A 110,887-nucleotide genomic window follows, 5' to 3' on the forward strand; every position below is an offset into this window, starting at 1 on the left:
CGGCGCATGCCCGCGGCCGCGCCGGGAAGTCCCGGTCGCGGCCGCTGGGTGGGTGAGAAGGGGTTCGTTTAACGCTTCTTCGCGAAACGCTTGCGGGCTTTGAGGCCGCCGATCAGCAACAGCGGAGCTGCGAACGCCGCGGCCGGGATCGGCACGATCGCCTCGGTGCCCGCGTTCAGGCCGACGCTCTTGAACTGGATCGCCGCACTGCCCTGACCATCGCTCTCGGCGAACAGGTCGCCGGTGATCTTGACCAGCACGTTCGACCAGCCGTCGGGCAACTCGATGCTATCGCCGAGTTCGAACAGCCCGTCGCCGTTGAAGAAGACGTCCGAATCAGGGTCCGTGGAGAGCGTCACGTTCGTGTCGAGGTTCTCGACGGTCAACACGGCACCGGCGGTCGCGACCGACTCGCCGAGGATCGCGAAGTCGCCGGCCATGGCAAAGGTCAGATCGGAAAACTGCAAACCCTCGTTGGCCGTGAGCGTGAGGCAAACGGTCTCGGTGATCGAATCGGAGCTCTCGTCCGACAGGGCGATGAAGTTATCGGGCGTGAACAGCAGTGCGTCGCCGCTGACGATCGGGTCGTTGAAGAGACCGGTCGAGCTGCTGCCGTCGGTGAACGCGTAGGTGTCGGCGAGGCCGTTGGGATTGTCGAAGGGCACGGAGTCCACGCCAGCCTGTGCGGTGGCAACGGTGCCGAACGAAGCAGTAACGAGAACGAGGGCGCTGGAAACGATCTTGGTGTTGGTAAGCATGTTGGTTTCTCCCGACGGCCAACCTCTGGCGAAGTCGGCCGACGGCGACAAGAGCGAGGGACGAACCCGCATGCCGCCGTGGTTGGGAGAACCATGCCACGGGGAATCCGAGGCGGTCGGAAAGTGAAAGGTTTTGGTCAGGTCCGATAGGGATTAGCCGTCCGGATCGTCGAGCAACTGTTGCAACCGCTCCCCAAGCACCGGCGGCAACCTTGCGGGCCAAGTGTCATCGAGCAGGCCGACGTCGATCATGTCGATTAGATGAACTTGGTCCTTGCGACGGAATGCCGTGAGCTTGATCGTGACGAGGGCGTGTAGCGAGATCACACGGTAGGTGTCTGCGAACTCCGACTCGTCGACGTCCGGTGTGGTGGCTAGCTCGCCTTCACGCACTAACTCGCAGGCGAAGACCACATAAACGCCATCGCGTGCTTTGGCATCGGGGCCATCGAGAAACACATCGACACCCGCCGCTCGACGGTGGACGAAACCCGCAGATTCCATCGCCGTGATCGCCAAAGGCAGGTCGTCACGTCGAAGCAGAATGTCCACATCACGCGTGTTGCGGACCGCCGCCTCATCGACCCGCGCCACCCACGCCGCCACGGCGTTGCCGCCCACCACCGCATACGGCACCCTCGCCGACTCCAACGCCGCCGTCGCCCGATACAACCGCTGTTTGACCTTTTCCACGGCACGCACCGCCCTGTCGAATGAGAATGGAAGAAGCTCAATCGCCACGCTTGAAGTGTATCACACCCCGCAAGCCGTTGGCTCCCGACTATTGGGGCAGGTTGCTTAGACAGACATAGGGAGATCTGCCCTCGGGTCCGGCTGCCGGAGGGAAGTTGCCCCAGTAGCCGGGAGCCAACGGCCCGCGGGTCAAAGCTCCACCGGCAGTTCCGGCAGGTCGCTGTAGCCCATCAGGTACTTGTCGATGCAACGCGCCGCCTGGCGACCTTCGCTGATGGCCCAGACAACCAGGCTTTGGCCGCGGCGACTGTCGCCTGCCGCGAAAACGCCTTCGACGTTGGTCATGTAGTCTTCGCCGACCTTGATCGCGTCGCGTTTGGTGAGGTTGAGGTTCAGGTCCTCGATCGGGCCGTAGGTTTCCGGGCCGCTGAAGCCGATGGCGAGCAGGCACAGGTCGCACGGCAGGTCCATCTCGCTGCCTTCGAGCTCGGTGATGTGACGCTTTCCGGTTTCGTCCTTGTAGCTCTCGATCTTCACTGCGCGGAGTTGGCGGACGTGGCCGGCGTCGTCGCCGATGAACTCCTTGGTGAGGATCGCGTAGTTCCGCAGGTCGGCGTACTTCTGCTCGCCCTCTTCATGGGCGGCACTGGTACGCAGGACCATCGGCCACTGCGGCCAAGTCTTCTCCGGGCTCCGCTCACTGGGCGGCATCGCGTTGATGTCGAACTGCTTGATGCTCGCAGCCCCCTGACGCAGGGCGGTGCCGAGGCAGTCGGCGGCGGTGTCACCGCCGCCGATGATGATGACGTGCTTGTCCTTCGCGTCGATGGCCTGCTCGGCAAAAATCTGGTCGCCGTGGTTGAGCTTGGTCTGCTGCGGAAGATACGTCATCGCGTAGTGGATGCCGGTGAGATCGCGACCGGGGGTGTCGGCGTCGCGGGCCTTGGTCGCGCCGGTGCAGAGGAGGATCGCGTCGAAGTCGTGGCGGAGTTGCTCAGTGGTGACATCGACGCCGACGTTGACGCCGCAGCGGATTTCGATGCCCTCGTCTTCCAACAGCTTGCACCGCCGAGCGACGGTGGACTTGTCCATCTTGAAGTCGGGGATGCCGTAGACGAGCAGGCCGCCGGGGCGGTCGTCGCGCTCGAAGACGACGACGTTGTGGCCGGCGCGGTTGAGCTGTTGGGCGGCGGCGAGACCGGCCGGACCTGAGCCGACGACTGCGATCTTCTTGCCCGTCCGCTTCTCCGGCGGCTGCGGCTTGATCCACCCCTCGGCCCAGCCCTTATCCGCAATCGCCTGCTCGATCGTCTTGATCGTGACCGGCTGGTCGTTGATCGAAAGCACGCAGGCTTCCTCACACGGCGCCGGGCAAATGCGACCGGTGAACTCGGGGAAGTTGTTGGTCCGCTCCAAAGCCTGCAGCGCTTCGTACCACCGGTCGCGGTAGATCAGGTCGTTCCAGTCGGGGATCTGGTTGCCCAGCGGGCAGCCGTCGTTGCAGAACGGCACGCCGCAGTCCATGCAGCGGGCCCCCTGCTGGCGCAACTCGCCGGGTTCCATGGGGACGTAGATTTCGTCCCAGTCGAGCACACGAAGCTCCACCGGCCGACGCCGGCGGGTCTGACGGGGAATCTCCTTGAATCCGGTCGGCTTACCCATGAGGGGCGGATGATAGCGGGAAGCGTCGGGCCGGCGATGACATCGGCCGTCCGACAAGGTGACCCGACCGGCCATCGGCGGTTACCATGGAAAATTTCTGCCGCAACTTCGATGGTCGACGCGCCTACATTTAAACGATTGTTTACACGCATCCTCATCCTCTCTTTCGCCTTCACCGCCGGGTGCGTGGTCGGCCCCGATCCGCGTCGGCCGGACACGGTGCTGGAGCCGAGCGATCAGTTCATCTATGGCGACGGCTCGACCGAGCCGGCGGAGTTGGCCGGGTGGTGGCGCGAGTTCAGCGACCCGGTCACCGAAGAGCTCGTGCTCATCGCCCTCGAGAACAACACCGACCTCCGCGCCGCCGCAGCCAGCGTGCTCGAAGCTCAGGGCATCCTCGCCCAGGCGACCGGTGCACGGCTCCCGGTGGTCAACCTCGGCTTCGACTACAGCCGATCGAAAGGGTCGGTCAACTTCCCGACCGGGCGCGAGGCGTTCTTCACCACGACGTTCGACCTCGGCTTCGACGTCGCCTGGCAGGCCGATCTGTTTGGCCGGCTTCGGCGGCAAGAGCAGTCGGCGGCCACGCTGGTACTCGCCGTCGAGGCCGACCGGATCGCGGCGATGCACTCGATCGTCGCCCAGGTCATCCGGGCACGTGTGACCGTCGCGACCCTCTCGCGACTCGTCGAACTGTCCGAGGCCAACATAGAAGCACTCGGCCGAACCCTCACGCTGGTCGAAGACCTGTACGAAGCCGGCACGGAAACCAGCTCGGCCCTCGACGTGCGCCTGGCCCGCCAGAACCTTGCCGCCGCTGAAGCCGAACTGCCGCCGCTGCAACAACAACTGACCCAGGCCGAGTTGGCATTGGACGTGCTGCTCGGCGTACGGCCCGGCACAGGCCCGAAACTGTCCACGCTCTCGACATTGCCGCCACTGGAGCCGCCGCCGACGGGGCTGCCGGCCCACTTGCTCGACCGCCGTCCCGACCTCGCCGCGAGCCAGTTCCGCGCGATGGCCGAGCAGGCCGACATCGGTGCGGAAATCGCCGACCTTTACCCCGACGTGACACTCTCCGGATCGGCCGGGCTGACCAGTTCCACGCTCAACGAACTGCTCAGCGACCTCTCGCAGGTGTACGCCGGTTTCGCGGGACTGGACCAACTGATCTTCGACGGCGGCGTGCAGCAGGGACAGGTCACCGTCGCCCGTGCCCAAGCCGAACGGGCCGCGGCCCAGTACGCAGGGGCGGTGCTGGTCGCGCTGCAGGAAGTCGAAGGCGCGCTGATCGCCGAGCGGTTCAATCGCCTTGCCCTGGCCGCGTCGACCCGAGCACTCGACGAAGCGCAGGCCGCCGAAGATTTGGCGCGTGACCGGTACGAGCGGGGCGTGGAAACACTGCTTAACGTTTTTGAAGCCGAAGGCCGCCGACGAACCGCCGAGGAACAAGTCGCGTCTTTGGAAGAAGCGGTGTGGGATAGCCGGATCGACCTGCACCTCGCGCTCGGCGGGGACTGGGGGATCGACGTCCCCGAGCCGACGCTCAACGGCGCCGCCGATGAGAAACCCGGGCCACGCGTTCGTCCCAAGTGGCACCTGAACCGTTTTGAACACGGGCCGTATGGATCGGTCCAGAACTGATGGACAAGCCGATGCTGCAGAACGCCGAACCAACCGCCACGGCAGAGCCGACCGATGCCGAACCGATCGACGCGGAACTCGTTGAAGCCGTCGGGGCTGATGAATCCGACACGCCCGCCGAGGCCGCTGACAACCCGTCGGTGGACGAGCCGATCGAGGGCAACGACACGGCGAAGTTGCTCGTCCAGTTCGTTCTGGCGATCGTCATTCTCGCGGCCGGCGTCGGCCTGACGATATTGCTCTTCTCCCAGAAAACCGCGCCGGCCACGACCAACGGCCTCGACGCGTCTCCGCTGGTCGACACCGTCACGGCACGCGTCGGCAACCTGCCCGTCGCCATCCGCGGCTTCGGTACGGTGCGTGCCCGCGATCGGGTTCAAATCGTCCCCCAGGTTGGCGGACGTGTCATCTCCACCCACCCGAACTTTGCCGAGGGCGCGACGCTCAACGGCGGCGAAGTGATCGCCACGCTCGACCCGGCAGACGCCGAACTTGCCATCGCGCGGGCCAACTCCGAGATCGACCGGCTCTCGGCCACGATCAAACGGCTCGACGCCAGCCGCAAGCGGGCCGAGTCCGCCGTCGCCGCCGCCCAGACCCGCCTCGAAACCCAACGCGCCGAGGCCGAGGTTGCCAAAGCCCAGTACGAAAAACTCAACCCCGGCAAGGAGATCCCGCCGATGGTCGCGCGGGTGCCGCAGATGCGTGAGGCGGAAGCCAACCTCGCTTCCGCCGAAGCCGGTCTCGAGGATGTCGGCAGTGAACGTGAACAGATCGAGGCCCAACTCGCCGCGGCCAAGACCGAGCTGCGTCAGGCCCAACTCAACCTCGAACGCACGCAAATCACACTCCCCGGCGAACCGACCGACCGTTACCGAGTACTCGAGAAGAACGCGGAGGTCGGCCAGTTCATGTCGCCGGGCGTGACGCTCTCGACACTTTACAAAGCCTCGACGCTGGAGGTTCCCGTCCCATTACCGGCCAGGGAGTTGCAGTGGTTCACGGTCGGTCAAGCAACGGCCGAGGTGACCGCGCGTGACATCGACCGCACCTGGTCCGGCACGATCGTCCGCACCGACGGGCAGATCGACCCGCGGTCCCGGCTGGTCAACGTCGTGGTCGCGCTCGACCCGGCCGGACTCGACGGCAAGCTCGTGCCGGGCATGTTCGTCGAGGCCATGATCACCGGCGAGAAAATCCCCAACGTCGCGGCGATCCCCCGGCTCGCCCTCCGGCAGGTCGAACGCGTCGACGTCGCCAACGCAGGCGGCAACCAAGCCACCGGCCGCACCGGCGGCTTCGACAACGACGCCACCGCGCAACGCCTTTACGTCATTCGCGACGACGTGCTCCGGTTCATCGACGTCGAAGTCGTCCGTCTAACCCGCGAACTTGCCTACGTTAGCGGCCTCGACGATGGCGAAATCATCGTCACCACGGACCTCGCGGTCGTCACCGATGGCATGATTGTCGACGTCGCCGACACGGACGAACCCAACGGAGGTGAGCAGTGAACAACCCCGAACAAAAGCGTCCGCTACCCCGCGGGATGCTCTCCTGGTTCGCACGTAACCACGTCGCGGCGAACCTTCTGTTCTTCGTGCTGATTTTGGTCGGCATGATGAGCGTGCTCTCGACGAAGCTCGAGGTGTTCCCGGAGATCGACACGGGCCTGATCACGGTCGAAGTGCCCTACCCCGGTGCGACGCCGCAGGAGGTCGAGGAAGGCGTGCTGCTGCGGGTAGAGGAGGCCGTCGCCGAGGTCGAGGGCATCAAGGAAACCCGCGGCACCGCCGCCGAATCCGTCGGTATCGTCTCCCTCGAACTGGAAACCTGGGCTGACGAAACGCAGGTCCGCGACGATGTGAAAAACGCCATCGATCGCATCGACACGTTCCCCGAGGACACCGAGGAGCCGGTCGTCTCCGACGTGACCCAACGGATGGAAGTGTTGATCGTCGCGTTGCACGGCGAAGTTCCGCGCAAGTCGCTCAAGGAGTTGGGCGAGCGGATCAAGTCCGAGTTCATCGCGACCGGGATCATCTCCAGCGTCGAGATCGGCGGTGTCCCCCCGTACGAAGTCGGCATCGAGATCGACGAGGCGACCCTCCGCGCCCACGGGCTGACGTTCGCCGATATCGCCGACGCGGTGCGGCGGGGAAGTCTGGACCTGCCGGCCGGCTCGGTCGAGACCGACGACGCCGAAGTCCTGATCCGCACGCTCAACCAGGCCAAGGACCGCGACGCCTTCGAGCGAATCGTCGTCCGCCAACTAGACGACGGCACCGTGCTCACCGTCGGCGACCTGGCCTTTGTCCGCGACGAGTTCGAGGACAGCGACTACGCCGTGCGCTACAAGGGCGACCCGGCGGTACTGCTGAGCGTCTACCGCGTCGGCGACGAAGGCGCACTCAACATCGCATCGACGGTGAAGAAGTACGTCGAGGAGAATGCCGACAACCTGCCGGCCGGCGTGTCTGCGTCGATCTACAACGATTTTTCGATCATCCTCACCGAACGCATCTCACTGATGCTCAAGAACGCCGGGCTGGGGCTCATCCTCGTGGTGATCTTCCTCGGGTTGTTCCTCGATCCGAAGCTCGCGTTCTGGTGTGCCGCGGGGCTGTTCATGTCGTTCGTCGCGGCGATCGCCGTTCTGCCGATCATGGACGTGTCGATCAACATGATCTCCCTGTTCGCGTTCATCCTCGTGCTGGGCATCGTGGTCGACGACGCGATCGTCGTCGGGGAGAACATTTACGAACACCTCGAACGTGGCGAGTCGGCAGCCCGGGCGGCGGTGCTCGGCGTGCGCGAGGTCGCGCTGCCGGTGACACTGACGATCATCTCGACGGTGATCGCGTTCAGCCCGCTACTTTTCGGCGAAGGCGACATCGGGCAGATCCTGCGCGTGATTCCCGTCGTCGTGATCGCCGTGCTGGTCATCTCGCTGGTCGAAGCGCTGCTGATCCTGCCGGCACACCTCTCGGACGCGACGCCGCCGCACCTTCGCAAGCAAACTTGGTTCGTGCGTTTCCGCGGCAAGCTCGCCGACGGACTCGCATGGTTCACGAACGTCCCGTACAAGGCCGCGCTCCACACGGCGACCCGATGGCGGTACGTCACCCTCGCGGTGGCGGCGTTCGTGTTCATGGTCACCATGGGCTATGTCGCCGGCGGGTGGTTGCCGTGGAAGTTCTTCCCCGAGGTCGACGCCGACTTCACCCGCGCCTCACTGGAGATGCCGCCCGGTACGACTGCGCAACGCACCGCCGAACTGCTCGACCGCGTAGAGGAAGCCGCCGAGAAGATTCCGACGATCGTCGGCTGGGAAGGCGAGGAGCCGCTGATCAAATCCATCCAGGTCACCGTCGGCGGCACGCCGATGGCCGCCGCGATGGACCAGGGCAACCTCGCGGCCGGCCTGCAAAACCCGGCGATCGGCGAGGTCATCGTTCAACTCATCGAACCCAGCAAGCGCGACATCTCCACGTCCGACATCACCCGCGCCTGGCGCGACGAGATCGGCACGCTGCCGGGCGCGCGGTCATTGAAGTTCGCCGACTCGCTCGTCTCGGCCGGTGACCCGATCAACGTCCAGCTCTCACCCGCCGACGGGTCCGACGAGGCGTTCGATCGGCTGCTCTCCGCAACCCAGCAACTCAAGCGGGAACTCAATCAGCTCGAAGGCGTTCGGTCCATCTCCGACAGCTTCCAGCAAGGTAAACCCCAGCTCGACATCACCGGCCTGACGCCGACCGGCAAATCGCTTGGCCTGACCATCTCCGATGTCGCGGCCCAGGTGCGCGGCGCTTTTTTCGGTGCCGAAGCGCAGCGGTTCCAGCGTGAGCGCGACGAGGTTCGCGTCTACGTCCGCTACCCCAAGGACCAACGCCGAAGCCTTGCCGATATCGAGGAACTTTACATCCGCCTGCCCGACGGGACGGCCGCGCCGCTCTCGACGGTTGCCGAATACGAACTCGGCGAAGGCTTCAGCCAGATCAGCCGCGTCGAACGTCAACGCATCGTCAATGTCACCGCCGACGTCGACACCACGCTCGCCAACGCCGCGGAACTCAACACGCTGCTCCGCGAGGAAGTTCTCCCGCAGGTCGTCGCCGACAACCCCGGTACCCGCTGGAGCATGAAGGGCGAACAGGAAGAACAACGCGAGTCGATGAACTCGCTGCTACTCTCGCTGGGCGTTGCAATGGTCGGGATCTACGGGCTGCTCGCGATCCTGTTCCGCAGCTACATCCAGCCGGTGATCGTCATGTCGGCGATCCCGTTCGGTCTGGTCGGCGCGATCTGGGGGCACATCCTCTTCGACTTCTTCCGGCCGATGCCGCTGAACTTCCTCTCGATGTTCGGCGTCGTCGCGCTCACCGGCGTCGTGGTCAACGACTCGCTCATCCTCATCGACCTGATCAACCGCAAACGAATCCAGGGCGCGGACGCGGTGACCGCCACACTCGAAGGCGGCCTGCGTCGCTGCCGGCCGATCCTGCTCACGACCTTCACCACGTTCTTCGGCCTCGCGCCGATGATCCTTGAAACCTCGCTGCAAGCGCAGTTCCTCATTCCGATGGCGCTCTCGCTCGGCTTCGGCGTTTTGGTCGCGACGTTCATCACGCTGCTCTTGGTGCCGGCGTTGTATCTGACGATCGAAGACATTCGCGAGCTACTCCGCCCCCTGCTGGGCAAGATGGTGCTCTACACGCCGCCGGAGATGGACGAAAAAGAAACCCGCGAGTTCGCCCCGGCGTAAAGGTGGCTAGTTGCCGAAATCAAACGTCATGCGGTAACCAGCCCGCCAGACCGGCACCTGCACGTCGCAGCGGTAGCCGACGAACCGGTCCGGATCGAAGCCACGCCGGGCCGAGAGCGAGCCGATCAGTTCGGGGTAGCGATCCCAAGCGTCGATCCCCGCACGGTTAAAGCCAACACCCAAGTGCTGCAACTGCAGCGGATGGGTCATGCGCGTCTGCCAACGTCCGCCGACATTGCTCGCGAAGTCAGGACCCCACAGGTGCAGGTCCAGGTCCGGGATGCATTGCCGTGCCAGATCCCGATGAAGAAAGACGTCCAACAGCATGCGTCGGACCGGGAAGTTCACCATCGCCCACACCTCGCTCAACTTCGAAGGCGTGTGGGCCGGATGCGCCTCGTGGCCCGCCATGGCAAACATCACGTCCGCGGGCGCCATCGAGCCATGTGCCCCGCCGCTTGTCTCGACATTCTGCAAGAGAAACCGGTCAGGCTGACGGGCACGAACCAGCGGCAGCGGTTGGCTGCTGAACTCCGGTAACAACCCTGCGGGTAGGTCAGCCTCACCCGGCACCAACGGCGCGAAGTCGGCTTCCTCGTCATCCGTCTTGAACACGTGGAACGACAACGGCACCGCGTCAGGCCGGGCGACATGGCCGAGTAGACCATGCGCGCGGGTTTCGACCAGCCGTTCCGGGCAGTCGGGGTCTGTCTCGAAGAAATGGGTCGCTAGCCAGAGTTGGGAGTGGCGCCCGGTCAATGCCGTCGCGGCGTCGGAGAGCGCTTGGCGCTGCTGGAGAAACCACGAGTCGTCCTGGACGGCCGGGTCATGGGCGTCGGCGAGAGCGATTCGCTTGAGCAGGCGTGAGCGATTGCCGGCAAGACGGCGGGTGGTCGCGTCGTAATCCGCCACGATCTCCGCAAGCTGCGCTGCGGCCGATCGCTGCTCGGCGTCGAAGCGACTGTCCGTGCGGATTGCCTCGGTCAGCAGCCGCAAACCCTCCACACCGGGAATCTCTCCCACGAGGGCGAGGCCGGCAAACGGCTTGTTCACCGCGGAAACCGCACGCTGACAGGTCGTCCGCTCGGTATCCAAGTAGCGGGCCAAGCCGCTGGCCGTCTGAGCCTCGACCGGCATGACCGCGAGGAGCGACCGCAAAGCCGAGTGAAGGCCTTGAAGCACCCTATCCAGTGCGTTCTGCTCGTCGGTGCTCAGCGGTGCGTGGATCGGCGGGGTCTTGGATTCGGCGGTGGCCATGATCGGCCCTGAAGGTCGCCGAAGTCGCCGCCGATTGCCACGTTCGGCCCGGTTGCGGACGTCGGCGTGGGCGTTGCCGCGGGGGCTGGAAGAAGGTGTTGACACGACCGCAGCATATGCTTAGGTTGTGCTCAGCACAATCTCATTCCTTTTCAGCACAAGGCCTCCAATGCACCCGATCAACTCAAAACTCGCCATCTTCGCCGGCCTGTCCCTCTCGCTCATCGCCGTCCCGGCCACGCTCGGCCAAGTCACCACCTTCGACGACGGCACCGACGGCTGGAGCGTCAGCGGCCGCAACAACGTCAGCCTCACTGGCGGCAACCCCGGCGCGAACCTCGATGTCGAGGTCAACGATGTCTTCGGCGCGACCATACGCAACGACGACGGCCTGCTCCCGGACTTCAGCGGGCCGCTCACGCTCACCGTCGACATCAACGTCGACTCCATCGACTTTTTCGGCACACCGGTCGCACGCGACCTGGTGGTCGACATCCGTGATTTCAGCGACGAAGGCTTCGCCAGCGTCTTCTACAACCTGGGCCTGCTGCAGGCCGCGGGCCAGGGCTGGCAGACTTACGCGATCACGATCGACGATCCGACGGCGACCGAGCTGCCGCGCGGATGGGCGGGCGCGGGTGCCGAGGATCCGGACACGTTCGAGCCGCTGTTGCCCGAAGGGCGGACGTTCGCGGACGTGCTGGCCGGGGCGGACGAGGTCGTGTTCACGACCTTCGTGCCCGGGTTCTTGTACGGCTTCACAAACTTCGACCTGCAAGTCGACAACGTCGGCTTCGTCGCGATCCCGGAGCCGACGTCGCTGAGTCTGCTTGCCTTGGGTGGCCTCGCCCTGCGTCGGCGGCGGCGGTAAATCCGCTTACCAATCGAACTCGTCCGCCTTCTGCAGGAACGCGAAGAGCAGCATCGCTTCGGCCTCGCGGTGAATGCCGCGCAGGCTGAACAGCTGCATGAACCACGTGCGGTCGGCCTCGGTCGGCTCGGCGGGGAGTTCCGACCCTTCGCCCAGGAGGGTGTCGACATCGACGCCCATGAGTTGGTCGGTGAGGTAGAGAATGTCGAATTCGCCGACGGTGAGGGTCGTGAGCACATGAACTTTGTGTTCTTGAACGACCGGACGCAACTGCTGATCGGCGAGCTTGCCGTCGATCGCATCGAGCGCATCGAGATAGGCCAGCGTGTCGTCATCACCCTTCCACTCCTTGGCGGAGCGTTCCTCTTCGCGGAAATGACCGAGCGCGGCGTCGAAGTGGGCTTGGTACCGTTCGTAAAACGTGTCGACCTCGTCCCCGCGTAGCCAACGACCGATGAGCATCTCGCCGACGCCTTGCCGCGTGTGATAGTCGTCGGTGGAGATGCTCTGGGTGTCGGGAATAGCCAAAAGCCGGGCGGCGTCCGCCACATGCGTCGGCGTGACCAACGGCCCAAGCTTGGGGTCCTGGCCCTTGTGCATTTTGCCGATGGCTTGCTGAACTTCCTTGAGCACGGCGTCCGCACCGGGCAACACGTCGGCATCGAACTTACGCGGCGCCTCGAACACGGCCGCCAACTCGGCGTGGATGCGAAACTCCTCGGCCTTCTCCGCCGCCCGCTGCTTCGGATCAATCGCCGCCTCGCTGGAACGCTCGTCGGGTTCTTCGTACATACCGGGTCAACGTAGTGAGTGGTCGATTTACTGTCGTGTCAGGCCGGGTTGATATCCCATTTTGCTTAGGCACCGTCGGCCAACTGCGGGCATATTAAGCTACACGAGGACGGGTCAGTTGGTTCAACGAGGCAAATGCATGAAAAACGTTCGTACACGCATCGCCGCCGGCGTCATCGTCGGCGGGCTGGGGATCGTGCCCATGGCAGCGGCCCAGTCGTTCGAGATTACGCCGCTTGTCACACTGGAAGAAGCCAAGGGCGGCGTCGATGACCCGCTGCTGCTCAGCGGGTTCGGACAGCTCGACGGGATGCTCTACGCCAACCTCAATGCATCGATCATCGGCGAGGGCCGTATCACCGCCGGCATGCCCGGTACCACGTTCACCACGGAGATCGGACCGACCGACTTCACCGACGCCGGGCTCGAGGAAACCGGCTTCTTCGTCAACGCGCCGCTGAGCAACGTGGGCGATCGGTTCGCCTTCGGTGGTTCGCTCCAGAACCTTGTCGCGAGTTTCAGCCCGGCAACCGGCGTGAGCTTGCTCGCCAGCGAAGAGGAGATCGGCACGTTCACGGGCGCGACTTCGGCCATCGGCCTGCCCACCGCCAACCTCAGCGGCGCTCAGGCCGGCGTCGGCGACGAACTTTTCTTCTTCGACGGATCCAGCGACAGCCTCCTCGCGGTCGACTTGTCCGGCAATCTGCGGACCGTGTTCAGTGACGACGATCTCGCTGGGAGTGTCGTCGGTGCCGACGACATCGACCGCCTGCATGTCGTGGGCGACGATTTGATCTTCGGCTCCGGCAACGGCGAGGGCGTGTATCGCGTTCCGCTCAGCGACCTGACGCCGGGTGCGATCGTGCAGATTCTCGATGCCGACGACTTTGAAGCCGTGTTCGGCGATGACGATGACAACGTCGGCTTCCTCGCACTCACCCTCGGCAACGACGGGCTGGTCTACACGTACGAGTCCGACGCCGACAGCATCTTCCGGTTCGACGCCGACAACCCCGCGGCGACGCTGGAACTTGTGCTCAGCGACACCGAACTCGCCGACGGGTCGGCCGGCACCGATGCGGTCACAGGGCTCATCCCTTCCGGCGATTCCGTGGCCTACTTCACCGTCAACGGCACCCAAGGCCTGTTCCAGATCACCGAAGTGCCCGAACCGACGACGCTGGCGTGGCTGGCACTGGCCGGATTCGGGTTGCGCCGCCGACGCGCGTGACGCACCTCGGCACCGCTACGCTTGCTGCATGACCGCGACGCTGCTTGCCGGGATTCCCGCGACGAACATGGCGCTGTACCACCGGTGTCGGTTCGTCGCCGGCGACCCGGCGGCGTGGGTGAAGCTGCCGGGCGAAACGGTGTTCATCTGCCGGAACATCGAAGTGGACCGTGCCCGCAAATCAACCAATGCCGACCGTGTGATTGCGCCTGCGGATGTGGTGGATGACCCCAGCGGCGAGCGGGACGTGATGACGGCCCAGGCCGTGGTCGCGCTGTTGCGGGACGCGAACGTTGGCAACGTCGTCGGCGATCGTTCGCTGGGTCTGGTCTATGTCGACGTGCTGCGCGAGGCGGGCATCGAAGTCCGGCTCGACCGCGATCTCGGTGTCGCCGACCGGCGGAGCAAGGATGCCGACGAACTAACTCACCTGCGGCACTGCCAATCGATCACGGAGCGAGCGATGCGAACCGCGTGCGAACACATCGCCCGCGCCGACGCGGACACTGGTGGGCACTTGCACCATGACGGCACGCCGGTCACCAGCGACTCGGTGCGGGCGTTGATCGAGCTGCTTCTGATCGACCACGGCATGGCCAGCGAGCACGGCACGATCGTCGCGGGCCTACCCCACTGTGCCGACTGTCACGACCGCGGCGAGGGGCCGTTGCGGACGGGCGAGCCGGTGATCATCGACATCTTCCCACGCGACCGGCGGTCGCTGTACTGGGGGGATTGCACGCGGACCGTGGTTCACGGGACGCCAACGCCGGAGCTTGCGGCGATGCACGCGGCGGTGGTCGAGTCGAAGGCCGCGGCGATCGCGACAATCCAGGCCGGCGTCACCGGGGCCGAGGTGCACGCCGCCGCACAGGGCGTCATCCATGCCCACGGCTTCGACGACATGGTCCACGGCACGGGTCACGGCGTCGGTTTAGACGTCCACGAAGCCCCCCTGCTCGATGCCAAGGGCGGCCCGCTCGTCGCCGGGGACGTCCTCACCATCGAACCGGGCCTTTACCACGAACAACACGGCGGCGTCCGCGTCGAAGACATGGTCGTGGTCACCGACACCGGGCACGACAACTTCAACACATTGCCCGAATCCCTTGCCTGGAAAAACGCGTTATGATTCACCCCATGCGTCACCTGCTTCTCTTAACCGTACTGCTCTCGCCGCTGCTGGTCGCCGCGCAGGCGTCGGCCCAGTACACGCTCTTCGTCGCCCGGTACGACGACGCGAGCCATGTGCGCATCGCCAAGGCCGTGCGGGATCAACTGATCGCGGGCACCGAACTCAAGGACTGGTACATCCTCCACAAGTCCGGCGAGTCGCTGCTGTACCACGGCCGATACGAATCTCAAGCGGACGCCAACACCGACCGTGACGCCATCGGCCGGCTCGTGAACAAGCTCGGCGACCCGCTGTTCCCGCGAGTGCTGCTTGTCTCGGCCGACGAGCCGGATCCCGAAGCGCCGCCGCAGTGGAACATCGTCAACACCAACGCGAAATGGACGCTGGTCATCGCCGACTACACCGGCGACGCACAGCGTAAACAAGCTGCCGTCGAGTCGGTCCGGGCGGCACGCGAGATGGGCATTGAGGCCTATTACTTCCACGGCCCGACCACCAGCAGCGTGCTCATTGGCGCTTGGCCGATCAACGCGCTTCGGGCCCAGGAGGTCGGCAACCCGGAGGACTTTGCCCGCACCGGCGACCGCACGCTGGTCGTCTCGAGCCTCCGCTTGCCGACCTCGGTTCGCCGCGCGGCGGAACAGCTCGATGACGGCCGCGTCGAGATCCTCGAACCGAAGATCGAAATCACCGACGCGTCGATGGCCCGCGCCATGCAGGAGTATCCCGAGTACGCGCTCAACGGCGAGTTGGTCGTCGAAGTCATGGCCGAGAACGGCAGGAAAGTCCGCGCGGTCAAGCCGTCGTTCATCGCCGACATCGACCAAATCCGTGGCATCGTCGGTGCTGACGATCAGGCCCCCGTCCCGACCGCGCCGGAGCAGCCGCTTTTGATCCGGCCCGAGGACCGCCGAGGTAACAACCCGTTGCAGGGGCTCGAGTGAACACACCCCTTTTGATCGCAACGAAGAATGCCGGCAAGGCTGCGGAACTCGCGGGGATGTTCGACGGGCTCGGCGTTTCGTGCGAGCCGTTGCCGGCCGATGCCCCCGACGTCGAGGAGACCGCCACGACCTTCCGGGCCAACGCCCTGCTCAAGGCCACCGCGTACGCCAGGCACTTTGGTACCGCATGCCTCGCCGACGACTCCGGTTTGCAGGTCGCCGCACTCGACGACGCGCCGGGCATCTACTCCGCCCGGTTCGCCGCCATGCACGATGCCGGGGAGGGTGACGCGGCGAACAACACGCTGCTGCTCGAGAAACTTGCCGATGCCGACGACCGCAGGGCGCGGTTCGTGTGCGTGTTGGCACTGTGCGATGTGAAGGGCCGACCGATCTTCACGACCGAGGGGCACGTCTCGGGCACGATCGTCCGCGAACCTCGTGGCGATAGCGGCTTCGGCTACGACCCGCTGTTCGAACACGCCGGCAAGACCATGGCCGAGCGTACCGCAGAGGAAAAAGCGGCGCTGAGCCATCGCGGTGTCGCGGCGAAACGGCTGTCCGACCTGCTCGCGACGTTTCCGCTGTCATAGCCGCGTAGCATGCGACGATGAGTCGTATCCTCGTGGCAGTCAGCAGCCCGCTCGCATCGCGGCGGTTGGGGGAAGCGGTCGCAGACCTCGCGCACCGGCTCTCGGCCGAGGTGCTCGTCGTCCACGTCTCGCGACCTACCGGCCAATCCGACAACACCAGCGCCGGCGAGAAGGCCGAGGAATCAATCCGCACCCTCGCCGACCACATCCGCGTGCGTGACGTTGCGGTGCAAACGCTGCTGCTGTTTGCCGATGATGTGCCGCGGGCGATTCTCAACACCGCACGCGACGGCAACTGCACGTTGATCGCGTTGGGCCTCTCGGGTCGCGGCATGCTCAGCAGGCTGATCGCCGGCAACGTGCCGGTCGAGCTGCTGCGCAGCACCGACCTGCCGGTGATCATGTTCCCCGCCGATGCACCGAAGGTGTGAGGCTCACTCCCACGAACTGGCGAGCACGACCGAACTCTGCTTGCTGCTGGGCACCTTCCCGGTCCCGAGCACGTCGCGGAATGTCACGCTGATCTCGGCGGCACGCTCGACGCGTTCGAGTTCCTTGAAGCCATCGGCGCAAACGAGCTGCAGGTGGTAGTCGCCCGGCGCGAGGGGCAAGCTCGGGACATGGCACGTCAGCGTCTTGGCGTCGGCACCCTTGAAGACGATGCCGCTGTGGTACTCGCTGTGAAAGAGCGCAACGCGTTGGTTACGTTCATTGCAGACGGCGAGCGCGGCGGTGAGGTTGCCGCTGTCGTTGAAGTCGCGCATGTCGATCTCGAACCTCACCGGAGCACCGACGGGGACGACGGTCGTGCGGTTGGCCTCGTCGCCCGCACCAACGAACATGCGGAGGTCGGTGAAGATCGGCGGACGGGGTTTGTCCTGCGTGCGTGGCCGTTCGATCAACGGCAGCCCGTTGCCCCCGCCCCCACCACCGCCGAGGTAGCGCTCGATGCCGACCTCGGTCGGGAGCTTCTCGCTGACACGTCCGCCGTCGACGATGATCACACTGCTGCACAGCGACGCCACGGCGTCCATCTGGTGGCTCACGAACAGGATCGTCCGCCCACCGCCTGTCGAGTCGGTGCCGTGGACGACGTCATTCATCTTGCCCAGGCACTTCTTCTGGAACGCCGCATCGCCGACCGCGAGCACCTCGTCGACGATCATGATCTGCGGATCAAGGTGCGATGCGACGGCGAAGGCGAGGCGGACGTACATGCCCGAGCTGTAGCGTTTGACCGGCGTGTCGAGGAACTTGCCGACCTCGCTGAACTCGACGATCTGGTCGAACTTCTCGTTGATCTCCCGGCGTTTCATGCCGAGGATCGCGCCGTTGAGGTAGACGTTCTCCCGGCCGGTGAGCTCGGGGTGAAAGCCGGTGCCGACTTCGAGCAGCGACGAGACGCGACCCCGCATGGTCGCTCGGCCGTGCGTCGGCTCGGTGATGCGGGACAGCACCTTCAACAGCGTCGACTTGCCGGCACCGTTGCGGCCGATGAGCCCGACGACCTCGCCTTCGCCGACCTCGAACGAGACGTCCCGCAGCGCCCAGTGCGTGTCCTCGGCCTCCCAGTTCTCACTGAACCGCCGCAGTCGTTTGCCCGGCTCCTTGAGCAGCGATGCGAGGTTGTCCTTGAACGTTCCGGTCGTCTGCTCCTTGAGTCCGATCCGGTACGCCTTGGACAAACCTTCGACTGTGATGGCTGGCTGAGACATGGGCTTTGGCCAAAGGCTTGGGTTCACGCGATGTCGGCGAAGCGGCGCTCGACTCGCTTGAAGTAGAATAGTCCAAAAAGCAACAACGCGAACGCACCGACCGTCGCCGTGCCGAAGTGGAGCCAGTGCCATTCCCCACCGACCAGCACGCTCCGCCACGCGGCGACGATGCCGGTCACGGGGTTGAGCGCGTACCAATCGCGGATGCCGTCGAAGCGTTCGTCGCTGAGCGGGTACGGCACCGCGCTGAGCCAAAGCCCGAACTGCACCGCGAACGGCACGAGAAATCGCAGGTCCCGGTACAACACCGTCAACGCGCTGAACGTCAGCGAGATGCCCAGTGCCATCACGATCGTTACGGCCAACAGCGGCAGCGCAAAGACGATCTGCCAGGTCGGAGCCCAATCGGTGAAGACCGCGAAGCCGACGGCAAGCAGGGCGAAGAGGACGAAATTGATGCCGAGGTCGACCAATCCCGAGCCGCAACTCGCGGCTGGCAGGAACACACGCGGCAGATAGATTTTCGTGAGAAGCGGCTGCTGGTTGACCAGCGCCATGCCGCCGTCCTGCAGGTTGCGTTGGATGAACAACCAAGGCAAAAGCCCGGCGTACATCCAGAGGAAATACGGCGCGGTCACCGCGTCGTCGAGTTCGAGCGTGGCACCGACCCCGCCGTAAACGAGCATCGAGACGATCGGCACGAACACGGCCCACGCCATGCCCAGAACCGCCATCTTGTACTTCACCTTCAGGTCGCGCCAGACGAGGAAGTACAGCAACTCCCGATAACGCCAAAGCTCGCCCCAGTCGATCCCGATCCACCCCTTGCGCGGCTCAATGACCGTCACCTGCCGCTCAACCCGGGGCGCAGGCGAAGACTCGGCGGAAGGCGACATGGGCCGGGCAAGCGTGGTCATACATCGGGACACGGCACCCAAACGATAGCGCCGCTACCGTGTGCATCGGCCCATCACCCCCGCCACTTTGAACGGCGACCCACGGGAGCTTTCCGGGGCCGCGAGAAAAGCTCCCGTGGGTCGCCGCTCAAAGTAGGATGGGGGCATGCTCGCTCTGCTGCTCACGTTATTGCTGACGCCAACGACCGCACCCGCGTTCGACATTGTTGATCTGTTGGGCCGATCAGACGATTCGGCAGAGGTCACGGCCTTCGTCGAACGGCACATGCCGACAACCGAGATTTCGCGGTTTGGCGAAGACTACTACCTGCTGTCGCCGGAGGCGGGCGTCAACCTGTTCTTCGCCAATGTGAACCGCACTCTCACGAACGTCGAGCTGAGCAATGGTTACGCGGGCCCCATGCCCAACGGCGTGCGCTGGGAAATGACCCGGCGTGAGGTCGAACGCGCGTTCGGCCCGCCGCCGATGATCGACGTCGGCGTGGACGACGTCGCACTGATCTACCCGAACCGCAAACTGCACCTGAACTTCCCTACCGACGCCCTGACCGATGGCGAGGCCACACTTGAGTGGATTCTGCTCTTCGATCACGAACCGATGGCCCTCGGCGAGCCGACGAAGCCCAGATTGCAGTTTCGGCTCGTGCAGCCTGAGGACGACGACGCCGAACCGATGACTGATCCCGGTACCGGACTCAACCTGGCAGTGGGGCGAAACGTTCATCTGGACGAGCGGGACCTCGCGTCGGTGCAGGTCATGCTTTCGCCGCACGACGATCGACCGTTGATCGCCGTGCGGCTCACGCCCGAGGCTGGCGAGAAGTTCAAGGTACTCACGGCTGAACACGTCGACCGACAGCTTGCCCTCGTGCTGGACGGAGAGATCATTTTCGCCCCAACGATTCGTAGCCCCCTCGGCGACACGTTCGTGATTGAGTCCGGCGGTGAGCCCGACGTCTCCGACGTGCGACGTTTGGCAGGTCAGATCAACGCCGCACGGTTTGCGTTGCCGGAATGAGCGGCGGTTGTGCCGCCGACGCTGAACGCCTGACCTGCGTAGCGGCCGCGGCGAAGCCGCCCATGGCGCTCACCGCACCCCGACCGTGATCCCGCTACGGGCGACGTAGGTTTCCCATGCCAAGCGTTCGTTTGACTCGGTGGTTTCATTTACGTCCGCATACACGTTCCCGCCGAAGTCGAGGCCGTCGGGCATCCAGTCGTCGTTGCGTCGGGCGACGCCGGCGGGGTCGTGGCGGATCACGCCGATGACGTTGTTCCATGCGGCGTTATCGGCCCAGGTGTCGTCGCCGTAGCTGTTCCAGACGTACACGCCCACGTCGTTGTCCTGCAGCACCTTGGTGCCGTCGGGCGTGCGGCCGTCGCTGAAGACGCGGTTGTCGTAGACGCGGTGATGCGCACCGCCGGCAATCGCGATGCCGTGGTTGGTCGTGTTGAGCACGACGTTGCGAAAGACCTCGGCGTGAGCGGCGTCGCGGGAGTGGCCGCCGACGTCCGGGTTGTCGCCGACGAGGATGCCCCCGCCGAAGAACTCCTCGCCTTCGATCGGCCAGGCACCGTCGATGAGGTTGCGATGGATGCGGATCGGATCGCCAGCGGTGCCGCCGGAGCGAAACAGGTTGATGTTGTCCTCGACGCGCGACTCGCCGGGCAGGTTGGTGACGCGGTTCCACGCGATCTCGGCCCCGGGCGCGACGACCTTGTCGAGCTGCACGAACGACCGCCGCTCGAACCCGTCGTAGCCGCCATTGCCGTCGGACACGCGGCCGTCGATGTTCAGCACGTCGTTGGCCACAACGCGGAACTCCATGTTGTCCGACGACGCGGCCCAGATGCCCGACGTGCTGATCAGCGTGTTCTGCTCGATGTTCAGCCGGGCGGCGTTGGTGGCGTAAACGAAGCGTCCGGCGGTCTGGCCGCGAACGTTGGGGTTGAGCCCGACGCCGGTGTTGTCGCGGACTTCCAGGTCGACGTCGGCGGTGAAGTCGGCGTTCGAGAACGGATTGCCGGTCGCGATCAGATGGCTGTGGCTCGTGATCGTCGACCGCTCGATACGCACGGGACGGTCGGTGTTGATCAGCACCGCCGGCGTGAACGGATCATTGGAGAAGTAGCTACCGACGTAGATCCCCGCGCGGTCGATGACGCTCGGCATCCGATCGACGGTGAGCAAATCCTCGGCGAGCGGCTCCCAGTCGCCGCCGGGCTGTTTCCACTCCAGAGCAACCGAGCGCTCGCCGTCGCCGCCGCCGTCAGCGTCGTGGTAGTCGAGCCGAAGGTCGTGCCGGCCGGCCGCGACCTGCAAGCTGACCCCGCCGAGCCGGCCGGTCCGGTCGGCGTCCCAGTCGTCATAGATCAGCTCGTTGTCCAGCCACAGCCGAACGCCGTCATCGCCGCGCACCCGAAAGCTATGCGTCCCGCTCGTCGGTGCGATCAGCGACCCGCCGAACCGCACGGCAACCTCGCCGCTTCCCCAGCGTGGATCTTCGTTCGCCGCCGGCAGGTCGGCGTACGTCGCGGTCGGCAGTGCGCCGACGGCGTCGTTCTCGTCATTGAAGACATCGGCCGCGTCGGCGAATCCCCCGGTATAGACGTCCACCCGCAGACCGGCTACAAGCGACACCGCCGCCAACAACCGTCTCGGCTCGAGTACTTCGCAAAAGATCACCCCAGTGCATCGGCGCAAACCCGAACGACACCCAGCACCCCCCGCTTATCGGACGCCCTTCCGGACCCGCGTCCGCTGACTACCATCGCGACCCATGAGCATTCTCGTCGACAGCAACACCAAGGTCATCTGCCAAGGCATCACCGGAGCCAGCGGCGCGTTCCACACCAAGATGTGCAAGGAGTACGGCACGCAGATGGTCGGCGGCGTCACCCCCGGCAAGGGCGGACAGACCGACGACAACGGCCTGCCGATCTTCAACACCGTCGACGAAGCGGTACGCAAGACGGGTGCTGAGGCGAGCATGATCTTCGTCCCGCCGCCGTTCGCGGGCGATGCGATCATGGAAGCGGCCGACGCGGGCATCAAGGTCATCGCGGCCATCACCGAGGGCATCCCCGTGGCCGACATGATGAAAGCCAAGGCGTTCATCGAAGGCGTCGACACCACGCTCATCGGCCCCAACTGCCCGGGCATCATCACGCCCGGCGGCGACGCGACCAGCGGCGGCTGCAAGATCGGCATCATGCCCGGTTACATCCACCTCCCCGCCGACCAAGCCCCCACCGGCAAGAAGGTCGGCATCATCTCCCGCTCGGGCACCCTCACCTACGAGGCCGTCTTCCAGTGCACCAATGCCGGCATCGGCCAGACCACCTGCGTCGGCATCGGCGGTGACCCGGTCAAGGGAATCAACTACATCGAGCTGCTCGGCATGTTCGAGGCCGACCCGGACACCGACGGCATCGTCATGATCGGTGAGATCGGCGGCGACGACGAAGAGAACGCCGCCGCGTGGAGCAAGGACAACGTCACCAAGCCGATCGTGAGCTTCATCGCCGGCCGCACCGCCCCCCCCGGCAAGCGCATGGGCCACGCCGGCGCGATCATCAGCGGCGGCAAAGGCGACGCCGCCAGCAAGATCGCCGCCCTCGAAGCCGCCGGCATCAAGGTCGCCCAAACGCCAACCACCATCGGCAGCGCCATGGCGGAGGCGCTGGGGGTGTAACTCATGGCGAGATTAACCGCTCACACCAAGCTTGCAGGGCGTTATCCGAAACAGAGAATTGTACGGGTAGCCGACAAGCAGATATTGCTTGTACTTACACTTGCACTAGTTGTCGGCGGTTTCGTCGGTGTGACATCAACCTTGGGCTTTGTATGGCGCAGCCTCGGTTTCGGCATTTTGGGCCTGATAGCCGTTTTGTCGGCAACGATCTGCGTCTGGCTGGTGCGCCGCCCGCTTGTGCAACGAATAGAAAGGGAAATGACAAGCCTTGCGCGCCAACGTACGGCGATGGAGCTGGGAGGTCGCGGCGAGGCACTCGTGTCAACCCAACTTCGCCGACTCAGTTCGCAATGGCATCTGTTTGATGGTGTTCCCTTGAAAACTGGGGGCGACGTCGATCACGTACTAGTGGGGCCACGGGGCATTTTTGCGATCAGTACAAAAGCACAACGTGGCCTTGTGCAAATCCGAGACAACAGCACATGTACGATCAATGGGCATACTGAGCAGCATCCGAACGAGGTGATCCGGCAGGCACTTTCGCTGCACCAAGAACTACTCATTGGTGCTGATGTTCGACTCTTTGTCCATCCGGTCCTGTGTTTCGCGTTCGCACATGTCGACGATCAAAGAACTGAAACGCCGCCGCTCGTGGTTGGAGACGTCGATGGCGTTGCTGCACTGTTCACGGCAATTGAGGACACGGACAGTCGCAAAAAAACCCGGTTCGCCAAGGACAAGAAACTCGACAGAAAAACGCTCATGCTGATCATCACCCGACTTCGAGCGATGGTTGGCGAGGATCACCTCACCGAGAAAGATTTCGTTCTTAAAGATGACAAACCTGGCTCGGATGAGACACTCGTCGGTTGACACCACCGCCGCGATTCGCTGACATGCACGCATGCCACGCACCGTTACCTTGTTCACCGGCCAGTGGGCCGATCTGCCGCTCGATATCCTTGCCGCGAAGACCAAATCCTTCGGCTACGACGGGCTCGAACTTGCTTGCTGGGGTGACCACTTCAACGTGCAGAAGTGTTTGCAGGAAGCCGGCTACGCGGCGAAGAAGTGGGAGACGCTGCAGAAGCACGGGCTGACCTCGATCACGATATCGGCCCACCTCGTCGGGCAGGCGATCTGCGACCACATCGACGAGCGTCACGCCGCGATCCTGCCGCCGGAAGTTTACGGCGACGGCGACCCCGAGGGCGTGCGGCAGCGGGCGCAGCAGCGCATGATCGACACCGGCGCGGCCGCGCGGATCTTCCGCGACGCCGCCCCGCACGCGATCGACTTCCCCATGGCCGTCAACGGCTTCACCGGCAGCTCCATCTGGCACAGCACCTACGCCTTCCCGCCGACGACGCAGGAATACTGGCAGAAGGGCTTCGACGACTTCGCCAACCGTTTCACGCCGATCCTCGACGCGTTCGAGGAAAGTGACGTGAACTTCGCGCTCGAGGTGCATCCGACCGAGATCGCCTTCGACATCGCCACCGCCCAGCGTGCGATCGACGCGGTCAAGGGACACAAACGCTTCGGCTTCAACTACGACCCGTCGCACCTCGGCTATCAAGGCGTCGACTACGTGAAGTTCATCCGCACCTTCGCCGAGCGGATTTACCACGTGCACATGAAGGACGTCTGGTGGGGCCACGGCAACGGCGATGTCGGCGTCTTCGGCGGGCACACCGACTTCGCCGACCCGCGCCGCTTCTGGGACTTCCGCAGTCTCGGCCACGGCGACATCAACTTCGAAGAGATCATCGTCGCCCTCAACGACATCAACTACACGGGGCCGCTCAGCGTGGAGTGGGAAGACAGCCGCATGGACCGCGAGCACGGCGCTACTGAGGCCGCCGCGTTCGTCCGCAAGAGCGACTTCAAACGCAGCGACATCGCGTTCGACGCACAGTTTGACAACTGACGTTTCACTACCGGTGCTTGCGTTGGATTTCGATCAGTTCGTTGCAGCCGAGCACGGCGAGGTCGAGCATGGCGGTGAGGTGCTCACTGCCAAACCCTGCGGCTGCTTCGGCGCTGCCTTGGATTTCCACATATTGCCCCGCGGCGTTGCGAACGATGTTCATGTCGACATCGGCGTTGCTGTCGAGCGGGTAGTCCAGATCGAGCACCGGTTTGCCTTCGACGACGCCGACCGAGACGGCGGCGAGCTCACCGCGAATCGCACTGTCGGTGCCGACGGCTTTGAGCGCGTCGGAGAGGGCGAGGAATCCGCCGCAGATCGCGGCGGTGCGCGTGCCGCCGTCGGCGCGGAGGACCTGGCAGTCGATCGTGATCGTGTGCGGGCCGATCTGGTCCATGTTGACGGCTGCTCGGAGGCTGCGGCCGATGAGGCGTTCGATCTCGGTGCCACGCGAGTCGGTGTGACCGGTGCGGGGCCAGCGTTTTCGACCGGGCGTCGAGCCGGGCATCATGAGATAGTTGGCGGTGACCCAGCCGCCGGGTTTGTCCTCCGGAAACCACGGGGGCACGACCTTCTCGATCGTCGCCGTCGCGAGGATCGCCGTCTCGCCCTGCTCCCAAAGCACGGCAGGTGCCACGGACGGCACATCGCGGCGGACGGTCACGGGACGAAGTTCGTTGGCGGGTCGCATGGACCGGAGCTTAGGAAATGTCGAATGACGAGTTCCTGAATGACGAATGAATGACCAAATCCGAAATCCGAAGTTTCGTCATTCGGATTTCCATGCCTAGCATAGCTAGACGTCGAGAGGCCCGGCAACGGGAGGGTAGACGTCCCCAACTGACCGCCCACGCCCGGCGTTCTGCCGGTCGCCTCTTTGGCTATCCCACCACTGGCCCGTGGTGTAATCGGTAACACACCTGTTTTTGGTACAGGCATTCGGGGTTCGAGTCCCTGCGGGCCAATCGACGAAAATGCGGGACGCCGGAAGGTGCCGTGCACTTTTCCAGCCAACATTTCTCATGTCTTCCCTTGCGATCATTCTCGCGGCCGGCCGGTCGACCCGGATGAAGTCCGACCTGCCCAAGCCGCTGCACGAGGTGGCCGGCAAGCCGATGCTCGGACACATCCTCGACGCGTGCTGGGCCGGCGGGATCGACCGCGCGATCGTCGTCGTCGGTCACGGCAAGGAACACGTCATCCAGCGCTTCGGCTCCGACGAACGCATCACCTTCGTCGAGCAGACCGAGCAGCTCGGCACCGGACACGCGGTCATGGTTTGCCGCGACGCCCTCGACGGAGAGGCCGACGACAGCGACGTGCTGATCCTCGCGGGCGACCTGCCGATGATCACCGGCGACATCGTCCACGCCATCCGCAACGCCCACGCCGAGGACGACGCGGACGCCACGCTCGGCACCGGCGTCCTCGACGACCCGACCGGCTACGGCCGCGTCGTCCGCGACGAGGCCGGCAACTTCGACGCCATCGTCGAACAGCTCGACGCCACCCCGGAGCAACGCGAAGTCCGAGAGGTTTTCCCGTCGCTCTACTGCGTCAAGTGCGGCGTCCTGCTCGACACGCTCGCCAAGCTCACCAACGACAACGCCAAGGGCGAGTACTACCTCACCGACATCTACGCGATCGCCAAGCGGGACGGCCGGCGTGTGCTTGCGGTGGAAGCCGTCACGGCCGACGACATCATCGCGCCCAACAGCCGCGACCAGCTCGCCGACGCCGACGCCGCGATGCAGGACCGCATCCACGCCGCCCTGCGTGACAACGGCGTCACGATCGTCAGTAGCGCCAACACCTACATCGAGGCGGACGTCGAGGTGGGCCGCAACACGATCATCCGGCCGTTCACATACATCGGCCACGGCAGTTGCATCGGCTGCGACTGCGTCGTGGGGCCGTTCGCGATGCTTCCCCGCCAGGGCATGCTCGGCGACGGGCAATCGCTCGCCGGGAATCTCTCCCCCGAAACCTGCAACGTCAACGAGGGTGCCTGACCATGTCGACCGCCGTCGCAGAGAAGAAGGCCAGCAAACGTCACAAGCGTGACGCGAAGAAGATGAAGATCTTCGCCGGCTCGGCCAACCCCGACCTGGCCGAGAAGGTGTGCAAGCATCTCGACCTGCCGCTTGGCAAGGGGAAGGTCATCCCCTTCCCCGACGGCGAGCTGTTGGTCCGCATCGACGAGGACGTGCGCGGCCGGGACTGCTTCGTCATCCAACCCACCTGCTATCCGGTCAACGAAAACCTGATGGAGCTGATGATCTGGATCGACACGCTCAAGCGCGCCAGCGCCAAGCGGGTCACCGCGGTCATCCCGTACTTCGGCTACGCCCGCCAGGACCGCAAGGACGAGGGCCGTACGCCGATCACCGCCAAGCTCACCTCCAACCTGCTCGAACGCGCCGGGGCCGACCGCGTGGTTGCCCTCGACCTGCACGCACCGCAGGTGCAGGGCTTTTTCGACATCCCCGTCGACCATCTCCAGGCGGCGAAGGTGTTCTGCGAATGGTTCTCCGGTTTCGACCTGAGCAACACCGTGTTCGTCTCGCCCGACGTCGGCAACGTCAAGCGTGCCCAGGCATATGCGAACATCATGGGCGGGGCGATCTGCATCATCGACAAACGTCGCACCAGCGGCGAGACGGCCGAGGCCGTTCACCTCATCGGCGACGTCGCCGGCAAGACCGTGCTGATGACCGACGACATGATCACGACCGCGGGCACCGTCACGTCCGCCGTCGAGATCCTCCGCGACCACGGGGCAGGCGACATTTACATCACCGCCACGCACGCCGTCCTGGCAGGCCCGGCCATCGAGCGCCTGGCCAACTGTTCGTTCACCAAGCTCGCGGTCACCGACACCATCCCGCTGGGCCACCGGGCCGACCCCATCCGTGACCGGGTCGAGGTGCTCAGCGTTGCCGGCATGCTCGGCGACGCGATCCACCGAATCCACCACCACAAGTCCATCAGCGCCATGTTCAAGGACGTCACCGGATAGTCGGCTGCGCCGGGCTTCGCGAAGTTCGCTCATCTCAAATCTGAAATCTCCAATCTCAAATTACCATGTCAGACACCATCACTCTCGAAGCAGAAAAGCGTGACAAGCTCGGCACCCGCGAGTGCCGCCGTATTCGCAAGGCGGGCAAGATTCCCGGCGTCGTTTACGGCCACGGCGAAGGCAACACCTCCGTCGCCTTGCCCACCAAGCTCACCACCGAGTCCATCCACAAGGGCGCGCATCTGTTCAACCTCGACATCGCCGGCAAGACCGAATCGGTCCTGCTCAAGGACATCCAGTTCGATCCGTTCGGCGTCGAGATTCTCCACCTCGACTTTGCCCGCATCAGCCTCGACGAGATCGTGACCGTGCTGGTCCCGGTCCACTTCGTCGGCGAAGCCAAGGGCGAAAAAGAAGGCGGCATCGTCGAGCACGAGCACACCGAAGTCGAAGTCGAGTGCCGCGCCGACAGCATCCCCGACGAGATCAAGGTCAACGTCGAAGCCTTGGGCCTCAACGACAACCTGCACGTCTCGGACATCACCTTCCCCGAAGGCGTGACGCCGACGATGGAGCCGGACACGGTCATCGCCCACGTCGCCGCCCCGCGTGTCACCGCCGTGGCCGACGAACCGGCCGAAGCGTCCACCGAGCCGGAAGTCCTCGGCGAGAAAAAGGACGATGAAGGCGACGACGCCAAGAGCGAGTAACGCCCATGTCTCCACCGACGCGAAACGCCCCGGCCAACTCGGCCGGGGCGTTTCGCGTTTCAAGCCGTTCCGTGTTCACTCCAACGCTTTGGCTTTTGCCGCGAGTTCTTTGAGCTCGGCGTCGGTCGTCATTTCGATCACCCAGTCGAGCGTCGCCGTGCCGGCATGCGGGCTCTCCCGCAGGAGCATCGCAAACGCGGCGGCGCTGGCGGCTTGCTTGAAGTCCTTGTCCGCCTCGGCGAACGGAACTTCGGCATCTTCCAGCGGGAAGCTCATCAACTTGCTCGTCCCCTGTTCCTTCGGCGCGTCGGGTTGCTTGTAACGCAGCTTCACGGTGAGCAGTTCCGGGCTGTCGACGACGGCCGGCTTCTCCTGATACTTCAACTCATCCACCATCGGCCCGGCGAGCATCTTGTCGAGGCTGGCGATCTTGTTCTCGATCAATGCGATGTCGGCATTGAGCGCGGCGACCGCTTCCTGCGTGAGTCGTGCTCGGTTCATCAGGTCGCGGATCGCGTCGATCTGTTCCTGCAGGTCGCCCTTCTGCTTGGCGAGGGCTTCCTCGTCGAGCTCGGCTGGCACGATCTCGTAGAGCGCGGTGACGGTGTGGCCGACGCCGATGTCGCCGGCGTCCTTGGTGTCATCGTTGAAGTCGCGGTCGGCGAGTTTGCGGTTTTCGTAGCCGATGAGGCGGTAGCTCGCGACGGTGGCGGGGTTGAACTCGACCTGAATCTTCACGTCCTTGGCGATAGCTTGGAGCGTGCCGCCGGCGCCGTCGACGAGGACACGCTGGGCCTCGGCTTCGGAATCGATGTAGGCGTAGTTGCCCTCGCCCTTGTTGGAGATCTGCTCCATCATGGCGTCGTTGAGGTTGCCGCTGCCGAAGCCGAGGACGGTGAGGTAGACGCCGGCCTTGGCTTTGTCTTCGACGAGCCGGACGAGACCGCCGGTGTCGGAGGTGCCGACGTTGAAGTCGCCATCGGTGGCGAGGATGACACGGTTGACGCCATCCTCGATGAAGTGTTTCTCGGCGGTGGCGTAGGCGAGTTCGATGCCGGCCCCGCCCGCGGTCGAGCCGCCGGCACCCAAGCCAGCCAGTGCGCTGACGACCTGCTCGGCATCCGTCGTCGAGTCCAGCACCAGCCCCGCCGCTCCGGCGTACACCACGATCGCGACGCGATCGTTATCACGCATCGTCCCGGCGAGCTTGGTCATCGCCGACTTCACCAGCGGGAGCTTCTTCGGGTTGTTCATCGAGCCGGAGACGTCGAGGAGGAATACGAGGTTCATGTCCGGCCGCTGCTCGGCGGGGATCTCCTTGCCCTTGAGCCCGATGCGGACGAGCTTGGTCGACGGGTTCCAAGGCGTTTGTGCGACGGCAAGGTGGGCCGCGAACGGATGCTCATCGTCGAGGCTCGGCGCGGCGTAGCCGTAATCGAAGTAGTTCACGAACTCCTCGACCCGCACCGCGTCGGCCGGCGGCAGCTGGCCGGCCATCAGCATGCGGCGAACGTTGGTGAAGCTGGCCGTGTCGACGTCGATGGAGAACGTCGAAAGCGGCGCGTCACCGACGGCGATGAAGTCGTTCTCAGGGGTGTGGTCGTACGCTTCGCGATCGGTGGGAGCCGCGTCGAGGCCGTGTTGGCGATGGTCATCGAGGCCGCCACCTCCGCCGTATGCACCAGACTCACGACCTCCCGCGTCACGCCTGACATAGAAGCGAAATTGTTGGGGCCGAGGCTCGGACGGGGGACTGGCCGGCATCACCGCGAGGGAGTCGGACATCTCGGCTTCGGCAAGCCGACCTTCCGCTGCCTCGTTTCGCAAGCCGCGGCCCCTGGCACCGGGCATCGCATCCGCGACCTCTTCGCTCGGCACCGGACCCACCACGCCGTCGATCTCTGAAGATTCGTCGAGATCAGCGTAGCCGTCAGTAGCTCCGAGGTAAGACTCGATCGCGTCGGCCTTCTTCATCGCCTCGGGTGTTCCTTGACGTCGTAACGATTCGAGTTGGTCCTGATAATCGTCGAGCAACGCTTCGCGGGCGGATGACGGCGTTGCCGTTTCGTTGAGCGCGATTGCAGTTACGTTGACCCCTCCTTCGCGCACCGCGAGGAAACCGACCACCATTAAGGCAACCGCGGCGGCGATCGCGAGGGCGCTGACGTTGAAGTGTTTTTCTCTCTTGGGTTCCATGACGTACTCCTGCATCCGGTAGGTTTCGTTCGCCGCCGGTAGGTCCGGCTCGGCTTGCAGGGCACTCGTGAGCAACGCGGCGTCGGCGCGCACTTCCTCCACGAACTCGGCCGCGTCAGGATGGTCGGCGAGGTACGCCTCGATCTCGGTGGACTGCTCGGCGGTCGTTTCGCTAAGGGCATATTGGGTCAGTAGGTCTTCACGCATGATCGACTCCTAGCGCCGTGAGCTGGCCGCGGAGGGTTTTCAATCCCGTGTGGATCAGGACGCCGACGTTGTTGGCGGTCTTGCCGGTGACGTCGGCGATCTCGGCGTAGCTCATGCCGGCGGCGAACTTCAGCCGCAGCACCTCACGCTGTGCCGTCGGCAACTTCTCGAGCGCCGCCAACGCCAGCGCGCCGCTCTCGGCACCCTCGGCGTCGTCGGCCGGCGTGCGTTCGGTCCGCAGCGTTGCGGTTCGTTCTTCGGTCAACACGTGCATCCGACTTTCCTTTCGTAACACGTCCACGCACCGCCGACGCACCGCGGTGAACAGGAACGCCTTGGCGTTGGTCACGGGTGCGCCGTTGCGGGACATGCAGCGCAGGACCACGTCCTGCACCACGTCCCGCGCGGCCTCGGCATCACCGATCAACGAGTGGGCGTACCGCCGCAACACCGGACCGAGTTCCTCGGCCACGGCCAGCAAGTCGGCGGGCTGCTGTGTCGTGATCGTCATGCCCTGCGAGTGGAGGGACGGTTCAACCGCGAACAACTTAGTGGGGAAAATTCGAAATCCGAGTTCCCGAATGACGAATGAATGACCAAATCCGAATGACGAAACGCCGTTTGGGGTTTCGTCATTCGGATTTCCCGAGCGACTTCGCGTCCCGCACGAGGTCGACGAAGTCGCCGCAGTACTTGCCGCCGCTGCCGGAGCGTTTGGCGGTTTGCAGGACCCAGTCGTAGTCGAGGTCGCCGACGTGCTCGGACTCGCGCAGGAGCATGCCGAAGGCGGCGGCGCTGACCGCGAGGCCAAAGTCGTCGTCGGCCTTCTCGAACGGCGTATCACCGTCGGCGATGCTCCAGGTTTTGAGGCGACTCGTGCCCGGCTCTTTCGCGGCGTCGGGCTCCTTGTAGCGCAGCTTCACGCGGAGCAGCTCGCCCGACTTGGCCCGGTCAGTCAGATCGCGGTCGGTCTGGAAGACCAGCGGGTCCACGCCCGGCTCGCCGGCGTTCTCACGCAGGGCGGCACGCTTGGCCTGCAACTCGGCGATCTGCTCGGCAACCGCCGCCGTCGCGTCGGGCGTCATGTCCACCGTCGCCAGCACGTTCTGCAGCTTCTCGATCGATGCGTTGAGGCGGGCGATCTCGGCGTCGCTGCCGGCGCTGGTCCCGCCGACCGGCACGATCTCGTACAACGCCGTGACCGTGTGGCCCGCGCCGACATCGCCGGCGTCCTTGCGGTCGTCGTTGAACTCCTCGTCCTTGAGCGCGCGGTTCTCGTAACCGATCAGGCGATACGCGGCGACCTCGGCGGGGTTGAACTCGACCTGAATCTTCGCGTCCTTGGCGACGGTCACGAGCGTGCCCATGAGCTGGTCGCCGAGGACCTTCTCGGCTTCGTCCTTGGTGTCGATGTAGGCGTAGTTGCCGTCGCCTTTGTTGGAGAGGTACTCGAGAGTGCCATCGCGGTAGTTGCCCATGCCGAAGCCGAGGATGGTGAGGTACGTCCCCTTGGCGGCGTGGTCTTCGAGCATGCGGGTCAGCGAGTCGCGGTCGGTGACGCCGACGTTGAAGTCGCCGTCGGTGCAGAGCATGACGCGGTTGATGCCGTGGGGTTTGTGGTACTCGGCGGCGAGTTGGTAAGCGGTGTTGATTCCGGCGGCACCGTTGGTCGAGCCGCCGGAGGTCAGGCGTTTGATGGCGTTCTTGATGGTGCGTGTTTCGTGGCCGCAGGTCGGGGCCAGGGCGACGCCGGAGCTGCCGGCATAGGTCACGATCGACACGGTGTCGTCGGGGCCGAGCTCGGGGAGCATGTTCAGGAGAGCCTGCTGGACAAGCGGGAGTTTGTTGGCCGAGCCCATTGAGCCGGAGACGTCGACGAGGAACACGAGGTTGGCCGGCGGGCGCTTGCCGGGGTCGATGGACTTGGCCCGCAGGCCGATGCGGATCAGCTTGTTCGCCGAGTTCCACGGGCAATCGGCGACGGCGAGGCTCGCGGCGAAGGTCTCACCGCTGGCCGGCTCGACGTAGTCGTACGGGAAGTAGTTGACGAACTCCTCGATCCGCACCGCACCGGCCGGCGGCAGGTTGCCGCTGCTGATCATGCGACGCGCGTTGGCGTAGCTGGCGGTGTCGACGTCGAGGCTGAAGGTCGACAGCGGCGCGTCCGCGACGGCGCGGAAGTCGGCCTCGGGCAGGTGGTCGTACTCCTCGCGACTGGTCGGCGGCGGCTCGTAGCTACCGATAGCCGCACCGATCGCGGGTCCGCCGGCATGATGCCCGAGGAGGCCACCGATCACGGCCCCGCCCGTCGCCCCACCCGTCGCTCCGGAGGGTGCGTCGTTGCAGCCGAAGCCGATGAGCAGAAGAAGAGCGATCAAAAGGCGTACGTGCATGGCGAGGTTCCTTTCGCGGTTGGACCCGAATGATCCACGGAAGTTCTCGCTTGTTGCAAGCAAAAACAACAACGCCCACGCCTTGAGGCGTGGGCGTGCGTGGACGTCCGCGGACCCACGACTCAAGCCGTGGGCGTTTGGTGCAAAACCTGGATCAGTTCGCCGCGGCGACGAGGTCGCTGAACTCGCGTTTGGTGCCGAGCTCGACTTCGGACCAGTGGGCGATGTTGCCGTCGGGGTCGATCACGACGGTGCCGCGCTTGGTGCAGTTGAACGGCTCGAGCCCTGCCCACATGTCGTACGCCTTGGCCATCTCCCGCGTCGGATCCGCCAGCAAATCGAACTCGATGTTGTGCGCTTTCTTGAACGCCGCGTGGGTGAACGGCGAGTCGCACGAGACGCCCAGCATCACGCCGTCGTCGCCGGCCAACTCCGACTTCTTGGGCCCGAACTCACACGCCTCGTCCGTACACACCGGCGAGAAGTCCATCGGATAGAACAACAGCACGACCTTCTTGCCCTTGAGCGAACTGAGCGACACGTCGTTCATGTCCTGGTCCTTGAGCGTGAAGTCGGGGGCGGGGGTACCGGTTTGAAGGGGCATGTCGGCAGCGTATGCGATCGGCCCCTACCGTCCATCCTTGAAATTCGGCAAGGTCAAACGTGAACACGGCCGCGTCCGCGGCCTCGACGAGGTCTGCGACCGGATCGTGCGCGACTGCCCCCACGTCGACCGCATCGTCCCCGGCCGCATCTCCCGCAAACGCGGCGGCGGCCCGGCGAAGTTCAAAGTCCAATACCCCACCGACGCCGGCCTCAAGTGCCAATACAGCATCGAACGGAGCGTGCAGGAGGTGTTCCTGATCTGCAACGACGAGCAAGCGGCCCAGGCGTGGTTGACGGAGAACGGCATCGCGACGTAGGGCACGCAACCCAACAGCTACGGGCCAATGGCCTGCGGGTCTGGCGTGTCCACCCCATGCGGCGAGCACACCGTCGATGTCGCCGCGCGAACTCGCGTCCCGGGCCACCCGTTACCCGAGACAGGTTATTTTGACGGTTGGCCTGCCGAGATATGATCTTGGCATGTCAGACGGGAAGGCACCAACTTGCATCGAGCTTTTTGCAGGAGCGGGCGGCCTCGCGTTGGGAATGGCCTGCTCGGGCTTCGAGCATCTGCTCGTTCAGGATTGGAACGCCGATGCGTGCCGGACACTGCGGCACAACCGAGGCGAAAACACGGCGAAGCCTTGGAACATTCACGAATCGGACGTTCGGAGCGAGCGTTACGACGCGTTGCGTGGCAAAGTCGACGTCGTGGCTGGCGGACCACCTTGCCAGCCCTTCTCCATCGGAGGCAAGCATCGCGGCTTCAATGACCAACGAGACATGTTTCCCGAGGCGGTTCGCGCCGTGCGTGAGCTAAAGCCGAAGGCCTTTGTTTTCGAGAACGTCAAGGGCCTTCTCCGCGAGAACTTCGCCAACTACTTCCAGTACATCGTTCAACGGTTGCGGTTCCCCACGCAGGTCAGCCAAGGCGACGAGGAATGGCCTGACCATCTCACGCGACTCGAAAAACTACATACCGGCGGCCGATTTCGCGGCCTGCGATACAACGTCGTGTGGCAACTGCTCAACGCTGCGGACTACGGCGTCCCGCAGCAACGGTGGCGCGTGGTCATCGTCGGTGTTCGCGCTGACCTCGGCATCCGTTTCAGCTTTCCGCATGCGACCCATGGCGCGGACGCGCTCCTGCACAGCCAGTGGGTGAGTGGCGAGTACTGGGATCGACACCGCGTGCCAATGCGCGAGCGGCCCGAGATACCCAAGCGACTACGGAAGCGTGTCGAATCCCTCAGGAGCCAGCTTCCGGAGTTCATGCCACGACCTTGGTCCACCGTGCGCGATGCCACGGCCGACTTGCCGGCAATCGGAGTGGGTGAGACATGCCTCGAAACACCCAACCATCAGCTCCGCGCCGGTGCGAAGTCTTACCCGGGGCATACCGGCAGCCCGCTGGATGAACCCGCGAAGGCGCTCAAAGCCGGCGACCATGGCGTGCCGGGCGGCGAGAACATGCTTCGGCTTCCCGATGGGTCCGTGCGTTACTTCTCCGTTAGGGAAGCCGCGCGCATTCAGACCTTCCCCGACGATTGGGTACTGCAAGGATCATGGACGGAGTCCATGCGGCAATTGGGTAACGCGGTGCCAGTTCGTTTGGCGAGCGCTGTCGCCGACAGGCTTCACGGGGTGCTTGAACCATCGGGCATAACGCAAGCCTTTCAGCGAAACATCGTGGCCGCTGAAGCAAAAGCCCGGCTGCATCAACAGCTGGAAACGTGAATGCCGCATCAACGCTCATGCCGTCCGACGAAGCCCGGACGCAGATCATCGGTCAAGGACGAATAGCGCCCCACGAAGAACTCGTCGAGCATCTCTCGAACTCGCTTTAAAATGGCGGGTCGACGTTCCAGCGCTTCGGCGACCCTTGGCCCTTGCGTTTGCCGACCCGGATGAAGTGCATCCCAGTCGGAGAACGCCGAGCCTCGATTTCTGCCCGGCGCGTTCCCGCCGATGCCTTGTACCGCCACATTCCACACCGGGCGGAAGTTCGAGATGAGATAAGTCTCTGCCAGAACAGCCCAAGCATCCCGCATCGTCAAAAAGACGACGTGAAAGTCGCGCGAATGCAGGTCGACCTTTTCGATCTTGCCTCGATATCCAGTGATTCGTGATCTCAGTCGATTGCTACTGACGGGTTCGACACCCTTGTTGCTCCGCGTGATACCCATTCCAACATAAATCGGGACCTTGAGTATCTCACTCTCGCTGAACCAGTTCTGCCGGAGTCTGGCGTAGGCATCGTGCTCACCGTGGTAGTACAAGGCATAAACGCCACTGCTCGCTCCACCAACAAAACTCTCTAGCGGCTGGCGCGGCTGCCGGATGAACGCCGACGCAATCGCGTCGCCCAATCCGCTGTAGCTTAATGGGTCGAACTCGCGCTCGATCACTGACGACTCTTGGGGGCCGAACTCTTGTTCGTTACTCACCGTATTGCTCCAAAACGATGGTGAGCGAGAGTTCGCTCATTGGCAAGCACCCGAGCGTTGGCATGTCGCTGGACCCCTTATCCTCAGCACAACGTAGTGAGCGAATGTCGCTCGTACGGGGCAAGGACACGAAACCGGAAATGGTCGTCCGCAGGCTCATCCATCGGATGGGCTTCCGCTACCGTCTCCACCGCCGCGATTTGCCGGGGAAACCTGACCTGGTTTTTCCAAGCCGACGAAAAGTCGTTTTTGTTCACGGCTGCTTCTGGCATCGGCACGCTTGTCCGGCAGGGCGACGCACGCCGAAGTCACGCCGTGAGTTCTGGCTCAACAAGCTCGAATCCAACCGACGTCGGGACCAACGCAATCGAAGACGGCTCAACAGACTTGGCTGGTCGGCCATGGTCATCTGGGAATGCCAGCTCCGCGACCTGGATCGTGTCAGGCGACGAGTTGCCAGCTTCCTGGATGGCTGAACCCTTGCCCGACGCCACCGGCTTTGGCACGATGCCGGTTTCACACCAAGGAGACTCCATGCGTTGCTACACCACCCTGCTTGCTTTGCCGTTGCTCTTGCTCGTCGCGTTCGTTGCCGCCGACGAGCCGATGGATTTCAGGGAGCTCAAGAAGATACTTCCCGCCGAGTTGGGCGGACTGGCGTTGGTGAACTCCGAGGGGCAGAAGATCAACGCCAACGGCCAGAAGTTCACTCAAGCGATGGGCGAGTACGAGCAGGCCGACGGTGAGGCCGACGCGACGATGAACATCGTCGACTACTCCGCGATGCCGCAGATGGCGATGGCGATGACCGCGTGGCAGAACATGGAGTTCGAGCAGGAGTCCGACGACGGCTACCAGAAGAGCACCAAGGTCCGCGACTGCCCGGCGATGGTCTCCTGGGAAAACAGCGGCACCGGCTCGATCACGATGCTGGTGGCCGAGAAGTTCATCGTCGTCCTCGAGATCTCGCAAGTGACGCACGATCAGTTCGAGGCCGCGATCGACGGCCTGCCGATCGACGCACTCATGGGCGGCGCACCGGCGACGACCGCGCCGGCCGAATGAGCGGCGCTACCGTGGTCGCGTGGCGACGACGCTGGCACACCTCTCCGATATCCACTTCGGCAAGCTCGAGCCGGGCGTGACCGACGCGGTGTCGGCCGATCTGCACGCGGACCCGCCGGACGTGCTGATCGTCAGCGGCGACTTCACGCAACGCGCCACGGCCACGCAGTTCCGCGAAGCGGTTGCGTGGGTGGAGACACTGCCGGGCGAAAAGCTGTTCGTGCCGGGCAATCACGACGTGCCGCTGTGGGCGTTTTGGGAGCGTTTTCTCACGCCCATGCGGCGGTACAGGAAACACGTGACCGACGACCTGTTGCCGACGGTGCGCTGCGGTGAGGTGTTGGTCGCCGGCGTGAACTCGGCCCGGCCGATCAGCCCGACCTGGCGCGGCTTCTGGAAAGACGGCAAGCTCGGCCGCGAACAGCTCGCCGCACTGCACGACACACTCACGGCCAGCGACGCGGCGGTGAAGATCGTCGTGACGCACCACCCCTTCCTCCCGCCACCGGGCCATCGCCCCCACGGGATCATCCGCCGTGCCCGGCGGGCGCTGCGCGCGCTCGAAACCGCCGGCTGCGACGTGTTGCTCGCGGGGCACCTGCACATGAACTACGGCGGCGACGTGCGCAGCCACCACCAAACCATCGCCCGCGGCATGCTTAGCATCCAGGCCGGCACCGCCACCAGCAGTCGCCGCCGCGGCGAGCCCAATGCCTACAACCGACTCACCGTCGACGGCAACACGCTCACGCTCCAAGTCCGCGCCCACGACGGTCGACAGTTTGGCATGCGCGAACAACGACGGTTCGCGCGCGACGGCGAGGGCAACTGGTGTGAGTACGCATGACTTTTGAGCGGCGACCGGCGGGAGCTTTCGGAATAGCTCCCGTTGGTCGCCGCTCAAACGGGATGCCGCCTCACCAAATCGCGCACTGCGTCTTCCCAAGCACAAAACTCGAACTCGAAACCCGCCTCGCGTAGTCGGCCCGGCACGACGTTGCGACTCTTGAGGATCAGCTCGCTCTCGGTTCGCAGGACGATCGCGCCCAGCTCGACCATCCACTTCGTCGCCGGCAAGCCGAGCTTCACGCCCGCCGCTTCCCGTAGCGCCGCCATGAACTCGGCATTGGGCAGCGGGTTCGGCGCGGCCAAGTTCACCGGCCCCGACAGGTCGCCCTCGATCAGGAACTCGATCGCCCGGATGAAATCGCGGTCGTGAATCCAGCTCACGTACTGCCGGCCGTCACCCGCGCGACCGCCGAGCTGTTTGCGGACTAATCCCAACAGCACGTCGAACACGCCGCCGCGATCGGGCGACATCATCATCGCCGTCCGCAAAAGCACCGTCCGCGTCAACGGCAGGTCGAACGCATTGGCCGCCGCTTCCCACTGGGTTGCGACGTCGAACGAAAAGTGCCAGGTGTCCGGCTCCTCGGGCCGCACGCCGAGCGTGCCGGTCGCTTCGTCCTGCGGCCGATCGAGGCTGTGCTGGTAGATCGTCGCGGTCGACATCTGAAGCCACACCGCGGGCGGTTGCCGTGCCAGCGCGATTGCATCGCCGACGGCGCGGGTCGAGTCGACGCGGCTGCCGGTGATGAGCTTGCGGTTGGCTGCGTTGTAGCGGCAGTCGACGCTTCGGCCGGCAAGGTTGATCACCACGTCCGCCCCGTCGATCTGCTCGCACCAATCACCTGCCGACTTCGCGTCCCATCCGACCACCCGCCACGGACGCGACGCATCGGCACTGCGCGAGAGCACGACCACGTCATGTCCGTTGGACTGAAGGTTACGAGCGAGCACGGTGCCGATCTGTCCGGTGCCGCCGGGGATGACGATCTTCATGGGCGATGGTACAGCACAGTTACATCACGCCGTCGAAGTCACGGGCCCGCTCCATCAGTGGCTTGCGGTTGATCGCATGGACCGCCGCGAGCAGACGCATGACCGCCGACCGGTACACCGGGTCATCGGCTTCGGTGTAACGGTGATCGACCTGTGCGACTTTGTGGTTAATTGTGAGCTGCGTGAGTTGGGCGTGTGCGTCGGGCTTGGCTTCGAGGGTGCGATGGAAGCGGGTGCCGGTCATGATCTGGAACCGGTTGAGCGAGACACGCTCGATGCTGTGGCTGTGGCGTTCGAGGAACTCGGCGGTGGCGACGACATCGGCGACGGTCTCGCCCGGATAGCCGAGGATCATCGTGCAGCGCATCGAGATGCCGACCGCGTGGGCGTCGTCGAGGAACCGGCCGGTGTGTTCGACGTCGGCCCCCTTCTTCATCAGGTCGAGCACGCGCTGGCTCCCGCTTTCGAGGCCAGTCGTGAGGCGGACACAACCGCTGACGGCGGCGCGCTTGAGATCATCGGCGGTGAGCCCGTTGGCATGCCCGCGAGGCCCGTTGGCATCAACGTGTACCGCGGCAATCCAGCGGCTGCCAGGCGCGACGCGTTGCATGTTGTCGAGCACCGCGTTCCAGACGTCGAGGTCGCTGTTGAGCTTGAGATCGGTGAACGTGTAGAGCGATGCGCCGTGACGTTCGTGGTGATACGCCAACTCGTCGAGCACGTTCCTCGGCGAGCGACTGCGATAGGTTCGGCCTGCCGTGCTGGTCACATCGCTGCAAAACGAACACGCGCCCCAACCACAACCGCGACCGGTTATCACCGGCACGATCCGGTTCGGATACTTCTCCCATGGAAAATCCACGTAATCCGGGAACGGCACGTCGTCGAGGTCCTTCAACGGCGTACGGGCACCGCCGAGCAGCGTTCCTTCGGGGCCACGCAGCCAAAGCCCGGTGTGCCGCGTGAGGTCATCGCCGGCAACGATCGATTCGAGGATGGCGGGCAACTCCAACTCGACCTCGCCGCCAACGATCGCGACCGCCCCGGGAATGTCGACCCACTCGGCGACGACCTCCGGCTGGGCAAAGTACGGACCGCCGACCAGCGCCGGCACGCCAGCTTCCTTGCACGCCGCGCAGATCTCGGCGGTGTGGTCGCGGTACATCAGGTAACTGCTGACGAGCACCACGTCGGGCTTTTGCTCGACGAGCAACTGCTCGAACTTCGTGACGACGGCCGCCTGCTCCTTACCAAGGTCCGGCGCGCGGAGCTTGGCGACCTGCTCGCGGGCCCGACGCAACAACGATGACCTGCTCGTCGCCGCGCGGTAGTTGAGCTTCTCGACGGCCAGGCCGTACCACTTGGCCGGCCGCTCACGAACCACGCCGCCGACACCCAACATCAACGGACTGAACACCGACACCTCATGCCCGGCTTCTCGACAAACCGCGGCGAGATAGCCGACGGGAACGCTCGGATAGCGAGCGAAGTTGTTCAGGTCGACGATGAGTACCCGTCGGACGGTGACTTCTGGTTTTTGGTCTAGGTTGGGCACTTCTTGTTTTCCCCCGAATCCTGTTACTTCATCATGGCATCCCTGTGACGCCCGGCAAACTAAATCCTCCGATGAACCTGACGCCGCCGAGTGGCCGACGTTGCGTGGCGTATGTGGTTAATCCGTATCCGGCACCGAGCCACACGTTCGTGCGGCGGGAGATCGCCGGGCTCGAGTCGGCGGGCTGGTCGGTACATCGGTTCACGCATCGCTGGCATGACGGCGAACTCATCGAGCCGGCGGATATCGCCGAGCGGGCGAGGACGACACGACTGACCCCTCGGCCGACGTGGACCACCGGCACGCACGGCCGGCGCGTCGGACGCGGCACGGCCAAAGGCATCGCCGCCGCCGCCCTCGCGGCCGACCTGCGCCTGCACATGGCCCGGCTCAACATCCGGCATGTCCACGCCCACTTCGACACCGCCACCGACACCGCCCTGCTCGCGACCGCCGACAGCACGCGAACGTTCAGCTTCACCGTGCATGGGCCCGAGGAGTTCGAGCAGCCCGAAGCACTACGGGTCCGCGTGGGCGCGGCGGCGTTCGTGGCATGTATCAGCGAATACACACGCCAACGCGTCGCTGGGCTTTGCCCAGATCACGCGGCGAAGCTCTACGTTATCCGCTGCGGCATCGACGTCGATCAGTACGAGCCGACACCGACGCCGGACACCGACGAGATCGTCTGCGTCGGTCGACTCGTCAGCAGGAAGGGCCAGGGCGATCTGATCCACAACCTCGCCGTGGTGCCTGGGTGGCGGCTGCGGCTGGTGGGCGATGGGCCGGACCGGGGCCGGCTCGAAGCGCTTGCCAAGAAACTCGGCGTCACAGACCGTGTCAGGTTTGTCGGCTGGGCGAACGAATCGGCCGTCCGCCGCCACATCGCCGAGTGCCGGGCGTTGGTATTGTTGAGCAACGCGGAAGGTTTGCCCGTCGTGCTGATGGAAGCGCTGGCCTTGGGGCGCGTGGCGCTGGCCTACAACGTCGGCGCGATCGGCGCGCTGTTGCGCCCGCCGATGCTTCTGGACCCGGGGTTCGACATCATCGCAACGGCCAACGACGACGAGGAAGAACATGCCTTGCGCTGGGTGCTCGACACCTCGCCTCGCGAGCTCGACGAACGTGCGGTCGATGCAAGACGGCACGTGCTCGAACGGCACGACGCGGCCCGCAACGCCGCGGCACTGGCAAAGCTGCTCGAGTCGGCTGTCGAGTCGGCGGTGGCCCCTGCGGCTCGGTCGGTGTAACGTCGGCTCCGATGAAGATTCACGAGTACCAAGCCCGACAAATACTCCGCGACCATGGCGTTCCCGTCCCCGAGGCCGAGGTCGCCAAAACGGTTGACAAGGCTGTCGCGGCCTATGAAAAGTTCGGCGGCATGTGCGTGGTGAAGGCTCAGGTCTACGCCGGCGGTCGCGGCAAGGCCGGGTTCGTGAAGCTCGTGAACTCGGCCGATGAAGCACGCGAGGCCGCCACGTTCATGCTCGGCAACCGTATGATCTCCAACCAGACCGGCCCCGACGGCGTGCCCGTCTCGGTGCTGCTGGTCGCGCCCGGCGTCGACATCGCCAAGGAGTACTACGTCTCGATCACCAACGACCGCGCCAGCGGCAGTGCCGTACTCATCGCGTCGGCCGAGGGTGGCGTCGAGATCGAGGAGGTCGCCGAGAAGAACCCCGACGCGATCCTCAAGGAGCCGCTCCATCCGTTGCTGGGCTTGCAGCCGTTCCAGGCGACGAAGGTGGCTTACGCACTGGGCTTCGAGGGCAAGCTCGCCAAGGCCGCGGGCAAACTGCTCATGGGTCTGAGCAAGGCGTACAAGGCGACCGACGCGGAGCTGGCCGAGATCAATCCGCTCGTGGTAACCAAGGAAGGCGAGCTCCTCGCCATCGACGCGAAGTTCAACTTCGACGACAACGCCCTGTTCCGCCAGCCGGCGATCAAGGAGATGGCCGACGATTCGCAGGAGAACCCGCTGGACGTCAAGGCCCGCGATGCCGACCTGAACTACATCGCCCTCGAAGGCAACATCGGCTGCCTCGTGAACGGCGCGGGCCTGGCGATGGCGACGATGGACGGGGTGAAGCTCGCGGGCGGTGAGCCGGCCAACTTCCTCGATGTCGGCGGCGGCGTCACCGCCGAGGGCGCGACCACCGCCTTCGAGATCATTCTCTCGGACGACAAGGTCGAAGGCATCCTCGTGAACATCTTCGGCGGCATCGCCAAGTGCGACCTCGTCGCCCAGGCCCTCGTCGAGGCAGGCGAGAAGATCGGCTTCAAGGTACCGGTCGTCGTCCGCCTCGAAGGCACCAACGTCGAGCCGGCCAAGAAGATCCTCGAAGAAGCCAAGGGCAAGCTCCCCACGCTCATCCCCGCCGACAACCTCGACGACGCGGCCCGCAAGGTCGTGGATGCGGTCAAGGGGGCGGCGTGAAGGGTGCTCGGCCCGCGAGCCGTTGGCTCGCGGCGATTGGGGTGATGTGTGTCGTGAGCGGGTGCGCGGCCGATGTGTCTCGCACGGAGGTGGCCGACCCTGTCACGCGCGTCCCGCTCGACACCGACCTTCGACTCGGCTCGGCGAGCGCGGTGCATCTGCGGCGCGACATGCTCGGCGCGTCGGTCAATGGCGTACTCGGTCTCGACAACGGCAAGCACAGCGACGCGGCGGTGGTCCGCGGCCAACTCGTCGCAGTCCGCAACGACTTCATCACCGTGCGTGATGGCGGTCGCGTGCTCCACATCCGTCGCGAAGCGATCATCGCGATCGAGCAGTTAGTCGATTAGTTCACCCCGCAGACCCACGGCTGAAGCCGTGGGCGTTCCCTCATAACGTACGATTCTCCCCAAAAGCCCACGCCTTCAGGCGTGGGTCGGCGGGGACTCACTCGTCCCGAATCTCCCACTCGGCCTGGTCGGGGGCTTCGATGTTGAAGTTCTCGCCGGCAATGTCCTGATTGATCACGACGTTGTCGAGCACCAGCGTCTGGATGTCATCGACGCCGACGACGATCACCTGGCGTGGCATCTTCAACGCCGGGTCGATCCACAGCTCCACGGCGACGAACCGCTTGGACAGCTCCTGCTCCGGCTTGGGCTCCAGTGCGAGCGTCGGCAAGCCCTCGGGTCCCTCGGCCGGGTCGGCGACGTCGGCGATCGTGAAGACCTTCTTGACCTCCACCGGGTCCTGGCCGATCGGCAACGGCAGCGGGCCGGTGCCGAGCGCGAAGAGGTCGACCGTCTCGCCCTCCTCGGCGAGCTTCCGGTAGATGATCCGCTTGGCCCCATGGTCACGCTCTTCGAGAACGTTGCCGCGGAGGATGAAATCGGTCGCGGTGCCGGGGAAGGTGTTGCCCTCCTCGACCTTGTCGCCCAGCGACACGCGGAACAGGGCCGTGTCGCCGCGCTCGTCGAGGTAGAGCTTGCCGGAGCGTGTCGTCTCCAGGCCGCTGAGCATGTCGATGCGCGTGAGCGTCACATCGGCGGTGAGCGTTTCGAGTTCATCGCCGCGCTCGTCGAGCATGGCGAGCAGCGCATCGGTGTCATGCACGCCCGCCGGCGGCGGAGGCTCGACGGTGGCACATGCGGTCAACGCGAGGACGACGGTGATAACCCATTGCATCATGGCATGACGTTAGACCCGCGACCCAGCGATCGGTTGCACGGGTCACAAACTCGCCGCGAGTTGCTGATACACCAACGAGGTGTTCACGTTGCCGTTGAGGTACGTCTCGGCACGGGCCAACGCGTCGATTGCGTCGGCGGCGTGCTCGGGGTCGTCGGCCAATCGGCCACGGTAGTAACGACCGGCGAGCGTGAGATACGTCGCGACGCCTTCGCGGTTGGCCGCGTCCTTGCTGCCCAGCGGATCACGCTTGAGCGCGGCGTCGGCGTAGGCACTGCCGGCGTCGGCGAGGAACTTCGGCAAGTCCGACACGTCCCCTTCCAGCATCTTGAACAGCCGCACCGCGCGGGCGACCACGCCGTCCTCGTGCCAGCGCAGCGCCTGACCTGGCGAGCCGTCGGCGAGTTTCGCCGCGGCGGCGGCTTCGTTCGCGGGGACGCCGAGCTTCTCGAGGATCGCCGTCGCGTCCGCCAACGGCAGCGTGCCGAAACGAAACGTCTGACACCGACTGCGGATCGTCGGCAACAGTGCCTCGGGCGCGTCGGTTAGCAACACGATCAACGCCCGCCCCGCCGGCTCTTCCAGTGTCTTGAGCAAGCCGTTCTGCGCCGCGACGGTCATCTTGTGCGCCTCTTCGATGAGGAACACCTTGCCGTTGCCGTCCACCGTCTTGCGACTCGCCGGCTCGACGATCTCGGCCCGCACGACATCGATGCCCAGCTGGATCGCCTTGCTCTTGCCGGTCTTGTCGTGGTAGCGCGTCAGCTCGCGCGTGACGACGTGCAGGTCCGGGTGCGTGTTGGCGGCGATGAGGTTCGGGTCGGCGTCGAGGAAGATCGACGCAAGTGCCCTGGCCGTGGTGAACTTCCCAACCCCCACCGGCCCGGCGAAGATCACCCCGTGCGGCAACCGGTCCGCCCCCCGCGCCGCCTCGATCACGGCGATCGTGTCGTCGTGGCCGAGGATGTGGGCGTAGGGGGACATGGGTCAAAAGCATATGCGATCGAACGCCCACGCCTTTAGGCGTGGGTCTGCGATCGGCCACGCACGCCGACCCACGGCTGAAGCCGTGGGCGTTCATTCGCTATTCGAACAACGGGGCCGCGTTGATGCCCAGTGCTTGCTGAATCTCGTGCTCGACGTCGTCCTCGGGTTGGTCGGCGTTGATGATCTTGAACTTCGGATTGTCCTCGGCTTGAGCGCGGAAACGGGCACGGACTTGTTGGTGATACGCCAAAGGCCGTTGCTCGATGCGGTCCTTGGGACGGGTGACGCGAGCAATGCCCACGGCGGGGTCGAGGTCGAGCAGCAACGTCAGGTCCGGCACGCAGTCGCCGATCGCCACGTCGGCCGCGGCCCGGATGTCGTCGGCACCAAGGTCGTCGCCGACCTGGTACGCCAGCGTGCTGCTCACGTAACGGTCGCAGATCACCAGTTTACCTTCGTCGAGCGCGGGCCGAATCTGCTCGGCGACCATCTGCGCCCGCGCCGCCATGTAGAGCATGCACTCGCAACGCCGGGTCATCTCGACGTGGTCGCTGTTGAGCAGGATGTCGCGGACTTTCTCGCCGATGCGTGTGGAGCCGGGGTCGCGGAGCAGCTCGACGGGCCGGCCTTCGCGCTCGAAGAACGCCTTGAGCCGGGCGGCCTGCGTGGATTTGCCACAGCCCTCGCCGCCGTCGAGGACGAGGAATCGGATGGCGTGGGGATCGGGGTGGGGGTCGGCCACGGCCGGCATGGTAGCGGGACGCGCCCGTTCGGGAAGATGACCGCCCGTTCGCTACCATCACGGCCCATGCTCGATCGACTCCGTGAACAGTTTGCCGACGCCTTCGACCGCCCCGCCGCTTCGATCGTCCGTTCGCCCGGCCGCGTCAACCTCATCGGCGAGCACACGGATTACAACGACGGGTTCGTGTGCCCGATGGCGATCGAGCCGAGCATCTGGTTCGCGGTCAGCGGGCGGGACGACTTCACCGTCAACGTCCGCAGCACGCTGTTCCCCGAGCAGGTCGTGACGTTCGACCTGATGGAAACGATCACCAAAGACGAGCCGGCGTGGGGCGACTATGTCCGCGGCATGGCGGCGATGCTCAAGGGGGCGGGCATCCCGCTCTCCGGCGCCGACATCCTCATCGACAACGACCTACCCAAGGGCGGCGGGCTTTCGAGCAGCGCCGCGCTCGAGGTCGGCACGGCGTGCTGCCTTCTCAAGGTCGCGGGACAGGAAATCGACGCGGACCGGCTGGCGTTGCTTGCGCAGAAGGCCGAGCACGAGTTCGCCGGCGTGCCGTGCGGGATCATGGACCAGATGATCGTCGCCGACGGCCGCCAGGGCCACGCGATGCTCATGGACTGCCGCGACCTGGCCAAGACCCACGTGCCCATCGGCTCCGAGGTGTCGGTGCTGGTGATCAACACGATGGAGAGCCACAGCCTCGCCGACGGCGAGTACGCCAAGCGCCGCGCCGAATGCGAGGAAGGCGCGAAGATCCTCGGCGTCAAAGCGCTGCGTGACGCGACGATCGAGCAGGTCCAGGAGGCCGAGGGCGCGATGTCGCCCGTGGTGTTCAAACGGTGCAGGCACGTCGTCGGCGAGAACACGCGGACGGTCGAGTTCGCGGGCCTACTGAACCAAAAGAAGTACGCCGAGGCCGGCGAGTTGATGGTCGCAAGCCACGGGAGTTTGTCGGGCGACTACGAGGTGAGCACCGATCGCCTGGACTACCTCGCCGCCAAAGCGGTCAAGCTCGACGGCGTGTACGGCGCCCGCATGACCGGCGGCGGCTTCGGCGGCTGTGTGATCGCCCTCGTCGACGCCGAACACGCCGGGCGGACGCAGACGGCGTTGACCGGGTCATTCGAGAAGCAGTTCGGCGTGAAGCCCGAGGCGTTCACGACGCGACCGGCCGGCGGCGCGGAGGTGGTGGGGTGAGGCTTTGGTATGGCTGGCGATGGGCGATCTGGATCGCAAGTATCGGGCTGGGGTTGCTGACCACACTTTCTTTTGTAAGACCTTTCGCGGCACCGCTACTCGTCACCATCAATGCCTCTGGCGATTCGCGTTCCAGCTACCAAGTCGTCGCAAGACACGGCGTTGCGTGGTGGATAGCCGAGCATCACGAGCGGACCGTGATCGCACCCGACACAATCCCGCCTCTCCGGCGCTCGATTGCCAAGCGAAATCCGGTTACCACCGCACTAACCGACCCGGTTCACCTGACCCGGGCGGGCTTTGGAGTGGACACTTGGAAGTCGACCGGCAAGACGACTGTCGCAAGCTCGGTCGTCGGCATCGAGAACGACATTGATGGCGACGGCCACATTCGATTCACCCAACTTGAGCAATCAACGACGATCCGCGTTCCACTGACACTGCTGCTGCTCGTCAGTCTTTCGTCGAACGTGTTATTGGCGGCGATGGCCTCCCGCGGAAGACCCCAGCCAGGAAACTGCCCCGCCTGCGGTTACGACCTGCGGGCGACGCCGGGGCGGTGTTCGGAGTGTGGGTGGGGGCGAAAAGGCGAGGCGGCAGCGCACGAGACCCGACCGTGAGGGAGGGTGGCGGGCGGCAGCCAGCGTCTCCGTGCGTGCGTGACCAATCGACCTGAAACGGCAGCTGCCGCCACCCGCCCTTCATTACGGTCGGGCCTCTTGTGGAACGGGATTCCGAAGCGTCGCGGCTACTTCTCGACGAGATCCAACAGCTTCTGATCCACGAGCAGCGCTGGCTTTTCGTCGCGTTCCCAAGAGGGCAGGACGAAGACGCAGTGGGTGGTTGTTTGGCCGTCTGCGGTGAGGGCGAGGGTGAAGGGGCTGGGCAGGTCGTAGGTGCCGCGCTGGGTGGATTGGTTGGTACCGGTGCCTTGACCGCGGGCGTCGCCGCGTTCGTTGAGGTCGCTGAAGTTGGCACCGGCGAAGCTGCCGGCGACGAACTGACCGTCGCCACCGAAGGCGATCTTGCTGGACGTGTAAACGTCGGTGATCATGGTTCCGGGCGCGCGAACGCCGGTGGAGGCGAAGCTCTCGCGCGTCCATGCGGTGTCGGCGAGCATCTGCTTCGTCGGCTGGACGGCAGGCCGGAACACGTCCGCCGGCTTGGTCTGGCTCCAGCGCCGCTCCAGCACGCCGGTCTCGACGCCGCCGATCTGCTTGTTGGCCTTGAACAGGTCGGTGCGTTTTCCGGCAATCTCGACGACGAGCCGGTCGGCTTCCTCGCGCCACGTCCCCGTCGGCACCGTGTCCGGATCGAACCCCGCCGGCCCGCCGATCGGCAGCCCCGCGAACACCCGCCCGTCCGTGAGAAACGTGTAGAACGCGACCTTGCGCTTAAACGTCGTGCCCCGCCACCGGTAGACCTTCGCGGCATAAATCTTGTAGCCGATCTCGCCGACGGTCTTCCGCTCGGCCTTACTCGCGGTGCTCGGAGAGACACACAGCGCGAGAAGCATGAACGCGGCAAGAGCGCTGGCCAGGAGTCGCATGCCGGATGGTAAGTATTTTGCCGACCCGCACACAACGGCCTTCGCACGACTGGCCGAAACGAAAAGTTGGCATATCGGACATGTCGGGTGTAATCCGCGGCGCCGTTTGGCCGATAGGGAGATGGAATGGATGCTTCGCTCGGCGGGTAGCGCCGATGGAGGCGGGGAATGCGACCTTGTTGATGGAGACGACCGATATGCCGGTTCAACTGATTTGTCCGAATCTTCGCTGCCGGCGTGTGCTGAACGTGCCGGACGCCGTGCGTGGCCGGATCGTGAAGTGCCAGCACTGCTCCACGCATCTGCGCGTGCCCAAGCCGAAGATCGAAACCGTCCCGCCCGAGCCGGCCAAGAGCAACGACTGAGAACCGTTACCTCAGCCCCATCGCTTGCAAGTTCTCAAGGCTGGTCGCTAACGAGTCGAACGGATCGCGATAACAGTGGTCCTGCTCGACGGCGTACCACTGGACGTCGGCCTCCCGTGCCGCCTCGAAGATGGCGGGCCAGTTCAGATTGCCCTGGCCGATCTCCATGTCGTAGTGGGTTTTGTCCGGGCGAATGCCCAGGTCCTTGACGTGGATCACCGGCACGCGGCCGGCGTGATCACGTAGCCACTGAGCGGGATCGCCACCGGCGTGGGCGATCCAATAGGTGTCCCACTCGAAGCAGAACCGCATGTCCAGTCGGTCGACGAGCATGTCGATCGCCCGGTCGCCGTCGAGCGCGTCATCGACCTTGGCCCACTCGTGGCTGTGGTTGTGGTAGCCAACGCGGATGCCGGCGTCAGCGTACTGACCGACGACGGCGTTGATGCTCTGGATGAACGCATCCCAATGGGCCTCGTCGAACTCGGCGGGGCTCGGGAAGTAACCACCGATCGCGGTGTAGTCGCTGCCGAGCGTTTTTTGTTTCTCGATAACCGTGTCGACATTTTCGTGGATCATCTCATGAGTCGCGCAGCAGTGCAGGCCGTGCGTGTCGAGGATGTTCCTGATCTCCTTCGGCTCGATCGGCCCGACGGCGCTGACCTGCACTGCTTTCCAACCCTGATCGGCGAGCTTCTTACACGTCGCGTCGAAGTCGGCGGCGTTCTTCGTGTAATCACGGAGCGTGTAGAGTTGGACAGCGAGTTGCGTGTCGGGCATGCGAGCGAAACTACGCCAACCCGGGCCGGCTCACAACCGTCTGACCGCTGCCTTGACCAAGCCGTTTCATCCAGGCGTTGCGGGTGTAAATCTGCCGCATGCCGTGGCGTTGGTAGAGGCGGATGGCCGGGGTGTTGGCGGCATCGACGGCGAGCGTCAGACCGTCGCAGCCCTGCGTACGCGCGGCCGATAGCGCCGCCTGCATCATCGGACCGCTCAGACCCTGCCCGCGCGCCTGGGGGACGAGACCCAGATACACGACCTCCGCCAACGGCCGATTGGGCACCCGGGCGAGCAACACCACGCCCAACGGCTCGTCGCTACGAACAACCAACTGCCAAAACGCCGGCACGAAATCGCCCGCCGCCCGATGTCCGGCCATCACGTCATCCATCGACCGCACGCCGGCCAACGCGGGGCAGTCGAGGCTTCCGACATACGTCTCGGCGACCGTGTCGCGAAACCTCGCGTATGCCGACTCGTCGAACGTTTCCAAGCGAACACCGGCGGGCAGGTTCGGCGTCGGCGGGCGCGGCGGAACCTCGCGGAGCATGTAGACAAGCTCAGCGATCGGACCGAAGCCGGCCGACTTCACGATCGCGTCCAGGGCTTGGTCCTTCGGATCGGTTAGAACCTGGGCCAGTTTGTGTCCCGCATCGGCAAGACCGTCACACGCTCGGGAAAGGGCCGCCGAAGCCGCGTCGGCGATCTGGGCCGGCGGCGCGGCGGTGCAGGAGACGATCGCCGACCCGCCGGGAACGGCAATTGGCGTGGCCACGAACTTCAACCCCTCGGCCCCACCACGATCCCCCGCCACGACTTGCATCTGCCCCAGGTCGATCTTCCGGGCCACGGCAAACCGCAAAAAATCCAGCACGGCCGCGTCCTCGGCCAACTCACCGAGACGGCCGAGCATCAGCCGAACGGCGGCGTGGATTTCGGACCGGTCGACAGGTCGGACCTGCCAATCCCCCACCGTTTCCGATTGCCGCCAGGCCAAACCCGAGACGCGCACACCACCGTCGGTGTCGCGCGGCGGCGTTTGCGAGGCGCTGCGCTGAGCGGCAGTGGGGTTTGACAGGTCGGCCACGTCCCGAACAATAAGGGACCCCCGCCCCCGAGCGGTAACACCATTTCGCCACGGTGGACTGTTTTTCGCCGGCATGGTGGGTCCGCCCGCATGAATCAGGAGCCCGTATGTCCCGCCGATCCGTCTTTGCCCGCCTGTTGCCCAACGCCCTGCTCGCCGCCGCTGTCGGAACGCTCTCGATCGCGACCCTGCTCCCGGCCGAGCCGGCACAGGCGTTCCCGACGCCCAGCAACTACCCGATCAGTTGGGAACTCGAGTTCGATTACGAGGATCCCCGTCGCATCGTCGTCGAAGTCCCCGGCGAGTCCGAGCCCAAGGCGTTTTGGTACATGACTTACCGCGTCACCAACAACACCGACGAGGAACAGCTTTTCCTGCCGGTGTTCGAGATGCTCACCAGCAGCGGCGAGGTCATCCGCTCGGATCGCGGCATCCACCCCGACGTCTTCGCCAACATCAAAGCCCGCGCCGGCGACGCCTTCCTCAAGGAGTCGCTCGACCTCAGCGGTTCGACCTTGCTCATCGGCGACGATCAGGTCCAACATGGCGTGGCGATCTGGGAAGAGCCCAACCCCGAACTCGGCAAATTCACGATCTTCATCGGCGGCCTCAGCGGCGAAGCGGCCCCGATCACCAAGCCCGACGGCGATCCCCTCCTCGACGATCAAGGCCGCCAGATCCTGCTGTTCAAGACTAAGCAGATCGACTATCGCCTGCTCGGCGACGAGATCCGCCCCGGGAACGACCCACTCGAAAAAGAGGGCGAGTCCTGGGTGATGCGGTAGCCCGCCCGCCCGGCGCGCCTAACATGCCGGCCCAGCACGGAGAACCCAATGGCACATAAAAAAGGTCAAGGCAGCACCAAGAACGGTCGGGATTCCAACCCGCAGTACCTCGGCGTCAAGGCATACGGCGGCGAAGTCGTCAAGGCCGGCTCCATCATCATCCGCCAACGCGGCACCAAGTGGCACCCCGGCTACAACGTCGGCCAGGGCAAGGACGACACGCTCTTCGCCCTCATCCCCGGCCGCGTCGAGTTCGCCGGCAAGAAAATCCACGTCCGCGAACTCGAAACCGCCTAACCGCCCGACCGAGTCAACGACCTAAGCAAAGCCCACGCCTTCAGGCGTGGGTTTTTCGCTGAGCTCAACGATTCAGCCACCAGATACCCGTCGCCACACTCGTCGCGTAGACGATCCATGCGAGGTACGGGACAAGCAGCCAGCCAGCGATGGCGTCTTTCCGGAAGAACGCCGCGATGGTCGCGATGAGCGTCACCGACGCAAGCCACATGATCACCAGCCCGCCGACAACGGATTCACCCGCGAAGAACACCGGCGTGAACGCCCCGGCCACGGCAAGGTGAATCACGAACAACCAAGTCGGCACGCCAAAGCCGACCTTCCGCCAGACCCGCCACGCGGCCACGCTCATCAGCACGACGTTGAGCGTCCACGCCGGGCCGAACACCCAACCCGGCGGTGCCCAGCTCGGTTGAGTAAGTTGCTGATACCACGAACCGTCGCCGGTGACCGTCAGCAACGTGCCGCTGAAGATCACCGCAGCGACAAGGAGAAACCAGCCGAGCAGCGCGAGCCACGATCGCATGGGCCGACCATACACTTCTGTATGCTCGTCGACGAAGCGGAGATTTACGTGAAGGCCGGCGACGGCGGAGACGGGGCGGTCTCGTTCCGGCGAGAAAAGTTCGTTCCCTACGGCGGGCCCGATGGCGGAGATGGTGGCGATGGCGGGTCGATCATCTTCGTCGCCGACCCCAACCGCAACACGCTCACCGAGTTCGCCGGCAAGCACCACTGGCGGGCCGACAACGGCAAGCCCGGCAGCGGCAAGAAGTGCTACGGCCGATCCGGCGAAGACATGATCTTGCGCGTCCCGCCGGGGACGCTCGTCCGTGACCTCGACCTCGGCCTCGACATCGCCGATCTCGACGAAGTCGGCAAACAGGTCACCATCGCCCAGGGCGGCAAGGGCGGACAGGGCAACTACCACTTCAAGTCCAGCACCAACCAGGCCCCGCGCCAGTTCGGCCCCGGCGAGAAAGGCGTCGAACGCAACCTCCGCCTCGTACTCAAGCTCATCGCCGACGTCGGCCTCGTCGGGTTACCAAACGCCGGCAAGTCGACCTTCCTCGGGGCCGTGAGCCACGCCAAGCCGCGGGCTGCGGACTACCCCTTCACCACGCTCGAACCCAGCCTCGGCATCGTCGAACTCGACACCGAACGCACCCTCACCCTCGCCGACATCCCCGGCCTGATCGAAGGTGCCGCCGGCGGTGCGGGCCTCGGCCACGACTTCCTCAAGCACATCGACCGCTGCAAGGTCATCCTCCACCTGGTCGACCTCTACCCCCTCGACCAGTCCGACCCGATCAAGGCCTACCACACCATCCGCACAGAGCTCGAGGATTTCTCCACCGACCTCGCCGCCAAGCCCGAGATCGTCGCCGCCAACAAGATGGACCTGGGCATCGAAGAAGACGACACCCTCGACCAACTCCGAGCCGCCCTGCCCAACACGAAAGTCTTCCCCATCAGCGGCGCGACAGGCGAAGGCATCCGCCCGGTGCTGGAAGAACTCTGGAAACGCGTGCACGGCGACGAGGAGGGGTGAGATGACCCCACACCGGTCGTGGCTCGCGCATCAGCCGCAATATGATCTATACGATGCCCGACGAATATCCCACTGACGCGGACGGCGAATCACTGCGTCGGCTAGCCGAGACAGGATCGGACATGTCCAAGCCGATGTATATCAACTTTCAAGTGGCGATGCCCGACGAAGCATCGGCCGACAAGCTTGCCGACGCAGCTCGGAAGCTCGGCTATCACGTGGCGGTTTACGACAGTCCGGAGTGCAGTCTTCCGTGGACGACAGAATGCTCATGCCGCATGCTCGCGACCTACGACGGGGTCGGTGCGGTCCAGGACGAACTCGCCGAGTTGAGTCGACCTCATGGCGGCCACCCTGACGGATGGGGAACCTATGGCAACGGACCAAACGGACAACCAAACGTGAAGTGATGGACATCCGGCCCTCGTTAGACTGTCCCCATGAATGACGCGAAGCAACGTTTGCTCGATGCGACTCACGCCCGGGACGCCGAGGCACTTGCGGCATTACTCGATAGCGACGTGGACGTCGCGACGCTCATCAACGAACCGATCAGCTACTTCGGCGGACGGGCGCTGCACGCGGCGGTGGGTCATCGGCCGACGCTGGATGTGCTGCTGGATCGTGGGGCGGATCCGAACTTGCCCAGTGCGTGGAGCGAAGGGCCGTTCACGGTGCTGGACTCGGCAGACGAGGCGACGGCGCGACACTTGATGGAGCGTGGGGCGACGTTGACGCCGCATGTCGCGGCGCGGCTCGGGTGGATCAACGAGCTGACGGCGCTGCTCGACGCCGACCCGAGGCGCGTCAACGAACGCGGTGGCGATGGCAAACGGCCGCTGCACTGGGCGGGCACGATCGCGGTAGCCTACCTGCTGCTGGATCGCCTCGCCGACATCGACGCCCGCTGCACCGACCACGTTTCGACGCCGGTGCAGTACCTCGTGAAGGATCACCCCGATGTCGCCCGGCACCTACTGGAGCGCGGGGCGACGCCGGACATTTTCGCCACGGCCCACCTCGGCGACCTCGACCGCACACGGCAACAGCTCAAGGAAAACCCGAACGTGGCCAACCACCGCGTCGGCCACGACGGCTACAACCGCGTGCCAAGCTGCACGATGTACCAGTGGATCTTCGCGTACGGCCAATCGCCGTTGGACCTCGCGGCGCAGCAGCCGGAGATGCTGGCGTTGCTGAGCGAACACGCGAATGAGAAGACGCGGTTCCTCGCAGCGGTGTGCCGGGGCGATCGGGAAGCCACCGCCGTGGCGGACGCGCCCCCGCTCGAACCCGCCGATCACGCCCTACTCGGCGACGCGATCCGCCGGGGCGACACAGACGCAGTCCGCCTGATGCTCAAACTCGGCTTCGACCCGACCCGGAACTATCGCGGCCTCGACGACGGCACCGCCCTGCACGTCGCCGCGTGGTGCGGACAGCCCGAGATCCTGCGGCTGCTGCTTAATGACGGCCGAGGCGACCTGGAACTCCGCGACCCCACCCACGGGGCAACCGTCCTGAGCTGGGCCTGCCACGGCAGCGTCTTCTGCCGCCGCGACGATCCGGTTTATGTCGAAGTCGTGAAGATGCTCATCGACGCGGGTGCAAAAATCGACATCCCCGCCCACGCCGGCGGTAGCACCCTCCACGACCAAGCCGCCGGCCGACCCGACGTGCAGGCAGCGCTCAAGGCCTGAGCTGGGCGACAGTCCTACCCTCTCGGCCCATGATCGTCGTGATGCAAACCGGGGCGGAGCAGGCCGCCGTTGATGCGGTGGTGGAGCAGATCACCAAGCAGGGGCTCACGCCCCATCTCTCCGCAGGGGAATTCCGCACGATCATCGGGGCCATGGGCGAGGAGGGGAAGCTCGACGAGCGGCACCTGCTCGCGATGGACGGCGTCGACAAGGTGCTGCCGGTGATGAAGCCGTACAAGCTGGCGTCACGGGAGTTTTCCGAGCATGACACCGTTGTCGAAGTCGGTGGCGTCAAGCTGGGCGGTGAGCATGCGACGGTGCTGGCCGGGCCGTGCACGGTCGAGGATCGGGAGATGCTCTGGACGATCGCCGGGCACGTGAAGAAGGCCGGGGCGACGATCCTGCGTGGCGGTGCGTTCAAGCCGCGGACTTCGCCGTACTCCTTCCAGGGTCACGGCAAGCAGGCGCTCGAATGGCTGCGCGAGTGCGGCGACGAGCACGGGATGCCCACCTGCACCGAGGTCATGGACCCGCGTCAGGTCGAGCTTGTCGCCGAGTGGGCAGACGTGCTGCAGATCGGCGCGCGGAACATGCAGAACTTCGACCTGCTCAAGGAGGTCGGCCAGACCAAGCGCCCCGTCGTGCTCAAGCGCGGCCTCGCCGCGACCGTCAAGGACTGGCTCCTCTCCGCCGAGTACGTGCTTTCCCAAGGCAACCGCGACGTCATCCTCTGCGAGCGTGGCATCAAGACGTTCGAGGACAGCATCCGCTTCTCTCTCGACATCACGAGCATCCCCGTCGCCCTCAAGAACACACACCTGCCGATCGTGATCGACCCGAGCCACGCGGCTGGCAAGCGTGACTTCGTCCCCGCCATCGCGTTGGCCGGCATGGCCGCCGGCGCCCACGGCATCCTCATCGAAGTCCACCACGACCCCGCCAGCGCCCAATGCGACGGCCCTCAGGCGCTACTGCCCGCAACCTTCGAGACACTGATGGGCCAACTCGGCGGACTGGCGCAGCTGCACGGACGGACGCTGGCGTAACGCGGGACCGTCAAACATTTCTGGCTGCGATGTACCGAGCCAACCGATTTGTCAGTTCGTAAACTTCGTTGCGAAGCGTTTCGAGTCTGAGCTGTGCCGGCGACTCACGTCCACCGATCAAGACGTCGGTGAGGCTTCCCATTCCTCCGAAGCTCGATCTCGTATCTGTGACGCCCCGAGCATCCCGGGCTTTGATGAGGTGCGACCACTCAGCTGCACGTCTCGACCAAAACGCTGCATCATGCCGGGCCAGCAAATCCGCGAGGTCATCAAGTGCCTTGTACAAGGCTTCGCGGTCTCGCTCTGCCTGTTGGTCGGTCATGCCTCAAAGCGTAGCTCAACCAAGATGAACTAGCCGGCCGCCAACGGCGGGCGGGCCGCGAGCCGTTGGCTCCCGGCTATTGCTGGTGATGTGACATTGCGCGGTTCGCTTGCCTCCTGCCGCAACCCCGCCACAATCCCGGCATCATGTCACGCACGCCCTACGTCGCCGGCAACTGGAAGATGAACCTGCACACCGCCGACGGTGTCGCGCTGGCCGAGAAGGTCGCGATCGATCGGCCCGACGGCATGGACGTCGGCGTCGCGCCGCCGTTTCCGTACCTGGCGAAGATCGCCGAGATCGGCGGCGGACGGCTGCACGTCGGCGCACAGGACGTACACCACGAGGACGTGGGCGCTTTCACCGGCGAGGTGTCGGCGGGCATGCTTCGCGACGTCGGGTGCGACTTCGTCATCGTCGGCCACTCCGAGCGTCGGCACATCATCGGCGAGCCGACGGAGCTGGTGGCGAAGAAGGCGGCGGCGGTCTATCGGGCGGGCATGACGCTGATCCACTGCGTCGGCGAGACGATCGACGAACGCCGCGATGATGCCACGCTCAGCATCGTCGAATCCCAACTGGCCGAGCTGAGCCCCGCCATCGACGACCCGGCCCGGCTGGTGATCGCCTACGAACCCGTCTGGGCCATCGGCACCGGCGAGACCGCCACCCCCGAGCAGGCCCAGGAGGTCCACGCCTTCATCCGCAAGGAGTTGGCCGAGGCCTACGGGGACGACTTCGCCGCGGCCGTCCGCATCCAGTACGGCGGCAGCATGAAGCCCGGCAACGCCGCCGAACTGATCGCCCAGCCCGACATCGACGGTGGCCTCATCGGGGGAGCCTCGCTCAAGCCCGACGACTTCCTGGCCATCTGCAAAGCCGCCGTCGGCTGACCGCCCGGGAGCGGGCTATCATCCCCGCTCCCATGACCGCCCTTTTCTACACCCTTGGCGTGATCTTCGCACTCATGTGCGTGTTCCTCATGCTGCTGATCCTGATCCAGAAGGGTCGCGGCGGCGGGCTTTCCAGCGCGTTCGGCGGGGCCGGCGGCAACACCGCCTTCGGCACCAAGACCGGCGACGTGCTCACCTGGGCCACATCAGTCGTGTTCGTGCTGTTCCTTCTTCTGGGCATGGGCTTGGTCTGGACCGGTAAATCGCTCAAGGCCAACGTCGGTGGACCGGCTCCGATCGCCGCGCCCGACGAAGATGGAGAAGTGGACGACGCACCGACCGGCCTGGGCGACATGACAGACACCGAGCCCACCGACACCGGCGAGTCCACCGGAGACGTCCCCGCCGAGGTGGAGAACATTCCCGCCGAATCCGAGTAAGCTCACCGGCGATGATCTACAGCATGACCGGCTTCGGCGACGCTTCCGCGCACGTCGGAAGTACGCACTACGCCGTCGAAGCCCGCTCCGTCAACAACCGCTACCTCAAGCCGACCATCCGTCTGCCCGACGCGCTGGCCGGTCTCGAACCCAAGCTCGAAGCGATGCTCCGCAAGGCGCTGGGCCGCGGATCGGTCACGCTGACGCTGCACCTCAAAACCGAAGCCGCCGACGCCGCGCTCGAGGTCAACACCGCGGCGCTGCGGAGCTACGTCGAGGCCCTCAAGCCCTTCGCCGATTCCGACAAGCCGATCAATCTCGCTGACCTGCTCACGCTGCCCGGCGTACTCGCAGACCCCGCCGCCGAGCCGACCGACCAACTCAAGGAGCACGAGCAGCACGTCATGGAACTGGCCGACCGGGCCATCGCCGCACTGGTCGGACACCGCCGGGCCGAGGGGCACTCACTTCAGGCCGAGCTCGACAAGCACCTCGACGTGATCGCCGCCAACGTGACCAAGGTCGCCGAGCACGCCCCGAAGATCGTCAAGGACTACCACCGCCGGCTCACGGCACGGGTCAACGAACTGTTGGCCGAGGGCGCGCTCAAGGTCGAGGAGTCAGAGCTGATCCGCGAGGTGGCCGTCTTCGCCGAAAAGGCCGACGTCGCCGAGGAGATTCAACGGCTCGGCCACCACGTCGAGCACTTCCGCAAGACCTGCAAGAAGGACGGCGAGCAGGCCGGCCGGAAGCTCGACTTCCTCACCCAGGAAATGCTCCGCGAGGCCAACACGATCGGCTCCAAAGCCAACGACGCCCAGATCGCCGGCCACGTCGTGGAGATCAAAGGCGCGATCGACCGGCTCAAGGAACAAGTGCAAAATGTGGAATGACGCTGGGAAATGACGAATGACGAGTTCCCGAATGACGAATGAATGACGAAGCCCGAAATCCGAAGGTGGGTCATTCTGCATTCGGACTTCCTTCGTCATTCGGGAACTCGTCATTCGGATTTCTCACGCGCTACCCTGCTCGCATGTCCGCCTCCCACCCCGGCCTACTGCTCGTCCTCTGCGGCCCCTCGGGCGTGGGCAAGTCCACCATCTCCCGCGCCCTCTCTGATCGCACCGGCGTCCGCTATGCCACCTCCGTCACCACCCGCGAGAAGCGCCCCGGCGACGACAAGGGCAAGACCTACGACTATGTCGAAAAGCCGGAGTTCTACCGCCGGCTCGATAACGACGAGTACCTCGAATACGCCCAGGTCTACGGCCAGTACTACGCCACGCCGAAGACCCCCGCGATGGACTGGCTACGCGAGGGGCATGACGTGCTGCTGGAGATCGACGTGCAGGGGGCATTGCAGGTCCGCCACCACTATCCGGCCGCCGTGCTCACGTTCATCCTTCCGCCCGACGAGGCGACGCTGCTCCAGCGTCTCAACGACCGCGGCCGGGACGACGCCGCCGAGGTCGACAAACGCTTCCGCGCCGCCAAGCGCGAGATCCAGATGGCCAAGGGCAGCAGAGCGTTCGACTACATGGTGATCAACGACGACCTCGAAGACGCCGTGCAGGAGATCGAGAAGGTCCTGCGGCACAAGCGGAGCTTGGGCGAGATTTGAGCGAAGCTGCTAGCTGCTAGAGCCTAGTTGGGAGAGAAAACGCCCGAGCTTGGTCCTAGCATCGCGGCCAGACTCTAACAGCTAAGCCCTAGGCTCTAACAACTACCTCCCCCCATGATCGAAGCCCTTAAATCCGACGACATCGTGAAAAAGGTCGGCGGCCGGTTCAAGCTCACCGCCCTGCTGCAGCGTCGTCTCGTCGAACTCATGGACGGGGCACGTCCGCTGGTCGAGGTCCGTGACGGCATGACCGACATGGAAGTCGCCATCGAGGAAATCCTGCAAGACAAGATTGCCATCGACTACGAAGCCAGCGGCCTGCCGACGCCCGAGTCGATCATCACACAGTGATTCTCCCGCAATGACCGACGCCGCGACCAAGTCGCTCCCGGACTCGTCACTGTGTGACCGCCGGATCATCCTCGGCGTCGGGGGTGGCATCGCCTGTTACAAATCCGCCGACCTGTGCTCCAAGCTGGTTCAAGCCGGGGTGCGGGTTGATGTATGCATGACCGAGGCGGCGACCAAGTTCGTGACGCCGCTGACGTTCGAAGCGCTCTCCGGCAACGCCGTCCGCACCAACCTGTGGACCCAGACCAACCCCGGCGACACCCAGCACATCGGCCTGACCGAGCAAGCTGATCTGCTCCTGATCGCCCCGGCGACGATGCACCTTTTGTGCAAGGCGGCCGCGGGTCTGTGCGACGACATCGTGAGCCTGCTCGTTGCCGCGTCGGCGTGCCCGGTCATGTGGTGCCCGAGCATGAACACCCGCATGTGGGACAACCCCGCCACGCAAAACGCCGTCGAGCAGTTGCGCCAACGCGGCCACCATTTCGTCGGCCCCGAAGACGGCTGGCTCGCCTGCCGCAACGTCGGCAAGGGGCGGATGAGCGAGGTGAGTGCGATTGTGGAGGCGGCCATCACGCTGCGTTGAGATTTTTCGTATCATGCCGGGCATGAGCCGTTCAACATCATCATCCAGACCTCAGAGTTGGATTCGCAAGGTCGTTCTTGGCGAAGATGGTGTCGCGTATGTTCCGTTGCCGGAAGCTGAACCGGGCACGACGGTTGAGGTAACGTCTGTGCCGGTGCCAACCTCGTCGGATGCTCAGATCGGAGCAGCCTACGGCGGGTTGATGAGGTCAATGCACGGCGTTGAGCGGACTCCAGAGCAATGGCGTGAACGAGAGGCCGAGATCGAAGCGGAGAAGGCATCGTGGGACTAGACGATTTCGATCTGTCAGGCCGAGTCTACTTCGACGCCTGCGCGATCATCTACATCGTTGAGAAGCACCCCAAGTTCGCCGATCCTTTGCAGTTGATACTCGACAAGATCGATTCGAGCGGGGGACGATTGTGTACGAGCGCGTTGAGTTGGCTCGAAGTGACCGTGAAGCCGATCCGCGACGGCAACAAGCGGCTCGAGGCCGACTTCCAGCAGTTTCTCGCCGCAGCGGAAATCAATCCGGTGACAAAGCCGGTGTTGCTCCAAGCTGCGAGATTTCGGGCCAATGCCCGCAGCATGAAAACGCCAGACGCGATCCACCTAGCGATCGCCGCCGGCTTCGGGTGTGACCTGTTCGTCACGAGCGACAAGCGGCTGGCCTCCCGCATCCTGATTCCAGCGCTGCTGCTGAGTGAGGTAAAGCCGTGACGCGATTTCTCATTTCCGCCGGGGCGACGCGGGAGCCGATTGATGCGGTGCGGTTCGTTGGCAACCGGTCGTCGGGGAAGTTGGGGGTGGCGCTGGCCGACGCAGTGCGGGAGGCGGGGCATGAGGCGACGTTGGTGATGGCGGCGTGCGAGGTGCCGGTGCCGAGCGGGGCCGAGCGGGTGGAGACGACGCAGCAGTTGCTCGAAGCGCTCATGGCGGAGTGGCCAACGCACGACGTGCTGATCATGGCGGCGGCGGTCGCGGACTTTCGTCCGGTAAAAACCACTACCGGCAAGCTGAAACGTGGCGATCAGCTCACGATCGAGTTGGAGCCAACGGTGGACGTGCTGGCGACGCTGTGTGAAATGAAGCGGCCGGATCAGGCGGTCGTCGGCTTCAAGCTGGAGGACGACATCACGCGGGCGCGGGAGAAGTTCGAGCAGCTCGACCTGGACCTGCTGGTGTTCAATCCGCTGGACACGATGGGGGCGCCGGGGATCGATGCAACGTTGATCGATCGGGAGGGGGAGACGGGGTTGGGGGCGATGGAGAAAGGGACGTTTGCGAGGGTGTTGGTGCGTCGTGCATGTTCACTGAAGTGAACATGCCCCGGACTGTCCGTATCCGACGCCGGTGGCCGATACAAAAGGTGGTGTCCGCGCTGTCCGTGCCCATCCTGCGCTTGCGTGAAGGCGCGCTGCTTCCGCGTCGAATGACGGCGGGGGCGGCGGGTATGGACCTGTGTGCGGCCGAGAACGTCGCGCTGGACCCGATGGACATCGCGCTCGTGCCGTGCGGCTTCGCGTTGGCGATCCCGGTCGGCTACGAGGGACAGGTCCGCGCACGCAGCGGTCTCTCCTCCCGCCACGGCATCACGCCCGTCAACAGCCCCGGCACCATCGACGCCGACTACCGCGGCGAGGTCATGGTCCCGCTGATCAACCTCGGCCGAGAGCCGTTCACCATCGCCCCCGGCGACCGCATCGCCCAACTCGTCATCGCCCCGGTGGCAATGGCGGAGACGGTCGAGGTGTCGGAACTCCCCGACACCAAGCGCGGCTCCGGCGGGTTTGGGAGCACGGGCGTGTGAGGTGGTGAGGGGCGAGATGGTGAGGTGGTGAAAGCCACGTTGCCGTCTCTGACATCTCACCACTTCACCATCTCATATCTCACCACCTATCACATGCAACGCAACACGCTCAACCGCGTCATCCCGCTCGCCCTGCTGCTTGGCACCTGGGTGTTTCTCGTGCTTTCGCTCGGGAGTTTTTCGCCGAACGATTGGCCGAGCCATGCGGTAACGCCGCACCCGCCGACGGCGAACCTCTGCGGGCCGGTCGGGGCGTTCGTCGCGTACCACGGCTTCGCGATGCTCGGGGCGGGCGTGTGGGTGCTCATGGGGCTGGGCACCGTGCTGCTGGGCCTGCGACTCTGGGGCACCAAACTCACCGACCCGTGGCTGCGCGTCGCGGGGATCATGCTGCTGGCCGTCGGCGTCGCGGCGATCAGCGCACACGTCACCGGCTTTTCACCAGCCGGCTTCCCCGAGGGCAGCGGCGGCGTCGTCGGCATCTACGCCAATGCCGAGCTGACCGAGCGCTTCGCCGGCGTCGGCACCAAGCTCATCCTCGCGGTCGTCGTGTTCATCGCCCTGCTGCTGGCCGCTGACGAGATCTTCACGCGCGGCCCGATCCCCGCGCTGGTCACCGCCGTCACCGGTAAGAAGCTGCGCGTCCCGACGTTGCCGAAGCTGTCGCTCCCCAAGTTCCGCATGCCGGCGCTGCCGAGCCTGCCCAAGCGTGAGAAGAAGGTCCGCCAACCCAAGGTGCTCGAAGTCGAGGACGGCGAGGACCTCGTGGACGAATACGAGGAGGAAGAAGACGACGAGCAATACGAGGAGGAGTGGGAAGAGGATGACGAAGAAGCCGTCGATGAGATCGACGAGGCCGACATCGAGGACGCCGAGGACGAGATCGCCGAGGCCAACGCCGAAGCCGCCAAGGCCAACTTCGACGAGGAAGAACCCGAGCAGCGCAAGGACATCGTCGTCCGCTTGGCCAACCGCCCAAAGAAGAACACCGCCCCGCCGCCGCCCAAGGAACTTGGCGATTACGACCTGCCGCCGTGGGACGTGCTCGAGGAGGCCGAGACCGGCTTCGCCGAGCAACAGGAGGAGTTCGTCCGCGCCAAGGCCGCCAGCCTCGAAGCCGCGCTCGACGAGTTCGGCGTCGACGCCCGCGTATGTGCCATCGACACCGGCCCGGTCATCACGATGTACGAGCTCGAACTCACCCGCGGCACCAAGGTCAGCGCCATCACCGGCCTGCAGAACGACATCGCCCGCGCCCTCGCCGCCGAGAGCATCCGCATCGTCGCGCCCATCCCCGGCAAGCACACCGTCGGCATCGAAGTGCCCAACGCCGAGAAGGAGAAGGTCCGCCTCAAGGATCTCATGCAAACCGCACCGGCCAAGGTGCAGAAGATGCAGATCCCGCTCTTCCTCGGCAAGGACGCGAGCGGCGAGCCGCTGATCACCGACCTGGCGTCGATGCCCCACTGCCTCATCGCCGGCACGACCGGCTCGGGTAAGTCGGTCTGCATCAACACCATCATCATGTCGATCATGTACACCCAGCGGCCCGACCTGGTGAAGCTCATCCTCGTCGACCCCAAGGTCGTCGAGATGGCACCCTTCCGCGACATCCCGCACCTCATGGCCCCGGTCATCACCGAGGTCGGCAAGGCAGCCAGCGTGCTCGACTGGGCGTGCACGAAGATGGACCAGCGCTACGACCTGCTCGCCGAAGCCGGCGTGCGGAACATCGCGTCGTACAACTCGCTGTCCCGCGAGGAACTCATCGAGCGCTTCAACTGCACCACGCCCGAGGAAGAGGCGAAGGTGCCCAAGAAGCTGCCGTATGTCGTGATCGTCATCGACGAGCTCGCGGACCTGATGATGACCGCCGGCAAGGAAGTCGAGGCGTCCATCGTCCGCATCGCGCAGAAGGCCCGCGCCGTCGGCATCCACCTGATCCTCGCGACCCAGCGTCCGCAGGCGACGGTCGTCACCGGCCTGATCAAATCGAACATGCCCAGCAAGATCGCCTTCCGTGTGAGCAGCCGCATGGACAGCCGCATCGTGCTCGACCAGAACGGCGCGGAACTGCTGCTCGGCCAGGGCGACATGCTGTTCATGCCGCCCGGCGCGAGCCGACCGATGCGCAGCCAGGGCACGTTCATCGACGACATGGAAATCCGCCAGAGCGTCAAGGCGGTCAAGGCGAATGCGGAAGCGCAGTACGAGCCGGAGCTGGTTGCGATCAAGTCCGGCAACATCGACGCCGGCGGCGAGAAGGACGAGCTCTTCGACGACGCCGTCCGCGTGGTCCTCGAAACCAAGCGCGGCAGCGTGTCCCTACTCCAACGCAAGCTCACCATCGGCTACAGCCGTGCCAGCCGCCTGATCGAACAAATGGCCGAGTCCGGCATCGTCGGCGAATACAAAGGCTCGCAGGCCCGCGAAGCCACGATTACGCTCGAAGAGTGGGAAGCCATGAAAGCCCAAGCCGAGGCGGACGAGGAGAGCGGGATGAGTGTGTAACCGTCCGACTTTGTCGATGGTTCAAACTGCTATTCGGAGCAGGTCAGCCTGATGCCCCTGCAGCCAAAGAACCGCCGGACGAACTTTGGTCGTTGGTGGGGAACGTTAAAGAGATCAGCACGCATGGCGAGGACCGAGAGCTACGACCTGGGACAAAGCACTTCAGCAGTGGGTCCAAACTGTTCGTGCTCCCGTCGATATGGGGAGACGGATACGAGAAGGTACACGTCATTGGGAAACATCGCGGAAGCCGGCGCTTCGTGACCATTGTGATGCCATCAAAACGAATCACGAACTGGCGAGTGAAGCCAGTCCATCACCCGCACATTCGCAATGTAATGATTGATCTCCAACGCTGGTGGAATTCTAAGGAAGATGCGGAGGGGTTTGCCGCGTGGATGCGTGAACGAGAGGCAGAATCCGATTGATCGCGCGACAAGTTCGAGCTTTCAACCGTAAACGCACCCCACTATGACACTCTAACCGGCCCACGACTGGGTCATGAGCAATGTGCTACTCGACGTTCGAACCGCGTTGCGGAGCAACGCAGCTTGGCGCTCCTGTGCAGTGCAGATTTGTTTGGTGCTTGCGTTGACCGTCGGTACGCTCATCACCATGAAACACACAAAACTGTTCGTGGGGGTGCTCCTTGGGGTCGGGGCGACGGTGGCGATTGCGCAGGTGCCGGACAATCCCGAGCCGGTGGGGAAACTGCCGAAGCTTTACAAGCCGTACTCACTGATGGAGACGCTCGACACCAAGACGATCCTCGCGATCGACAAGCGACATGACGAAACCCTCGCGGCGATCAAGCAACTCAAGCAAGCCGAGTACGACGACATCCAGGCGATGCTCAACGACGAGCAGAAGGCCGAGCTCGCCGAGATCGAGAGCCAGCTCAAGGCCGAGCGCGACGCGTACATCGCCGAGCGTCAGAAGAAGAAGCTGGAAGAACGGATGAAGGAAAAGGAAGACGCCGGCGAGTAGATCGGTAACCGATTGGATCGGCAACGCCGGCGGCCGCCGCTATCCTGCCGGCCATGTTCGACTTCGAATGGGGTGCCCTCCTCGGCGCGTTGCTCGTGTTCGGCGCCCGCGTCGGCGACGTCTCGCTGGGCACGATCCGCAACATCTACACCATCCGCGGCCAGCGCGGCGTCTCGTTCGCGCTGGGTTTTCTTGAATCACTGATCTTCATCACCGCGATCAGTGCCGTGCTCCGCGGCGAGATGAGCGTGCTCCGCACCATCGGCTACGCCGGCGGTTATGCGACGGGCATCTACGTCGGCATCACCGTCGAAGCCTGGATCGCCAGCGGCTGGCAGATCGTCCGCGTGATCACCCGGGAGAAGACGGACCTGGCGGTGAAACTGCGTGAGATGGGCTGGGCCGTGACCGAGGTCGCCGGCGAGGGCCGCGACGGGCCGACGCCGATCCTGTTTCTGGTCGTGCGGCGCAAGAAGGTCAAGGCGGTCCTCGCCGCCGTGACCGAGCAGGCCGCCAACGCGTTCGTCACGATCGAGGGCGCCGGCAAAGTCATCAACGGCGTCGCCAACCCCATCGCCGCCGCCGCGCTGCGAAAGTGATCATGGCAACTCGTCCGGCTCGGCAGCGAGCGCGTCCCAGAGTTCGAGGAACTTCTCGCGAACATATGGGTTTAACTTCTCGGCCATGTCACGCGGGATCTCCAGCACGCGGATCAGTTCTGTCGCATCGCCTATGTCTTTCGCGCGAGTGACGTTGCTCATCCCGCTTGCCAGCTTGAGTTCGAGTAACGTCGGCAGACCAAGAACTTGGACGCCGTCGATCTCAACAGCAACCTTGGACGGATCGGGAAACACGACCGGCTTCTCCTTGCCGTCGCCCGGAAAGCCACCCGTCGTAAGAAACTCGACCTTCACGCCAGTGGTCGTGTCGCGCAGGTGCTTGCTGCCGCGAAACGGGGGGAGGTAGCCAAGACCGTCCAACTCCGCGTGAATCTTCTCCAAGCTTGCCGGAGTGACTAGCAGGTCGACATCTTCGGTGTACCTCCGATACCCATGGCGAAACATCGCCATCCCACCGACCAACGCGTACGAAATGTCCAGATCGTGAAGTCGTTGTGTGATCCGTCGCAGCGTTTTTTGGACTTCGCTCTCATCTTCGAAGTGCATGCCGCTCTCCCTCCATGCCCACTGCGGTTTATCCTTCAGCCGCTGCTCGTAGGCGACAACCATGGGACGAGTATATCGTGCGTCCCATGCCGACGGTACCGGTCGAACTTGCCAGCGGAACGTATGACGTGCATATCGAGCGCGGGTTGCTCGACGATGCGGGGCAGCGGTTGGCGGCGATCGCACCGGCGCGGAAGGTGGTGGTGATTGCGGACGAGAACGTCGCACCGCTGCACCTGCCAACGTTGCGAGCATCGTTGGAGACGGCGGGGTACGAGGTCATCGTCGCGAGCCTTGGCGGCGGTGAGGCTGGCAAGCGGCTCGAAACGTTGCTGCCGGTGTACGAGCAGATCCTCGCGGCGGGCATCGATCGGCGTACGCCGGTGATCGGGCTGGGCGGCGGGGTGACGACGGACATGGCCGGCTTCGTCGCGGCGACGTTGCTGCGCGGTGTGCCGTTCGTGCCGGTGCCGACGTCACTACTCGCGATGGTTGACGCGTCGGTCGGCGGCAAGACCGGCGTCAACTCAGGTGCCGGCAAGAATCTCATCGGCGCGTTTCACCAACCCGCTGCCGTGCTGATCGACACCGACACGCTTGCCACGCTTCCGCCGAAACCACTACGCGAGGGACTGGCCGAATGCATCAAGCACGCGGTCATCCGTGACGCAGCGATGTTCGCAAAACTCCAAAGCGAGATCGGCCGGGCACTCGCGTTGGATCTTGACTGGCTCACCGAGCACGTCGCGGCCAACGTCGCGATCAAGGCAGCCGTCGTCGCCGAGGACCCGTACGAACACGGCGTCCGCGCTCATCTGAATCTCGGCCACACCTTCGGCCACGCCATCGAAAAGGTCACCGCCAACGCCGTTTCTCACGGTGACGCGGTCGCGCTGGGCGTGAAGTGTGCGACGGTGCTGGCCGAGCGGGTGGGCAGCATGAACGCCGAGCAGGGCCAAGCCGTCCGAGACGTTTTGGCAAATACCGAGTTGGCGACGACGCTCCCGGGCCTCGACCCGTCGGCACTCTTCGACGCGATGAAGTTCGACAAAAAGGTCCGCGACGGCAAGGTCCGACTGGTGCTGCCGGTCGGCATCGGAGCGGCGCAGGTTCGCGACGACATTGCCGACGATGACATCCGCGCGGCGTGGTCGGCGATCGGATGAGCATTCGGCAAGCCGCCGTCGTTACAACCGCCACGACCCGCATGATGGGGTCGGCGAATCGGCCCGACACCAGCGGTTGTTTCATAATGGTTGACCGCGCGGGCTCAAGGGGGAACAATAAAGGACCGATCTGGAGAACAGCGCGCCGAATCTCGGGAGTTTCCCTCGGCATCGCTGATTGGCTTCATCGACGGAACGCGATTCGCAGAGATCAGTCCACGTCGCAGCGATGGCAACCCCGTTGTCCGGCAGACTGATCGTTGAGCGACCGCCCGACCAACTGTGTCGAAACCTATTCGACGCGGCTGGAACGCCGGTGTGCGTGTCGGCCTGCCCTTCGGGCAGTCGATATTCATGCGGCGTGGAAGGACGGCGTCCCCTCACGTGATTCGCCGGTCGTGAAAGCCGACGACGATCGTACTTCCCGGACGGCAGGGGCCAGCCGGGTCGATTCGCACAACTCAAACCACGTTCAGACCTTCGCTTATGAGTCGCAGACGCAAACGCACGGGCATCGGCCCGCCGAAGATCAACCCCGCCGTCACGATCGATCGTGACGGGTTCCAGCCGCACCGCGAGCACTTGGGCCGCGGCCCGATGCGTGGCGCACGCCGGACCACGCCCAGGACCAAGGCGGTTCTGCAGCTCATTACCGGCGAAAAGGCGGGGACGACGTTCGATATTCTCACCCGCGACAGCGCCGAGGGTGGCGTGGCTTTCATGCTCAAGGAGCCGATCCCGGTCGGGCAGGCTGTCCGCCTCGTGATGAACGCCGAGTCGACCGAGCAAATCGACATCCCCGACGATGCCGGCATTCAGGCGGAGATCACCCGCTCACGGGCGATCAGCAACGGCCGGTTCGAGATGGCCGCTAAGTTCCGATAAGCCGGCCAGTTGATCCGATGAATTCGTCCGCCGTGGAAAGACAATCTCCTCCCCGGCGGTTTTAGTGCGCGAAGCACGCCGGGCGTCTCGCAAAAAATCTGCGAGATTTTTGCAACTCCCCGAACCATGACCCAATCGGGGCGGTAAAACTAGCGTCGGCGATGGCCCTTCGGTGCATCGCCTCGCGATGTCCCGGCTCCCGCGTGACCGATGGGCATCCGACCGACGGTGTGTTGGTTCTCGGCGGTGTTCGCAACCGCCCTGCGCATCGATCGACGTGTTGTTTAGTCAGCGGCCAACCATGCCGCAGGATCGGTTCCGCCATGTCTCGTGTCCCCCCAAGCGACCCCGCGAAGACGTCGGTCACGTCCACGGACGAACAAGCGATGGATGCCGAGGTTGGTGCCAAGCCAACCACCGAGTCGGCTGTGGACGACGACGGCGACGTGATCCATTTCGACTGTGTCGAGGCTCACACCTGTGCCGAGACTTTGCTTGATCATTGCAAACGGGTCGTCACCGAGTCCTCACGAATCGAGATGCGGCTCAAGGACGGCAGCCGCGTCGTGCTCATCTCCAAGTGTGAACTCGACTCGCTCGAGGAAGCGTTGGACATGTACGGCTGCATGAACGAGGGCGAGGCGCTGCACGCACGGGTCCGCGGGATCGCCGACTGCATTCAGAAAGAAATGCTCACCGACGGACCACGCAAATCGGACGGCGAAGCAAACTGACCGCCGCGCAAGGCAACTGCCGATACAGTTCACAGAATGAAAGCGGCGTTTCGCGTAGCTGGGATGTTGGTGCTGTCGGCCGCCGCGGGCGGTGGGCTTTGGTACTACCAGCAGACCAACTCCACTGCGGCACAGATCGACCAACTCGAAGCCGAGAAAGCCGTGCTCGCGGATCTGGTCGACCGACTCAGCGGCCAGCGCCGTGTGGCGGAGATGATCGTCACCGAGCAAAACACCAACGAAGACGGCGTGCTCGTCACCGACCTGCTGTTTGTCGAGTACGACACGCAGGGCGATCCGCTGCCGCCCAAATCCTTCACAGTGCTTGGCGATTCGGTGCATGTGCTGAGCAAGGTCATCACGTTCGAGCGCGGATACATCGAGGCCAACGATCCGATGCGGGGCCAGTCGATCGCGTTGTTCATGGGCATTCACGGCGGGGCCGAAGCCCCCGAAGACGCCCATCCCATCGACCCGATCGGCGGCCAGCCCGACATCTACGCCGGCGAGAACCCGAACATCACCACCTTCGAGGCCGAGCTGTGGGAGAAGTTTTGGGACTTGGCCCGTGACGAGGAGTTGCGCGCCAAGTACGGGGTGCAAACCGCCGGGGGCGAAGGGCCGTGGACCATCTTCCGCCCTGACACGCTTTACACCCTCACCCTCGCGACCGACGGCGGCCTGACGCTCGAGCAACAGCCGGTCCCGGCGATCTTCCGGGTCAAGGCGGACTGACCCGCCCCCAAGAAGCTGCGAAACGTTGCCGGCCCTCGTGGCGTCCCTCGGCCATGCGGACTACTCTCCCCGCTTGCCGAACATGAAGCATGAGCCCGTGAAACTTGCCGTAACGATGCCGGCCCACAACGAGGAGCCGACCATCGCCCGCGTCGTGGCCGGTGTGCCGCGCGACATTCCCGGCATCGACGAGGTCGAGGTCTTCGTCATCAACGACGGCTCCACCGACCGCACCGCTGAGCTTGCCGAGGTCGAGGGCGCGACCGTCGTCACCGTTACCGGCCGACCGGGCCTGGGCAGCATCTTCCGCACCGGCATGGACCGGGCCATGCGCAGCGGCGCGTCGTACATCGTCAACATCGACTCCGACGGGCAGTTCAACCCCGACGACATCCGCAAGCTCGTCGCCCCCCTGCTCGACGACGAGGCCGACTTCGTCACCTGCTCCCGCTTTGCCACCCCCGAGGTCGTGCCCGAGATGTCGGGCGTGAAGCTCTGGGGCAACAAGGGCATGTGCAAGATCATCAACTACATCTGCGGCGGCACCGGCTTTACCGATGTTTCCTGCGGCTTCCGCGCGTTCAACCGCGAAGCCGCCTATCGTATGACGCTCTTCGGGCGGTTCACTTACACGCAAGAGTGCTTCATCGACCTGTACAACAAGGGCTGTCGGATCGCCGAGGTGCCGATCAAGATTCGCGGCACGCGTGAGTTCGGCGAGAGCCGGGTTGCCAAGAACGTCTTCCGCTATGGCGTGAACGCATCGGAAGTGATCCTGCGTGCGGCACGGGACATCCGGCCGTTGCGGTTCTTCGGCGGGCTCGCGCTGACGCTGCTCGTGCCGGGTCTGCTCGGTGCGTTGTTCGTCACGGTTTGGTATCTCTTCGCGGGGCGCACCTCGCCGTGGACGAGCCTGATCGGCATCTCCGGGACGCTGCTCACGCTGTCGCTGGTCTTCGGCGCGATCGCGCTTCTGGCCGACATGCTCAGCCGCCACCGCCGTATCAGCGAGGAGCTGCTGTACCTCACCCGCAAGCGCGTCTACGCCAACGCCCGAACCATGCGGGCCGCCCACGTCGACGACGACGACATCGGCCCGGTCAGCCTCCACGACATCCCCCACGAGCAACGCCAACCGATCATGCGCGAGCTGGCCGACAGCGTCAGCGACCGGGTCGTGGAACGAATGGCCGCGGAACGGTGAAAACGGCGCAACGCTCGGACGTTTCACGAATTTACAAGCCTGTCTTATTGAAGTCTTGACCGTTTTCTGGTATAGGGTGCGGCTGTGATGAAGTACCCACACCACCAAAACGGAATGATTGAAAACCTTGAATCCCGTCGCCTGCTGGCCAACTTTTCAGTTGCCGATCTTGCCGGCACGCATGCGATCCTCGGACCGGGCGGGCCGGTCTTTACCGAGATCACCATCGACGCCTCGGGCAACGTGACCGACGGGGCGTATCCGTTCAGCAACACCGGCGGCATACCGATCACGTCCGGCACGTTCGACATTCAGCCCGACGGTGCCGTGGCCGCGGATCTGTTCTTCAGCAACCCGTCGTTCCCCGACCTTGGCCTTACCGGTCGGCTCGATCCGTCCGGCTCGACCCTGATCCTCTCCGCACCCGACCCGACTGCCTTCCCCGATACGGCACCGGATAACTCTTATCCGACGCGCATCACGCTGACACCCGACGGCAATACCGCCGACGCTGACAGCTTCGATGGCGCATTCATCTTCACCAGCGAAGAGTCCTACGGCTCCTTTGACGCCAACGACAACATCGTCCTTGGTGGCACCGGCACCGACAACTTCACCGGCGTCACCATCAACTCGGGCAACTTCTCCGGACCCTTCGCCGGCTCGCCATCGAACTTCAACCAATCCTCCAACTTCTACAGCCAGTCCGGTTTCATCAATCTCACCGACATCGACGGCACCCGCAACATCCCCGTCCAGGGCAACTTCTCCACCGACCTGTCCATCTTCAACGGTGTCTACTTCGACAGTGGAGAACCGGAAGTCACCACCTTCACCCGGGCACTCAGCGGTGTGACCCTCGCCGACTACGACGGGGACTACGAGTTCATCAGCGACGGCTTACGCGGCACTTTCACCATCAACAACGGCAGCCTCACCGGCACGCTCCTCGAACAGGAGTTCGGCACGCTCCCGATCACCGGATCGATCAACCCGTCGAGCAACGGCTTCTTCACCGGATCATTCTCCGCCAACGTCCCGGGCGAGGGCTCCATCACGGTCAGCCTCGCCGGTTCCTCCACGCCGAATGCCAACGTCCTTTCCTTCACCGGTGACATCCCCGACGAGGACGAATTCGATCTCTACACCGCCGTTAAGGACGAGGGCGTGACCGCACCTCCGCCGCCGAGCTTTGCCGTCCTCGACGTTCCCTCGACCATCCTCACGGTCACCGGAACACCCGACAACGACGTGCTTTCGATCGTCTTCAACAACGGAGATCTACGCCTTCGCCTCAATGGCGAAGAGCAACGCTTCGACCCCGCCAGCGTCGGCCGCATCGAACTCTACATGGGTGCCGGCGACGACTTGGTCGACTTCTCCGGCATCGACATCAACACCTACGCGTTCATGGATGTCGGCGACGACACCGTCACCGCGGGCGCCGGCCGTGACACGCTCACCGGCGCCGCCGGCCGTGACCGACTCTTTGGCGGCCCCGGCGACGATCGCGTGAATGGCAACGGTACCCGCGATTTCCTCTTCGGCGAAGGTGGCAACGACCGCATCTATGGCGGCGACGCCAACGACTACCTCGACGGCGGCGGCAACGTCGATCGGCTCTTCGGCGGTGACGGCGACGACTTCCTCACGGGCGCGTCGTCCAACGACAAGCTCCAAGGCGAAGCCGGCAACGACACCCTCGAGGGCGGCAAGCAAAACGACCTGCTCTCAGGCGGCACCGGCGATGACGTCATCATCGGCAACGCCGGCCTCGACACCCTCCGCGGGGACGCCGGCTTCGATTCCATCTTCGCCCTCGACGGCGAACTCGACCTCATCGACGGCGGCACCGAAGACGACGAGGCCGAAGTCGACGGCGGACTCGACAGCGTCGCAAGCATCGAGTCGCTCATCTAGCACTACGCCAACGCTGCCGGGCGATGCCGGATGAGTCCATTCGGAGTTGCCCCAGTTGGCTGACCGTCATGATCGGAGTGGCGCGCATTAACGCGCGTCAACTCCGCATGATTTCGTTGTGATGCGGGTGCAACTTCGCGGCACAATGCGGCGTCCCTGAGTTGTCCATGAAGTATCGCCGCGCCGATCTGTACCGTTGTATCGCCGAAACCCTCGAATCGCGCCGGCTGCTTTCGGGTGGCGGCTCATCCGAGTTCGACTCGATCGCCGAAGCGACCGACCTCGGGGCGGCGTTAGGCGTCCGCTACGCCGATGGCGATCTTGCATCGTCCGATGATGTGGATGTGTTTCGGATCGAACTGGCGAGCGGCCAGACGATCGACGCGTACCTCGCACTCGAGGAACCACCCGCCGGCCCGGTCGACGGGCTGGTGCGGTTGCACGACGCGACGGGTGTCGTCGTCGCGACCGGAAGCGATGCGTTGCACCCGACCGGTGACTTGGTCAACACCGAGTTGACCTTCACCGCGCCTTCCGCCGGGTCTTACTACCTGTCGGTCGCTGCCGCTGGGAACAACACGTTCGACCTCACCACCGGCGACGGCGACACCGCGGGCACGACGCCCGGCGGGTCGGTCGCTGCGGGGGAGTACCGAGTGCTCGTCTTCGCCGGTGCCGGCATCCCCGCCACCGCGGGCAATGGGCACTACTACGGCCTGACCAACTACGGCACATGGTCCGACGCACAAGCCGAGGCCGTCGCGGCCGGCGGGCAGTTGCTCGCGATCGACTCCGCCGCCGAGCAGGATTTCATCCAGCAAACTTTCCTGAGCCCGAACGTGGCCACCCCGATCGGCGGCGACAATCCGAACATCTTCTGGACCGGTCTGAACGACGCCGCCGTGGAAGGCGCATTTGCATGGACGGCCAACGCACCCGTGGCTTACACCAACTGGGAACCGACCGAGCCCAACGACCAACAGGACGTCGGCGGCGAGGACCACGGCGTGCTCAACTGGCACTGGGCGCAGTGGCGTTCCAACGCCGGCTACACCACGTCGCCCATTCCCGGGAGTTGGAACGACGTGCCGAACACGGGCAACAACCTCACCGGCACCGACCAAGCCAGTGCCGCCGAGAACTATCGCGGCATCATCGAGTTCGAAACGCTGCCGACCGGATTCGCCGGGCCTTTGTTCCAATGGACCGGCACCTCGCCCAACGCCGTCCCGGCCCTCCGCTATGTCAACGGCGGCGCACTCAACCCCGGCGAAACGCCCCGCGTCGGCAACGGCACCCACTTCGGCTCCATCGCCGTTGGCGAAACCGGCCACCTGCGGCGCTACGTCATCGACAACGCCAGCAACGATGCCGCCATCGCTCGCAACCTTGTTCTGCCCGACGGGTTCGTTGCGTTCGACAACAACGCCAACGCACTCGCCGGGGAAGGCCTAGTCATCCCCACCGGCGGCGTGCTCGGGTTCACGCTGCAGATGCAGTCCGACGCGCTCGGCGTTGCAACCGGCACGGTCGCGTTCGAGGTGATCGTCGGCGAAAACACGTTCGCCCAAGTCGCCGACACGGCCGCGTTCGACATCGCCGCGCGGGTCGTCGAGCACCAAACCACGCAACTCATCGGCAACATCCTCTACGTCCACGGCACGCCCGACGGTGACAACATCGAGGTCGAGCCGCGGGCGGACTTCGACACCGTCACCTCCCGGCTCGACGGCGACACCTTCGGCATCAAAGACCTCGCCGACATCGGCCGTATCGAGGTATACACCTACGGCGGCGACGACATCGTCACCCGGCCTGGCGTCGGCATCCCGACCTACGTCTTCGGCGGCGACGGGGACGACTCGCTGATCGGCGGCAGCGGCATCGACACCCTCTCGGGCGGTGCGGGCAAGAACACCCTCCGTGGCGGCAACGGCGACGACCGCATTAACGGCTCCAACGGCCGGGACTTTCTTTTCGGCGATGACGGCGACGACCGTCTTTACGGTCGCGGCGGCAACGACGACCTCCACGGCGGCGCGGGCGTCGACCGGCTCTTTGGTGACGAAGAAGGCGGTCCCTACGGGGACGACAAACTCTACGGCGGCAGCTCCAACGACAAGCTCTACGGGCGCAGCGGCAACGACCAACTCTTCGGCCAGGGTCAGGACGACCTCCTCGACGCCGGCCCCGGCGACGACCTGCTCAACGGCGGCACCGACGCCGACACACTCTTCGGCGGCAGCGGCAACGACACCGCCGCAACCGACGCCGCCGACCTCATCGACGGGGTCGAGTCGATCGAGTGACGAGAAGCTCCAATCGCTAGAGTGATTGCATGTACGAGAAGACGACCGACACCGATCAACTTCAGTGGCAACCACTCGACTTCAAGGGCGTGACAATGAAGGTGATGCACCAAGACGAAACAACGGGCGAAATGACCGTCATGACGCGCATCGAAGCCGGCGCGGAGATCCCTCGGCACAAACATACGAAGGCCGCCGAAACGGTGTTCGTTCTCGAAGGCGATTTCATCGAGGACGGTCACAGCTTCCAAAAGGGATCGTTCTTGAGCGATCCGGCCAACAAGTTCCACGGTCCGCACCGCAGCAAGGGTGGATGCACAGTGCTGACGACTTTTTCCGATGAACTGGATTTCGTTCTCGACGAATCTGAGTAGCTCGTGTTACTCGGCACCCCGGCCTGCGATCACGGCATCGGCGAACTATTCACGTAGCTGAAGGTGGCCGGTGGCATCGCCCCTTGTAACTTCCCTGCGATTGTCGCATAACGGTCGGCATGGCCGGTGAGCTTGCGATTGATCTACAGAACGTGCGGAAACTGTACCGCGCTGGGTTTCGGCGGAAGGTCGAGGCCCTGCGCGGTGTGGCGATGCGGGTCGGGCGGGGGGAAATCTACGGCCTGCTCGGGCCCAACGGCGCGGGCAAGTCGACGCTCGTCAAATGCATGATGACCGTCGTTCGCCCGACCGCGGCACAAGGCAACGTGCTCGGCGCGCCGCTCGGTGACAAGGCCACGCTCCAACGCGTCGGCTACCTGCCCGAAGCACACCGCTTCCCCGGCTACCTCACCGGCCGAGGGCTGGTCGAGTTCTTCGGCGGACTCCAGGGCATGCCACGTCGGGCCCGCCGCAAACGCGCCGGCGAACTGCTTGACCTGGTCGGCATGAGTGACTGGGGCGACACGCGCATTACCAAATACTCCAAGGGCATGCTCCAGCGCGTCGGCCTCGCGCAGGCGATGGTCGCTGACCCGGACTTGGTCGTGCTCGACGAGCCGACCGACGGCGTTGATCCGGTCGCCCGCCGGCAGATCCGTGATGCCCTGCTGGCCATCCGGGATGCCGGGAAGACGGTCTTTCTCAACAGCCACTTGCTCGGCGAACTCGAAGAACTCTGCGACCGCGTGGGCATCATGGTCGGCGGCGTCATCCACTCCGAAGGCACACCCGACGAACTCGCGCTGGGCAAGGTCTGGTACGAGATCGACGTGGATGAGCCGACGCATCTGGACATGCCGGGACTCAGTTGGACGGATCGAACGCTCCGCGTGGAAGTGACCGACCCGGCGGGCGTCCAACCGGTCATCGACGCGCTGCGTGGTGCCGGCCGGACGATCGTTCGAGTTCAACAGCGGCGCCCGAGTTTGGAAGACCTGTTCATGGAAGCCGTCGGCGAAGGGCCGGGCGCCATGCAGGCGGGGCGACGAAGTGAGACCGCGCCACCACCGCCCATTCCCAACGTTGCTCCCGCGGAGGTGCAGCCATGAGCCAGATCGACTACGCCACGCCCTCAAGGAAGGCGTCTTCCAACGTCCTGTTGACCCAGTCTTTCGCCCTGCTCATCGATGCGTATCGCCAGGTGAACGCGAACAAGCTGTTTTGGGTCACCTTGGCACTTTCGCTGCTCGTCGCGGGTGCGTTCGGTCTTGTCGGCTTCGGCGACGAGGGGATGACGTTACCGTTCTTCGGCCCCGTGCTGCCGCCGGCGGTCTTTGCGTACATCGACAAGGCCACGTTTTACAAACTGATGTTCCTGACGTTCGGTGTGGGCATTTGGCTCACCTGGGCACAGATCATCCTCGCGCTGGTGTCGACCGCGAACATCTTCCCCGACCTCATCAGCGGCGGAAGTGTCGACCTGTATCTGTCCAAGCCGATCGGTCGACTGCGGCTGTTCGTGACGAAGTACATCTTCGGCTTGATGTTCGTCGCATTGCAGGCGACGGCGTTCACACTGGCATCATTCCTCGTGCTCGGGCTGCGCGGCGGCGTCTGGTCGCCGGGCATTTTCCTCGCCGTTCCGGTCGTCACGATTTACTTCAGCTTCCTGTTCTGTGTCCTGGTGCTCATCGGCGTGGTTACACGGTCCGCACTCGCGTCGATTCTTCTGACGATCCTATTGTGGTTCGTGTTGTTTCTGGTGAACGCGACCGAAGCGGGGCTACTCGCCTTCCGTGTCGCGGCCGAACAGCAGGTCGAGCAGATCGATGGGTCGGTCCAACGGATCGACGAGCAGGAAGCCGAGTGGCTTGCCAACCCGGACAAAGCCCCGGGCAAGGTGTTCCAGGAAACGCGGCTCGCGATTCGCGATGGCGAGAAGGAACGACGGGCCGAGGCGGTGGATACCGCCGACAAACTCGTCCTCGCTCACCGCGTCGCCTTCGCGGTGAAAGCACCGTTGCCCAAAACCAGCGAGACGGCCGAACTGATGCGGCGCTGGATCGTCGGCTCGGCCGACCTGGGCGAACTCGAGGAGGCCGCCCAACAACAGGAAGAACGTCGCGGCGGTGGGCTTGATCCCGGTGACCCAAGCGTCCAGCTCGAGCTGCGTGAACGGTTCGATGATCGCTCGGCATTGTTCGTGCTCGGCACTTCGCTCGGATTCGAGGCCATCGTCGTGCTGCTCGCCGCATGGATCTTCGCCCGGCGAGACTATTGAGCTTATTCCGCAACGCCCCTTCACTCTCACCACGGGGCTCCTGTCGACACGAGGGCGAGTACACATAAAACCACGGCGGTTGTGTGCCTGGCACACAACCGCCGTGTTGGTTTGGGTTGAGAACGGATCGCCCGGTTACCGGATGATCACTCGACCGAAGACCGTGCCACCGATGTCGATCTGATCGAAGCCACCGGCGACGATCTGGCTTTCGGTTTCCACATCCTCACCGATGAAGAGGTTGTCAATCGTGCCGTCGGTGATCAGCGAGGCTCCCGTGCGGACGTCGCGTCCGATGGAGAGGGTGCCGATACCGCCGCGTCGAACACGGATGTTGTCCGACGTCAGGTTGCCCGCGATAGTCAACGATTCCAGGCCGGCGTTAGTCACGATCTGGCCGTTGAGGTTACCGCCGATGGAGACGGTACCGATGCGACCATCGGGGCCGTCGGCGAACAACTGGCTGTTCTTGTCGAGGCTCGCCCCGATCGAGAGGCTTCGGGTGAAGCCGCTCACGCGGAAGTCGGAGAACGTGACGTTTTCGCCGATGTCGAACTCGCGAACACCACCGGCGGTGACGTTGGTGTTATCGACGTCGGCACCGGTCGTGATGCTGCCGATGAAGTTGCCCGCGAAGACACGGCTGATGAAATCAGCAACACGCGGCTGTGCGAGTGTAGCCGAACCGCGGATGGCGAAGCCGGACACTTCGCCGATGTCACGGCCGGTGACGATTTGAACTTCCTTGAGCAGACCCGCAGCCGTGCGCTCACCGCCGAACGGCTTGTTGTTGCTGACGAACAGGGCCGCGTTGAGGTCATTGACCGCGTTCACCGGCTTGCCGCTGAACAGGTCGATCTCGCTGAAGCCCGACTGCCGCACCGACGAAGTGAAGCTCGTCGAAGGCAGCGACGTGCCATCGCCGGTCGCCACGACCGAACTGATGTCCTGACCACCGAGAATGTCGACACCGCGGAGGCCGTAACCACCGGCAACGATCGAGGAGATGTTGCTGTCGCCTTCGCTCTGGATTCGGCTGTTGATGATGCCGAAGCCGTCAGGAACGCTGATGCTACCGATATCGCTGGTACGGAACTGGGCACCGATGATACCGCCGTTGCCAGTGATATTGATGTTGTCGATCTCGGTGACCGGCCGCTCGGAAGAATCGAATAGGCTCGGATCAGCACCGGTCACGTTCACCGGACCGTTGGATGCGGCCGCGCCAAACTCCGAACCGAAGTCGAAGTTGTTACCGGCAAAGGTAAGCGAGACGGGATCGCGTGAGCCGCCCGTGACGGCGATGTCCGCGTCGATGATCGCGCCGTTGGCGAGGCTGATGGTGCCGATGCCTTGGTTCGAGATGATGTCACCACGGATGTCGGAGCCTTCACCGTTGTTCTCGACAAAGTCGATAATACCACGGGCATAAAGGCCGGTTTCGTTGGTGACGCCGGTCCCGGAGTAACCAATACCTTCACCGATGTTGACATCGCGGAGCTGGCCGTAACCGGGCAACAGGAGCTGCTGCGTCCCGTTGTCGACGAACGCAACTACAACCCCGACGATACCCTCGAAGACGTCCGGATCATCAACGCCGTCACTGTTTGCGACGATCGTCTGGATCGATCCGGTGACTTCGTCATCGGTGGCCGAGACAGTCGGCGGGAAGAAGCCCAGGGCTTGGAGTTCCTGAATAATGTCGGCGTCGGTCACGATGTCGCCGATACGGCCGCGAGCCATAATGTCCACGGCCTCACCGATGTAGAGACCCGTGCTGAACTCGTTGGCGTTGAGCGAAACCGGGTCACTGAAGAGCACACGCTGCGGATCGATGCGAGTTCCGGTCGAGGATTTGGCGAAGCCGATGTCCACGCCAGCGATCTGGCCGAAGCTCGTACCCGTGACGGTCGCAAGTTCGCCAGCGGTGTTGTTGACCAACCGGTTGATCTCGTGGCCGTTGAACTGCAGGACGTCGATATTCGTGCCGTTGAGCAGGACGGACGTCTCGGCGGCCAGCGCCGCCGGCCCGTCTTCCACGGCGAAGGGGAACAGCGCGAGATCAAGCCCGCGGACGTTGGACGAGAGAGCAGGGTCGAGGTCGGCTTCGGTGAAACCGGTCGGTGCCGGCCCGTCGAACTGGAACAACGGGGCGACTAGATCACCTTCAACGATGATGCCGCCGTCGTCTCCATCGTCGCCGTCACCACCATCATCACCGCCCACGACTCCACCGCCGACACCGCCACTGGCACCGGGGCCGAACCCGCTACCGCCGCCGAAACCACCACCGGAGCCGGGGCCAAAGCCCGTGCCACCGCCGGTGCCGCCACCAGCACCCGGACCGAAGCCGCCGCCGACTCCGCCGCCGCTGACAGGGGCACCGCCGCCATCGAGACCGCCACCGTCCAAGCCACCGTCGTCACCATCATCGGTGTCATCGCCCGCACCCGGGACGTTGCCGTCCGCATCGACAAACAGCACTGGCGTGGTGCCGACGTAGTCCCGGATATCGATGAATCCGATCTCGACCGTCGAGTCTCTCCGGGTGTCCGCATCGATGGTGATCGAGCCGTCGGAGACGATGTCGAGCGTGACGACACCACCACCGGGGCCGAAGGCCGCGTTACCGCGAATCGGAAGCGTCCGAATTTGGAGCGTGTTGCCGAGAGGCGAAGTGATGCCATCGACGAAATCGGTCGGAGTCACGGTGAACTCCGTGCCGGAATCGTCGGTGAGCGTCACCGGTGTGCCGGCTTCGGTGGTCACAAACTCGGGGATGCCACCACCGAAGAACGGATCACGGAAAGCAATACCGGCACGGATATAGCGGACGTTTCCGCCAGGACCAGTGGAGAAGATCGGGCCGCCGAAGTTCGCCGAACCCATCTGGCCGGCGACATCGACCAGGTCGATCACACCGTCGTCGCCGGAGGCGTCAACGTTGACCGCGAAAACCGGGTTCCACGGCACGACCATGTCACCGGCACGCACCACGCCGATCGATCCATCGGCTATCAGGGCCGCGCCCAAAGTGCCGTTGGTCTCGACGTACTGGAAGTCTCCGCCGATCGAGAACGATTCGTCGAAGCCTTGGAAGCTGTCGATCAGACCATCGATGTTGAACGCGAGGAACGTGTCGGCAAATAGCCGACCGACACTGCCTGCCGGCACGAAGATGTTGGGCTGCCGAGACAGGAAAGTTCCGTCGTCTTCGCCGATCTGTGTCGCGTCCAGTTCGCGGAGGTTGCCGTCGAGAACGGTGAGGTCGCGCGTGCCGAGGATGTTCTCGTTGATGATCCGACCACCCGCGTTGGCACGCAGGGTGCCGAGGTCACCGTTGTCGACCGTGAGACCGAGCGGCTGGTTGTTGATCAGCTGTGCCTGGGTCTGGAAGAGAATGTCACCCTCGGCAATGACGCCGCCCAATGCCAAGTCGGCGACCTCGGCGATTGTCAGCGTGTAACCCAACTCCCCGCCGACAAGGAACGATCCGACATCGCCGAGCTGATCCCCGGAAACCACGCTGGCACCGACCAGCTCGAAGCCGACGCCGAAGTAGTAGGTGCCAGGGAGCTCGGTGGTGAACGCGAACGTGCTGTCGGAATAGAAGATGTCTTTTCGCCCGAAGGAGAAAGTGGTTGCCCGTTCCACGAGGCCGTTGGCAACGTCCGTCGCATTGGACGCAACGATCACGCCGTTGGGGTCGAAGACCGCCACGGCCGCCGGGATAACGGACGTGGACAACGCAAACTCGACGGTCTGCCCCGCGAGCAACGGAACGGCGTAGAAGTCGACCTCGTCGGTTTCGTTGATGGTATCGAGCGAGCCATCGACACGGACCGCGTCGCCCTCGCCGAGTGAGTCGACGAAGCCGCTGCCCAGGAACTGAGCGGTTTCAAACGTGTCGTTGGTGACGATGGGCTCGGGCAGCAGGCCAGCGGCAAACGCCGAGATGACGTCGTCGTTGTCCTCCGTGCGGAACTCCAACTCGTCGGTGTTGGTCGTCAGGCCGGGCGTGCCCGGATCGGACAGGACCAGACCCGTGGCCCGCACACCACCGGTGAGCGAGCGGATCTGACCCACACTGCCGCTGACGGCGAGGTCAAAGCCGGAGTTGTAGTTGTCGAAGTTGCCCTGAACAGTGCCAATGGCGTCGTTGACGATGAGGTTTCGAAGATCGCCGTTGATGGCGAAGTTGTCGACGAGGTTCAGGTCAGGACTGGCGATGGAACCAGCTTCGACGCCGTTGAGTTCTCCGGTGAGCAACGCGCCGGCGTAGAAGGTGTCGACCGACCCGTCGATGTCGACGCGGCCCGACACGGTGCCTGCAATGGAGATCTTGCCGAAGTCGCCGACGCCATAGACGCCTGGGTTCACGAACTCAGCCCCGCCCAGGTCGACGGTCGGCGGGATGAACATGTCCAGCGTGTCGCGATCGAGCGTGAGGACCGGGACGTTTTCACGATCGCCTTGCACCTCGGTCAGACCGATGAAGACGCCACCCGTTCCGCCGGCCGGGCTGATGGTGAGATCCTCGCCATCAATGTCCTGGACATCGAAGGAGCCGGCGCTGCCGTCGAACGGCTGGATTTCGCGGAAGATCGGCCCCTCATCATCGTCTGGGTCGAACACCGAGATGGTGACTACGCTTTCTGGATCGTCACTGGTCAGCACGGTCATGTAGAGCGAGCTCTGAGCAAACCGCTGCCGGGTGTCGACGTAGAGCAACTCGTCGGTACCGAAGTCGGTACCCATGAACGCACCGCGAATCGTGTTGTTGGACGGGTCAGCGTCGAACCGCTCTTGGAGGAACGGGTTGAGTGCGGCACTGTTCCAGGTGATGTCACCGATCTCCGCTCCACGGGCCGCGCCCAGATCGACGCCGCCGACAACCGCGTTGCCATCGGGATCCTCGAGCTGACCAAAGCTGGCCGAACGGGCGAAGCCACCCAGGACGGCCCCGGGCACGTCATTGATCCCGGTCCGGATGCGGATCAACTCGTTGTCGGTCGTCACCGCAAAGATGAACGAGGGCTCACCGGGAATGATTTCCAGGGTGATCACCTCATCGACGAGTTCGAGATCGCCACCGGTGCCCAAAAGCGGGCTCGTTTCCGGCGTGACCACCTGAATGATGTCGCTGAAGTCGTAGTCGTCCGTGTTGTTCGGGCTGACGAACCAGTAGCCGATCTCGGTGGCATCGGCGGTTTGATCGCCGGCGACAAAGCTGGCGCCCACCTCACCGAAAACCGCCAATGAGCCGGTGTCGCTGAACGCGATCCCGTCGATCCGCACGGGAGCACCGCCGCCGAACGTGTTGAACTCGCCCGGCTGGGCGGTGAGGGTTTCGGCGTTGAGATCGTAAGCGAAAAGGAACGGCACATCGACGTCAGTTGGCGTGCCATCGTCGCCGGCGCGGACGACCGTCACCGTCGCGGCGAAGTACAGCGTCCCCGGATCGTTCGGGTCGAAGTCCGCACCGATGACCGACATCTCGAAATCGGCGGCGACACTTTGCGGCGCGGGGTTGTTGAACGGATCAAGCCGGTTGGCCAACGCCACGGCAACCCGGTCGCGGAAGCCGTAATCACCCAGCCCAAGCGGCGCCACCGCTCCAGGGTCCGCACCCAGAAGAATGGTCTCGCCAGTACCACGGTCGACCGACGCAATGTAAAGCTGGCTGACCTCGTCATCGCCGATGGCGAGCGGGTTGTCGAACACGGCGTAGGTCGCACCGCTCGGGCTGGCAGCGAGGCCACCGATTTCGAGGTCCTGACGCGGTGCCCCAATAAACGTCTCGTCGAAGAACCCGTTGTCGCCAGTGATCGACATGAAGCTGGCGGGGGCAAACTCAAGCGGGACACCGGGATTGACGGCTTGACCGGCGGTCACCACGCCACGCAGCCCGAGTCCGCCTAGAATTTCGCGGTTCCCGGCGGGGGAGATGATGGTGCCACTCAGATCGTTGGCCTGTGACAAGCCGAACTCGTCGATGGTCGCACCGATGAGCGTTGTCGTCGCCTCGCCCTCGACGGTGACGCGGATGGCGTTGTCGTTGGCGTCGGTGAACTCGAACGTTTCGCTGGAGCCGATCGTGGCCAAGAGGCGACGCTCTTCGAGCCGTTCGGTAAGCGCGGGCGCACGCTTGGGAGTCTCGGCCGACCGGGACACGCCCAGCGGCGAGGTGCCCAACGTGGCGCGGGCCGCGCGGGAAATCGCCCGGCGGAACCGGCTGCGGGAGGTCGAGGAGACGGATTGATTCGGTAATACTTCTTGGCTCATCGCGGTCTACTTTGGAGGAACAATCGGGGTGGCCCGTCGGGCGGGCCGTAAATCCTTAAATGGTTACCTCGTCACGCCCTACATACGGCGATCGTCGAGGCCTTGCTGTACAACCGGACCAACAGGGCGGGCATCCATTCCGCTGCAACCAAGAGGCACGAACGGTCGCGAAACGCTGATTCCAGCATTTACGTGCCCGCCGGCACCGCACTCATTGCAGTCGGGCCATCATCGGTGACCCTGTCGCCTTGTCAATCCACCGCCACCGCTTCGCCAAGCGCCACAACCCCCTTGCAGCGCCCGGCAACGCGATCACGGCAATACAGCCGTGCGAAACCCACCCGAAAACCGACCCCGCACGTCTGATAATTCATCGGACGCCCATCGGAGTATCGGCGTGGGTATCGCCACGTCGTTCTGACGCCGCCCACGACACGATGTTTCACGCGAACCGGAATCTTGCGCGAACGTCTCCAGTCCACTTCAATCTTCCGCTTCACTTCACCCGCCGCAACGGCTACAAACTGCCCATGCCCGATGACGCTCCCGACAGCGCCAAGCTCGATGACGACGCCGTCCGCCATGTGGCCAAGCTCGCCCGCCTCGACATCGCCGATACCGACGTGCATCGCATCTCCGAACAGCTCACCGGCATCCTGGCCTACGTCAGCAAGATCGCCGAGGTCGACACCGAAGGCGTCGAGCCGGTCGCGCATGCCGTGCCGATGGAGAACGTCCTGCGCGAGGACAAGGTCGGCCCGATGCTCAGTGTCGAGCAGGCCCTGCAGAACGCCCCGGACAAGGAGCCGCCGTTCTTCAAGGTACCCAAGGTCATCGGCGGCGACGAGGACAGCGCCGGCTAACACCGGCATTTGAGACTGCAGATTTGAGATTTCAGACTCGGAATCTGCAAACGTGACTGTGTTCCGCTCTGAAATCTGAAATCTCAAATCCCCATGCTCTCGCACGACACCATCGCCGCGGCCCGCAGTGCCATTCTTCGTAAGGACGTGTCCGCGTCGGATCTGGCCCGGCAGGCGATCGCGCGGATCGAGGCGCTGAATCCCGAGATCAACGCGTTCAACAGCCACGACGCCGCCCGGGCACTGCAAGTCGCCAACGACGTGGACGAAGGCCGCATCGACGGGCCGCTCGCCGGTGTGCCGATCGCGCTCAAGGACAACCTCTGCACCACCTGGGGCACCACCACCTGCTCCAGCAAGATGCTCGAGAACTTCCACGCGCCCTACGACGCGACGGTGGTGAAGAAGCTCGAAGCGGCCGGGGCGGTGCTGCTGGGCAAGTGCAACCTCGACGAGTTCGCGATGGGCTCTTCGACCGAGAACTCCGCCTTTGGCGTCACGCGCAACCCCTGGGACGCCACCACCGTCCCCGGCGGCAGCTCCGGCGGATCGGCCGCGGCCGTCGCGGCGTCCATGGCCTGCGGCGCACTCGGCTCCGACACCGGCGGCTCCATCCGGCAGCCCGCCGCACTCTGCGGTCTTGTCGGCCTCAAACCCACCTACGGCACCGTCAGCCGCTACGGCTTGGTCGCGTTCGCCTCCTCTCTCGACCAGATCGGTCCGCTGACGTGGACCGTCGAGGACGCGGCGCTGCTCATGAACGCCATCACCGGCCACGACGACCTCGACTCCACCAGCGTCCCGGCCGGCCCGGACCACTACGCCGACGACTACACCAAGGACCTCGACGTCCCGGTCAAGGGGCTGAAGCTCGGCGTGGTGCGTGAGTTCGTCGAACACGAAGGCATCGATCCGGACGTGAAAAAATCGGTCGAAGCCGCGATCGCGATCTACGAGGAGCACGGGGCCGAGATCGTGGATGTAAAGCTACCACACGCCGAGTACGGCATCGCGGCGTACTACATCATCGCCCCGTCTGAAGCCTCCAGTAACCTCGCCCGCTACGACGGCGTTCACTTCGGCCATCGCACAGCGGAGCCGGTCGAGGACATCGTCGAGCTGTTCTCCAAGAGCCGGGCCGAGGGCTTCGGGCCCGAGGTACAACGCAGGATCATGATCGGCACCTACGCCCTCTCATCCGGCTACTACGACGCGTACTACAACCGCGCCTTGAAGCTCCGCGCCAAGATCCGCGGCGGCTTCGACGACGCGTTCAAACAGTGCGACCTGATCCTCACCCCCACCGCCCCGACGCCCGCCTTCAAGATCGGCGAGAAGGCCAACGACCCGCTGGCGATGTACCTCTGCGACATCTTCACCGTCGTGAGCAACATCGCCGGCAACGCCAGCCTGAGCCTCCCCTGCGGCTTCAGCACCGACCCCGAGAAACCCCTCCCCATCGGCCTCCAACTCGTCGGCCCCAACTTCAGCGAAGCCAAGCTACTACGCGTGGCCCGGATGCTGGAAAGCGTCACGGACTACCACAAACGCCGGCCGGTGGTGGCGTAATGGCACGCAAAGACCTTAAACAAGCGGCTGTGTATGCGGTGATCGCCGCTGTGGTGAGCCTTGGCATGTCGCTCGTGCAAGGCCACGGACTTCGCCACACCATTGTGGTGTTGGTCATCGCGATGGTGTTGGGCGCGATCGTCTCCGCTGCTGCTACGGCACTCCGAAAATGAAAGTCGTAGACGCGGTGCAGGCACCGCGGCTACAAAGTGATTTCACTATCGCACTCACCCGCCGTGCCAGTTGATGTACTCGCGCCATGCGACGAATAACCCATCGCGGACCTCGAACACGATCGCGTCGGCGGCGGTTCTCACCTGTCCATCCTCGGCGGCTTCTTCGAGCCAGTGCCATTCGATCACGCCTTTGTTGCCGGCGGTGAGGATCCGCTTGACGTCGATCTCAATTCGGGCCGCGTAGGCGAAGAAGTCGGCGGCGGCTTGGCGGATGGCGGATCGACCGGTGTATGTGGCGACCGGGGAGGTAAAAACCGCGTCCTCGGCGAAACCGGCCGCGACCGCGTCGGCGTCCCGACCGATCCAGGCGGCCCGCTGAGCCAGCAGCAAGCGTTGGATTTCAGATGCGGCGTCGTTGAATCCCATCGCGGAGTTTAATCCTCCTCAAGCCGAACCGGCGCGTGAGGATCGGGGTACGACTTCGACAACGGTGTAACACAAGGGCCCCCGGCGGCGTCTGTGGATTGCCCTGCCCTGCTTGGCCGATAGGCTTACAACCTCTTTATCTCTTGTAACCGCTCCATTTGGACTTTCCTGATGCTTCACTTGCTCCGTAAACGTCGTTCGATCGCCGCCGCTGCCGAGTCGGCACGCCCCGTGATGACCGAACCGCTAGAAGAACGTCGCTTGCTGGCCGCCCCCGAGGTCGGAGCGATTGGTGACTTTTCGCTGCCGGTGGGTCACGCGATCCAGGTACCGGTCAACGGCTTCGACGCCGACGGTGATCCGCTGACCTACTCGGTGACGAGTTCCACCAGCGCGCTGATCCCGGCCTTCCGCAGTCAGGACAACACCTGGGTCGAGATGGACGTGGACGGCTTCGGCACGCTCGTGTTCCAGCTCTTCGACCAGGCGACCCCGCTGACGGTCCAAACCATGCGCGGCTACATCGAGTCGGGCCTGTACGACGGGCTCACCTTCCACCGGATCGTGGCCGACTTCGTCAACCAGGGCGGCGATCCGGCCGGCGACGGCACGGGCGGCGGGCAGTTCACCGACGTGGAGTTCACCGACGAGTTCCAGCCCGAGCTCATCTTCTCCGGCTCCGGTCAGCTCGCCATGGCCAACCGCGGCTTCGACACCAACACCACCCAGTTCTTCATCACCACCGGCGAGACCCGCAGCCTCGACTACAACCACACGATCTGGGGCCAGCTCGTCCGCGGGTTCGACGTGAACGCCGCGATCAACGCGGCGCCGACCGCCGGTGGCACGCCGATCGACGACGTGATCATCTCCGACGTCCGCATCGTCGAGAACACGCAGGACGCCGTGTTGCAGATTCGCTCCGACGGCACGCTCGGCTCCGGTACGCTCACCGTCACCGCCACCGACACCGAGGGCAACCAGACCTCCCGCACGGTCACGGTCAACGTCGAGGAAGACCTCAACCAGTTCAACATCGAGAACGACCAGCCGCCGATCCTCGCGCCGCTCTCCGACTTCCGCTCGGCACCGGGCGAGACGATCATCCTCGACATTCCCGCCTTCGACTTCGAAGGCGACGACTACGACATCGGTGCCCAGTTCGTTACGGCTTTCGATCCCAGCAACGTCCCCGGCAACAGCATCGATCAGATCAACAAGCAGATCAGCCTGACCCCGGCACCGGGATATATCGGGCCCATCGAGATCATCGTCGGTGTGAAGCAGACCGGCACCAGCTCGCGCGGCTCGTCGCAGGCAACGGGGTCGGGCTTCAACATCTTCGACAAGCAGACCATCACCATCGCCATCGGCGACGACGAGGTCAGCGCCACCGGCACGACCGTCAACGCCGTGCCCGGCTCGGCCTTCAGCGGCGTGATCGGCACCTTCACCGACGCCGACCCGACCAGCGCCGCTTCCGACTTCACCGCCCTGATCCGCTGGGGTGATGCCGAAGCCGACGACGCGACCATCATCAAGCGCGGCGACGGCGTCTTCGAAGTCCGCGGCACCCACACCTACGACAACGCCTTTAGCGCCCCCGTCGAGTTCGAGGTCTTCTCCAACGACGGCGCGACCGCCAAGGCGCTCTCCACCATCAACGTCCGCGAAACCACCACCCGGACCGGCTCGTTCGTCCGCATCGACGGCACCGACGGCGACGATGCCATCGACCTCTCGATCGTCGGCCAGAACCTCCGCGTCGACGTCAACGGCAACGTCACGGACTTCCCCTCAGTCGAGATCGGCATCCTCGAAATCCGCGGCTATGACGGTGACGACACCATCACGCTCAACCCGGGCGTCCCCGCCGCCGCGATCGCGGGCGGGGCCGGCAACGACAACGTTACCGGCGGCGACTTCAACGACGCTATCGACGGCGGTGAAGGGGCCGACTTCATCTTTGGTGGCGGCGGCAACGACGTGATCCAGGGTAACGAAGGCTCCGACACGCTCAGCGGCGGTGCCGGCAAGAACACCCTCAACGGCAACGAGGGCCCCGACCGCGTCAACGGCTCGGGCGGCCGCGATCTGCTCTTCGGCGGTGCCGACGACGACCGGCTTTACGGTCGGGGCGGCGACGATACCCTCGACGGCGGCGGCGGCGTGGATCGACTCTTCGGCGATGAACTCGCTGGTCCGTTCGGCGACGATGTCCTCATCGGCGGCGGCTCCAACGACAAGCTCTACGGCCGCGGCGGCGACGATGTCTTCTTCGGCAATGCCGGACGCGACCTCCAATGGGGAGGCGATGGTCAGGACATCGCTTTCATCGACGATGATGATGTCACCGACGACCTCGACCTCTTCCGCGAGATCGAGAACATCGCCTGACACCGATCGCATCTTCCAAGCACGGAGCCCACGTCATCATCGGCGTGGGCTTTCCTTTGGGTGAAGCGTCCCCGAACCGGCGGACGCGGACATGACCTCGTCGACGTGGGGACCGATAAAGAATTGGGCCATTCTCGACGATGAAGACGGCTCGGCGATGATTACCGGAATCGAAAGCACCCGATGGCACCGACCACGCTTCGGTACCATGGGACACATGCTCGTCGAACCCCTGCCGCGCCGGTTGCTGCTCTCCGCGACGCCCGAACTCGTCACCGTCAAAGCCGACATCACCAGCGCGACCGGCAACTACGTCGGCGTGCTCGACGGCGAGAGCTACTCCGCCACGATCCCGACGCAGTTGCTCGAGGACGACGTGTTCGATCTCGTCGACGACAACGGTGGGATGCGCATCGCGGACGCGCTGCCGTCCAACGACGCGGGCTATTACTTCGATCAGGTCGGCAACATCCTCGGCACCGACGCCATCCGTCGGCTCGAAGACGCGATCGACGACGAACTCGGCGACCTCACCGACGACATCCCGTTCTTCGATTACGACTTCGACGATCTGCTCGGCGACATCGACATCGACTACACCAAGTTCAGCGACACCAGTGCACGTCTCACCCTCGGTTTCGATACGCCGTTCGACTTGTTCAGCGCGGACGTGACGATCGACTACAACCTCACCTCGCCGACGACGGGCACGGTGTTTCTCGAATCGGACGCGGTAAGCGACCGGCTGTTCGCGAACTTCGAAGTGCTGGGCTTGGCCAACCTGCCCGCCGACGGCGCGGCCGAACTCGTCGGCACCACGCTCTTCGTCAACGGCAGCGCCGACAGCGACACGCTCGACATCTCGGCCAACGGCGAAGCCGTCTTCGTCCAACTCAACGGGCAACCGATCGGGTCGTTCGACCGTCTCGGTATTAACGTCCTCGAGATCAGCGGCGGCGATGGCGACGACACGATCACCCTCGGTGACGCGGTTCCGGCCAGCATCATCAACGGCAAGGCCGGCCACGATGTCATCAACGCCGGCGCCGGCAACGACCAGATCTTCGGCGGCTCGGGCAACGACTACATCTTCGGCAACGACGGCAACGACATCATCTTCGGCGAGGCCGGGCGCGACACCCTCACCGGCGGCGCGGGCAAGAACGTTCTCTTCGGCGGAAGCGACGCCGACCGGCTCAACGGCTCGGGCGGCCGCGATGCCCTCTTCGGCCAGGAAGACGGCGACCGCCTCTACGGCAACGGCGGCAACGACACCCTCGACGGCGGCGGCGGTGTCGACCGTCTCTTCGCCGGCAGCGGCGACGACCTGCTCATCGGCGGCGGCTCCAACGACAAGCTCTACGCCCAAGCCGGCAACGACACCCTCATCGGCAACGCCGGCCGTGACCTCATGAACGGCGGCCCCGGCGACGACACAGCCTTCCTCGACGACGAGAACGATCCGAGCCTGATCGACGAAGTCGAGAATATTCTGTGACACGCGGGTCCGGTTTTCGGTATGCTCGGGCTGATGAGTTCTCCGAACGTTGAATCGCTCGAAGGCCGGCGGTTGTTAGCTGCGGACACGCCGTTGATGGATGATGTCACGATCACCACCACCATCACCGACGCCACCCCAGAGTACGCGCATTTCATCGGGCTGCAGGACGTCGACACGCTCGGCTCACCTCTCAATCGGCGCTTGTACGCCGTCCATGATGGCTTCGTGGTGATGAGCCAGCAGGGGTATCTGGATGTAGACGCGCTGCGTGTCCCGGGCTCGAACCGCTCGATGGGGTATCAGGTCCTGTGGGAGCAACGCGAAGCTGCGCTTCACGGGGACCTGTCGCCAATCGAGCGGGCGGGCGGGGTGGAGGCTTTTGCAGCGCTCACCGACGAGCAGCTGCTGGTCGCGGCGAAGAACATGTCGATGTACTACCGCGCCGCCGACACCGGCGGGCAGCTCGCAACGTACTTCATCGGTGGAGACGAGCTGCAAGTCATTCAGACGATGCGCATGACGAGCACGGCCTCGGCCGAGCTCACCATCGCGGAGTACGGCCGAACAACCAACTACGAGCAAAACGTCATTCTCAGCGCCGACGTGACCTTCAGCGGCGACATCCGGCCCGACGATGCGACGCTCTCCCTGCGCGGCTCGACCCTGTGGATCACCGGCACGCCCGGCGACGACGTGATCGGCATCTCACGCAAGGGGTCGCGCGTTCACGTCAACTTCAATGGCAAAGTCATCAAGTATCCGGCCGAAAAGATCGGGCTGTTCCAGGTCCATGGATTGGCCGGTGATGATTACATCGAGGTCGGCGGTCGGTTGCCCGCGGCCGCACTTGCCGGGGGTAGCGGCAACGACACGCTCCTGGGCGGTGACGGCAACGACGAACTCTCCGGCCAAAGCGAACGCGATCAGCTCTTTGGCCGAGGCGGACGCGATGTGCTCGTCGGCGGCGATGACAATGACCTGCTCGACGGCGGCGCCAACCCCGACCGGCTCTACGCCACCGAGACCGATCCGGCCTACATGACCCTCAAACCTGACCTGTATCCCAGCGGCAGCTTGGACAAGACGATCTTCTGGGATGGCCACGACACCTTACGTGGCGGCGGAGGCAGCGACTTTCTCCGGGGCGGCACCGCACCCGACAGCCTCGAGGGCGGCCCCGGGAACGACCAGATCTGGACCAACGGCGCAGGCTATGCGTACCCGACCCACGGCGTCGCGCTCGACTTCGAACACGATCTGGTCAGCGGCGGATCGGGCAATGACAGCATCCAGGTCGATTCCAACAGCCGAACGATCGTCCCAAACAGCGGCGGCGCTCGGGTCGATGCCGGCGACGGCGACGATCGCATCAGCTCCACAACCAGATACGCCACCCTACGCGGCGGCGCGGGTGACGATTACATCGAAGGAACGAGTTTCAATCTGCTGATCGGGAACGCTGGGGACGACGTTCTCTATTCCTATGAGTCGCAAGGCTCATATGACGATACTTCCGTCGACGGTGGTTCAGGCTTTGACCTTTGGCGATCAGCGACCGTTTACAATGACGCTTTCGTCGCCAGCCGGGACGTCGAGCGTTTCGAGTGGGTTGACGATTGAGCGGCCTCACGCTGCGGCGCGTTGGGAAGCGAGGCGCAGCAGTTCCTCGGCGACGCGTTCGATCGGGACCTGTTTTTCGGCTGCGCCGTTCTTCACGCATTCGCCGGGCATGCCCCAGACGACGCTGGTCTTTTCGTCCTGCACGAGGGTGGCGGCACCGGCGTTCTTCATGGTGAGCAGCCCGGCCGCGCCGTCGGCGCCCATGCCGGTCAACACCGCGCCGATCGCATTGGCACCAGCGTACTTGCCGACGCTGCGGAACAGGCGATCGACGGCCGGCTTCTGGTGGTGCTCTTCGGGGCCATCGACGAGGGTGACGTGGTAACGCGCACCGCTGCGGCGCAGTTCCATGTGGCAGCCCCCCGGCGCGATGAGCACGCGGCCCGGCGCGACGCTGTCGCCGTCGGCCGCTTCCTTGAGTTCGACGGCACACTGTTGGTTGAGCCGGTCGGCGAAGCTGCGCGTGAACGCCGGCGGCATGTGTTGGACGATCACGGTGCCCGGCGCGGTCGCGGGGAAACGGCGCAGCACCTCGGTGAGCGCCCCGACGCCACCGGTACTCGCACCGATGGCGAGCACCTTGTCGGTCGTCTCGGCCATCGCCAATCGCTCAACGCCGGTCACACTCGTTTCACGCTTGCGCACGGCAATCTTCGACGCCCGCTTGACGACGGTCGCGAGCTCCCGGCTCAGGTCGCCGACGCTGAAACTGCCGTCGGGCTTGGCGACGACCTCGACCGCGCCGGCCTCAAGTGCCGCGACGGCCGACCGACTGCTGCGCGTTGTCAGCGAGCTGAGCACGACAACGGGCAAGGGATGGCTGCGCATGAGATGACGCAGAAACGTGATCCCGTCCATCCGCGGCATCTCGACGTCGAGCGTCAACACGTCCGGCTTGTGGTTGGCGATCTGCTGGCGGGCGACGTACGGATCAGGCGCGGCGCCAACAACTTCGATCTCAGGATCGGCCGAAAGCGCACGCGTCAGAATCTGCCGTACGACCGCGGAGTCGTCGACGATAAGTACACGAATGGGCATGGCGGTTTACTCCACAATCACGCGGACGACCACGGGCTCGCCCTCGCTGATGAGACTCACGGTACCTTCGGCGAAGAGGGCTTCCTGCCAATCTTCCTCGCCGATCGTCTCGTAGGACGGCGGCGTGAGTGTGAACGTCTCGTCCGGATCATCGCTGAGCAGTGGCGTGAACGCACCGACCGCGACGTTGATCAGTTCCTTCGCGCAGTCGTTGATCGCCTCGTCGTCGAGGTCGATCGGATCGCAGCCCAGCACGTTGGCGGTGAGCAGTGCCGCGAAGGTCCGGCTCGCGTTCATCTCGAAGATACCGGCAAGATCGGTGTGGATCGACGCGCGGAAGTGCATGCGAATGCGGACGGCTTCGTCGGGCACGGCTGGCACTTCTTCGGCCAGATCGGCGAACATGAAGCCCATCGTGTCGAGGGCATCGGCAAACGCCTGCACGATCGAATCGTGCTGCGCGTCGAGGATAGCGGTGGCTGTGGACATGGTTTCTCCCTGGGATTACGCGGCTTCAGCCTGGGGGCTGTAGCCCAACGCGGCTTCGGCGACGTCGCGGATCTGTTCCGGCGTGAACGGCTTCATCACGTACCCCGCCACGCCCTTGCCGAGCATCTCGTCGATGCGCGCCTCGGTCGCTTCGGAGCTGACGACGATCACTTTCGCGCCGCCGGCAATGGTCGGTTCGTCGTGCAGTTTCTCGGCGACCTCCATGCCGGTCATTTCCGGCATGTGCAGGTCGAGCAACAACAGATCGAACGGCTTGCCCGACTCGGTCGCACGCTGAACGGTTTCAAAGGCTTCACGGCCGTTGGTCGCCTGCTCGACACGGTCGAGATCAAACCCGGCCATGCCGAGCGTGCGCCGGATGACGGCCCGCATCGTCGCGGAGTCGTCGGTGATCAGAATGTGGGGTGCGGAAGGATTGCTCATGGGATTGCTCGCTTGAGGGCGAAGGAGGATCAGACGCCGATCCGCATCGGCGATGACGCCGCGGTGGTCGACGCCGCGGAAGATGATTTGGAGAGGTTGAGGCGCGGACGGTTGGAAGCCAGCCCCCCGGCAACGCGGGGCCTGGATGGCGTGGCGGACTGGGCCACGGTGTCGGCCTTGCGTTTGAGCATGACCCGCCCGTCAGCGACGTTGACGTACATCGTGCGGGGAACGTTGCCGCCGCACTCCTCGGTGTCGACCATCAGGCCGTGCTTCCAGAGCGCTTTACGAATGGCGGTGTGATTGCGTTTGCCGATGTCGAACGTTTCGCTGCCCGCGAGCATTTTCGCCCCACCGGCGATCTTCACACGCAAGCGCCGCTTCTCGGCACCGTGCTCGATCATCGACGCGATGAGTGCGTCGAGCCCGGTATCTGCAAACATCGCCGGCTGGCGGACGGCACGGTCCTCGTCCATCCGACTTTCGGGCAACTGAAAATGCAAAAGCCCGGCCACCTGTGCCTGCGGGTCGGCGATCGCGACACCGATGCACGAGCCGAGCGAGTAGGTGACTAGAACGTCGCCGGGGTTCTTGCTGACCTTGAAGTCGGAGATGTTGATCGTCAGTTGCATGGAGTGACCGTTCGAGCAAAAGAGCTACGCCGATGCCCGCCCTTACTTCTTGTAGATCGTCGCCTGGGTGTACTTGAATGAATGAGAAATGCCGGTGAGCGACTCGCTGTGGCCGGTAAACAGGACGCCGCCGGGGGCAAGTACCTCGTGGTATCGGTTCACTAGCGTCTCCTGCGTCGGTTTGTCGAAGTAGATCATGACGTTTCGACAAAAGATGAAGTCGAACGGGCCGCGAAACGGCCAGGGCTCCATCAGGTTCAGGTGCCGGAACTTGATCAATTCTCGGACGTGCGGCTTCATCGCGACGGCGGCGTCGCCGTTGGGCATTTGGCGCGGGTCGGTGTGCCGGGCAAGCATTGGCTTGGGCACGTTTTTGACGCGCTCGGCCGGGTACACGCCGGCTTGTGCTTTCGACAGCACGCGGGTGCTCAGGTCACTTGCCAGGAGTTTCACGTCCCAACCGCCGCAGTCGCTGCCGTCATTGCCGAGCGCCTCCAGCAGCGTGATGGCAAGCGTGTATGGCTCCTCGCCGCTGCTACACCCGGCCGACCAACCACGGATCGACTTGCTGCCGGCCGCCTTCTTCCGGCGCATCACCTCCGACAGATGCGTCTTGACCAGATAGTCGAAGTGCGAGCTCTCCCGGAAGAAGCTCGTGAGGTTGGTGCTCAGGGAGTCGATGAACTTCTGGAACTCCGGGGCACCCGGATTGGCTTCGAGGTCGGCCAGATACGTTTTGAAGTCCGCGATCCCCGTCTCCTGAAGCCGCCGCGTCAAGCGGGCTCGCACCAGGTCGCGCTTGCCATCATGGAGGTTGATCCGACAGTGCTTGTAAACGATGTCGGCCACACGCTTGAACTGCGCGTCAGTGAGATTGTCGTCGAGGGCGGGCATGGGTGTGAGACCGGGCAAGAAGAACGCAGCGCGGCGGTCATGCCGCACTACGTTGGATCGTCGGAAGACGTGGAACTAAGCAGCCTTCGTATCGAAGTCGCTGAAATCATCGTCGAACGGGATCAGTTCCGACGACTGTGCCGGGCGAGCGTTGACCGGCGCGGGCGGCGCTTCGAAGCTCGCGGCGTCGGCGACCGGGGCGGCCTTACGCTTGGGGAACTTCAACAGCGAACTCGGCTTGAAAGAGATGCCTTCATCGCCGAAGCCCTTGGTGCCGATCATCCGCTGCAACTCGATCACGACGCTGCGGACCTGTTCGGACTGGCTGGCCAGTTCCTCGGCGGCGGCGGCGGACTCCTCGGCGTTGGCGGCCGACTCCTGCGTGACCTTGTCCATCTGAGCCACGGCGGTGTTGACCTGCTCGATGCCGGTCGCCTGTTCGCTGCTGGCGGCGGCGATCTCGCTGATCAGGCCGTTAACCTTCTCGCTGCCACGGGTGATGTCTTCGAGGACGCTGGCAACTTCGTTGGAAATCTCCACGCCGCTGTTGGCGTTCTCGACGCTTTGTTGAATGAGGGTGCTGGTGTTGCGGGCGGCCTCGGCCGAACGCATCGCGAGGTTCCGCACTTCCTCGGCGACCACCGCGAAGCCCTTACCCGCTTCACCCGCACGGGCCGCTTCGACCGCGGCGTTGAGTGCCAACAGGTTGGTCTGGAACGCGATCTCGTCAATGACCTTGATGATCTTCGCGGTCTCCTTGGCCGAACCTTCGATCTGCGTGATGGCGGACGACATTTTCTGCATCGCCTCGTTGCCACGGGCGGCCGAAGCGCTGGCTTCGTTGGAGAGCGCCGTCGCTTCGCGGGCGGTGTCGGCGTTCTTCTTGGTCATGCTGCTCATCTCTTCGAGCGAGCTGCTGGTCTCTTCGAGACTCGCGGCCTGTTCGCTGGCACCTTGGGCGAGCGACTGACTGGAGGAGCTGACCTGACCGGCGGCGTTGGTCGCCTGATCGGCGCCGCTGGAAAGCTCGCTGGCGATGCGGTTCATCTGCGTCGTAATGCCACGCGACACGAAGAAGCCGATGGCGCCACTGACAACCAGCGCACCGAACATGCCGAACAGCACGCCGGTTTCCTGGCTCTTGATCTCGTCGGTGATCCCCTTGCTCGAGGTTTCGCCGAGCGCACCGTTGTAATCCATGAGTTCGCCTGTAAGCGTGGTCAACGTGACCATCGCTTCGTGGGCGTCGGTGTTGACGAGTTCACGTGCGGCGAGACCTTGGCCATTGTCTGACAGATCAATCACCTTGTCGCGCAACGTCGCCCATTGGGCGTAGGCAGTCATCGTCTTCTCGTGCAACGCCTTGTCAGCGTCGGACAAGGCGCGATTGCCATACTTTTCGAGGTCCTTCACCGACTCGGCTTTGTAGAAGTCGAGCTGGTCCTTGGCTTTGCCCTTGAGTACATCGTCGTTACTGCGAGCGTTGACATACTGAGCCGCGTAGACGTACTCCATCCGACACCAAGCATCGGCCAATCCGCTGTAGAGCGAACCGGGCAAGGCTTGGTTGGTGATGGCATCGGCGCGGTGCTCGACCTTGACGGCGGTGGCGTAGGCGTAAAAACCGAGCAACAACGCGGGGATGGTGGCAACGGCGAAGCCGGTGATGAGTTTCTTCTTGATGGTCATGGCGGATGGTGTCAGGTGTTGATGGGCGCAAATTTTCAGGCGGCTTCCGCGACCGGCGCGGCGTCTGTTTCGGTTTCGTGGTCGGCATCGAGGATCGCGTCGATGTCGAGCAGGATTTTCACTTCCTGGCCGCTGGCCCCCTCGGCATCGCCGACCTTGCCGATGCCGCGGATGAAGCCGGTGTCGACCTCGCCGGCGAACTGCGGCGCGTCGTCGATCTGAGCTTCGGCGATGTCGAGAACTTCGCTCACGCGGTCGACGATCAGGCCGGTGCTGATCTTGCGACCACCCCGCGTCGTCTCGGCGACGATGATGCAGGTCTCGTCACTCCGCTCGGCGGTCGGCATGTCGAACTTGCTACGCAAGTCGACAACGCTGATGACTTGCCCACGCAGGTTGACCACGCCGACCACGTGCGGAGGCGTGCGCGGGACACGGGTGATTTCCATCACGCCGATGATCTCGCGGACCTTCATGATCTCGATCCCGTAGCCCTCGTCGGCCAGGGCGAACGTGAGGTACTTCCCGGCACGAGGATCTTGCGTCGACTCGGATGTATGAGTGGGTGTGGCTTCGGACATGGCTTTTTCTTTCGTCGGCTGGTTTGAGATGGAGGTTCATTCATGCGGCCATGCGAAAGGTCGCAAAATCGTCGTCACGGTTATCGGCGGCTCGTGGCACGGCGACATCGGCAGACGTCGCAGCTCCGCGGCCGACCATTTCCTGGAGTTGGTCCACGACCGAACGGACTTGTTCGGATTGGCTGGCAAGCTCTTCCGCGGCAGCGGCCGATTCTTCGGCATTTGCCGCCGATGCCTGGGTGACTTTGTCCATCTGTGACATTGAGTTGTTGACCTGCTCGATACCTTGGGCCTGCTCGTTGGAGGCGGCGGCGATCTCGTTGATCAGGCCGCTCACCTTGTCATTGGAAGCCTTGATGTTTTCGAGGATCTGCGCGACGTCGTTGCCGATCTTCACGCCGCCTTGGGCACCCTCGACACTCTGCTGGATGAGCATGTTGGTGTCGCGGGCTGCTTCGGCACTGCGGAGGGCGAGGCTGCGCACCTCCTCGGCGACGACAGCGAAGCCCTTGCCCGCCTCGCCGGCCCGGGCTGCTTCCACTGCGGCGTTGAGGGCTAGGAGGTTGGTCTGAAACGCGATCTCGTCGATCGTCTTGATGATCTTGGCCGTCTCCGACGCGTTGGTGGCGATCTGGCCCATGCTCTGTTCCATGCGCACGGCCGCCTCGGCACCATCGGCTGCGGCCGACTGGGCTTGGCTCGCCAATGCTCGGGCCTGGCCCGCGCTGTCGGCGGTGCGGCGGGTCATGCTGCTCATCTCTTCGAGCGCGCTGCTGGTCTCTTCCAACGATGCCGCTTGCTCGGAAGCTCCTTGGGCGAGCGACTGGCTGGAGTTGCTGACCTGGCTAGCGGCGGCGTTGGTCTGCTCGGCACCTGAGGCGAGGCCGGCAACGATCGGATTGATCTGGCGGGAAATGCTGCGTGTGAGCAGAAAAGCAAGCGCGAGACCGACCGTGAGCGCGACGCCACTGCCGATAACCACGACGGTGACGCCCGCCGAAGCGGACGATGTGGTTTGGTCCGAGAGCTTAAGGGCACTCGAAACTCCGGCGGCCATGATGGACTGCGCGTCTTCGCTCAACGCCTCGCCCGCGGCGGCCCGCCGGGGAGCCACGTCGTTGAACACTTCCATCGCGTGGCGAACGTAGAGCATGCCGTCGCGATACTCATCGACTGCTTCCTTGACCGTCGCGAGCGCGGCGATGTCTGCGGAATCGACGAACGCGGCATCGAGTTCGGCGATGAGTTCGTCGGCCCTAACGAGATGTGCGAGACCTTCGTCGATAACCGCAGAGTCGCGGGTGGCCTGGGCGGTGATGGTGGCGACACGGGCCTGATTGACGGTGTTTCGGAGGATACCGCCAGCTCGGCACTTGGCGGCGCGGGTCGTGAGCTTGTCGGCGCTCTGTCCGATGGCGATCTCGTTGTCGAGCTTGGTCCGCTGTGACACCATGATCGTCTCCAGCGCCGCCATCACCGCCTCATCGGCGTGCTTGAGACGAGCCACCGCTTCGTCACGCTCGCGGTCCGCTTCGGCAGTCTCTTCGAGAAGCAGCTTGTACTCGTGCTCATGGTCCCGCGCTTCCTTGATCTCCGCGGCAAGGCGCGTGAGGTCAGGGAACTGCTCGACAAGCTCGTCGGCGGCGTCGAAGGTCGCTTCGAGCTCCTTCTCGCGTTTGACGCCCTCGAGATAGAACGACTCTTCGCCGGTCATGCCAAACGTTCGGCCGGCAAGGTTTAGCTGATCGGTCGCATGCTTAATGTCAGCAGCGAGTTGAACCTCCGGGAGGTACTCCTGGCTGACCATCTCGGCATTGTGGCGGATGTCGAGCATTTTCCAGCCGAGCACGCCACCGAGGCAGAGCGTGATGGCGATGAGTCCGCCGAAAGCGAAGGTGAGTTTTCGATTAAGTGTCATGGCCTCTCCAACCTTGAAATTGTTGTTTCGGAACAGCGTTGGCTCAGGTCTCGAGCCGAAACCTTTACGGGGTGCAATGGTCGCCGGCGGTTTGGATCAGGCCAGGCACGTCGAGGATGAGCGAGACATTGCCATCGCCGAGGACCGCCCCGCCACTGATGCCGGGCTGGCTGCCAAGTGCACCAAGGTTCTTGATCACGACCTGCTCTTGGCCGAGCAACTCGTCGACGAGGATGCAGACGCGGCGCTCGTTGTCGGTGACGATCACGACCAACGACTCGCTCGGCTCGGTGGTCTTGGGCTCGATGCCGAACGTGCGATGCAGGCGTACGAGCGGCAACAGATCGCCCCGGCAGTTGATCATTTCGTCACGCCCTTGCACCGTGCTCAGTTGCTCGGGCTTGGGACGGAGTGACTGTTCGATGCTGGTGATCGGGAGGATGAATTTCTCCTCGCCGACTTTGACGAGCAGGCCGTCGATGACCGCGAGTGTCAGGGGCAGACGGATCGTGAACACGCTGCCGGCACCGAGTTCGGAGGTAATGTCGATCTGGCCACGTAGGTTTTCGATGTTGCGTTTGACGACGTCCATGCCGACGCCGCGGCCGGAGATGTCGGTGACGGCGGCGGCGGTCGAGAGGCCGGCGGAGAACACCAGCTTGAACGCCTCGGAATCCGGCATCGCATCGGCTTCGGCTTGCGTCATCACGCCGTTCTTCACGGCTTTGGCCTTGATCTTGTCGACATCGAGGCCCTTGCCGTCGTCGCGGATCTCGATGTGAATGCTGCCGCCCTTGTGGTAGGCCTTGAGTTCAACGGTGCCGACAGGGTTCTTGCCGAAGTCGGCACGGTCGGTGGGCGACTCAATGCCGTGGTCGACGCTGTTGCGGACCATGTGAACAAGCGGATCAGCCAGCGCGTCGACGACGTTGCGATCGAGTTCGGTGTCGCCGCCGGTGATGACCAGTTCGACCTGCTTGTCGATCTTGCGCGCGGTGTCGCGGACGACGCGCTGCATTTTACGGAAGACGTTGCCGACCTGGACCATGCGGAGGGACATGGACAGGTCCTGGAGTTCGCGGACGATCTTGCCGAGATGGCCCAAGTTACGGGCGAGGCGTTGATCGGTCTCGCCGAGACCGACGATGTCCTGACTGACCATGGACTGGGCGATGACCAGTTCGCCGACCATGTCGATGAGCGAGTCGAGTCGGTCGGTGTTGACCTTGACGGTGCCGTCGCCGGAGCTTCGGCGATCTTCCTTGCGGCGGTCTTCGCCCTGGCGACGATCTTCGCTGGGGGCCTCGGGTTGCTCGGAAGTTTCGGCCGAGGCGTCCGGACGCTTGACATCGATCGTGGGATTCTCGCCACGCTCGACGGCGTCGACAAAGTCGTTGCAGTACTTGGCCTGTTGCGCGACGCCCTGCCGCGGCGTGATCGGGCTGCCGCTGGAGCCGCTATCGATGTCGGCCACGAGCAGCTTCATGAGGTCCAACGAGGCGAGGGTCAGGTCGCCCGCCGTGCCGGTGAGCTGGAGCTTGCCCTCTCGGCCGCGGTCGAGCAGGTTCTCCGTGGCGTGGGCCAGTTCCTGGACCTGCTGGAGGTTGAGGAAGCCGGCCACGCCCTTGATCGTGTGGAACGCGCGGAAGACCGAGTCGATCGCGTCCTTGTTGGCCGGATCGTCTTCGAGCGTGAGCAAGTCCTGTTCGGCTTGTTCAAGGTGGCCGACGGCTTCGGTCACGAACTCGGCACAAAGCGGCGCATCCTCGGCATCAATCGAGAAAGGCGTGAGATCGTCGGCGATCGCGTCGTCCTCGGCAGGTGCGGCGGGAGCCGGTGCGGGCTCGGTAGCTTGCGGGACGAGGGTAATCTCCGGGAGTGTCGCGGTTGGGAACGTCGGCGGAACGTAGTCGTCGTCCTCGTCATCTACGTCTTCGTCATCGAGCGCTTGCTGGAAGGTGGAGAAGTCGCCGCCGGCGGGGTCCGCGGCAATCGCGGACGTGTCCGCGCCCTCGACCTCCGCGTCAGCCATCGCCGCGTCGGGCGGGCAGGTGCCGTCGAGCACGCACTGGACGATCAGCGCCGTGGCCGCGACATCGTCGAGCAAGGCCTGGGCGTTGTCGGTGTCGTTGAGGATCAATGCTTCGAGAAGCGTCGCGGCTTTGCCGGCCTGCATCGAAGCGGCGGTGCGCGCCTCGTCCTCGACGCCGTCGATCTCCTTGATCCGCTCGCAGAGCTTTTCCATCCGCGTGTGAACGTCGGCGAGGTTCTGCAGATCGTCGGTCTCGGTCTCGCCGAGCTCGTCGCGCAGGGAATCGAGTTCGGCGATGAAGGTCTCGGCCGTGTCGTTGAGGCCGAGCTCGTCGGCCAGTCCGTCGGGTAGTTGCAGTTCGTCGCTCATCGCATTGAAACCGGTGTGGGTCAAGACCAAATCGGTCGGCCGGCTTTCGATGAGATCGGGTGACGAAGGGATCAGGTTTAGGTTCACTCCGAGACGAATCAGCTTGTGAAATTTTACTGGACCGACACGGTCAGCGCTGACTACGCTGCCGCCGCGATGGCCCTGCTCCAGGTCCAATCCGAAACCACACGACGCTCAGCAAGGCGACCAGCCGGCTGAGTTGTTGTGCTCTCGCGCTTCTCTGCGAGAGCGGTTTTGGAGCTTTGGACTTTCAGGATCGGAACGGAGCCATGGGCTCGAAGAAGATTTATCGGAATGCCTCGTTGGAGGCGAAGCGGCTTCGTGACGTGCGCGCACGCAAGGCGGACCTGCGGCTCAAGGACCGTCGGTATGCCGAGCGGCGTGCGCTGGTGATGCGGGGCGAGAAGCTGTTGGCGTCGTTGCCCAAGGCATCGCGTCGGTTCGGCGATGCACTGCTTGTCGCGCTGGAGAAATCGAAGCTGATGGGCAACGACCGCGAGGCGCAGCAGCGGTCGAAGGCGATCATCGCGCTGGGCCGGATGCACGAGAAGTGGGTTCGCAAGCCCGAGCGCTGGGAACCGAGCACCTACAACGCCGAGCGGCAGTTCGCCGACCTGTTGCGGTTCGTGCTGGCGAAGTGGCCGGTGCCCAAGTGGCTCGACCAAGCGTGGCTCGACGGCGACAAGGTACGCATCAAGTGGTGGCTGCTCATCGCACGCGGCGGCAACCTGCGTCACGCGCAGGGCCTGCCCTTCCCGGTGAACAGGAAGCTCGCCCACGCGATCATGCACGCGCCTGGCGACGAGGTCGTGGAGGTTTTCCGCTACGGCCAGATCACTTACGCCGGTGCGAGCGCGGGCCTGCGGTCCGAGCTCATGGGAAGCGTGATCGGACGTCGGTTCGAAGAGGCGGCACGCGAGTCGTTCTACGACGAGCTGATTCGTTTCTTCGTCACTGCCGAGCGTGACGGGCAGATGGCGCTCTTCGACCTCGAGCAGGTCGGGCCGATCATCGACTACCTCCTGTTCCAGAAGTTCGGGACCGGCGAGACGGCACCCGAGCAGCCGGGCCTGTCGATGAAGAAGCGGACGCTCGAAGGCGTGTTGCGTCAAACCCAGGCGTGGCACGACGCGCTGCGTGAAGCGCGTCGGCCTCAGAACCTGCGCTGGGAACCGGCGAAGATCGACGACGTCGAGTTTGACGAGGGCGTCGAGGCGAACAAGGTCACGGTGACGGTCGTGCAGCTCACGACCGCACTCGAACTGATCGCCGAGGGCCGGGCGATGAGCCATTGCGTCGGTTCGTACGCGCACTGGTGCGCGGACAGCCGGTATGCGGTGTTCTCAGTCGCGGTCGATGACGAGCGTCGGATGACCGTGTGCGTGAACGTCGCCGAACGTCAGATCGTCGAGGCTCGTCTGCGTGCCAACCGCATGCCCAACGCGACCGATGTGCGTCGCCTGCGGGTGTGGATGGCCAAGACGAATCTCACGGCGTCGAAGTGGGCACTGCCCGGATAAAGCGAAAGCCCACGGCTCGGTGCCGTGGGCTTTTGCTTGCGCTACTTGCGTTTGCCCTTCTTGTTGCGGGGCTTGGGCGGTTGGCGTTTGCCTTGGCCCTTGGGGGCGTTGGCGACGTTGCTCGCGGCGGCCGATGGGTTTGCGGTCGGGGTGTCGGACCCGACAGGCGGGTCGGTGGTGGCGTGAGCCTGGGACTCGTCGGCGCTGGCGTGGGTGGCGACGGTCTTGGGCTCGGGCTTCGGCTCGGGTTTATCGACACCGCCGCCGACACGGACGCGGAAGATCAGGTCGGTGACCTTGTCGCGGATGCTCTTCTGGAACTCCTCGAAGTACTTCATGCCTTCGCGCTTGAAGGCGACGCGCGGGTCGCGCTCGGCGAAGGCTTGGAGGCCGATGCTGCCCTTGAGCATGTCCATCGCGAGCAGGTGGTCCTTCCACGTCTGGTCGTAGATGGAGATGAGCACGTACTGCTCGAGGTTGGTCAGCTCCGCGCGGAACAGTTGCCGCAGGCGGCGCAGGATCAGGTCCTTGGGCGTGGGCGACTGCTCGTCTTCCTCGAGCTTGACTTCCGCAGGGTCGAAATCGGCGGGCGTGGTGCGTTGCAGGAACTTCCGGTTGAACGCTTCGGAGATTTTCGCGGCGTCGTCGCCGGTGGCGGCGTGGAGTTCGTCGGCCGCCTTCTCAATGCCGCCGTCCTGCATGAACTCCTGCTGCTTGCCGATGAGCGTGTCGCGCAGGTCGCGGACGGGCGTGGTTTGCACCTGCTCCTCGGTGAGGTCCAGGTCATACTTCGCCTTGCCCCAGTTGCGCAGGTAGTTCAGACCTTCGGGCGAGAGCTGAGGATTGTCGGCATCGCCGAAGACCATCTGCAGAACGTGATCGACGGGGTACTCGGCCTCTCGGCGCGAGTAGGCCTGGCGGGCGCGATCCTCGATGACCTGGATGATCTCGTCGGCCGGCTTGGTGATGCCGCGCTCTGCGTCAATGAGCATGTCGTCGACCGGGACGGTGAAGCCGAACTTGTCCTCCATCCAGCCGTTGAGCTGTTCGAGGGGGAACTTCGGATCGAGGAACTGCTGGATGGGCGTGAGGTCGTAGTCGTCGATGCGCTTGTGGGCGGCGGAGATCAGGCGGTTGGAGAGTTCCTGGTCGTCCATGCGGCGGATGTCGGACTGGTTGAGCTGGATGCCGAACTTCTTGGCCGACCACTCGGCGATGCTCTTGACGTCCCAGTTGTTCGAGTCGTCGGGGTCCTCGCCCATGTACTCAGCCAAGGTGGAGCCGACGAGTGTCTCGATGTCGTTGCTCGCCTTGGCACGGACGGTGTCCTCGATGTCCTCGAACTTCTTGTGCTTGCCGCCGAAGTCCTCGGGCTCGACGTTGATGTCGAGTTCGTTGCGGGCCCACTCGGCGATCGTCGCGGCGGCGTAGTCGGTCACGACGTAGCGGTCGACCGCGTCGTCGACGGCCTCGCCGATCATGTCCCAGATGACGCCCTCGATGTCGCGGCCTTCGAGGACTTTCTGGCGTTCACCGTAGAAGTAGGTGCGCTGGATGTCGTTGACCTCGTCGTATTCGAGCAGGTTCTTGCGCGAGAGGAAGTTGCGTTCTTCGACCTTCTTCTGAGCGCGTTGGATGCCCTTGGTGACCATGGGCGACTCGATGGCTTCGCCGTCGCCAAGGCCCAGGCGTTTGAGGATGTTCACGGTCCACTCGCCGGCGAACATCTTCATCAGCTCGTCCTGGAGCGAGACGTAGAAGCGTGACGAGCCGGGGTCGCCCTGGCGGCCGGATCGACCGCGAAGCTGGTCGTCGATGCGGCGGGCGGTGTGGCGTTCGGTGCCGAGGACGTGAAGGCCGCCGGCCTCGCGGGCTTCGGGGGAGGGTTTGATGTCGGTGCCGCGGCCGGCCATGTTGGTCGCGATCGTCACGTTGCCGAACATCTTGCCGTTCTCGTCGTGCTGCTTGCCGGCGTTCTCGACGATGTGGGCTTCGCGCTCGTGCTGCTTGGCGTTGAGCACGTCGTGCTTGAGCTTGTACTTCTTGGTCAGCAGGCGCGAGACGTACTCGGACTTCTCGACGGACGTGGTGCCCACGAGCACGGGTCGACCCTGCTCGCTGATTTCCTTGGCCTCGTCGGCGATCGCTTCCCACTTCTCGGCCTCGGTGCGGAAGACCAGGTCCGGTGCATCGTCGCGGACCACCGGTCGGTTGGTCGGGATGCTCACGACTTCCAAGCTGTAGATTTTGGAGAACTCCTCGGCCTCGGTCTGGGCGGTGCCGGTCATGCCGGAAAGACCCTTGTAGAGCTTGAAGAAGTTCTGCAGCGTGATCGTCGCGAGGGTCTGCGTCTGCCGCTTGATCGGCACGCCCTCCTTGGCTTCGACCGCCTGGTGCAGGCCGTCGGACCACTGGCGGCCGACCATTTTTCGGCCGGTGAACTCGTCGACGATAATGACCTCCATCTCGCCGGAGCGCGGGGAGACGTCGACGACGTAATCCTTGTCACGCTCGTAGCAGACGTGGGCGCGCATGGCTTGTTCCATGAGGTGCGGCCATTCGAGGTTGTCGCCAACGTAGAAGCTGCCGACGCCGGCGAATTCCTGGGCGGCGGCGATGCCCTCGTGGGACAGGTGGACACTCTTCTTGTCGAGCTCACGTTCGTAGTACTGGGTGAACTTGCTCTGCTCGGCCTCGGCGGCTTCGAGCTCCTTTTCGAGTTCGGTCACCTGCTGCTGGATCTTCTGCTTCTCGGCCTTGCCTTTGACCTTCTCGAAGTCGCCCTCGGCGGCTTTGATGCGGCGGTTGATGCCGTCGATCTTGTCCTGGGCCTTGTCCCACGACTTGTTCATCTCCATCACTTTGCGGGCGACTTCGTCGGCCTTCTTGAAGTCGGGATCGACCGCGTTGGCCGGGCCGGAAATGATCAGCGGGGTGCGGGCTTCGTCGATGAGGATTGAGTCGATCTCGTCGACGATGGCGAAGTCGAGCTTGCCCTGGACCTGGTCCTGGACGCGCTGCTTCATGTTGTCGCGCAGGTAGTCGAAGCCGAACTCGCTGGAGGTGCCGTAGGTGATGTCGCACAGGTACTGGCGCTTGCGTCCCTGACCGCCGGGGTCCATGCCCTGCTGGATGAAGCCGACGGTGACGCCGAGGTTGTCGAAGGCCGGCTTGACCCACAGAGAGTCGCGGCGGACGAGGTAGTCGTTGACCGTGACGACGTGGCTGTGCAGGTTCTGCAGCGCCTTGACAAAGCACGAGAGCGGCGCGACGAACGTCTTACCCTCACCGGTTTTCATCTCCGCGATGCGTCCCTCGAAGAGCACGAGCCCGCCGATGAGTTGAACGTCGAAGCAGCGTGCGCGGAACGGCGGACGCGACTCGGGGTAGAGCGCGCGGACGGCGTCGTACAACTCGGTCGGGATCGCGACGTTCTCCCACGACTGGCCGGTCTGGATCATCACCTGCTGCACGGTGTCGTACACCTGCAGCATCGCGTCATCGAGCTTGTTGGGGTCGAAGTTGGTCTCGGGATTGAAGATCTGACGGATGCCGATGTGGCGGTCCATGGATTCGCGGATGAGCGCGAAGCCGAGGTGGAGGTAGGTGTAGGGCTTGCCGTCGATATCTCCGGCCTTGTCCTCGAGCTTGGTGTTAGCGTCGTCGTGGAAGGTCTTACGAATCTGCTGGGTCCGCTCACGCATCTGCGTGTCGTTCATCGCGCGGACCAACGGCTCGATCGAGTTGATCGTCGCGACGTCCTTCCAGTATTTCTTGAGCAAACGGTCGTTACGGGAACCGAAGATGCGCGTCAGCGCCTTGCCGGGATTGAACATGGGTGGGGTGTGTTTGGTGTTTCGGGTTGTGTGTTTGGTCAGACGGGCGCGTGACTGCGCTCCGCGTGAAAACACGAAACACAGCGCACTAAACACCAACCGGTGGCGGCAATCGGAAGCGGAACGGCTGGACCGGGCGATGCGGGACGGTCGCATCGGCGGGAACGGCAACGTCGTTCGTGACGCGGAGCACCTTGACGAGCCTTGGCGTTAGCACCGTCGTGGTGGTCTGTTGGCGCTCGCCGGCGAGCTTGCGGACGATCCGCATCGGCTCGGCCGAGCTGTGGGGCGTCGTCCGTATGTGCTCCTGGGCCAGCGCTTGCGCGTCGGCACACATCACTGTCGAGGCGATGAGCACGAGCATGAACATGGCGCGGGACTGGCGCACGAAGATGAGAGTATTTGAGCGCTTTTGCGTCGGATCAAACGAAACCGGGCGGGCATGGTCACTTAAGTGATCATGCCGAGGGCGTAAGATGGTCGTATGCGCTGGCTCGTTCTGCTCCTGCTTCCGTTGGTCGCCGCTGTCGAGGTGGAGGTCGGGTGGTCGGGGGCGGTCAAGAGCGGGGCGTGGGCGCCGGTGTACGTGACGGCGGTCGGCGAGGGACCAGCGACGGTGGAGCTTTACGTGCCGGGGGACGGGCCTTGGGGGCAGCGGATTAGGCGGTCGGTGGTGCTCACGCCGGAACAACAGACCTTCCCGATGTTCGCCCGGATCGACGGGCCGGTGACGGACGTGTCGGTACGGCTCTTCGGTACCGACGGCCGCACCATCGCCTGGGCCCAGCCGGAGGTCACACGCGAGATCGTCGCCCCCGCCCGGCTCATCGGCGTCGGCGGCATCGTCCCGAATGACCTGGCCGCGCTCGACGAACCGTTCGGCGTCACCGCCGTTGGGGCCGTGCGGATGATCCAACTGCCCCGCGAGGCCATCGGCTACGACGGGCTGGACCTGCTGGTGCTGGCCGAGATCGACCCGGCCGACCTGCCGATCGCAACCAAGAACGCCATCGCCGACTGGGTCCAAAGCGGCGGTCGTTTGGCCGTCACCCTCGCCACCACCCCCCGCCTCGGCGACGACCGGCTCGACGCGATGCTCCGCGAGCCGGGGCGGTACGGGTTGGGCAACGTGAATGTCGGACGGACCGATTGGCCGACGCTGATCGCGACATGGCCGAACGCGGACGTCGAAGCCGTTGCTCCGCCCTCCGCGAAGTCGCGACTCGGCTTGGTCATCGGACTGGGCCTGCTGTTGGCGGGGCTCACGGATGTGGTGTTGTTGCGGCTGTGCAAACGGCGGCCGGTTCATCCGGTGGCGGTCGCGATGTTGGTCGGTTCGATCCCGTGCCTCGCGATCGGACTCGGTGACATGCCCGTCAATCCCGAAGCCAACGCGTCGATGGTGCAAGCCGACGCCAATGTCGTTCGGCAAGCGGCGTCGATGCGAACGAGCGAAGTCGCCGACGGCTGGTGGACCGCCCGCGCAGCCGACGGCGATGCTGAAATCGTCCAACTCGTCAACGGCAACCGACTCCGCCACGGCCCGGCGGCCGTCGACACGCTCGACCTCACCCCCGCCGACCCGGTGCTGCTGCTCGTCGGCGATCGGCTCGCGGCCGTCGGGTCGGTGACGGTCTCGATCAATCTCATTCACCATCGCGGGATGCGCTACGCACCGGCGGAGCCGCTCTCGGGCGGGAAGGTGGTCGACCTGACAACGCTGACCGAGCTTGGCCCGGTGGAAACATCCGGGACGTTGGTCGAGGGCGAAGTGGACGGAAAGCAATTGCGAGCGATTTGGGAGTGAGGATCCGGTCCAGGGATGTTAACAGACGTGTACAATCCAGCCGACCGGGCTTGGTGACATAAGTGTCCCAAACAAAACCCATAACCCCCCCACCACCCAACAGCCCAACCCCC

102 protein-coding genes and 1 tRNA gene are annotated in these 110,887 nt (G+C 64.4%); 65 read left to right on the plus strand and 38 right to left on the minus strand.

The features are described from left to right. Positions 1-68: 68 nt before the first annotated feature. From AAGD32_01490 to AAGD32_01500, 3 genes are all read right to left on the minus strand, one after another. Entirely contained in the window at positions 69-758 is a 690-nt protein-coding gene (locus AAGD32_01490) for a hypothetical protein (protein MEM8872906.1), read from the minus strand. Between the two features lie 153 nt (positions 759-911). Further along, a complete protein-coding gene (locus AAGD32_01495; GenBank protein MEM8872907.1) occupies positions 912-1,499 on the minus strand; it encodes a hypothetical protein in 588 nt (195 codons plus the stop codon). A 141-nt stretch (positions 1,500-1,640) separates the two neighbouring features. After that, complete coding sequence (locus AAGD32_01500) at positions 1,641-3,113, minus strand: glutamate synthase subunit beta (GenBank protein ID MEM8872908.1); 1,473 nt, start codon at positions 3,111-3,113, stop codon at positions 1,641-1,643. A 138-nt stretch (positions 3,114-3,251) separates the two neighbouring features. Between AAGD32_01500 and AAGD32_01505 the strand changes: the two genes are divergently transcribed. The 3 genes from AAGD32_01505 to AAGD32_01515 are packed head-to-tail and all read left to right on the plus strand — an operon-like array spanning position 3,252 to position 9,525. After that, on the plus strand, positions 3,252-4,757 hold the full coding sequence (locus AAGD32_01505; protein MEM8872909.1) for an efflux transporter outer membrane subunit: 1,506 nt from the start codon (positions 3,252-3,254) through the stop codon (positions 4,755-4,757). Next, entirely contained in the window at positions 4,757-6,271 is a 1,515-nt protein-coding gene (locus tag AAGD32_01510) for an HlyD family efflux transporter periplasmic adaptor subunit (GenBank protein MEM8872910.1), read from the plus strand. The genes AAGD32_01505 and AAGD32_01510 overlap by 1 nt, the downstream gene beginning before the upstream one ends. A gap of 35 nt (positions 6,272-6,306) precedes the next feature. Then, the gene (locus AAGD32_01515; GenBank protein MEM8872911.1) at positions 6,307-9,525 is read left to right on the plus strand and encodes an efflux RND transporter permease subunit; all 3,219 of its coding nucleotides are present in this window, start codon (positions 6,307-6,309) and stop codon (positions 9,523-9,525) included. A gap of 6 nt (positions 9,526-9,531) precedes the next feature. Here AAGD32_01515 and AAGD32_01520 read toward each other — a convergent pair whose 3' ends face one another. After that, positions 9,532-10,887, minus strand: coding sequence for a hypothetical protein (locus tag AAGD32_01520; protein ID MEM8872912.1), 1,356 nt, complete (start codon positions 10,885-10,887; stop codon positions 9,532-9,534). Positions 10,888-10,951: 64 nt separating this feature from the next. On the opposite strand from AAGD32_01520, the gene AAGD32_01525 reads away from it, so the two are divergent. Next, positions 10,952-11,653 (plus strand): PEP-CTERM sorting domain-containing protein, encoded by a 702-nt coding sequence (locus AAGD32_01525; GenBank protein ID MEM8872913.1) that lies wholly within the window; start codon positions 10,952-10,954, stop codon positions 11,651-11,653. A gap of 6 nt (positions 11,654-11,659) precedes the next feature. Here AAGD32_01525 and AAGD32_01530 read toward each other — a convergent pair whose 3' ends face one another. Then, positions 11,660-12,445: a hypothetical protein gene (locus tag AAGD32_01530; protein ID MEM8872914.1), complete on the minus strand. Its 786-nt coding sequence runs from the start codon at positions 12,443-12,445 to the stop codon at positions 11,660-11,662. Between the two features lie 139 nt (positions 12,446-12,584). On the opposite strand from AAGD32_01530, the gene AAGD32_01535 reads away from it, so the two are divergent. The 5 genes from AAGD32_01535 to AAGD32_01555 are packed head-to-tail and all read left to right on the plus strand — an operon-like array spanning position 12,585 to position 16,779. Continuing rightward, a complete protein-coding gene (locus AAGD32_01535; GenBank protein ID MEM8872915.1) occupies positions 12,585-13,676 on the plus strand; it encodes a PEP-CTERM sorting domain-containing protein in 1,092 nt (363 codons plus the stop codon). Positions 13,677-13,704: 28 nt separating this feature from the next. After that, complete coding sequence (locus tag AAGD32_01540; protein MEM8872916.1) at positions 13,705-14,808, plus strand: Xaa-Pro peptidase family protein; 1,104 nt, start codon at positions 13,705-13,707, stop codon at positions 14,806-14,808. Between the two features lie 8 nt (positions 14,809-14,816). Next, entirely contained in the window at positions 14,817-15,755 is a 939-nt protein-coding gene (locus AAGD32_01545) for a hypothetical protein (GenBank protein ID MEM8872917.1), read from the plus strand. Further along, positions 15,752-16,348: an RdgB/HAM1 family non-canonical purine NTP pyrophosphatase gene (gene rdgB / locus AAGD32_01550; protein MEM8872918.1), complete on the plus strand. Its 597-nt coding sequence runs from the start codon at positions 15,752-15,754 to the stop codon at positions 16,346-16,348. The genes AAGD32_01545 and rdgB overlap by 4 nt, the downstream gene beginning before the upstream one ends. 17 nt (positions 16,349-16,365) lie before the next feature. After that, positions 16,366-16,779 (plus strand): universal stress protein, encoded by a 414-nt coding sequence (locus AAGD32_01555; protein MEM8872919.1) that lies wholly within the window; start codon positions 16,366-16,368, stop codon positions 16,777-16,779. A 3-nt stretch (positions 16,780-16,782) separates the two neighbouring features. Here AAGD32_01555 and AAGD32_01560 read toward each other — a convergent pair whose 3' ends face one another. Together AAGD32_01560 and AAGD32_01565 are read right to left on the minus strand one after the other, a co-directional pair. Further along, positions 16,783-18,063: an ABC transporter ATP-binding protein gene (locus AAGD32_01560; protein MEM8872920.1), complete on the minus strand. Its 1,281-nt coding sequence runs from the start codon at positions 18,061-18,063 to the stop codon at positions 16,783-16,785. A gap of 23 nt (positions 18,064-18,086) precedes the next feature. After that, a complete protein-coding gene (locus AAGD32_01565; GenBank protein MEM8872921.1) occupies positions 18,087-18,959 on the minus strand; it encodes an ABC transporter permease in 873 nt (290 codons plus the stop codon). Positions 18,960-19,125: 166 nt separating this feature from the next. Here AAGD32_01565 and AAGD32_01570 point away from each other — a divergent pair, with 166 nt between their 5' ends. Then, positions 19,126-19,998 (plus strand): hypothetical protein, encoded by an 873-nt coding sequence (locus AAGD32_01570; protein MEM8872922.1) that lies wholly within the window; start codon positions 19,126-19,128, stop codon positions 19,996-19,998. A 69-nt stretch (positions 19,999-20,067) separates the two neighbouring features. Here the strand turns inward: AAGD32_01570 and AAGD32_01575 are convergent, their stop codons facing one another. Then, positions 20,068-21,621, minus strand: coding sequence for a PA14 domain-containing protein (locus AAGD32_01575; protein ID MEM8872923.1), 1,554 nt, complete (start codon positions 21,619-21,621; stop codon positions 20,068-20,070). A 139-nt stretch (positions 21,622-21,760) separates the two neighbouring features. Between AAGD32_01575 and sucD the strand changes: the two genes are divergently transcribed. Genes sucD through AAGD32_01590 form a run of 3 tightly spaced genes read left to right on the plus strand, consistent with a single transcriptional unit; the run spans position 21,761 to position 24,605 of the window. Next, positions 21,761-22,675, plus strand: a complete 915-nt coding sequence (gene sucD, locus AAGD32_01580; protein MEM8872924.1) for a succinate--CoA ligase subunit alpha — start codon at positions 21,761-21,763, stop codon at positions 22,673-22,675. Between the two features lie 3 nt (positions 22,676-22,678). After that, on the plus strand, positions 22,679-23,548 hold the full coding sequence (locus tag AAGD32_01585) for a nuclease-related domain-containing protein (GenBank protein ID MEM8872925.1): 870 nt from the start codon (positions 22,679-22,681) through the stop codon (positions 23,546-23,548). A gap of 31 nt (positions 23,549-23,579) precedes the next feature. Further along, positions 23,580-24,605: a sugar phosphate isomerase/epimerase gene (locus AAGD32_01590; GenBank protein MEM8872926.1), complete on the plus strand. Its 1,026-nt coding sequence runs from the start codon at positions 23,580-23,582 to the stop codon at positions 24,603-24,605. A gap of 7 nt (positions 24,606-24,612) precedes the next feature. Here the strand turns inward: AAGD32_01590 and rph are convergent, their stop codons facing one another. After that, positions 24,613-25,296: a ribonuclease PH gene (gene rph, locus AAGD32_01595; GenBank protein MEM8872927.1), complete on the minus strand. Its 684-nt coding sequence runs from the start codon at positions 25,294-25,296 to the stop codon at positions 24,613-24,615. A gap of 202 nt (positions 25,297-25,498) precedes the next feature. Between rph and AAGD32_01600 the strand changes: the two genes are divergently transcribed. From AAGD32_01600 to AAGD32_01615, 4 genes are all read left to right on the plus strand, one after another. Then, a tRNA-Gln gene (locus tag AAGD32_01600) sits at positions 25,499-25,570 on the plus strand. Positions 25,571-25,627: 57 nt separating this feature from the next. Continuing rightward, entirely contained in the window at positions 25,628-26,617 is a 990-nt protein-coding gene (locus AAGD32_01605) for an NTP transferase domain-containing protein (protein MEM8872928.1), read from the plus strand. Between the two features lie 2 nt (positions 26,618-26,619). Next, positions 26,620-27,624, plus strand: coding sequence for a ribose-phosphate pyrophosphokinase (locus AAGD32_01610; GenBank protein MEM8872929.1), 1,005 nt, complete (start codon positions 26,620-26,622; stop codon positions 27,622-27,624). Between the two features lie 65 nt (positions 27,625-27,689). After that, positions 27,690-28,334 (plus strand): 50S ribosomal protein L25, encoded by a 645-nt coding sequence (locus AAGD32_01615; GenBank protein MEM8872930.1) that lies wholly within the window; start codon positions 27,690-27,692, stop codon positions 28,332-28,334. Positions 28,335-28,409: 75 nt separating this feature from the next. On the opposite strand, the gene AAGD32_01620 is transcribed toward AAGD32_01615, so the two are convergent. The 4 genes from AAGD32_01620 to AAGD32_01635 form a co-directional block, all read right to left on the minus strand. Further along, positions 28,410-30,737, minus strand: a complete 2,328-nt coding sequence (locus AAGD32_01620; protein ID MEM8872931.1) for a von Willebrand factor type A domain-containing protein — start codon at positions 30,735-30,737, stop codon at positions 28,410-28,412. Further along, positions 30,730-31,248, minus strand: coding sequence for a sigma-70 family RNA polymerase sigma factor (locus tag AAGD32_01625; protein ID MEM8872932.1), 519 nt, complete (start codon positions 31,246-31,248; stop codon positions 30,730-30,732). The genes AAGD32_01620 and AAGD32_01625 overlap by 8 nt, the downstream gene beginning before the upstream one ends. 121 nt (positions 31,249-31,369) lie before the next feature. After that, positions 31,370-33,130 (minus strand): von Willebrand factor type A domain-containing protein, encoded by a 1,761-nt coding sequence (locus tag AAGD32_01630; GenBank protein ID MEM8872933.1) that lies wholly within the window; start codon positions 33,128-33,130, stop codon positions 31,370-31,372. Positions 33,131-33,284: 154 nt separating this feature from the next. After that, positions 33,285-33,734, minus strand: coding sequence for a peroxiredoxin (locus AAGD32_01635; protein MEM8872934.1), 450 nt, complete (start codon positions 33,732-33,734; stop codon positions 33,285-33,287). 37 nt (positions 33,735-33,771) lie between these two features. Between AAGD32_01635 and AAGD32_01640 the strand changes: the two genes are divergently transcribed. Beyond that, on the plus strand, positions 33,772-34,053 hold the full coding sequence (locus AAGD32_01640; protein ID MEM8872935.1) for a DUF2103 domain-containing protein: 282 nt from the start codon (positions 33,772-33,774) through the stop codon (positions 34,051-34,053). A 163-nt stretch (positions 34,054-34,216) separates the two neighbouring features. Then, positions 34,217-35,473, plus strand: coding sequence for a DNA (cytosine-5-)-methyltransferase (dcm, locus tag AAGD32_01645; GenBank protein MEM8872936.1), 1,257 nt, complete (start codon positions 34,217-34,219; stop codon positions 35,471-35,473). Between the two features lie 8 nt (positions 35,474-35,481). Here the strand turns inward: dcm and AAGD32_01650 are convergent, their stop codons facing one another. Then, positions 35,482-36,183 (minus strand): Eco29kI family restriction endonuclease, encoded by a 702-nt coding sequence (locus AAGD32_01650; protein ID MEM8872937.1) that lies wholly within the window; start codon positions 36,181-36,183, stop codon positions 35,482-35,484. Between the two features lie 62 nt (positions 36,184-36,245). On the opposite strand from AAGD32_01650, the gene vsr reads away from it, so the two are divergent. The 3 genes from vsr to AAGD32_01665 are packed head-to-tail and all read left to right on the plus strand — an operon-like array spanning position 36,246 to position 38,095. Further along, positions 36,246-36,659, plus strand: a complete 414-nt coding sequence (gene vsr / locus AAGD32_01655) for a DNA mismatch endonuclease Vsr (GenBank protein ID MEM8872938.1) — start codon at positions 36,246-36,248, stop codon at positions 36,657-36,659. After that, positions 36,652-37,248: a hypothetical protein gene (locus AAGD32_01660; GenBank protein MEM8872939.1), complete on the plus strand. Its 597-nt coding sequence runs from the start codon at positions 36,652-36,654 to the stop codon at positions 37,246-37,248. The genes vsr and AAGD32_01660 overlap by 8 nt, the downstream gene beginning before the upstream one ends. A gap of 19 nt (positions 37,249-37,267) precedes the next feature. After that, positions 37,268-38,095: a metallophosphoesterase gene (locus tag AAGD32_01665; protein MEM8872940.1), complete on the plus strand. Its 828-nt coding sequence runs from the start codon at positions 37,268-37,270 to the stop codon at positions 38,093-38,095. A gap of 53 nt (positions 38,096-38,148) precedes the next feature. Here AAGD32_01665 and AAGD32_01670 read toward each other — a convergent pair whose 3' ends face one another. Further along, positions 38,149-39,090 carry a TIGR01777 family oxidoreductase gene (locus AAGD32_01670; GenBank protein ID MEM8872941.1) on the minus strand — a complete coding sequence of 314 codons (942 nt, stop codon included), beginning with the start codon at positions 39,088-39,090 and terminating at the stop codon, positions 38,149-38,151. A gap of 19 nt (positions 39,091-39,109) precedes the next feature. Then, the gene (locus AAGD32_01675) at positions 39,110-40,645 is read right to left on the minus strand and encodes a radical SAM protein (protein ID MEM8872942.1); all 1,536 of its coding nucleotides are present in this window, start codon (positions 40,643-40,645) and stop codon (positions 39,110-39,112) included. Between the two features lie 71 nt (positions 40,646-40,716). On the opposite strand from AAGD32_01675, the gene AAGD32_01680 reads away from it, so the two are divergent. The 3 genes from AAGD32_01680 (at position 40,717) to AAGD32_01690 (ending at position 43,432) form a co-directional block, all read left to right on the plus strand. Next, on the plus strand, positions 40,717-41,895 hold the full coding sequence (locus AAGD32_01680; GenBank protein ID MEM8872943.1) for a glycosyltransferase: 1,179 nt from the start codon (positions 40,717-40,719) through the stop codon (positions 41,893-41,895). An 11-nt stretch (positions 41,896-41,906) separates the two neighbouring features. Beyond that, positions 41,907-43,082 (plus strand): ADP-forming succinate--CoA ligase subunit beta, encoded by a 1,176-nt coding sequence (gene sucC / locus AAGD32_01685; GenBank protein ID MEM8872944.1) that lies wholly within the window; start codon positions 41,907-41,909, stop codon positions 43,080-43,082. 74 nt (positions 43,083-43,156) lie between these two features. Beyond that, on the plus strand, positions 43,157-43,432 hold the full coding sequence (locus tag AAGD32_01690) for a hypothetical protein (GenBank protein ID MEM8872945.1): 276 nt from the start codon (positions 43,157-43,159) through the stop codon (positions 43,430-43,432). 97 nt (positions 43,433-43,529) lie between these two features. On the opposite strand, the gene AAGD32_01695 is transcribed toward AAGD32_01690, so the two are convergent. From AAGD32_01695 to tmk, 3 genes are all read right to left on the minus strand, one after another. Further along, a complete protein-coding gene (locus AAGD32_01695; protein MEM8872946.1) occupies positions 43,530-44,270 on the minus strand; it encodes a hypothetical protein in 741 nt (246 codons plus the stop codon). A gap of 42 nt (positions 44,271-44,312) precedes the next feature. Beyond that, positions 44,313-45,254 (minus strand): AAA family ATPase, encoded by a 942-nt coding sequence (locus tag AAGD32_01700; protein MEM8872947.1) that lies wholly within the window; start codon positions 45,252-45,254, stop codon positions 44,313-44,315. Positions 45,255-45,354: 100 nt separating this feature from the next. Continuing rightward, positions 45,355-45,999 (minus strand): dTMP kinase, encoded by a 645-nt coding sequence (tmk, locus tag AAGD32_01705; protein MEM8872948.1) that lies wholly within the window; start codon positions 45,997-45,999, stop codon positions 45,355-45,357. Between the two features lie 66 nt (positions 46,000-46,065). Here tmk and galK point away from each other — a divergent pair, with 66 nt between their 5' ends. Next, positions 46,066-47,205, plus strand: coding sequence for a galactokinase (gene galK, locus AAGD32_01710; protein MEM8872949.1), 1,140 nt, complete (start codon positions 46,066-46,068; stop codon positions 47,203-47,205). Positions 47,206-47,258: 53 nt separating this feature from the next. Continuing rightward, positions 47,259-47,825 (plus strand): hypothetical protein, encoded by a 567-nt coding sequence (locus tag AAGD32_01715; GenBank protein ID MEM8872950.1) that lies wholly within the window; start codon positions 47,259-47,261, stop codon positions 47,823-47,825. A gap of 128 nt (positions 47,826-47,953) precedes the next feature. On the opposite strand, the gene AAGD32_01720 is transcribed toward AAGD32_01715, so the two are convergent. Next, entirely contained in the window at positions 47,954-48,754 is an 801-nt protein-coding gene (locus tag AAGD32_01720; protein ID MEM8872951.1) for a hypothetical protein, read from the minus strand. A 182-nt stretch (positions 48,755-48,936) separates the two neighbouring features. On the opposite strand from AAGD32_01720, the gene AAGD32_01725 reads away from it, so the two are divergent. Continuing rightward, positions 48,937-49,119, plus strand: coding sequence for a hypothetical protein (locus AAGD32_01725; protein ID MEM8872952.1), 183 nt, complete (start codon positions 48,937-48,939; stop codon positions 49,117-49,119). 6 nt (positions 49,120-49,125) lie between these two features. On the opposite strand, the gene AAGD32_01730 is transcribed toward AAGD32_01725, so the two are convergent. Both AAGD32_01730 and AAGD32_01735 read right to left on the minus strand, forming a co-directional pair. Next, entirely contained in the window at positions 49,126-49,899 is a 774-nt protein-coding gene (locus tag AAGD32_01730; protein ID MEM8872953.1) for a sugar phosphate isomerase/epimerase, read from the minus strand. A 10-nt stretch (positions 49,900-49,909) separates the two neighbouring features. After that, positions 49,910-50,989, minus strand: coding sequence for a GNAT family N-acetyltransferase (locus AAGD32_01735; protein ID MEM8872954.1), 1,080 nt, complete (start codon positions 50,987-50,989; stop codon positions 49,910-49,912). Between the two features lie 107 nt (positions 50,990-51,096). Between AAGD32_01735 and AAGD32_01740 the strand changes: the two genes are divergently transcribed. Beyond that, the gene (locus tag AAGD32_01740; GenBank protein MEM8872955.1) at positions 51,097-51,774 is read left to right on the plus strand and encodes a hypothetical protein; all 678 of its coding nucleotides are present in this window, start codon (positions 51,097-51,099) and stop codon (positions 51,772-51,774) included. Between the two features lie 48 nt (positions 51,775-51,822). Next, positions 51,823-52,071 (plus strand): 50S ribosomal protein L27, encoded by a 249-nt coding sequence (gene rpmA / locus AAGD32_01745; GenBank protein MEM8872956.1) that lies wholly within the window; start codon positions 51,823-51,825, stop codon positions 52,069-52,071. A gap of 64 nt (positions 52,072-52,135) precedes the next feature. On the opposite strand, the gene AAGD32_01750 is transcribed toward rpmA, so the two are convergent. Then, the gene (locus tag AAGD32_01750; GenBank protein MEM8872957.1) at positions 52,136-52,597 is read right to left on the minus strand and encodes a TspO/MBR family protein; all 462 of its coding nucleotides are present in this window, start codon (positions 52,595-52,597) and stop codon (positions 52,136-52,138) included. 21 nt (positions 52,598-52,618) lie between these two features. On the opposite strand from AAGD32_01750, the gene obgE reads away from it, so the two are divergent. Genes obgE through aroF form a run of 4 tightly spaced genes read left to right on the plus strand, consistent with a single transcriptional unit; the run spans position 52,619 to position 56,369 of the window. Then, complete coding sequence (gene obgE, locus AAGD32_01755) at positions 52,619-53,623, plus strand: GTPase ObgE (protein MEM8872958.1); 1,005 nt, start codon at positions 52,619-52,621, stop codon at positions 53,621-53,623. 53 nt (positions 53,624-53,676) lie between these two features. Continuing rightward, positions 53,677-54,033 (plus strand): ribonuclease E inhibitor RraB, encoded by a 357-nt coding sequence (locus AAGD32_01760; protein ID MEM8872959.1) that lies wholly within the window; start codon positions 53,677-53,679, stop codon positions 54,031-54,033. A gap of 30 nt (positions 54,034-54,063) precedes the next feature. Beyond that, entirely contained in the window at positions 54,064-55,323 is a 1,260-nt protein-coding gene (locus AAGD32_01765) for an ankyrin repeat domain-containing protein (protein ID MEM8872960.1), read from the plus strand. A 29-nt stretch (positions 55,324-55,352) separates the two neighbouring features. Continuing rightward, positions 55,353-56,369 carry a 3-deoxy-7-phosphoheptulonate synthase gene (aroF, locus tag AAGD32_01770; GenBank protein ID MEM8872961.1) on the plus strand — a complete coding sequence of 339 codons (1,017 nt, stop codon included), beginning with the start codon at positions 55,353-55,355 and terminating at the stop codon, positions 56,367-56,369. A 10-nt stretch (positions 56,370-56,379) separates the two neighbouring features. Here aroF and AAGD32_01775 read toward each other — a convergent pair whose 3' ends face one another. Beyond that, a complete protein-coding gene (locus AAGD32_01775; GenBank protein ID MEM8872962.1) occupies positions 56,380-56,691 on the minus strand; it encodes a hypothetical protein in 312 nt (103 codons plus the stop codon). Between the two features lie 146 nt (positions 56,692-56,837). On the opposite strand from AAGD32_01775, the gene tpiA reads away from it, so the two are divergent. From tpiA to AAGD32_01840, 13 genes are all read left to right on the plus strand, one after another. After that, positions 56,838-57,584 carry a triose-phosphate isomerase gene (gene tpiA / locus AAGD32_01780; GenBank protein MEM8872963.1) on the plus strand — a complete coding sequence of 249 codons (747 nt, stop codon included), beginning with the start codon at positions 56,838-56,840 and terminating at the stop codon, positions 57,582-57,584. Positions 57,585-57,616: 32 nt separating this feature from the next. Then, on the plus strand, positions 57,617-58,024 hold the full coding sequence (gene secG, locus AAGD32_01785) for a preprotein translocase subunit SecG (protein MEM8872964.1): 408 nt from the start codon (positions 57,617-57,619) through the stop codon (positions 58,022-58,024). Between the two features lie 11 nt (positions 58,025-58,035). Beyond that, entirely contained in the window at positions 58,036-58,917 is an 882-nt protein-coding gene (locus tag AAGD32_01790) for a YicC/YloC family endoribonuclease (GenBank protein ID MEM8872965.1), read from the plus strand. A gap of 143 nt (positions 58,918-59,060) precedes the next feature. Further along, entirely contained in the window at positions 59,061-59,648 is a 588-nt protein-coding gene (gene gmk / locus AAGD32_01795) for a guanylate kinase (protein ID MEM8872966.1), read from the plus strand. Between the two features lie 114 nt (positions 59,649-59,762). Continuing rightward, positions 59,763-59,999 carry a DNA-directed RNA polymerase subunit omega gene (locus AAGD32_01800; protein ID MEM8872967.1) on the plus strand — a complete coding sequence of 79 codons (237 nt, stop codon included), beginning with the start codon at positions 59,763-59,765 and terminating at the stop codon, positions 59,997-59,999. Positions 60,000-60,009: 10 nt separating this feature from the next. Next, on the plus strand, positions 60,010-60,585 hold the full coding sequence (locus tag AAGD32_01805) for a flavoprotein (protein ID MEM8872968.1): 576 nt from the start codon (positions 60,010-60,012) through the stop codon (positions 60,583-60,585). Between the two features lie 22 nt (positions 60,586-60,607). Then, positions 60,608-60,877: a hypothetical protein gene (locus tag AAGD32_01810; GenBank protein MEM8872969.1), complete on the plus strand. Its 270-nt coding sequence runs from the start codon at positions 60,608-60,610 to the stop codon at positions 60,875-60,877. Then, on the plus strand, positions 60,868-61,305 hold the full coding sequence (locus AAGD32_01815) for a type II toxin-antitoxin system VapC family toxin (protein ID MEM8872970.1): 438 nt from the start codon (positions 60,868-60,870) through the stop codon (positions 61,303-61,305). Before AAGD32_01810 ends, AAGD32_01815 begins: the two co-directional genes overlap by 10 nt. Beyond that, entirely contained in the window at positions 61,302-61,907 is a 606-nt protein-coding gene (locus AAGD32_01820; GenBank protein MEM8872971.1) for a phosphopantothenoylcysteine decarboxylase, read from the plus strand. Before AAGD32_01815 ends, AAGD32_01820 begins: the two co-directional genes overlap by 4 nt. Positions 61,908-61,966: 59 nt before the next feature. Then, the gene (dut, locus tag AAGD32_01825) at positions 61,967-62,395 is read left to right on the plus strand and encodes a dUTP diphosphatase (GenBank protein ID MEM8872972.1); all 429 of its coding nucleotides are present in this window, start codon (positions 61,967-61,969) and stop codon (positions 62,393-62,395) included. A gap of 27 nt (positions 62,396-62,422) precedes the next feature. After that, positions 62,423-64,906 carry a DNA translocase FtsK gene (locus AAGD32_01830; protein ID MEM8872973.1) on the plus strand — a complete coding sequence of 828 codons (2,484 nt, stop codon included), beginning with the start codon at positions 62,423-62,425 and terminating at the stop codon, positions 64,904-64,906. A 615-nt stretch (positions 64,907-65,521) separates the two neighbouring features. Next, positions 65,522-65,893 (plus strand): hypothetical protein, encoded by a 372-nt coding sequence (locus AAGD32_01835; GenBank protein MEM8872974.1) that lies wholly within the window; start codon positions 65,522-65,524, stop codon positions 65,891-65,893. A gap of 53 nt (positions 65,894-65,946) precedes the next feature. After that, complete coding sequence (locus tag AAGD32_01840; GenBank protein MEM8872975.1) at positions 65,947-66,492, plus strand: DUF5698 domain-containing protein; 546 nt, start codon at positions 65,947-65,949, stop codon at positions 66,490-66,492. Here the strand turns inward: AAGD32_01840 and AAGD32_01845 are convergent, their stop codons facing one another. Further along, a complete protein-coding gene (locus AAGD32_01845; GenBank protein MEM8872976.1) occupies positions 66,493-67,122 on the minus strand; it encodes a nucleotidyl transferase AbiEii/AbiGii toxin family protein in 630 nt (209 codons plus the stop codon). A gap of 23 nt (positions 67,123-67,145) precedes the next feature. Between AAGD32_01845 and aroB the strand changes: the two genes are divergently transcribed. The 10 genes from aroB (at position 67,146) to AAGD32_01895 (ending at position 78,667) form a co-directional block, all read left to right on the plus strand. Next, on the plus strand, positions 67,146-68,225 hold the full coding sequence (aroB, locus tag AAGD32_01850) for a 3-dehydroquinate synthase (GenBank protein ID MEM8872977.1): 1,080 nt from the start codon (positions 67,146-67,148) through the stop codon (positions 68,223-68,225). A gap of 486 nt (positions 68,226-68,711) precedes the next feature. After that, a complete protein-coding gene (locus AAGD32_01855; protein ID MEM8872978.1) occupies positions 68,712-69,110 on the plus strand; it encodes a hypothetical protein in 399 nt (132 codons plus the stop codon). Positions 69,111-69,433: 323 nt separating this feature from the next. Next, a complete protein-coding gene (locus AAGD32_01860; protein ID MEM8872979.1) occupies positions 69,434-69,844 on the plus strand; it encodes a hypothetical protein in 411 nt (136 codons plus the stop codon). Between the two features lie 36 nt (positions 69,845-69,880). Then, entirely contained in the window at positions 69,881-70,579 is a 699-nt protein-coding gene (locus AAGD32_01865) for a hypothetical protein (protein ID MEM8872980.1), read from the plus strand. Between the two features lie 97 nt (positions 70,580-70,676). Continuing rightward, on the plus strand, positions 70,677-71,783 hold the full coding sequence (locus tag AAGD32_01870) for a glycosyltransferase family 2 protein (protein ID MEM8872981.1): 1,107 nt from the start codon (positions 70,677-70,679) through the stop codon (positions 71,781-71,783). Between the two features lie 87 nt (positions 71,784-71,870). After that, positions 71,871-73,703 (plus strand): calcium-binding protein, encoded by a 1,833-nt coding sequence (locus AAGD32_01875; GenBank protein ID MEM8872982.1) that lies wholly within the window; start codon positions 71,871-71,873, stop codon positions 73,701-73,703. 167 nt (positions 73,704-73,870) lie between these two features. After that, positions 73,871-76,012, plus strand: a complete 2,142-nt coding sequence (locus tag AAGD32_01880; protein ID MEM8872983.1) for a lectin-like protein — start codon at positions 73,871-73,873, stop codon at positions 76,010-76,012. 29 nt (positions 76,013-76,041) lie between these two features. Then, positions 76,042-76,386, plus strand: coding sequence for a cupin domain-containing protein (locus tag AAGD32_01885; GenBank protein MEM8872984.1), 345 nt, complete (start codon positions 76,042-76,044; stop codon positions 76,384-76,386). A 119-nt stretch (positions 76,387-76,505) separates the two neighbouring features. Continuing rightward, complete coding sequence (locus AAGD32_01890; protein ID MEM8872985.1) at positions 76,506-77,495, plus strand: ABC transporter ATP-binding protein; 990 nt, start codon at positions 76,506-76,508, stop codon at positions 77,493-77,495. Next, on the plus strand, positions 77,492-78,667 hold the full coding sequence (locus AAGD32_01895) for a hypothetical protein (GenBank protein MEM8872986.1): 1,176 nt from the start codon (positions 77,492-77,494) through the stop codon (positions 78,665-78,667). Before AAGD32_01890 ends, AAGD32_01895 begins: the two co-directional genes overlap by 4 nt. Positions 78,668-78,802: 135 nt before the next feature. Here the strand turns inward: AAGD32_01895 and AAGD32_01900 are convergent, their stop codons facing one another. After that, positions 78,803-84,952, minus strand: coding sequence for a hypothetical protein (locus AAGD32_01900; GenBank protein ID MEM8872987.1), 6,150 nt, complete (start codon positions 84,950-84,952; stop codon positions 78,803-78,805). A gap of 530 nt (positions 84,953-85,482) precedes the next feature. Between AAGD32_01900 and gatC the strand changes: the two genes are divergently transcribed. The 3 genes from gatC (at position 85,483) to AAGD32_01915 (ending at position 87,557) form a co-directional block, all read left to right on the plus strand. Further along, on the plus strand, positions 85,483-85,815 hold the full coding sequence (gene gatC / locus AAGD32_01905) for an Asp-tRNA(Asn)/Glu-tRNA(Gln) amidotransferase subunit GatC (GenBank protein ID MEM8872988.1): 333 nt from the start codon (positions 85,483-85,485) through the stop codon (positions 85,813-85,815). Between the two features lie 93 nt (positions 85,816-85,908). Beyond that, entirely contained in the window at positions 85,909-87,384 is a 1,476-nt protein-coding gene (gatA, locus tag AAGD32_01910; protein MEM8872989.1) for an Asp-tRNA(Asn)/Glu-tRNA(Gln) amidotransferase subunit GatA, read from the plus strand. Continuing rightward, a complete protein-coding gene (locus tag AAGD32_01915; protein ID MEM8872990.1) occupies positions 87,384-87,557 on the plus strand; it encodes a hypothetical protein in 174 nt (57 codons plus the stop codon). The genes gatA and AAGD32_01915 overlap by 1 nt, the downstream gene beginning before the upstream one ends. A 54-nt stretch (positions 87,558-87,611) precedes the next feature. Here the strand turns inward: AAGD32_01915 and AAGD32_01920 are convergent, their stop codons facing one another. After that, the gene (locus AAGD32_01920) at positions 87,612-87,986 is read right to left on the minus strand and encodes a nuclear transport factor 2 family protein (GenBank protein ID MEM8872991.1); all 375 of its coding nucleotides are present in this window, start codon (positions 87,984-87,986) and stop codon (positions 87,612-87,614) included. A gap of 171 nt (positions 87,987-88,157) precedes the next feature. On the opposite strand from AAGD32_01920, the gene AAGD32_01925 reads away from it, so the two are divergent. The 3 genes from AAGD32_01925 to AAGD32_01935 all read left to right on the plus strand — a co-directional run bounded on the left by AAGD32_01925 (position 88,158) and on the right by AAGD32_01935 (position 93,504). Further along, positions 88,158-90,383: a peptidylprolyl isomerase gene (locus tag AAGD32_01925; protein MEM8872992.1), complete on the plus strand. Its 2,226-nt coding sequence runs from the start codon at positions 88,158-88,160 to the stop codon at positions 90,381-90,383. Positions 90,384-90,600: 217 nt separating this feature from the next. Further along, positions 90,601-91,881, plus strand: a complete 1,281-nt coding sequence (locus AAGD32_01930) for a calcium-binding protein (GenBank protein ID MEM8872993.1) — start codon at positions 90,601-90,603, stop codon at positions 91,879-91,881. 33 nt (positions 91,882-91,914) lie between these two features. Beyond that, the gene (locus AAGD32_01935) at positions 91,915-93,504 is read left to right on the plus strand and encodes a calcium-binding protein (protein ID MEM8872994.1); all 1,590 of its coding nucleotides are present in this window, start codon (positions 91,915-91,917) and stop codon (positions 93,502-93,504) included. Positions 93,505-93,510: 6 nt separating this feature from the next. On the opposite strand, the gene AAGD32_01940 is transcribed toward AAGD32_01935, so the two are convergent. The 9 genes from AAGD32_01940 to AAGD32_01980 form a co-directional block, all read right to left on the minus strand. Continuing rightward, on the minus strand, positions 93,511-94,542 hold the full coding sequence (locus AAGD32_01940; GenBank protein MEM8872995.1) for a chemotaxis response regulator protein-glutamate methylesterase: 1,032 nt from the start codon (positions 94,540-94,542) through the stop codon (positions 93,511-93,513). Positions 94,543-94,548: 6 nt separating this feature from the next. Beyond that, the gene (locus tag AAGD32_01945) at positions 94,549-95,031 is read right to left on the minus strand and encodes a chemotaxis protein CheX (protein MEM8872996.1); all 483 of its coding nucleotides are present in this window, start codon (positions 95,029-95,031) and stop codon (positions 94,549-94,551) included. Positions 95,032-95,046: 15 nt separating this feature from the next. Further along, on the minus strand, positions 95,047-95,475 hold the full coding sequence (locus tag AAGD32_01950) for a response regulator (GenBank protein MEM8872997.1): 429 nt from the start codon (positions 95,473-95,475) through the stop codon (positions 95,047-95,049). 29 nt (positions 95,476-95,504) lie between these two features. Next, a complete protein-coding gene (locus tag AAGD32_01955) occupies positions 95,505-96,107 on the minus strand; it encodes a chemotaxis protein CheD (GenBank protein ID MEM8872998.1) in 603 nt (200 codons plus the stop codon). A gap of 42 nt (positions 96,108-96,149) precedes the next feature. Further along, on the minus strand, positions 96,150-97,001 hold the full coding sequence (locus AAGD32_01960) for a protein-glutamate O-methyltransferase (protein MEM8872999.1): 852 nt from the start codon (positions 96,999-97,001) through the stop codon (positions 96,150-96,152). Positions 97,002-97,076: 75 nt separating this feature from the next. Then, positions 97,077-98,690: a methyl-accepting chemotaxis protein gene (locus AAGD32_01965; protein MEM8873000.1), complete on the minus strand. Its 1,614-nt coding sequence runs from the start codon at positions 98,688-98,690 to the stop codon at positions 97,077-97,079. A 35-nt stretch (positions 98,691-98,725) separates the two neighbouring features. Further along, positions 98,726-99,271, minus strand: a complete 546-nt coding sequence (locus AAGD32_01970) for a chemotaxis protein CheW (GenBank protein ID MEM8873001.1) — start codon at positions 99,269-99,271, stop codon at positions 98,726-98,728. A gap of 40 nt (positions 99,272-99,311) precedes the next feature. Beyond that, positions 99,312-101,189: a methyl-accepting chemotaxis protein gene (locus AAGD32_01975; GenBank protein MEM8873002.1), complete on the minus strand. Its 1,878-nt coding sequence runs from the start codon at positions 101,187-101,189 to the stop codon at positions 99,312-99,314. Between the two features lie 64 nt (positions 101,190-101,253). Next, positions 101,254-103,590, minus strand: coding sequence for a chemotaxis protein CheA (locus AAGD32_01980; GenBank protein MEM8873003.1), 2,337 nt, complete (start codon positions 103,588-103,590; stop codon positions 101,254-101,256). 347 nt (positions 103,591-103,937) lie between these two features. On the opposite strand from AAGD32_01980, the gene AAGD32_01985 reads away from it, so the two are divergent. Continuing rightward, a complete protein-coding gene (locus AAGD32_01985; GenBank protein ID MEM8873004.1) occupies positions 103,938-105,131 on the plus strand; it encodes a PcfJ domain-containing protein in 1,194 nt (397 codons plus the stop codon). 41 nt (positions 105,132-105,172) lie between these two features. Here the strand turns inward: AAGD32_01985 and AAGD32_01990 are convergent, their stop codons facing one another. Together AAGD32_01990 and AAGD32_01995 are read right to left on the minus strand one after the other, a co-directional pair. Further along, positions 105,173-108,967 (minus strand): hypothetical protein, encoded by a 3,795-nt coding sequence (locus AAGD32_01990; GenBank protein MEM8873005.1) that lies wholly within the window; start codon positions 108,965-108,967, stop codon positions 105,173-105,175. Between the two features lie 88 nt (positions 108,968-109,055). Next, on the minus strand, positions 109,056-109,355 hold the full coding sequence (locus AAGD32_01995) for a hypothetical protein (protein ID MEM8873006.1): 300 nt from the start codon (positions 109,353-109,355) through the stop codon (positions 109,056-109,058). Positions 109,356-109,451: 96 nt separating this feature from the next. On the opposite strand from AAGD32_01995, the gene AAGD32_02000 reads away from it, so the two are divergent. Continuing rightward, entirely contained in the window at positions 109,452-110,774 is a 1,323-nt protein-coding gene (locus tag AAGD32_02000) for a hypothetical protein (protein ID MEM8873007.1), read from the plus strand. Positions 110,775-110,887: the final 113 nt, after the last annotated feature.

This window comes from Planctomycetota bacterium, from assembly GCA_039182125.1.
In the GTDB taxonomy this organism is placed as follows: domain Bacteria; phylum Planctomycetota; class Phycisphaerae; order Tepidisphaerales; family Tepidisphaeraceae; genus JBCDCH01.

Bases quoted from the DNA above. Each gene is read 5' to 3' on its own strand.
- AAGD32_01565 (MEM8872921.1), bottom strand. From the start codon at position 18,959: ATGTCGCCTTCCGCCGAGTCTTCGCCTGCGCCCCGGGTTGAGCGGCAG.
- AAGD32_01615 (MEM8872930.1), top strand. From the start codon at position 27,690: ATGTCAGACACCATCACTCTCGAAGCAGAAAAGCGTGACAAGCTCGGC.
- AAGD32_01605 (MEM8872928.1), top strand. From the start codon at position 25,628: ATGTCTTCCCTTGCGATCATTCTCGCGGCCGGCCGGTCGACCCGGATG.
- AAGD32_01920 (MEM8872991.1), bottom strand. From the start codon at position 87,986: ATGGGATTCAACGACGCCGCATCTGAAATCCAACGCTTGCTGCTGGCT.
- AAGD32_01670 (MEM8872941.1), bottom strand. From the start codon at position 39,090: ATGAAGATCGTCATCCCCGGCGGCACCGGACAGATCGGCACCGTGCTC.
- AAGD32_01765 (MEM8872960.1), top strand. From the start codon at position 54,064: ATGAATGACGCGAAGCAACGTTTGCTCGATGCGACTCACGCCCGGGAC.
- AAGD32_02000 (MEM8873007.1), top strand. From the start codon at position 109,452: ATGCGCTGGCTCGTTCTGCTCCTGCTTCCGTTGGTCGCCGCTGTCGAG.
- AAGD32_01535 (MEM8872915.1), top strand. From the start codon at position 12,585: ATGAAAAACGTTCGTACACGCATCGCCGCCGGCGTCATCGTCGGCGGG.
- AAGD32_01970 (MEM8873001.1), bottom strand. From the start codon at position 99,271: ATGTCCGAAGCCACACCCACTCATACATCCGAGTCGACGCAAGATCCT.
- AAGD32_01490 (MEM8872906.1), bottom strand. From the start codon at position 758: ATGCTTACCAACACCAAGATCGTTTCCAGCGCCCTCGTTCTCGTTACT.
- AAGD32_01775 (MEM8872962.1), bottom strand. From the start codon at position 56,691: ATGACCGACCAACAGGCAGAGCGAGACCGCGAAGCCTTGTACAAGGCA.
- AAGD32_01680 (MEM8872943.1), top strand. From the start codon at position 40,717: ATGAACCTGACGCCGCCGAGTGGCCGACGTTGCGTGGCGTATGTGGTT.
- AAGD32_01805 (MEM8872968.1), top strand. From the start codon at position 60,010: ATGACCGACGCCGCGACCAAGTCGCTCCCGGACTCGTCACTGTGTGAC.
- AAGD32_01990 (MEM8873005.1), bottom strand. From the start codon at position 108,967: ATGTTCAATCCCGGCAAGGCGCTGACGCGCATCTTCGGTTCCCGTAAC.
- AAGD32_01545 (MEM8872917.1), top strand. From the start codon at position 14,817: ATGCGTCACCTGCTTCTCTTAACCGTACTGCTCTCGCCGCTGCTGGTC.
- vsr (MEM8872938.1), top strand. From the start codon at position 36,246: ATGTCGCTGGACCCCTTATCCTCAGCACAACGTAGTGAGCGAATGTCG.
- secG (MEM8872964.1), top strand. From the start codon at position 57,617: ATGACCGCCCTTTTCTACACCCTTGGCGTGATCTTCGCACTCATGTGC.
- AAGD32_01635 (MEM8872934.1), bottom strand. From the start codon at position 33,734: ATGCCCCTTCAAACCGGTACCCCCGCCCCCGACTTCACGCTCAAGGAC.
- AAGD32_01700 (MEM8872947.1), bottom strand. From the start codon at position 45,254: ATGTCCCCCTACGCCCACATCCTCGGCCACGACGACACGATCGCCGTG.
- AAGD32_01800 (MEM8872967.1), top strand. From the start codon at position 59,763: ATGATCGAAGCCCTTAAATCCGACGACATCGTGAAAAAGGTCGGCGGC.
- AAGD32_01515 (MEM8872911.1), top strand. From the start codon at position 6,307: ATGCTCTCCTGGTTCGCACGTAACCACGTCGCGGCGAACCTTCTGTTC.
- AAGD32_01930 (MEM8872993.1), top strand. From the start codon at position 90,601: ATGCTCGTCGAACCCCTGCCGCGCCGGTTGCTGCTCTCCGCGACGCCC.
- AAGD32_01860 (MEM8872979.1), top strand. From the start codon at position 69,434: ATGTCTCGTGTCCCCCCAAGCGACCCCGCGAAGACGTCGGTCACGTCC.
- AAGD32_01840 (MEM8872975.1), top strand. From the start codon at position 65,947: ATGTTCGACTTCGAATGGGGTGCCCTCCTCGGCGCGTTGCTCGTGTTC.
- AAGD32_01555 (MEM8872919.1), top strand. From the start codon at position 16,366: ATGAGTCGTATCCTCGTGGCAGTCAGCAGCCCGCTCGCATCGCGGCGG.
- AAGD32_01955 (MEM8872998.1), bottom strand. From the start codon at position 96,107: ATGCAACTGACGATCAACATCTCCGACTTCAAGGTCAGCAAGAACCCC.
- galK (MEM8872949.1), top strand. From the start codon at position 46,066: ATGCTCGATCGACTCCGTGAACAGTTTGCCGACGCCTTCGACCGCCCC.
- AAGD32_01890 (MEM8872985.1), top strand. From the start codon at position 76,506: ATGGCCGGTGAGCTTGCGATTGATCTACAGAACGTGCGGAAACTGTAC.
- AAGD32_01560 (MEM8872920.1), bottom strand. From the start codon at position 18,063: ATGTCTCAGCCAGCCATCACAGTCGAAGGTTTGTCCAAGGCGTACCGG.
- AAGD32_01660 (MEM8872939.1), top strand. From the start codon at position 36,652: ATGGCTGAACCCTTGCCCGACGCCACCGGCTTTGGCACGATGCCGGTT.
- AAGD32_01760 (MEM8872959.1), top strand. From the start codon at position 53,677: ATGCCCGACGAATATCCCACTGACGCGGACGGCGAATCACTGCGTCGG.
- aroF (MEM8872961.1), top strand. From the start codon at position 55,353: ATGATCGTCGTGATGCAAACCGGGGCGGAGCAGGCCGCCGTTGATGCG.
- AAGD32_01750 (MEM8872957.1), bottom strand. From the start codon at position 52,597: ATGCGATCGTGGCTCGCGCTGCTCGGCTGGTTTCTCCTTGTCGCTGCG.
- AAGD32_01530 (MEM8872914.1), bottom strand. From the start codon at position 12,445: ATGTACGAAGAACCCGACGAGCGTTCCAGCGAGGCGGCGATTGATCCG.
- gmk (MEM8872966.1), top strand. From the start codon at position 59,061: ATGTCCGCCTCCCACCCCGGCCTACTGCTCGTCCTCTGCGGCCCCTCG.
- AAGD32_01895 (MEM8872986.1), top strand. From the start codon at position 77,492: ATGAGCCAGATCGACTACGCCACGCCCTCAAGGAAGGCGTCTTCCAAC.
- AAGD32_01900 (MEM8872987.1), bottom strand. From the start codon at position 84,952: ATGAGCCAAGAAGTATTACCGAATCAATCCGTCTCCTCGACCTCCCGC.
- AAGD32_01510 (MEM8872910.1), top strand. From the start codon at position 4,757: ATGGACAAGCCGATGCTGCAGAACGCCGAACCAACCGCCACGGCAGAG.
- gatC (MEM8872988.1), top strand. From the start codon at position 85,483: ATGCCCGATGACGCTCCCGACAGCGCCAAGCTCGATGACGACGCCGTC.
- AAGD32_01960 (MEM8872999.1), bottom strand. From the start codon at position 97,001: ATGCCCGCCCTCGACGACAATCTCACTGACGCGCAGTTCAAGCGTGTG.
- AAGD32_01950 (MEM8872997.1), bottom strand. From the start codon at position 95,475: ATGAGCAATCCTTCCGCACCCCACATTCTGATCACCGACGACTCCGCG.
- AAGD32_01885 (MEM8872984.1), top strand. From the start codon at position 76,042: ATGTACGAGAAGACGACCGACACCGATCAACTTCAGTGGCAACCACTC.
- AAGD32_01730 (MEM8872953.1), bottom strand. From the start codon at position 49,899: ATGCCCGACACGCAACTCGCTGTCCAACTCTACACGCTCCGTGATTAC.
- AAGD32_01570 (MEM8872922.1), top strand. From the start codon at position 19,126: ATGCTCGCTCTGCTGCTCACGTTATTGCTGACGCCAACGACCGCACCC.
- AAGD32_01585 (MEM8872925.1), top strand. From the start codon at position 22,679: ATGGCGAGATTAACCGCTCACACCAAGCTTGCAGGGCGTTATCCGAAA.
- AAGD32_01980 (MEM8873003.1), bottom strand. From the start codon at position 103,590: ATGAGCGACGAACTGCAACTACCCGACGGACTGGCCGACGAGCTCGGC.
- AAGD32_01865 (MEM8872980.1), top strand. From the start codon at position 69,881: ATGAAAGCGGCGTTTCGCGTAGCTGGGATGTTGGTGCTGTCGGCCGCC.
- AAGD32_01945 (MEM8872996.1), bottom strand. From the start codon at position 95,031: ATGTCCACAGCCACCGCTATCCTCGACGCGCAGCACGATTCGATCGTG.
- aroB (MEM8872977.1), top strand. From the start codon at position 67,146: ATGCCGACGGTACCGGTCGAACTTGCCAGCGGAACGTATGACGTGCAT.
- AAGD32_01935 (MEM8872994.1), top strand. From the start codon at position 91,915: ATGAGTTCTCCGAACGTTGAATCGCTCGAAGGCCGGCGGTTGTTAGCT.
- AAGD32_01915 (MEM8872990.1), top strand. From the start codon at position 87,384: ATGGCACGCAAAGACCTTAAACAAGCGGCTGTGTATGCGGTGATCGCC.
- AAGD32_01500 (MEM8872908.1), bottom strand. From the start codon at position 3,113: ATGGGTAAGCCGACCGGATTCAAGGAGATTCCCCGTCAGACCCGCCGG.
- AAGD32_01855 (MEM8872978.1), top strand. From the start codon at position 68,712: ATGAGTCGCAGACGCAAACGCACGGGCATCGGCCCGCCGAAGATCAAC.
- AAGD32_01625 (MEM8872932.1), bottom strand. From the start codon at position 31,248: ATGACGATCACGACACAGCAGCCCGCCGACTTGCTGGCCGTGGCCGAG.
- AAGD32_01925 (MEM8872992.1), top strand. From the start codon at position 88,158: ATGCTTCACTTGCTCCGTAAACGTCGTTCGATCGCCGCCGCTGCCGAG.
- AAGD32_01940 (MEM8872995.1), bottom strand. From the start codon at position 94,542: ATGCCCATTCGTGTACTTATCGTCGACGACTCCGCGGTCGTACGGCAG.
- AAGD32_01835 (MEM8872974.1), top strand. From the start codon at position 65,522: ATGAAACACACAAAACTGTTCGTGGGGGTGCTCCTTGGGGTCGGGGCG.
- rpmA (MEM8872956.1), top strand. From the start codon at position 51,823: ATGGCACATAAAAAAGGTCAAGGCAGCACCAAGAACGGTCGGGATTCC.
- rph (MEM8872927.1), bottom strand. From the start codon at position 25,296: ATGCGACCCGCCAACGAACTTCGTCCCGTGACCGTCCGCCGCGATGTG.
- AAGD32_01630 (MEM8872933.1), bottom strand. From the start codon at position 33,130: ATGCACGTACGCCTTTTGATCGCTCTTCTTCTGCTCATCGGCTTCGGC.
- sucD (MEM8872924.1), top strand. From the start codon at position 21,761: ATGAGCATTCTCGTCGACAGCAACACCAAGGTCATCTGCCAAGGCATC.
- dcm (MEM8872936.1), top strand. From the start codon at position 34,217: ATGTCAGACGGGAAGGCACCAACTTGCATCGAGCTTTTTGCAGGAGCG.
- AAGD32_01810 (MEM8872969.1), top strand. From the start codon at position 60,608: ATGAGCCGTTCAACATCATCATCCAGACCTCAGAGTTGGATTCGCAAG.
- sucC (MEM8872944.1), top strand. From the start codon at position 41,907: ATGAAGATTCACGAGTACCAAGCCCGACAAATACTCCGCGACCATGGC.
- AAGD32_01965 (MEM8873000.1), bottom strand. From the start codon at position 98,690: ATGACCATCAAGAAGAAACTCATCACCGGCTTCGCCGTTGCCACCATC.
- AAGD32_01875 (MEM8872982.1), top strand. From the start codon at position 71,871: ATGAAGTACCCACACCACCAAAACGGAATGATTGAAAACCTTGAATCC.
- AAGD32_01525 (MEM8872913.1), top strand. From the start codon at position 10,952: ATGCACCCGATCAACTCAAAACTCGCCATCTTCGCCGGCCTGTCCCTC.
- AAGD32_01845 (MEM8872976.1), bottom strand. From the start codon at position 67,122: ATGGTTGTCGCCTACGAGCAGCGGCTGAAGGATAAACCGCAGTGGGCA.
- tpiA (MEM8872963.1), top strand. From the start codon at position 56,838: ATGTCACGCACGCCCTACGTCGCCGGCAACTGGAAGATGAACCTGCAC.
- gatA (MEM8872989.1), top strand. From the start codon at position 85,909: ATGCTCTCGCACGACACCATCGCCGCGGCCCGCAGTGCCATTCTTCGT.
- obgE (MEM8872958.1), top strand. From the start codon at position 52,619: ATGCTCGTCGACGAAGCGGAGATTTACGTGAAGGCCGGCGACGGCGGA.
- AAGD32_01720 (MEM8872951.1), bottom strand. From the start codon at position 48,754: ATGCGACTCCTGGCCAGCGCTCTTGCCGCGTTCATGCTTCTCGCGCTG.
- AAGD32_01620 (MEM8872931.1), bottom strand. From the start codon at position 30,737: ATGCGTGAAGACCTACTGACCCAATATGCCCTTAGCGAAACGACCGCC.
- AAGD32_01725 (MEM8872952.1), top strand. From the start codon at position 48,937: ATGGAGACGACCGATATGCCGGTTCAACTGATTTGTCCGAATCTTCGC.
- AAGD32_01695 (MEM8872946.1), bottom strand. From the start codon at position 44,270: ATGATGCAATGGGTTATCACCGTCGTCCTCGCGTTGACCGCATGTGCC.
- AAGD32_01790 (MEM8872965.1), top strand. From the start codon at position 58,036: ATGATCTACAGCATGACCGGCTTCGGCGACGCTTCCGCGCACGTCGGA.
- AAGD32_01540 (MEM8872916.1), top strand. From the start codon at position 13,705: ATGACCGCGACGCTGCTTGCCGGGATTCCCGCGACGAACATGGCGCTG.
- AAGD32_01880 (MEM8872983.1), top strand. From the start codon at position 73,871: ATGAAGTATCGCCGCGCCGATCTGTACCGTTGTATCGCCGAAACCCTC.
- AAGD32_01610 (MEM8872929.1), top strand. From the start codon at position 26,620: ATGTCGACCGCCGTCGCAGAGAAGAAGGCCAGCAAACGTCACAAGCGT.
- AAGD32_01975 (MEM8873002.1), bottom strand. From the start codon at position 101,189: ATGACACTTAATCGAAAACTCACCTTCGCTTTCGGCGGACTCATCGCC.
- AAGD32_01590 (MEM8872926.1), top strand. From the start codon at position 23,580: ATGCCACGCACCGTTACCTTGTTCACCGGCCAGTGGGCCGATCTGCCG.
- AAGD32_01740 (MEM8872955.1), top strand. From the start codon at position 51,097: ATGTCCCGCCGATCCGTCTTTGCCCGCCTGTTGCCCAACGCCCTGCTC.